Consider the following 114,810-nt stretch of genomic DNA (forward strand, 5'->3'; position numbering starts at 1 on the left):
CTGGTGGAGCAGAGCCCGGCGCTGATGTCCCGGATGCGGGAGTTGCACCAGCGCCGGGAGGCGCTGCTCGCCGAGACGCTCGCGGACGAGAGCGATGCCGACCCCGACGACCTCACGCCGTGGGTGGTGGCCGTCCAGATCTGCTCGGTCACCCGGATCCTGGCCGAGCACTTCGCCCGCCGCGGCTTCGCCGGGGAGGATCCGACGCAGATCACCGCCGACCTGCGCGTGCGTGCCGGGCATGCCTTCGACCTGCTGGAGCACGGCGCGGGCGGCTACTGCGCGCGACCCGACGAGGGCGCGGCCGCCGAGCCGGCGCGGTAGTGGCCCCGTAGAGGCCCGGTAGAGGCCCGGTAGAGGCCCGGTAGAGGCCCGGTAGAGGCCCGGTAGAGGCCCGGTAGAGGCCCGGTAGAGGCACTGTTAGAGACCCGGTCACACCGGCCGAGCTCCTCCCGCACATGGCGTCGATCACCGGTTTCGGTGCCGCACGCGGTATACAGGTCCGCGTGAAGTTGGACGGATTGGATCGCGCCATCATCGGCGTCCTCATGGAGGACGCTCGGGCGACATACGCCGCAATAGGCGCTCAGGTCGGCCTGTCCGCCCCGGCGGTCAAGCGGCGGGTCGACCGACTTCTCGCCAGCGGCGCGATCACCGGGTTCAGCGCGCGGGTCGAGCCCTCGGCCCTGGGCTGGACCACGGAGGCGTACGTCGAGCTGTTCTGCCGGGGCAAGACCTCCCCCGCCGAGATCGGCGTGGCGATCGCACGGCACCCCGAGGTGGTCTCGGCCTGCACGGTGACCGGCGAGGCGGACGCGCTCCTGCACATCCGCGCCACCGACGTGCGGGACGTGGAGCGGGTGATCGAGCGCATCGCGGCCGAACCGTTCGTGGTCCGCACCAAGAGCGCGATCGTGCTGTCCCGGCTGATCGAGGAGAAGTTCTGACGCGCGGCCGGACGTTCGCGCGTGCGCCCGGACGATCTGATTAACGGATCGCCACAAAAGGGGCCAACAACGCAACCGATCCACGCAATAGCGCAATGGCGCGGCATTGGCCGGTCATGTCGCGGTTTCTAGGCTGAGGTGCAGTCAACCACCTTCTCCCTGGAGTTCCGCATGGCTCTTGCGACCCTGCCCACCGTCACGGGCGGCGATCGAACAGGTACGGCACGGCACTACCTGATGTGCCGTCCCGATTTCTTCGCCGTGACCTACGCGATCAACCCGTGGATGGACCCGGACCAGGGCGCGGACACGGCTCTGGCCGTGCGGCAATGGGAGGCGCTGCGCAAGGCGTACGAGGACCTGGGGCACAAGGTGAGCCTCATCGACCCCGTCGAGGGCCTTCCTGACATGGTCTTCGCCGCGAACGGCGCCCTCGTGGTCGACAGCCGGGTCTACGGCGCCCGGTTCACGCACGCGGAGCGCGCCGCCGAGGGGCCGGCCTACCTGCGCTGGTTCGCCGACCGCGGCTTCGAGACGATGGAGCCGACGCACACGAACGAGGGCGAGGGCGACTTCCTCACCCTCGACGACGTGGTACTCGCGGGCACCGGATTCCGCACCGACGTGGCGGCGCACGTGGAGGCCCAGGAGTTCATCGGCCGCCCGGTCGTCACCCTCCGGCTCATCGACCCGCGGTTCTACCACCTGGACACCGCGCTGTTCCCCCTGAACGGGCACAACATCGCCTACTACCCCGGGGCGTTCTCCGAGGGCAGCCGCAACGTGCTGCGGCGCATGTTCCCCGACGCCGTCATCGCCACGGAGGAGGACGCCGCGGTCCTCGGGCTCAACGCCGTCAGCGACGGCGCCAACGTCGTGATCAACGCCGAGGCGACGGGCCTCTCGCTGGAGCTGGAGCGCCTCGGCTACACGGTCGTCCCCGTGGACCTGTCCGAGCTGCGCAAGGCGGGCGGCGGTCCCAAGTGCTGCACGCTGGAGATCCGGGAGGTCACGGGAGCATGACGAAGGCCACGGACCTCATCGAGCTGAGCGAGCGCCGCAGCGCGCACAACTACCACCCCCTGCCGGTCGTCCTCCACTCCGCCGAAGGAGCCTGGGTGACCGACGTCGAGGGCCGTCGGTACCTCGACTGCCTGGCGGGCTACTCCTCGCTCAACTTCGGCCACGGAAACCCCGAGATCATCGCGGCGGCCCGCGAGCAGCTCGACCGGCTGACGCTGACCAGCCGGGCGTTCTTCCACGACCAGTTCGCGGAGTTCGCCGCCGGCCTCGCCGACCTGTGCGGCAAGGACATGATCCTGCCGATGAACACCGGCGCCGAGGCCGTCGAGACGGCCATCAAGGTGGCGCGTAAGTGGGGATACGAGGTCAAGGGCGTCCCCGCGGAGCAGGCGAACATCATCGTGATGGAGGACAACTTCCACGGTCGCACCACCACGATCGTGAGCTTCTCCACCGACCCGGACGCCCATGACGGCTTCGGGCCGTACACGCCGGGGTTCAAGCTCGTGAAGTACGGCTCCGCGGAGGCGATCTCCGAGGCAATCGACGACAACACGGTCGCCGTGCTGCTCGAACCGATCCAGGGTGAGGCGGGCGTGCTGGTTCCGCCGGACGGCTATCTCCGCGCGGTCCGCGACCTGTGCTCCGAGAGGGGCGTCCTGTTCATCGCCGACGAGATCCAGTCCGGGCTGGGCCGTACCGGCGACACCTTCGCCTGCGACCACGAGGGCGTCGTCCCCGACATCTACGTCCTCGGCAAGGCCCTGGGCGGCGGTGTCGTCCCGGTTTCGGCCGTGGCGGCGAACGCGGACGTCCTCGGCGTCATCCGGCCCGGCCAGCACGGCTCGACCTTCGGCGGCAACCCCCTCGCGTGCGCCGTCGGTAGCGCGGTCATCAGGCTGCTGCGCACCGGGGAGTACCAGGCCAGGGCGCGGGAGCTGGGCGGCCACCTCCACGGGCGGCTGCGCGGGCTGATCGGCGCGGGCGTGGTCGCGGTGCGCGGCCGCGGCCTGTGGGCGGGCGTCGACATCGACCCCTCCCTCGGGACCGGCCGCGAGGTGAGCGAGGCCCTGATGCGCCGCGGCGTGCTGGCCAAGGACACCCACGGCTCCACGATCCGCCTCGCCCCGCCGATCGTCGTCTCCCGGGAGGACCTCGACTGGGCGGTCGACCAGCTCGCCGCCGCGCTGGAGGAGCTCAGGGCAGCCTGACCGAGCCGAGCTCGGCGTCGTGGGTCCGCCAGGTCACGGTGGCGGTGTCCGGGGTCAGATCGACGGTGGCCAGCGCGTTCTGGAACCACGGTCCGGCCGCGAGCCGCCACCGGATCGGCGGCCCCGGCAGGCGGGCGGCCAGGGCCAGCAGGCGTCCCAGCGGCCCCGCCACGGCGAAGGACGCGACCACGTTGGCCAGCCGGAGCGTACGGCTGAGCGGGTTCCGGATCGGCGAGCAGACGATCTGATGGATCCGGCCCCGCGTGCCGCTCCGCTCACCGTTCTGCTCGTCCTCCCGCAGGCCGTTCCTCTTCCTACCTCGCCTCGGCCGTACCGAGGCGAGGTAGGAATAGTGGACATCGCCGGATAACAGCAGGACCGTGGCCGGCGGGCGTCCCCTGCCGCCCGAGGCGATGTCGGCGAGCAGCCGGGCCAGGTGCTCGAAGGACCCGCGGAAGGCCGCCCAGTGCTCCAGGTCGAGGAACCGGCGCAGGCGCTCGCCCCACCGGGCGGCCTGGCGGCCCCAGGCGCCGTCGCAGACGGCCTCGTTCCAGCTCTCGACGTGGTGGATGCCCATGGGCAGGAGCACCGGCAACGAGGAGCCGACGAGGAGGTGGTCCACGTCACCGGCAACCGACTCCTCCAGCCACGCCCGCTGGGCGTCATCGATGATCCGCCGCGCGCCGGGGGTGAGAACCCGGTCGCACCTGCTGTCCAGCATGATCAACCGGCTGGATCCGATGTCCCTGCGGTAGCTCCAGCGGGTGGAGGCGGGTTCGGCGTCGGCCCGCACCGCGAACGCGTCCAGCGCCGCGCCGCCGTCACCCGCCTTCAACGCGGCGAGCACCGGGTCCGCCGCGCGCTCCCCCGCGGTCAGGTTGCCCAGGTGCTGGTAGACGTAATAGGCGCCCAGCCCGGACACGATCCGTCGCCGCCACCACGGGACCCCGGCCATGCGCTCGCGCCACGCGGCCGAGGTGTTCCAGTCGTCCCTGATGTCGTGGTCGTCGAACATCATCAGGGTCGGCACCGTGGCCATCAGCCACCGGACCGGCGGGTCGGACCAGGCCCGGCGGTAGAGCTCGGCGTACTCCTCGAAGTCCACGACCTCCTCGGGCCCGCCGCTCCGCCGCGCGGCGATGAACTCCCTCATGCCGGGCGACGGCTCATCCGCGTACACCTGGTCGCCGAGCATGATCATCAGGTCCGGCCGTTCACCCGACTCCATGAGCCGCAGGCCGTACGCGCGCAGGACGTCCACGCCGTGCGTCCGCACGTACGGATCGTCGTGCGGGACGCTGGTCCGGCAGGTGCCGAAGACCAGGCGCCGCAGGGCGGTGAGCGGCCGGATCGTGCTGGGCGGCATGCCGGGGAGCGGCCACACGATCTCGCCGTCCAGCTCCACGCGGTACGGCACACCGCGGCCGTCGGAGAACGGCGGATCCGGCACGGTGACGTCGACGAGCGCGTAGTGGTGCCCGTGGACGGTGAAGGTGCGCTCCTCCGACCGCGCCTCGCCCGCGCGCACCGTGACCGCGCACGGCTCGCTGGTCTCCACCCATATGGTCGCGCTCTCCTCGTCGACGTGACGGAGCAGCGGGCCGATCACCAGTTGTGCCACGCCTACAGATCTACGTCAGGTACGGCGCCGGGCGCGAGGGCGGGCGGACTCCGGACCGCACGGACTCTCGGGCGTGAACACCCAGCGAGACTCGTGGGCGCGAGAACTCACAGGCGCGAGAACTCACAGGCGCGAGGACTCACAGGGGACGAGGGCGACAGGTGGGGGCGGGGTCAGCCGTCGAGGGAGCGCACCAGGTGTTCGAGCTCGCGCATGAGCCGCTCGGTGCGGGCCGCGCCGTACACCGCGAGGATGGCCCGGCGGTGCTCGCCGATCCCCGCCTCCAGGCGGCTCAGCAGGTCGCGCCCGCGATCCGCCAGGAAGACCGCCACCTTGCGGCGGTCGACGGGATCGTGCCCGCGATAGACCAGGGCGCGTTCGACGAGCCGGTCGACGGCCTTCGTGAGTGTGGGGTGCGGCATCAGTGCGGCCTCGGCCAGGCCTCCCATGGAGTGGCCGCGCCCGTCCGCGAGGGCCTGGAGGATGCGCCACTGCTCGACGGTGACCCCCTCGGCGGCGAGCGCCGAGGAGAGTCCCCGATTGACCGCCCGCTCGGCCCGGCTCAGGAGGTACGCGAGCGAGGACTCCAGCCCCGACGACGCCACCGGCTCCCGCGTCCCTTCGGCCGGAACCCGGACCCGGCTTTCACCGCTGGATCCGCCCGGAATCCAGACCTGACTCCCACCGCTGGATCCGCCCGGAATCCGGGCCTGGCTCCCACCGCCGGATCCGGCCGCCATCACAGAACGCCCGGATCGTCGGCGAGGTGGCGCAGTACCGTCATGGCCACAAGCCACCTCTTTCCTCGGCCTTTCTGTGTATTCCACCGCTTTCCCCCACGCGTGTGGATGGACCATACTCTTTCCGCATGATCGATCCCGCCGCGATGGTCATCGATCCCCTGGAAGCGCACCTGCTCAGGGCCGACACGCTGCGCGTATGCCTGGTGGTGCCCGTCTCCGGCGTGCTCGGCCTCATCGGGCCGTGCGCGATCAACTGCGCGGTCCTGGCCGCCGCGGAGGTGAACGGCGCGGGCGGGCTGCTCGGCAGGCCGGTGGAGCTGGTCCTCGTGGACGGCGGCCGCAGCCCGGCCGAGGTCGGCGCCGAGGTCGCCGGGCTGGTCCGCGCGGGAGCCGTCCAGGCGGTCGTCGGAACCCACGCCAGCGACGTGCGTGTCGGGATCGAGCGCGCGCTCCGCGGCGCGGCCCCGTTCGTCTACACGCCTCCGTACGAGGGCGGCGCGCGTTCGCCGGGGGTCTACTTCCTCGGTGAGCCCGCGTCCTCGCAGGTCGCCCCGGGGATCGACTGGTTGATCGCCCACCGGCGGGCGAGGCGCTGGTTCCTGCTCGGCAACGACTACATCTGGCCGTACCTGGTCCACGCGTCCGCGCGCGTCCACCTGACGTCCCGCTCCGCGCGAATCGTCGGCGAGCGGTTCATCCCCGCCGGCACCCGCGACATGGGGCCGCTGATCGAGGAGTTGACGGCCACACGACCGGACGCCGTGCTGCTCAATCTCGTCGGCAACGACCTGATCGAGTTCAACCGGGCGTTCACGGCGAGCGGGCTGGACTGCGCGCGTCTCTGCGGGGCGCTGGAGGAGCACGGCCTGCTGGCCATCGGAGGCGACTCCAGCGGGGAGCTGTATACCGCGATGGGCTATTTCGGCGGCATCGCCACCGACGACAACCTCTGGCTCCACGAGCGCTACACGCGGCGGTTCGGCCCGGACGCGCCGCTGCTCAACGGGCACGGGCACGGGTGTTACGAAGGCGTGCTCATGCTCGCCGCCCTCGCCGCCCGCGCGGGCTCCCTCGCGGTGCGCGGTCGAGGCGGTCGCGGACGGCACCACGGTCATCACCGGACGCGGCCCCCTCACCCTCCGGGACCGGCACGTGTGGCAGCGCGTCTACGTCGGACGCGCCGACGGGCTGGACTTCGATCTCGTGACCTCCTCCCCCGCCTCGTGGCTCTCCTGACGGCCCCTGACCGCCCCGGTCACGGCGCCGACAAATAAATTTTCAAACGAAATCTTTTCCTTTTCAAGGAATAGTCCTATCGTACGCTCTGCCCCCCGCGTGCGAAGGAGTCTCGATGTCTTCCCCCTCCACCACGCCCTCCTCGTCGGCGGCGCCGCAAAGCGCGGCGACCGGCGTGGAGCGGTTCGGATATCAGCAGGAGTTGCAGCGCTCGCTGAGCTTCACCGACCTGCTCATCTACGGCCTGATCTTCATGGTGCCGATCGCGCCGTTCGGCATCTTCGGCGACGTTTTCCAAGGCTCGGGCGGCATGGTCGCGCTGGCCTACATCATCGGCATGGTGGCGATGGCCTTCACCGCCCTGTCGTACGCCCAGATGTCCAAGGCGTTCCCGATGGCCGGCTCGGTCTACACCTACGCGGGCCGCGGGATCGGCGCCCCGGTCGGCTTCCTCGCCGGCTGGGTGATCCTGCTCGACTACATCCTCGTGCCCACGCTGCTCTATCTCGTGGCGAGCGCGGCCATGGCGTCGTTCGTGCCCGCGATCCCCGTCTGGGCCTGGTTGATCATGTTCATCGTCTTCAACACGGCGGTGAACTACTTCGGCATCCAGATGACCGCGCGGATGAACAAGATCATGCTGGTCGCCCAGCTGATCGTGCTGGCGATCTTCCTGGTCGTCGGCGTCATCGCCCTCGCCCAAGGCAAGGGCCACGGCAACGTGTTCAGCCCGATCTTCGACTCCTCGACGTTCTCCGGGCCGCTCGTGTTCGGCGCCGTCTCGGTCGCGGTGCTGTCCTTCCTCGGCTTCGACGGCATCTCGATGCTCGCCGAGGAGAGCCGGGAGGACGCCCGCAAGCTCGGCCGCGCCATGGTCGGCGCGCTCGTGCTGGCCGGCCTGCTGTTCATCACGCAGACCTGGGTCGCCGCGCTGCTCGCACCGAACCGCGAGGAGCTGCTGGCAAACGGCGGGGACAACGCGTTCTACGACATCGCCAAGTACGCCGGCGGCCCCTGGCTGAGCGTGCTGACCGCCGTCGCCACCGCGATCGCCTGGGGCTTCGCCAACTCGCTGGTCGCCCAGGCCGCCACCTCGCGCCTGCTGTTCGCCATGGCCCGCGACCGACTGCTGCCCCGGTTCCTGGGCAAGATCCACCCGAAGCACAAGGTGCCGGTCAACGCCACGTTCCTCACCGCCGCCGTCTCGCTGGTCCTCGGACTCATCCTGGCCAACAACGAAAAGGGCATCGGGCAGATCGCCTCGCTCATCAACTTCGGCGCGATGACCGCCTTCCTCGCGCTCCACGTCTCCGTCGTCGTCCACTACGTCGTACGGAAGCGCAGCCGGGACTGGTGGCGGCACCTGATCGCCCCGGCGATCGGCTTCCTGATCCTGCTGTACGTCGTCATCAACGCCAAGGTGGCCGCCCAGGCGGTCGGCCTGACCTGGCTGGCGCTCGGCGTGCTGATCCTGATCACCTTTATCCTCATAGGCCGTCGCCCCACCCTTCCCGACGAGACGGAGGTCTCCGAGTGAACGTCGTCTCCTTCCGGCCCAAGGCCGAGGACCTGGCCTACACCTTCGGCGGGCGGCCCGCCGTGGCCCGGATCGCCCCCGGCACGGTCCTCGAACTCTTCACGGAGGACTGCTTCGGCGGGCTGGTGCGCGGCCCCGAGGACCTGCCGTCGAAGGTGTGCGAGTTCCCCTTCCTCAACCCGGTCACCGGCCCGTTCCACGTGGAGGGGGCCGAGCCGGGCGACACCCTCGCCCTGCACTTCGTCTCCATCGAGCCCGCCCGTGACTGGGCCGTCTCCACGACGTTCCCGCACTTCGGGGCGCTCACCGGCACCCACACCACCGCGATGCTCCAGCCTCCCCTCGACGAGGTCGTCTGGATGTACGACGTGGACGTGGAGAAGCGGACCGTCCGCTACCAGGCCCGGAACAGCGACTTCAGCGTGGAGATGCCGCTCGACCCGATGCACGGCACCGTGGGCGTCGCTCCGGCCGCCTCCGAGGCGCGGATGACGATCACCCCGGACGCCCACGGCGGCAACATGGACACCCCCGAGCTGCGGGCCGGCGTCACCGTCTACCTCGGCGTGAACGTGGCGGGCGCCCTGTTCTCGATCGGGGACGGGCACTGCCGCCAGGGCCACGGCGAGGTCTGCGGCACCGCCGTTGAGGCCGCGATGAACACGGTCGTCGCGGTCGAGCTGGTCAAGGGCGTCGGCACCCCGTGGCCGCGCCTGGAGGACGACGACCACCTGATGTCCACCGGCTCGGCCCGTCCGCTGGAGGACGCCTACCGCATCAGCCAGCACGACCTGGTCACCTGGTCGGCCGCGCTCACCGGGCTGGACGAGCTCGACGCGTACCAGCTCGTCAGCCAGGGCGGCGAGGCGCCGGTGGGCAACGTGTGCGACACGAACTACACGATGGTCGCCAAGCTGCCCAAGGCCTACCTCGGCCGCCCCGAGGTGTACGAGTCGGCCCACGCGCGCCTGCGCGCACTCGGCGCGGAGTACCTCTCCTCCCGCTGACCTTCCGTGACCTGATCCCGTCCCCTTCGGGGGGCGGGATCAACTCGTCTGCGCCACCAGATCCGCGTCGGCCAGCGCGGCGGAGACGATGTCCTCGCACATCGCGTGGGTGACGAGCGCGTCGTCGGCGCGGAGCACACGGCCCGCGCGGACCGCGTCCAGGAACGCGTGGCAGATCTGCTCGATGCCACGCTGCCGCGCGACCGGCGTCCACGGCGGCCTCCGGGACAGGATCTCGCCGCCATCGTGGTCCACCACGTCGCCGAGATCGAGCACCCGCCGCTTGCGCCCGGCGCCCATGACCTCGCAGGTCTCCTCGGTCGCGCCGCCGACCCGGTTCATGACGCCGATGGCGGTGAAGCCGTCGCCGCCCAGCTCCAGCACGATGTGTTCGAGCAGCCCGGACCGCACGCGGGTGCGCACCCGGACGTCCGTGACCTCACCTGGAGCGAGGAACCGCAGCGTGTCGGCCACGTGGATGAAGTCGTCGAAGACCACCGCGCGCGGGACGGCGGCGGCTCCCACCCGGTTCTTCTCCAGGATCACCAGGTCTCTCGGCAGGTCTCGCAGCGCCGTGTAGCCGGGGGCGTACCTGCGGTTGAACCCCACCATCAGCGACCTGTCCCGCGTCCGGGCCAGCCGTACCAGCCTCTCGGAGTCGGGCAGGTTGTCGGCGAGGGGCTTGTCGACGTAGACGTGCACGTCCGCCTCCAGCAGCGCCTCGACGATCGGCACGTGCGCGCTCGTCGCGGCGTGGACGAACGCCGCCTCGACGCCCACTTCGAGCAGCTCCGCCACGCCGGTGAAGAGCCGGTCGATCCGGTACGCCGCCCCGAGCGCGGCCAGCGTGGCCTCGTCGCGCGTGCACAGGTGGGGCACGATCCCCGGCGTGGCCGCGAGCACCGGCAGATAGGCCTTGCTGGCGATATCCCCGAGCCCAATGATCCCGATTTTCATGTGCGGAACCCTACGAGACCGGCAGCAAGCGGATCCAACCGTCGTAGGGCCGCCTGCCCGGACTCTCCGCTCCCGCACCGGCGTGATCAGCGGGCTCGCCACGAGGCGATGGTCTCCTTCAGCGCCTCGTCCATCGGGGTGGCGGTGACTCCGAAGGTCGCGGTGAAGGCCGACGAGTCCAGGATGAAGGGCCGGTCGAACTGGTAACGCGTCTCCCGCATCTCGCGGAGGAGCGGCGAGACGACGCCCGCGGCCGTGAGCGCCCAGCCCGGCAGGCGGCCGAGCCTGGGAGCGGGCGCCCCGGCCAGATCGCACAGCCGCTCCGCCAGGGCCCGGATGCTCCGCGCCGGGCTCGTGGGGATGTGCCAGGCACGGCCCCAGGCGCGTTCGTCGGTCGCCACCGTGGCCAGAGCCGCCGCCACATCGGGAAGGTAGGTCCAGCTGTGCGGGATGTCCGGATCGCTCAGGACCATCGCGCGCCGTCCCGCGAGCAGCGGTCCGACGAACCGTCCCCCGAGGAACGACTGGTCCGACGCGCCCGGGCCGAAATAGTCGGAGCCGCGCACCTCCGTGATCCGCACCCGCCCGTCCTGATGCGCGGCGAGCGCCTGCTTCCACATCTCGGCGCGCACCCGCCCCTTGGTTCCCGTGGCCGCCAGCGGCGTGCCCTCGGTCATCGGCCCGTCCACGGGGCCGTAGCCGTACAGGTTGCCCAGCGCGACCAGGACCGCTCCCGTCGCCTCCGCCGTGCGCAGCAGCGAGTCCGCGATCGGCGGCCAGTCCTGGGCCCACTGGTGGTACTTCGGGTTCGCGCAGTTGTAGAGCGCGTCGGCCCCCTCCGCCACCCGGCGCATCTCGGCCGCGTCCTGGGCCGGGGCGGCGACCCGCGTGATCCCGGCTCGGTCCGGGCCCGAGCCCGAACGGGTGACCACGACCACCTCGTGGCCCGCCTCCGCGAGCATCTCGGCGACCCTGCCTCCGACCTGACCGGCTCCGACGACGACGTGCTTACCCATGATCGCTCTCCTGTTGCTGTCTGTTCGTTCCTACGGGCGGGTGGTGATCCTCAGACCTGGTGCCAGACCAGGCGCAGGATGCCGTTGACGATGTAGAGAGCGGCGAAGACCACACCGCTCGTGACCAGCCCGGAGGCGACGAGGGCGGCCGCGCCGCCGCCGAACCAGGCGATCTCGAACGCCGCCCTGGCCAGGCCCCGCAGAGGGAACCTCGCACCGTTGGCCGCCGCGAAAAGCCCCCAGAGGGTGGCGAACAACGCCGGGCCGCCGAGTCCGGCGAGGATCCTGACCACGAGAGGAGCGGCGAGGGTGAACCCCCAGTACCCCACCGAGATCAGCACGCCGAGCTCGAGGAAGAACATCAGGGCGAGATTGGTCCCCTTGGCCACGGTCAGCATCGTCACTCCTTGAGTCATCGCTCTAGTGCGAGAGCGATGCTCTCTTATGTGAGCAGCATTCGTCAAGAGCAGTGCTCTCGAATCCTGTCGGCGCTCTGGTAGCCTCCGGAACATGAGCGCGAGCCGTACCGCACGGGAACGAGTCAGAGCCGAGCTGATCAGGGAGATCACCGAGATCGCCCGCCGTCACCTCACCGTGGACGGAGCCGCCGGGCTGTCCCTGCGTGCCGTGGCACGCGAGATGGGCATGGTCTCCTCGGCGATCTACCGCTACTTCCCGAGCCGGGACGACCTGCTCACCACGCTGATCGTCGACGGATACAACGCTCTCGGGGAGGCCGTCGAGAAGGCCGACGCCGCCTGCGCGCGGGACGACTACATGGGACGCTGGCTGGCGGTCTGCCACGTCGTACGCGGATGGGCGCTCGCGCACCCGCACGAGTACGCCCTGCTCTACGGCTCGCCGGTGCCGGGCTACCGCGCCCCCGAGGACACCATCGCCCCGGCGACGCGGGGCGTCGCGGTTTACGGCCGGATCCTCGCCGACGCCATCGCGGCCGAGCGTCTCGCCCCGCCCGCCATCCTGCCTGAGCCGCCGGCGACCATCACCCCCGACGCGGACACGGTCCGTACGCTCATCCCGGGGGCGTCGGACGATGTGATCACGCGGGCGGTCACCGCCTGGACCGGCCTGTTCGGCATGGTGAGCTTCGAGGTGTTCGGCCAGTTCACCAACACGATCAACCACCGAGCCGAGTTCTTCGAGCACACCATGACCTGCCTCGCCCGCCTCCTCGGCCTCCCCTCCTAACCCGCCCCTGGCACGAACCTTTCACATATGAAAGTGTCGTGCCATGACACGAAGTCACGCAATCGCCACCCTCGGTGCCATAGCCGAGGCACAATGGGGTCTCGTCACAGCAAGACAGGCAGCGCGCAACGGTGTCTCCGCAGTGGAGCTGACGCGCCTGACGAATGATGGGGTTCTTGATCGTGTCGCCTTCGGTGTCTACCGCCTGCCCGGATCGCCCCTTGATCCGCTCACCGAGCTTCGTGCGGCGTGGCTCCAACTCGACTCCGGCACCGAAGCGGAGTCCCGCGGCATCGACTCGGGCGTGGTCTCCCACGGCAGCGCCGCGCTCGTCCACCAAGTGGGCGACTTCACCGGCCACATCCACGAGTTCACAAGTCCCAAGCGCAAGCGGTCTCGACGTAGTGACGTCAGGATCCACACCTCATCTCTCGGATCCGACGACGTCGTATCGCTCGACCAACTCCTGGTCACCTCGCCGACACGACTGGTCGGCGACCTCCTCGCGACCCGCCATGACGGCCAGCACATCTCCTACGTCGTGACGGACATCCTCGACCGGCGACTCGCCACCAGGAAGGCCCTGGCCGACGTGGTCGCTCCACACGCCGCCGCGTACGGCGTGACCCCCGCCCGAGAGTTTCTCGAGCACCTCATATCTCTCACTCGACCTCCCACCCCCCGAAAGATTCATGGAAACCCACAGCGACCTGCCGTACGCCTCCCCCCGTGCGCTTGACGCCGCGCTCACAGCCCGGTTCAAGAAGCTGTCCGCCGTCCGTCCGCACTCCATCTCCCAACTACGCCGGCAGTTCGCCTATGACCGAGCACTGGCACGATGCTTCGTCGGCCCTTGGGGTGATCGATGGGTGCTCAAAGGCGGGATCTCCCTGCTCGCGCTGCTCAGGGATGCGCGCCACTCCGCCGACCTGGATCTCGCGGCCGACGCCACGGACACCTCACATGCGATGCGGCTACTGGAAGAGTCGCTCCATCAAGATCTCGGCGATCACTTCTCGTTCCAGCTGGGACACGGCCTCAGGCTGATCGAGGGAATCGAGGGAGTACGCGTCCCCGTGACGGCGTTCCTCGGTCCTCGCCCGTACGAACGCTTCCACCTGGACGTGGTGATCGGGGCGACCGTCACCGGCGTTCCGGAAGAAGCCGAACCGCTGGTGCCCATCGACATCCCCGGACTGCGCCAGCCGAAGTACCAGCTCTATCCCTTGTGCGACACCCTCGCCGACAAGGTATGCGCCATCATGGAGTGGCACGGCGATCGTCCGAGCACGCGGTTCCGCGACCTCGCCGACATCGTCCTGATCGCGAGAAGCCGCGTCATCGAAGCAGCCCACCTGAGTGCCGCCCTGGGTTCGGAGCGCCTCCGTCGAAAGAGCAGCCAGCACAAGGCGCTCAGCGTCCCAGATCAGATCATGTGGCGCGCAGGTTACGCCAAAGTCTCAGAGAACGTGCCTGGGCTCAACGCCTACCGAGACATGGACTCCGCGCTCACTCTGGCGGGCGCCCTCGTCGACCCAATACTCGACGGGACGATCCGTACCGGCCGATGGAACCCCGGCACACTTCGCTGGGAGCCATAACGTTCCCTCGCCGCCCACGGTGAGCGCATAGAGCTAGCCATTCGCGACTTCTCGGCCAAAAGGCGAGAGCATGTCCGCTCTGTGTGTTCATAGTGACGAGGGGCGGCGGCCGTGGGTTTCACGGACGCCGCCCCTCGTGGCGGGATCGTCGAAAGCCTTGTGGGCGGGACGGACCCGGACGTTTTCCAGAGTGATCGGAAGGGATCGGGCAGGTCGTGCCCGCTCTTCCCGATGAGCAGTACGAAGGCGTCAGCGGTCGGCGCGGTTGACGGCGGAGATGATCGCCTTCAGGGACGCGGTGGTGGTGTTGGCGTCGATGCCGACTCCCCACAGGGTCCGGGAGCCGTTCTCGCCGCCGACCTCGCACTCGACGTAGGACGCGGCCTTGGCGTCGGTCCCCGCGCTCATCGCGTGCTCGGTGTAGTCGAGGACCCGCACGTCGACGCCGATGCCGCGCAGGGCGTCACAGAAGGCCGAGATCGGGCCGTTGCCGACCCCCTCGATCTCGCGGATCTGCCCGTCCACACGGATGTCGGCGGTGATCACGTCCTTGTCGTCGACCGCCGAGGAGCCCCGGTGCGCCAGCAGGCCGAGGCGACCCCACGGCTTGGCCGGGTTCGGCAGGTATTCGTCGGTGAACGCCTCCCACATGGCGGCCGGCGTGACCTCGCCGCCCTCCGCGTCAGTCTGCGCCTGGACCGCCCGCGAGAACTCGATCTGCAGGCGGCGCGGCAGGTCGAGCTGGTGGTCGGCCTTCATGATGTAGGCGACGCCGCCCTTGCCCGACTGGCTGTTGACCCGGATGACCGCCTCGTAGCTGCGGCCGATGTCCTTCGGGTCGATCGGCAGGTACGGCACGGCCCACGTGAAGTCGTCCACCGGTACGCCGGCGGCGGCCGCGTCACGCTCCAGGTGCTCCAGGCCCTTCTTGATGGCGTCCTGGTGTGAGCCGGAGAAGGCGGTGTAGACCAGCTCGCCGCCCCACGGGTGCCGGGGGTGGACGGGCAGCTGGTTGCAGTACTCGACGACGCGCCGGATCTCGTCCATGTCCGAGATGTCGACCTGCGGGTCGATGCCCTGGGCGAACAGGTTCATGGCCAGCGTCACCAGGCACACGTTGCCGGTGCGCTCGCCGTTGCCGAACAGGCACCCCTCGATGCGGTCGGCCCCGGCCATGTATCCCAGCTCGGCGGCGGCCACGGCGGTGCCGCGGTCGTTGTGAGGGTGCAGCGACAGCACGATCGAGTCGCGGTAGGCCAGGTGCCGGTTCATCCACTCGATCTGGTCGGCGTAAATGTTCGGCGTGGCCATCTCGACCGTGGCGGGCAGGTTGATGATCACCTTGCGGTCGGGGGTGGGCTGCCAGACGTCGTTGACGGCGTTGCAGACCTCGACGGCGTACTCCAGCTCGGTGCCGGTGAAGGACTCCGGCGAGTACTGGAAGAAGATCTCGGTGCCGTCCATCTCGGCGGCCATCTTCTTGCACAGCTTGGCGGCCTCGACGGCGATGGCCGTGATGCCGTCCTTGTCCTGGCCGAAGACGACCCGCCGCTGCAGCGTGGAGGTCGAGTTGTACAGGTGGACGATGGCCTGCTTCGCGCCGCGCAGCGACTCGAAGGTCCGCTCGATCAGCTCGGGACGGGCCTGGGTCAGGACCTGGATGACGACGTCCTCGGGGATGCGGTCTTCCTCGATGATCTGGCGGACGAAGTCGTAGTCCGTCTGGGACGCGGCGGGGAAGCCGACCTCGATCTCCTTGTAACCCATGCGTACCAGCAGCTCGAACATCTTGAGCTTGCGGTGGCCGTCCATGGGGTCGATCAGGGCCTGGTTGCCGTCGCGCAGGTCGACAGCGCACCATTGGGGCGCCCGTTCGATGACCTTGTCCGGCCAGGTGCGGTCCGCCAGCCGGATGGGCTCGAACGGCGTGTACCGGTGGTACGGCATGGGGCTGGGCTGCTGTTGCGGGTACATCGTGCTCCTCGTGGACACGCCGGCGCGAGCATGGGAAGACAGGCATCATGAATCATGAAGAGAGGCTCGCCACCGGTAAAAGACCTGGGGCGGCCGACGCGCACGGCTGTCTCCGCGGCGAGGGAGCCGGCCTCTTACAGGCCCTCGCCGCGGCGGATAAGGAGAAGCCCGCGCAGCATGTCAAGCACATTAGCAGACGGTCCCGAATGCATCGGACGCCGCGGGTGCCGGAAACATAACCCGAAACCCGGGGGAAGGGGGTGAGCATGAGGGACGACGAGATCCTCGGCCGCATCGACGAGCTCATCGAGGAAGAGCACATCCTACGCAGGAGGCTCGCGGCGGGAGAGGTCACCACCGACGAGGAGCACGAGCGGATCAGGACCCTGGAGGAGGGGCTCGACCGGTGCTGGGATCTGCTCAGGCAGCGCCGCGCGAGCAGGGACGCCGGCGAGGACCCCGACTTCGCCGTCCCCCGGCCGGCCAGCGAGATCGAGGACTACGAGCAGTGACGACACGCGGCGTCCGGGGACGGGAGCGTGAAGCGGATAATCCGTTCGCACACCGGCGGGGTGATGCTGTTGTCTGGTGACCATGCACATCGAGCGCCTCGACCTCGCCGACCCCGGTGACCGCGTCGCTGGGCTGTACGCGGTCCACGAGGCCCTGGGGGATCCCGGAGCGCCGATGTCGCCGCGCCATTTCGCGTCCAAGCTGCGCGGCGGCTGGTCGGGCGAGCGCGCGGAGACCTGGGTAGTCGGGGTGGGCGGCGAGATCGCCGGCGGATGCACCTTGTACTACCCCGACGCCGACAACACCCATATGGCCAACCTGCCCCTTTTCGCCGTCCATCCCGACCGGCGGCGCCAGGGACTGGGAGGGGCGCTGCTCGACCTCGCGATCGACCGCGCCCGCGGCGAGGGCCGCCGTCTCCTCCTCGGCGAGGCCCCGACGGGCGGGCCGGGCGCGGGCTTCGCCGAGGCACGCGGTTTCACCCGGGCCACGGATGAGGCGCGCCGGGTCCTCGACCTGCGCACGGTCGACTGGGCGTCCTACGAGCTCATGCGGGCCGACGCCGCCCGTCATGCGCGGGGATACTCCCTCGAACGGTGGATCGGACCGGCCGGGGAGGAGTTGCTCGACGACATGGCCCTCCTGATGACGTCCATGAACGACGAGCCTCTGGGCGACCTCGACATGGAGGACCACCGCTGGACCGCGGAACGGTTCCGCGTTCTCGACCATGAGCACGCGCGCTCGGGTCTCACGAGCTACACCGTGATCGCCCGGCATGCCGAGAGCGGCGAGCCGGCGGGGTTCACCCGGCTCCTGGTGGACGCGGACGACGCGCGCGGATGGGCGCGGCAGGTCGAGACCGGCGTGATCCACGCGCACCGGGGCCACCGGCTCGGGACGGTGCTCAAACTGGCCAACGCCATCTGGTTCCACACCTGCGAGCCGGCCGTCGAACGCATCATCACCTGGAACGCCGATGACAACGCGTACATGCTGGCGATCAACGAGTCGATGGGGTTCCGGATCCTCGACACCTGGAACGGATGGCAGCTCCGCATCTAGTGCCCCGCCCGTCAATCTTTGCCCGGAAGGAGCGGTGTCCAGGGTGGTGCATCGCAAGGCGGAGGAGGAGGTCGTAGCGGAGCCTCCGGCCGACATTCCCGGGCCCCACGGAAGGTCCGAGCCTGCGAGGAGTTTTCGTGGGTGGGGCGACCAGGCGGCGAGGTGCCGCCCTGGGCGACGCGACGGGGCAAAGATTGACGGGCGGGGCACTAGAGCGATCCGACTGGGTGACGAACTGAGTAACAACGGCCATGGACGAGGCCGGACGACGCTGTGCGGCGTCCATCACGCCATCGCTCTGCAAGCGGTCGCCCGCGGCCTTGCCCAGGCCGCTGACGCCCCCGGTGATCAGGGCGGTGCGAGATGTCGTCATGGCGTTGACTCCACAGTTGGATTGGACGGTTCAGTGGGATTCGCGCGGCACGCGGTCGCCGCTCGAGCCGATGAGGAAATCCAAGTCGGCGCCAGTGTCGGCCTGCTGTACGGTCTCGACGTACAGCCGCTGCCAGCCGCGGTCGGGCCGGGCGAAGGCGCGCACCGCGGCCGGTGCCGGCTCGCGCGTGGCCAACTCCGACGCCGGGACGTCGACATCGAGCCGACGGGCTGCCACGTCGAGGGTGATCGTGTCGCCGGCCCGCACCCGCGCCAGCGGGCCTCCCGCCGCGGCCTCGGGCGCGACGTGGAGCACGACCGTGCCGTAGGCGGTGCCGCTCATCCGGCCGTCGCAGACGCGGACCATGTCCCGCACACCCTCGGCCAGCAGCTTCGAGGGCAGCGGGAGGTTGGCCACTTCGGGCATGCCGGGGTAGCCCTTGGGCCCGCACCCGCGCAAGACCAGCACCGAGTCCGCGGTGACGTCCAGGTCCGGATCGTCGATCCGGGCATGCAGGTCTTCGATGGAGTCGAAGACGACCGCGGGGCCGCGGTGGCGCAGCAGGTGCGGCGAGGCCGCGGCGGGCTTGATGACGGCGCCGTCGGGGGCGAGGTTGCCACGGAGGACGGCGATTCCCGCCTCTTCCCGCAGGGGTTTGCCGAAGGTGCGGATGACTTCGGGGTCGTGAATACGAGCTTCGCCGATGTGGTCAGCCAGCGGCCGTCCGGTGACTGTCAGCGCGGCGGGGTCGAGCAGGTGGCGGATCTCGTGCAGCACTGCGTGCAGGCCGCCGGCGCGGTACAGGTCGTCCATCAGGAAGCGGCCCGCCGGTTGCAGGTCGACCAGCAGCGGCACCCCTGACCCGGTGCGGTCGAAGTCGTCCAGGGTGAGGTGCACGCCGAGGCGACCGGCGATGGCCAGCAGGTGCACCACGGCGTTGGTGGAGCCGCCGAGCGCGGCCAGGGCCACGATGGCGTTGAGGAACGAGGCGCGGCTCATGACGTCGGTGGGTCGGCGGTCGGCCGCGACCAGCTCGACGGCGAGGGCACCGGTGGTGTGTGCGGCCTCCAACAGGCGACTGTCGGACGCCGGAGTGCCGGCAACGCCTGGCACCGTCATGCCCAGGACTTCGGCGAGCAGGCCCATGGTGGAGGCGGTGCCCATCGTGTTGCAGTGGCCCTTGCTGCGAATCATCGAGGACTCCGACTGGAGGAACTCCGCCTGACTGAGAGTGCCGGCCCGGACTTCCTCGCCCAGCCTCCACACATCGGTACCGCAGCCGAGGGGCGCCCCTCGGAACGTCCCGGTGAGCATCGGACCGCCGGGGACCACCACCGCCGGCAGATTCACCGAAGCGGCGGCCATCAGCAGGGAGGGAATCGTCTTGTCGCAGCCGCCGAGCAGCACCACGCCGTCGATCGGGTTGGCGCGCAACATCTCCTCGATGGCCATCGCGGCGAGGTTCCGCCACAGCATGGCCGTCGGCCGCACCTGCGTCTCGCCGAGGGAGACCACGGGCAGGTTGAGCGGAATCCCGCCCGCCTCGTACACGCCGTTCGCCACGCTCCGGCCCACCTCGTCGAGGTGAGCGTTGCACGGGGTCAGATCGGAGGCGGTGTTGGCGATCGCGATGTGCGGACGTCCGTCGAAGGCATGCGGAGGCAGTCCGCGCCGCATCCACGCCCGGTGGATGTAGGCATTCCGATCCGCGCCCCCGTACCACTGCGCACTACGGCCAGTAACCAAATGACACCATCTTCCAATAATCGGAATATATATCCGTTATTCGAAACCTGATCGCAGACTAGTCCCGCGACATCGGCAAGGGAAGCAGTGGAGCACCTCTTCTTCCAATTTTCGGAACGATGGTCTAACCTTCGGAACGTGAGCGAGGTAATGCCCGATGACGAGCCCAGACTCGTCGGATCCGACCGCGTCCTCGCAGTCCTGGCCGAGCTGGCCCGTCACCCCGATGGCATCGGCCTGGACGAGATGGCGCGCAGGGTCGCGAGCCCGAAGCCGACGGTGCACCGCGCGCTGGCCTCGCTACGCCGCGCCGGCTTCGCCGCGAAGCACACCCACGGTCGCTACGTTCTGGGAGACGAGTTCCTCCGGATGGCGTTCGCACACCATGAGGCACGGCCTGACCACGTGCGAGCCCTGCCCATCCTCACGGCGCTGTGCCAGCGGTACGGCGAGACGGTGCACTACGCGACCCTGGATGGCCCGGCGGTCGTCTACCGGGCCAAGCTGGACCCGCCGGTCGGCGCGGTGCGCCTGACGTCCGTGGTCGGCGGCCGCAATCCCGCCCACTGCACCGCCGTCGGCAAGGTCCTGCTCGCCGACGCCCTGCGCACCGAGCAGGACGTACGGGAATGGGCGGGCGATCATCCGCTCGCACGGCCGACCGAACGCTCGATCGGCACCGTCGAGGAGCTGCACGCCGCGCTGGTCCGCGTTCGCGAGCGCGGCTACGGCCTCGACGACCAGGAGAACGAGCCGGGCGTCAATTGCCTCGCCGTCCCGGTCTACCTGAACTCTCCCACTGCGCCCAGCGGCGCCATCAGCATCAGCGGCCTGGCCTACCGCACCCCACTGCACAAGCTCATCGACGATTTGCCCGCCATCCGGGCCATCGTCGCGGGACAGGAGCCCCCCGCCACTGTCCCGTCCCGATCCTGATCTTTCGGAGCATCCGTGTACCTCATGCGTGTCGGCGCCTTCGGCGCTGAAAAGCCTGTCGTCCGCGTCGACGACACCAGCTACGTCGATGTGTCCGACCTCGTCACCGACTTCGACGAGGCGTTCTTCGGCGCCGGCGGCTCGTCTCGCTTGGCCGTTCCGGTCGCCGAACGGATCGCCGCCGGCGCCGTCCACCCGTTCGGCGACCAGCGCATCGGCGCGCCGATCGCCCGACCGCACCAGATCCTGTGCATCGGGCTGAACTTCAGCGACCACGCCGCCGAGACCGGGCAATCCGTGCCGGACGAACCCATCCTGTTCACCAAGAGCCCCAACACGCTGGTCGGCCCGAACGACGACGTGCGCATCCCGCGCGGCGCCGGCAAGACAGACTGGGAGGTCGAGCTCGGCATCGTGATCGGCAAGCGTACGTCCTACCTCGATGACGTCAGCGCCGCCGCCGACGTCATCGCCGGTTACGTGCTCGTCAACGACATCAGCGAACGAGCGTTCCAGATGGAACGCGGCGGCCAGTGGTGCAAGGGAAAGTCCGCCGAGACGTTCAACCCGGCCGGGCCTTGGCTCGCCACGCCCGACGAGATCCCAGACGTACGCAACCTCGGCATGTGGCTGGACGTCAACGGTGTGCGGCGGCAGACCGGCTCCACCAAGACAATGATCTTCGATCCGTATGTGATTGTGCACTACCTGAGCCAATTCATGGTCCTGGAACCCGGTGATCTCATCAACACCGGCACCCCGCCCGGCGTCGGAATGGGCCACAACCCGCAGATCTGGCTGGAGCCGGGCGACGTCATGGAGCTGAGCATCGACGGGCTCGGCGTCGCGCGACAGCGCGTCGTCGGCCCCCGATAGGGCGCCGCCGTGCGCGCACTGGTGTTGACCGGGCCGCGCAAGGCTGAGGTGCGGGAGGTCGCCGCGCCGGTCGCCGCCGCCGGACAGGTGGTCGTCGACGTGGAACGGGTCGGCATCTGCGGCACCGACGTCGAGCTGTTCACCGGCGAGATGAGCTACCTCCACACCGGCGCCTCCTCATACCCGCTGCGACCGGGCCACGAATGGTCGGGGGTTGTCACGGCGGTCGGCGCCGGCGTCGACTCCGCCTGGCTCGGCCGGCGGGTAACCGGTGACACGATGATCGGCTGCGGGCACTGCCAACGCTGCCGGAATGGTCGACATCACGTGTGCCCGGACCGGCATGAGCTCGGCATCCGCGACGGCCTACCAGGGGCGCTCGCCGAGCGCCTCGCCGTGCCGGCCACCTCCCTGCACGCCCTGCCCGACACCGTGGACGCGACTCTCGGCGCCCTCGTCGAGCCGGGCGGCAACGCGCTCCGCAGCGTCCACGGCGCCGACCTTGCTCCCGGCGAACGGCTCCTGGTCCTCGGCACGGGCACCATCGGCCTGCTCGTCGCGTTGTTCGCCCGCGCCCACGGCGCCGACGTGCACCTCATGGGCCGCGACGATACCCAACTGCGTCTGGCCCGCTCGCTGGGCTTCGTGGGCACATGGACCCGGGACACACTGCCCCGTCTGCCGTGGGATGCGGTCGTGGACGCCTCGAACGCCGCGGCGCTGCCCGGGCTCGCCCTCGACCTCGTCGAACCGGCCCGGCGGATCGTCTGCATCGGACTGGCTGGAATGCCCAGCACCGTCGACACCCGGGACATCGTTCTCAAAGAGGTCACCGTGGTGGGTATCCTCGGGGCATCCGCGGGTCTGCCGGGCACCATCGACGCCTACGCGGACGGCTCCGTCGACCCCCGCCCGCTGGTCGCTTACACGGTTGGCCTCGACGATGTGGCCGACGCGCTGGACGGCATCCGTCCCGACGGCGTCGGCCCGGGCCCGAAAATCCATGTCGATCCCCGGCGTTAGGGGCATGAATGAAGCGCAAGCACGACGCCGCAGCACACTCGCATCGCCTTCCTCCTACCGACCCGACCACCCTTACCGCCCTCGACGCGGTCGCGCCCGGTTCGGTCAGAGCCAGGGCCAGCGACCGGCTGGGACTGGCGCACGACGCGTCGCACTATCTGCTCACCCCGCAGGCGGTGCTCGTGCCGCAGAACGCCGACCAGGTCGCGGCGCTCATGCGCGCCGCCGCCCAACTCGGCCTGGGTGTGACGTTCCGTTCGGGAGGAACGAGCCTGAGCGGGCAGGCCGGCACTGAGCAGCTGCTGCTCGACGTCCGCCGCCACTTCCGCGCCGTCGAGGTGCTCGACGGTGGCGCCCGGGTGCGGGTCCAACCCGGCGCCGTGCTGCGCCACGTCAATGCCCGGCTTGCCCCCTACGGCCGCAAGCTCGGCCCCGACCCGGCCAGCGAGTCGGCGTGCACCATCGGCGGTGTCGTCGCGAACAACTCCAGCGGCATGACCTGCGGCACCCACGCGAACACCTACCAGACGCTCGAGTCGATGACTCTCGTGCTGCCCAGCGGCACCGTGATCAACACCGCGGACGCCGACGCGGACGACCGGCTGCGCGCCCTGGAGCCCGCCCTGACCACGGCGCTGGAACGCCTGCGGGACCGCATCCGCGGCAATCCGGAGTCGGTCCGGCGGATCACCGCCCAGTTCGCCATGAAGAACACCATGGGATACGGGCTCAACAGCTTCCTCGACCACACCGCGCCCGCGCAGATCCTCGCCCACCTGGCCATCGGCAGCGAAGGCACTCTCGGGTTCGTCGCCGAGGCCGTGTTCCGGACCGTCCCGGTTCACTCCGCCGCGACGACCGGACTGGTCGTCTTTCCCACGCTGCGCCAGGCGATGGCGGTCATGCCGGATCTTGTCGCGGCCTCCCCTGCCGCCGTGGAACTGCTCGACGCGCAGGCCCTACGGGTGGCGCAGACCGACCCGCAGGCTGACCAGATGTTGCGTTCCCTGCCTGTGGACCGGCATGCGGCGCTGCTCGTGGAATGGCAGGAGCCCGACCCCGACCAGCTCGCCGTACGAGAGAAGGACGCGCAGCGGATCTTCGACGGTTGGGAGCTCGCCGTCCCGGCCCGTCTCAGCCGCGCCCCTCGCGACCGGGCCGGGCTGTGGCACATCCGCAAGGGCCTCTATACCGCCGTCGCCGGTGCCCGTCCCAGCGGCACTGTCGCGCTGTTGGAGGACGTGGCCGTGCCGGTGCCCGCGCTCGCCGACCTCTGCGACGACCTTTCCGAGCTGTTCGACCGGCACCGCTACGAACGCAGCGTCATCTTCGGTCACGCCAAGGACGGCAACCTGCACTTCATGCTCAACGAACAGTTCGGTGCGGGCGACGAGGTGCGCCGCTACGCCGACTTCACCGAAGAGATGGTCGACGCCGTCCTCGCCCGCGGCGGGACTCTCAAGGCCGAGCACGGCACGGGGCGGGTGATGGCACCGTTCGTGCGCCGGCAATACGGCGACGAACTGTTCGACGTGATGCGGGACATCAAGCGGCACTGCGATCCTGCCAGCGTCCTCAACCCCGGTGTGCTGCTCACCGACGACCCGCACGCGCATCTGCGCCACCTCAAGCCCGTGGTCAGCGTCGAGCCCGAGGTCGATCGGTGTGTCGAGTGCGGCTACTGCGAGCCGGTGTGCCCCAGCCGTGACCTGACCACCACTCCACGGCAACGCATCGTCCTGCGCCGGGAACTCGCCATCGCCCAGGCATCCGGCGACACGGCGCTTGTCCGGCAACTCGAACGCGAGTACCGCTACGACGCCGTGGACACCTGCGCCGTAGACGGCATGTGCGCCACCGCCTGCCCGGTGCTCATCAACACCGGCGACTTGACCAAGCGCCTGCGGGCCGAGCACAACGGCCGTGCCGTGCAAGGAGTGTGGAGCACCGCCGCACGCCACTGGGACGCCACCACCCGGGCCATGAATCAGGCCCTGGACATAGCCGCCGTGACGCCCACGTTGGCGGAGGCCGCGAGCAGGGCGGCCCGCGCGATCGGCGACCCCGACGTCGTGCCCGCCTGGAGCCGCGACCTGCCCCGCGGCGGCAGCCCGCGCCGCGCCGCGCCCGACCCAGCCGCTGACGCGGTCTACCTGCCGTCGTGCCTCAACACCATGTTCGCCCCGGCCGACGGCGGCCCCGGCGTCATGGCGGCGGTGCGCAGGCTCGCCGACCGCGCCGGAATCCGGCTGCACATCCCCGAAGGCGTGGGTGACCTGTGCTGCGGCACGCCCTGGTCGTCCAAGGGCCTGTCCGCCGGATACGAGATCATGCGGCGACGAGTCCGCGAGACCCTCGCCGTCGCCACCGACGACGGCCGGCTCCCGGTCATCGCCGACGCCGCCTCCTGCACCGAGGGCTTCCATCGCCTCTTCGCGGGCGGTGCACCCCACATCGAGGTCATCGACGCCGTGACCTTCGTGGCCGACCGCATCCTGCCCCACCTGCCGCCCGGCCGACGGCTGCCGTCGCTGGCCCTGCACCCGACCTGCTCCTCCGTCAGACTCGGACTCGACACCGCGATCGCCCGCATCGCCGACGCCATCGCCGAACGCGTCGTCGTCCCCGACGGCTGGCAGTGCTGCGGCTTCGCCGGCGACCGCGGTTTGCTGCACCCGGAACTCACCGCGTCGGCGACCCGTGGCGAGGCGCAGACGGTAGCCGACACCGAATACGCCGCCCACGCCTCTGTCAACCGCACCTGTGAGATCGGGATGACCCGAGCCACTGGCCGGACCTACCACCATCTGCTGGAACTACTCGACCAGATCACCGCCTAACTAGTCCTAACTCGGTTGCTGGCGATCGGCCGCCGATACATCGAGGCCGTACCGGTTGCCAGTTCTCGCCCCACCTGATCCACCTGGCGGCATCGTGGACTAAAAGCGCAGGTCATCCGCCATATAGCGGCGGAGGAGTCGGGAGGACGGGCGTCGCACTCTCAGCCGTGGACCGGCGAGGAGTGCGACGAGGATCTGGGCGGCTCCGGCGGCGACGAGAGTCGCCTCGGCGCCGACGATACCGATGATGGCGCCCCCGGCGAGCAGGCCGATGGACACCGCCCCGTCGTGCACGAGGCTCTCGGCTGCGAAGGCGGCCCGCCGGTCCGCGCCATCGGTGCGCGTGCTGATGAGCCGGTTGAGCGCACCGATGCCGAGCGGCATGGAGAAGCCGCCGAGCGCGGCCACGCACCCCAGGAGAACAAGGGACGACGCCACGGCGGGTATGGCCATGAACGCCACGCCGAGAACGACCCATCCGGTCGCCATCGTCGCGAGCGCCGGCAGTCTCGGGACGAGCACCGGCGCCAACAGCGCACCGGCGAGCGAGCCCATGCCGTACCCGGTCATGCCCGCCGAAATGAGCAGTCCGGGCGGCTCTTCGACCGGGACACGACGGGTGCTCGGCCGACGCCGGCCGGTCGTGCGCTGAGCGCCGAGGCGGCCCACGTTCTCGATCATCTGGGGCGGATCTTCGACCGCGCACGAGCCGCGGCGCAGGCCAGGACGTTCAACGTCGGCACCTTCAGCAGCCTCGCACCGTTGCTCTTCCCGGCGCTGGACGAGCTGTTCACGCTCCTGGCACCGGGCGACCGTGCCGCCAACGCCTTCACCCCGAGCACGCTGGCCCGGCTCCGAGCCATCAAGCGCGCCTGCGACCCACGAGGCACCTTCCGCAGCAACTTTCCCGTTCTCGGCTGACCGAAAAGTGTGTCCCCAGGCAACACCGGTCACGATCAGCTCAACCTCCGAGCGCGGTGAAGTCGTCCGGTGTCAGGCGGATGCGCCCGGCTTCCATGTTCTCCTCCAGGTGGCCGAGAGAACCCGTGCCGGGGATGGCCAGCATCACGGGCGAGCTCGCCAGCAGCCACGCGAGCGCGACCTGGGCGGTCGTCGCCCCATGCCGGGCCGTGACCGCCGCCATCGCAGTGGCGTCGATCGGACGGTGTCCGCCACCGAGCGGGAAGAAGGGCACGAAGGCGATCCCGTCCTTCTCACACTGCGCCGGCAGCTCGGCGTCACCCCGGTCCTGCACGTGGAAGCTGTTCTGCACGGCCGCCACCGGAGCGATCGCCCGCGCCTCGGCCAGCTGCGCGGCGTCGACGTTGCTGACGCCCAGGTGCCGGATCAGCCCCTCCTCGCGCAGTTCGGCGAGTGCCGCGAACCGGTCGGAGATCGACTCGCCGCCCGGGCCGCCCATGCCGCCGACCCGCAGGTACACGAGGTCGAGCCGGTCGACGCCGAGGCTGCGCAGGTTGTCCTCCACCAGGCCGCGCAACTGGGCCGGGCCCGCCTCGCCACTCGGAACACCGCTGGAGTCGAGCAACGGCCCGACCTTCGTCGCGATCACGAGGTCGTCTCCATAGGGGGCGAGTGCCATGCGGATCAGCTCGTTCGCCACCACCCCCGGCCTTCGGTAGAACCACGCCGTGTCGATGTGGTTCACCCCGAGCTCGACCGCGCGGCGCAGTACGGCGATGCCCGTCTCGGGGTCGCGAGCGGGTCCCTGGAAGGTGCCGGTCGGAAGCCGCATGGCGCCGAAACCGAGCCGGTGGACCGGAAGGTCTCCCCCGAGAAGGAATTCACCGGTGAGCGCGGCCGGGGTTACCGGGTCTGGGTGCGTGTTCGTCGTCATGTCGGTCAGCCTCGCGCAGATGAGAGGGCGGGCCAACGCGATGGCAGCAAGCTGCCATCGCCCATAGGTGGCCATAATGGGCGGGTGACAGCCGATCAGGTCATCACCGTCCACGGTGACGCGGAGCTCATCGCCCGGGCCGGTCACCTGTTCGCCGGTACTCAGCGCGAGTTCGTGTGCGCGGCCCGCGATCTCGACACGTGGTCCCAGCCTGACGCGCGGCAGGCGATCAGCCGACGGATGCGCGGGGCAGACACGTCCGGCATCACGGTCGACAAGCTCGTCAGCCCGGCCGCTCTGGCCGACGAGGCCGCGCGGTCGCACCTCCGCGAGGTCGCGACCAGGGGCGCACGGGTGCGGATCAGCTCCGCACCGCTGCCGCACGAGACGATCATCATCGACCGCCGGGTGATGATCCTCGCCGGACGCGGAGCGCCGGGCATGCGCGAGTTCACCGTGACCACCTCGCCCGTCCTGGTCGACGGGGTGTACTCCCTGTTCCGTGCGGCCTGGGAGACCGCCACCGATCTGGCCGCCTATCTCCGCGGTGACGTGCCGCACCTCGACGCCGGCAGCCGGGCCGTCCTCCGCGCTCTCGGCGCGGGATACACCGACGAGAGCGCGGCGAGACAGCTCGGCCTCTCGTTGCGCACCTACCGGAGACGCGTCGCCGAGCTCATGGCCACGCTGGAGGCTGATTCCCGGTTCCAGGCCGGGCTGCGCGCGGGCGAGCTCGGCCTCACCGGGTAACGGCCGGCCGCCCCACGCCCGGGCCGGGCGACAAGTGGTCCAGGAACTGGAGCCTTGAGGGGGCGCCGGGACTATCAGCCCGGGAATTTCCGCGATTCTGTCGTTCCCGGCTGCTATGAATTTCGCCATCACCCCCGACGATCAAGGGACGTCCGATGGCGTTGGTCACTTTCCGTGATGAGACCGCGACGGGCAGGGCGCTGGACGAGTTCACGCTGCCCGGCCTGCCCGGGCAGATCTCCGCCCGCGAGCTGGTTCGGCTGCGCGTGCGGGAGGAGGTCGCCCGGCACAACGCGGCCCCGTCGCACCGTTTCCGCGGCCTGGTCAGGCCGAGCGACGCCGAGGCCGAGCTGAACGGCTACCGGATGAGCACCGCCCGCAGGCTCGACTGGGAGCGGCAGGCCGACGCCGCGGAGGCGGCGTTCGCCCGCAACGGGTTCATCCTGCTGGTCGGCGAGCGGCAGATCGACGACCTCGACGAGGAGATCGACCTGACCCGCGACCCGGTGGTGTCCTTCATCAAGCTCGTCCCCCTGGTCGGAGGCTGACGTGGGTGTGATCGACGACGAACCGCGCCCAGCACCGTTCCTCCTCGCCGAGGACACCGCCATCACCGACCCGTCCATCACCCGCCAGATCAAGGAATGACCCGCGTGCGTCTCTCTCCCACCGCATTGCAGCTGCACACGCTCTTGACCGACCCGGCCGCTGACGATCCGTACCCCCGGCCGGATCCGTCCCAGCTCACCGCCTTCGACCTGGGCACGCTCCTGCCGTTCGCCTATCGGGCGCCGGTAGACAGGCACACGGCCATATCGATGAGGTTCGTGGTCGAGGACGCGGCCAGGGAGCGTCAGCCGTCGTTCACGCCGGAGGCGTGCGCCGACCTGTTCCTGGCGCTGGTGGACGGGCTGAAGACGCGCGAATGGTCCGACCTGCCCCTGGCGGCGGCGGCCCTGGCGCGCTGCCCCGGCGGCCCGCCGCTCGCCGATCTCGTCGAGCCCGCGCGGACTCTGGTGCGCTTCCACCTCCACTCCGGCCGTACCGAACATCCCTACGCGCTGCTGGCGGTGGCCGGGATCGCCGGGCTGGACGACGAGGCGGCCGCGGTGCTCACGGACGGCATGGGGCCGATCGCGGCAGGCGAGATCGGCCTGCTCCTCGGCTGGGAGACGGAGCGCCGGGCCCTGCTGGCGGACGTTCTCCAGGAGGAGAGGTCCTACAACTGCCCTCCCCCGCTGCCGGATGCCTGGGAGCGGCTGGCCGCGATCCCGGAGTACACCGCCTTCGCCCGCACGTCGCTGGAGGCAGCCGAAGCCAGGGTCGCCGCGATCCATGCGGGCGAGATTCCGTACCGCGCCGACCGTGCCTTCGACAACGCGGAGAAGGCAGCGCTCGGCCGGGCCGCACGGCTGGCGCTGTGGCGGGACGAGCCGTGGCTGCCCGGCCTGCTCGACCGGCTGCTGCGCGGAGTGGCGGTCGCGCCCACCGCGGCCAAGACCCTGCCCTCCCAGGGCCTGCTGTACGAGATCGCCCGCGCGGCCGAGGAGTTCCCGACCCCCGAGGCGGTCACCGCGCTGCGCGCCGCGCGGGAGGCGACGCGGCACGCGGGGGTGCTCAAACAGCTGGACCGCATGCTCAAGCGGATCGAGCGCGCGCTGGCCGACCGGGTCGAGGTGGCCTTCCGGATGCCGGACCTCGGGTTCGAGCCCGGCGGACGGATTCGGGTGCCCGTCGGCGAGCACACGGCCGTGATCTCCATCGGCGACGACGTCGAGCTGACCTGGTGGCAGGGCGAGAAGCGGCTCAAGGGGGCTCCCGCGGCGGTGCGGCGGGACCACCCGGACGAGGTCAAACGCCTGCGCGAACTGGCCGCGCAGGTCCGGCGGCAGCTGACCACGCTGGTCCGCGCGCTGGAGGCGGGATATCCGGGCGAGGCGGTCCATCCGTACGCGACCTGGCGCGAGCGGCTGGCGGAGCATCCGATCGCCGGAACCGTCGCACGGCGCCTGATCTGGGAGATCGAACTCTCCCCCGGACGCCGGCAGAGCATGCTGGGCGACACCGGGATCGGCGGGATCGAAGGGATCGCCGGAACCGAGCCGCCGCCCGACGCTCCGGTGCGGCTGTGGCATCCGGCCCACGCCTCCCTCGACGACGTGCGTGCCTGGCGCGAGCGGATCACCGAGGAGCGGATCAGGCAGCCGTTCAAGCAGGCGTTCCGCGAGGTCTACCTGCTCACTCCCGCCGAGGAGCGGGCCGGCGTCTATTCCAATCGGTTCGCGGCCCACGTCGTGGACTATCGAAAGCTGTACGCGCAGTTCAAGCAGCGCGGCTGGGCTGCCGACATGCTGGGCCCGTGGGACGGCGGCGACAACGGCGAGGCCCGGCGTGTGCTCACCGGGGGACGCTGGCGGGCGTCGTTCTTCCACGACAACACCGACGGCTCGGGAGAGCACGCCACCACCGATCAGGTCCGGTTCCACCGCAACGCCGACGGCGAATGGCGGCAGGCGGCGCTCGCCGAGGTTCCGCGGCTGGTGTTCAGCGAGGCGATGCGCGACGTGGACCTGTTCGTCGCGGTCACGTCGATCGCCGCCGACCCGGGCTGGGCTGACCGGGGCGCCGACCGCCACCATGAATACTGGCGTTCGGCCGCCTTCGGACCGCTGCCGCCCTCGGCCGAGGTCCGCCGCGACGCGCTGGCCCGCCTGCTGCCCCGTACGGCCATCGCGGACCGCTGCACTCTGACTGACCGCTACCTGGTGGTCCGCGGCGACCTGCGGGCGTACAAGATCCACCTGGGTAGCGCCAACATCCTCATGGATCCCGGTGACGTCTACCTGTGCGTGGTCAGCGCGCCGGGCCAGGCGGCGGACCGGGTGTTCCTTCCGTTCGAGGAGGACGGCCGGCTCGCGCTGATCCTCAGCAAGGCGTTCCTCCTGGCCCGCGACGGCGAGATCGACGATGAGACCATCCTCAGACAGATCAAGGGGTCAACCGCCGGGCGGGCGATCGAGTGATATTTCCCAATAACACCAGAATAAGCAAATTCCCCATTCCCGAAATATCGCAATAACCGGCGGCGGATGACTCCCATTCTGATACGGCGGCGAAATGCGCGGGAAACGCGGCGGAAATGGCGGCTGCCTATCGTCCCGTCATGCGGCTCACTCCACACGAACAGGAACGCCTGCTCATCCACGTCGCCGCGGGGGTCGCCCGCGACCGCAGGGAGAGGGGGCTCCGCCTCAACCACCCCGAGGCCACCGCGATCATCGCGTCCTTCCTGTTGGAGGGCGCGCGGGACGGCCGTAGCGTGGCGGATCTGATGGACGCGGGCCGCAAGGTGCTCCAGCGCCAGGACGTCATGGAGGGCGTCCCCGAGATGCTGGAGTCCGTGCAGATCGAGGCGACCTTCCCTGACGGCACCAAGCTCGTCACCGTCCACCGGCCGATCGCGTGATCCCCGGCGAGATCGTGTACGGCGAGGCGCCCGTTCCGCTCAACCCGGGCAGGGAGCGGATCACGCTGCGGGTCGTCAACACGGCCGACCGGCCGATCCAGGTCGGCTCGCACTACCACTTCGCGGCGGCCAATCCCGGCCTGGAGTTCGACCGGCGGGCCGCCTGGGGCACCCGCCTGGATGTGCCGGCCGGGACCGCGGTCAGGTTCGAGCCCGGCATCGAGCGCGACGTGACGCTCGTCCCCCTGGCGGGCCACCGCGTCGTCCCCGGGTTGCGTCCGGAATGGGCGGGCCCGCTCGACCGTGAGGAGTCCCGATGACCACCGTCGAGCGGGCGCGCTACGCCGCGCTGTACGGTCCCACCACCGGTGACCGGGTGCGCCTGGCCGACACCGACCTGTTCGTCGAGGTGACCGAGGACCTCTCGATGGGTCCCGCCGGCGCGGGCGACGAGGCCGTCTTCGGCGGTGGCAAGGTGATCCGCGAGTCCATGGGACAGGCCCGCGCCACCCGGGCCGAGGGCGCACCCGACCTGGTCATCACCGGCGCGGTGATCCTCGACCACTGGGGCGTCGTGAAGGCCGACATCGGGGTCCGCGACGGGCGGATCTCGGCGATCGGCAAGGCGGGCAACCCCGACGCGATGGACGGCGTCCATCCGGATCTCGTCATCGGTCCGTCAACCGAGATCCTCGCGGGCAACGGCAAGATCGTCACGGCGGGTGCGGTGGACTCCCACGTGCACCTGATCTGCCCGCGACTCCTGGACGAGGCGCTGGCGTCCGGTGTCACGACGGTCATCGGCGGCGGCACGGGGCCCGCGGAGGGCACCAAGGCCACCACGGTCACCGGCACCTGGTACCTCGCCCGGATGCTGGAGTCGCTCGACTCCCATCCGGTCAACGTGGCGCTGCTGGGCAAGGGCAACACGGTCAGCGCCGAGGCCCTGTATGAGCAGCTCCGCGCCGGAGCCTCCGGGTTCAAGCTGCACGAGGACTGGGGTACGACACCCGCCGCGATCGACGCCTGCCTCGGCGTGTGCGAGGCCACGGGGGTGCAGGCGGCGATCCACACCGACACGCTCAACGAGGCCGGGTTCGTCGAGTCGACGCTCGCGGCCGTCGGCGACCGGGTGATCCACGCCTACCACACTGAGGGCGCCGGAGGCGGTCACGCTCCCGACATCATCAAGGTGGCGGGCTGTCGTAACATCCTGCCGTCGTCCACCAACCCGACCCGGCCGCACACCGTCAACACCCACCACGAGCATCTGGACATGCTCATGGTGTGCCACCACCTCAACCCGTCGATTCCCGAGGACCTGGCGTTCGCCGAGTCGCGGATCCGCCCGGCGACGATGGCGGCCGAGGACGTCCTGCACGACATCGGGGCCATCTCGATGATCGGTTCCGACTCCCAGGCCATGGGCCGGGTCGGCGAGACGATCATCCGTGCCTGGCAGACCGCGCACGTCATGAAGAGGCGGCGCGGCGCGCTTCCCGGCGAGTCCGGTACGGCTTCCGCCGGCGGGACCGCGCACCCTGCTGACAACCTCCGCGCCCGCCGATATATCGCGAAATACACGATAAATCCGGCGATAGCGCATGGGCTGGAGGCCGAAGTCGGCTCGGTGGAGACCGGCAAGCTGGCCGACCTGGTGCTCTGGGCCCCCGCGTTCTTCGGCGTGAAGCCGGACCTCGTGCTCAAGGGCGGCGTGATCGCGTACGCCCAGATGGGCGACGCGAACGCCTCGATCCCCACCCCGCAGCCCGTGCTCCCCCGCCCCATGTTCGGCGCCGCCCCCGTGACGGCCGCGGCGACGTCGCTGCACTTCGTGTCCCCGCTCGCCATCGAGGACGGCCTCGCCGACCGGCTCAGGGTCGCCCGCAGACTCGCCCCCGTCTCCGGCGTACGGCGGCGCGGCAAGGAGTCGATGGTGCTCAACGACGCGCTGCCCTCGATCGACGTGAACCCCGACACCTTCGCGGTACGCGTCGACGGGGAGCTCATCGAACCCGCCCCGGCCGAGGTGCTCCCCATGGCCCAGCGTTACTTCCTCTTCTAGCCGGGATCCGCCGCCAGATGTCCGCCGACCAGACGCCCACCCCGGACGCCCGGTGAACGCCGCGCTCCTGCTGCTCGCCGACTCGCGGCTGCCCGCCGGAGGTCACGCCCACTCGGGCGGGGTCGAGGAGGCCGTACGCGCGGGTGCCGTGACCGGCCTCGACGACCTGGCGCGCTTTCTTCGCGGGCGGCTCGCCACGGCCGGCCTGGTCGCCGCCGCGCTCGCCGCCGCCGCCTGCGAACTCGCCTCGACGGCCGCCGACGCGGCCCCCGCGATCCTTCGCTGGCGACGGCTCGACGCCGAGGCGGATGCCCGTACCTCGTCGCCCGCGCAGCGGGAGGCCGCTCGCACCCAGGGGCGGCTCCTGGTCAGGACGGCCCGCCGGATCTGGCCGTCGCCCGCCCTTTCGTCGCTGGCGCGAGCCGTACCCGACGGGGCGCACCATCCGGTCGCGCTCGGCGCGACGGCAGCGGCGGCGGGCTGCGACCCCGGCCAGGCGGCGCTGGCGGCGGCCTACGCGTCGGTGACGGGACCGGCGACGGCGGCCGTCCGGCTCCTCGGCCTGGACCCGGTGACCGTGCACCGGCTGCTCGCCGACCTGGCTCCGTCCCTCAACGAGACCGCATGCGCCGCCTGTACGGCCCCGCACCCCGAGCACGGAGCCGTCGATCCGGACGACGCGTGGACGGCGGACCCGGACTCGCCGTGGGCGGCGTTACCCGCGACGGCCGCGCCCGCGCTCGACCTCCTGGCCGAGAACCAGCTGAGGGCCGCGACCCGGCTCTTCGTCTCCTGACCGGTTCCCGGCCGTTTTCGCTCGTGAAGGCTACGCACAAGGACGGTGACCCGGGTATGGGCGCACACCACGACGACCACCACCACGACCAGCACAGTGACCACGACGGCGACCGGCACGACGCACCGGACGGCCACGGCCGGGCGCTCCGCCTCGGCATCGGGGGCCCGGTCGGCAGCGGCAAGACCGCTCTGGTGGCCGCCCTGTGCCGCAGTCTCGGCCCGTCGATGCGGCTCGGCGTCGTGACGAACGACATCTACACGACCGAGGACGCCGACTTCCTGCGCCGCGCGGGAGTCCTCGACCCCGAACGCATCCTCGCGGTGCAGACCGGCTGCTGCCCGCACACCGCGATCCGTGACGACATCGCGGCCAATCTCGACGCGGTCGAGACCCTGGAGGAGCGGTTCGGACCGCTCGATCTGGTGATCGTGGAGAGCGGAGGCGACAACCTGACCGCCACCTTCAGCCGGGGCCTGGCGGACAGCCAGATCTTCGTGCTCGACGTCTCCGGCGGCGACAAGGTGCCACGCAAGGGCGGCCCCGGCGTCACCACGGCCGACCTGCTCGTGGTCAACAAGACCGACCTCGCTCCCCTCGTGGGCGCGGATCTGGCCGTCATGGCCCGCGACGCGGGAGCCGTACGCGACGGCAGGTCCGTGCTGTTCACCTCGATCAGGGAGGACGGCGGCGCCCACCGCGTCGCCGAATGGGTGTCCGACCTCGTCCACGCCTGGCACCACCGGAACGGCCACGCCCACACCCATGACCACGCATATGACCATGCCCATGACCATGCGGAAGGACAGGGCCCGGACCGTCGACCGCGCATGACATCCTCTTCGAGGCCGCGACCCGGAGGCTCCACACCGAAGGAGCTCCGATGACGGCGCCCTCCCCCGACGCCCGGTCGTCGGTCCGGGCGCGTGCGGCGATCAGGACGGAGTCCGGCCCCGGAGGCGGCACCCGGCTGGACACGCTGCGGTCGGACCCGCCGCTGACCCTCCGGCAGACCGGACCCGACGTGGTCCACCTCGTCTCCACGGCGGCCGGGCCTCTGGGAGGTGACCACCTGGCGCTGGACATCGACGTCGCGCCCGGCACCACACTGGACGTCCGTTCGATCGCGAGCACGCTGGTCCTGCCCGGCCCCTTCGCGGGCGACTCCGTCATGGTCGTCAACGCCCGGGTCGGCGCGGGCGCCTCGCTGCGCTTCGCCCCTGAGCCGACCGTGCTGGCGGCGGGCTCCTCGCACCGCGTCGCCGTACGGCTCTCGCTCTCCCGCGACGCCGCCGTGTTCTGGCGGGAGGAGATCGTCTTCGGCCGATACGGCGAGCAGCCCGGCCGATGCCGGTCCCGGTTCGACGCCGTCGTGGACGGATCGCCGCTGCTCCGCCAGGAACTCGTCGTCGGCGACCCGGCGACCGACGGCAGCCCGGCCGTGTACGGCACCGCCCGCTGCGTGGGAAGCACCCTCATCACCGGGTACGGAGCCACGGGATCCGGCGGGGACGCCGCCGCGCGGCGCGAACCCTCGGAACACGCGGCGCGGCGGGCCATGCTGGGGGACGGTTGTGCGGTGCTCCCATTGGCCGGGCCGGGCGTCCTGGTGTCGGCCCTGGCCGATGACGCCGTCCAGCTACGCGTACGCCTCGAATGGGGCGAAGCGCTCGCCGTGCCGTTCTGCCGCGAATCCCCCACGGCACCGTCTTAGGTCGTGTCTGACCACCCGCTCACACGCGACGGGCCCTATGACGGCGGGCTCCATGACGACGGAAGCTCCCCGCCGCGGCTCGCGAGCCGTAGCCTGGTGATCGTGGCTGACCTCACCCCGTCCCCGCAGGGATTTCCGGCCAGGAGCGGCGGGGGGACACTGCTCTCCCTGGCCGTGATCGTCATCGGCCTGGCGCTCGCCGTCACCGCGATACTGCCCTGGGCCGGGGTGACGGCGGAGTTCGGCCTCGTGGGCACCGAGCTGACCCACTCGATCCGGGGCATCGACAAGGGGCCGGGCTGGTTCGTCCTGGGCGCGGGCATCGCGGCCACCCTGCTTGGCGTCCTGGGAGTGACGCGAAGCCGGCTGTTCACGGGGTTCGCGATCCTGCCCGCGGCCGTGGCGGCGCTCGCGCTCGCCGTGTTCCTGAGCGACCCGCAGAACTGGGACGACCGGCTGACTTTCCGGATCCCCGGGCTGGTGGACGTCCACCCGACCATCCAGTACGGCTGGTTCGCGGCCCTGCTGGCCTCCATCGTGGTCGCCGCCCTGTCCGCCGCCGCCCTCATCCGCCGAGGCTGACAGGCACGGAGACTGCACGGCGACCGAGGAGTCGTCACCGTGGTGCCATTGACCACGAACACCACGCGGATCCTGCCGTTCCAAGTGCTGCTGAGAGCCGCCGAATGCGGCCTCCCCGTCGACTCGAAGGCGCAGGCCGAGCAGGTGAGGTCCGTGACGACCGGCCGGATCCGCGAGCGGATCTGCCGCCTTTCTCCCGATTCCCTCGGACGACTCGACAATGCGCTCCGCCTCCACCTCTCCCTCTGAGCCGGACCGGGAAGGCGCCTTCACCGCTTCTGCGATCCTGCCCGGAGGGATCTCGGGACGCGTTCGGGCGACCTGCGTCAGGAGCCGCCGCGATGCCCGGGAACCCGGGGCTCAGTCGTAGAAGCCGAGGCGGCGGAGCTGCTTGGGATCGCGCTGCCACTCCTTGGCCACCTTGATCCGCAGGTCGAGATAGACGCGGGTGCCGAGCATGGCCTCGATCTGCTTGCGCGCCCGGGTGCCGACGTCCTTGAGCCTGGCGCCTCCGGGACCGATCACGATCGCCTTCTGCGAGGGCCGCTCGACGTACATGAAGGCGTAGATGTCGAGGAGGTCGTCCCGGCCCTCACGCGGGGTCATCTCCTCCACCACGACCGCGATCGAGTGCGGCAGCTCGTCACGAACGCCTTCCAGCGCCGCCTCGCGGATCAGCTCCGCGACGAGGACCTGCTCGGGCTCGTCGGTCAGCTCTCCTCCGGCGTACAGGGGCGGGGACTCGGGCAGCCGCGCGGTCAGCAGGTCGGCGAGCACGTCGAGCTGCTCCCCACTCTCGGCGGAAACCGGGATGATCTCCTCGAAGGCCGCCAGGGACGAGACCGCGAGGAGCTGCTCGGCGATCTGCTGGCGGGTGGCCAGGTCGCACTTGGTCACCACGGCGATGAGCGGCGTCTTCTTGAGCGCACCGAGCTTCTCGGCGATGAACCTGTCGCCCTTGCCGATCGGCTCGTTGGCCGGCACGCAGAAGCCGATCACGTCGACCTCGGTCAGCGTGGACAGCACGAGGCTGTCGAGCCGCTCGCCGAGCAGCGTGCGCGGCCGGTGCAGGCCGGGGGTGTCCACGATGACGAGCTGGGAGTCGGGCCGGTGCACGATCCCGCGAATGGCCCGGCGCGTGGTCTGCGGCTTGGACGAGGTGATGGCGACCTTCGTGCCGACCAGCGCGTTCATCAGCGTGGACTTGCCCACATTCGGCCGCCCGACGAAGCAGGCGAAACCGGCGCGGAATTCAGAAGTGCTCACGTCAGATGTACCGGCCCTTCACGACACCGTCAGGCCCGGCCAGGAAGATGATCGCGTTGCCGAGGTCCTCGACGACGGCGATATCCTTCTCGCCCGGCTCATCCGCCTCGCTGACCAGGGCCACCGACTCCAGAGACGCCGCCCCGCTGGAGACCGCCATCGCCACCGCGACCTGCGTCGCGGACAGTTCGAGCGAGGGCAGCGCGACGTTCGTCGCCACGTAGGTGCGCCCCGTCTCGTCCCGCACGGCGGCGCCCTCGGCGGAGCCGTTACGGGCGCGGGCCGACCTGGCCAAGGTAATGATCTTGAGGTCTTCAGGGTCCAGTGTCTCTGTCACAGGTCAAGGGTACTGACCCTTCCGGCCAGCACCCTGGCCAGTTCCTTGGTGCCCTTCGGGTCCAGCGGCCTGACGCCCCCATGAAGGAGAGTGATCAGCGCGTTGCCCTTCCTCGCCACCACGAGGTGCATCTCGTACGGATAACCGCCGACCCGGCCCCTGAACCGCCGCGCCTCGGCCGCGTCGCCCACGTCCGGGATCGAGAGGTTCGACGCGCGCAGGCGGTTCCCCTTTCCCGCGCCTCCGGCGGCGGCGACGCGGCAGCCCCGCATGGTCCGCTCCATCCGGTCGAGTTCCCCGTCGGCGGCGTCCTCCCCGTACACCGCGAGCCCGACGGCCGCCGCCTCACCCAGGTGATCGCCTTCGTAGGTGGTCGCGGCCCCGGCCAGGAGGCCGTTCCCGGGCGGCCTGCCCGCCACCGCGTCGAACAGCACGCGGCAGTCGCCATCCTTGGCACGGAACGGCGGACGCCACCGCTCACGCTGCCGGTCGGAGAAGCCCTGAGGCATGTCCTCGATGCCGCTCAGCAGCACCTTCAACCGCCCGGAGTCGAGCGCGGCCCGCTGTTCATTGTTCGCGTCGGCGCCGCATCCCGCCAGCGCGGCCAGCAGGCAGGAGGCCGCGCAGATAGCACCGCCGATGATCCGCATTCCGGTGTCCCCCGTTCCCCGGCGGGTCCGGAAGATCCCCGCCGACGGCTTTCTTCCCCGTCACCAAAAGCCGCAATCACCCTCAGTAATCAACATGGGCCTCTCACCCGATCAAGTCGGGTGAGAGGCCCACAGATTCCCCCGTAACGAAGGTGGGCCGGTGCGCCGCGAACCCCTCCCGGCGCGCCGGTTGTTCCCCTCTGAACGCCCTGAACCCCCCTGGCGTCTGAAGCGATCGTCGCCCACCCCACTTGAAGACGACTTGCGAACCGCTTGCGGGTGGCCGGTTCGACGGCGACGTCCCAGTGCCCGGCGACGAGCTCGGCCTCGGGGATACAGATGGGGCAGTCCCGTACGGCAGAAGCCGGAGTCCCGGCCTGCCGGGAGATCAGTCCAGTTCCGCCCGGGCCGTGACGGTCCCCTCCTCGGCCTGCTCAACCCGGCGCACCACCACGGTGCTGATCCGGTTACGGCGGCCGGATAGGCTCTCCGCGGTCAGCCGCAGCCCGTCGACGATGGCCTCGGAGCCGGCGATCGGCACCCGGCCCAGCGCGTGCGCGAGCAGCCCGCCGACGGTGTCGACGTCCTCAACCTCGATCTCGACGTCGAACAGCTCGCCCAGTTCGTCGACCGGCAACCGCGCCGTGACCCGGACGGAACCGTCGTCCAGCCACTCGACCGGGGGGATCTCCTGGTCGTACTCGTCGGTGATCTCCCCGACGATCTCCTCGATCACGTCCTCGATCGTGACCAGGCCGGCGGTGCCGCCGTACTCGTCGATCACGATGGCGAGGTGGATCTGCCGCGCCTGCATCTCGCGCAGCAGGTCGTCGATCGGCTTGCTGTCCGGCACGAACGTCGCGGGACGCATCAGCTCCTGCACCCGGGCGGCGCCGTCGCCGGTCTCCTGCATCCTCCGGACGATGTCCTTCAGGTAGGCGATGCCCACGACGTCGTCCTCGTTCTCACCGGTCACGGGGATGCGGGAGAAGCCGCTGCGCAGCGCCAGCGAGAGCGCCTGGCTGAGGGTCTTGTGCCGCTCGATGATGACCATGTCCGTGCGCGGGACCATGACCTCGCGGACCAGCGTGTCGCCCAGCTCGAAGACGGAGTGGATCATCTCGCGCTCGTCCGGCTCGATGACCCGGCGCTCCTCCGCGAGATCGACCAGGTCGCGCAGCTCGGCCTCGGAGGTGAACGGTCCCTCGCGGAACCCCTTGCCGGGCGTCAGCGCGTTGCCCAGCAGGATCAGCAGCTTGGGCAGCGGGCCGAAGATCCGGGTCAGGCCGTACACGACGGGCGCGCTCGCGAGCGCGATCCGGTCGGCGTGCTGGCGGCCGAGCGTACGCGGCGAGACCCCGACGATGACGTAGCTGACCAGGACCATCACGACCGCCGCCGCGGCGTAGGCCTGACCCCTGTCACCGAGCCAGTCGATGAACAGGAGCGTCGCGATCACGGTCGCGCCCAGCTCGCAGATCAGCCGCAGCAGGAGGAGCAGGTTGAGGTAGCGCGGCGGGTCGGCGACGATCGCCTGCAGGCGCCCGGCACCGCGCCGACCATCCTTGACGAACTCCTCGGCGCGCACCCGCGAGATGCGCGCCAGCGCCGTCTCCGCGCTCGCGAGCAGGCCGCCGACCACGATCAGGACGACGACGGAGAACAACCAGCCGTTCATCGGTCGCTCACCGCTTCCCGCGTGCCTCCCGCCACGACTCGAGCAGCTCGCCCTGGAGCCCGAACATCTCGGCGTGCTCCTCCGGTTCGGCGTGGTCGTAGCCGAGCAGGTGCAGGATCCCGTGGGTGCAGAGCAACTCCAGCTCGTCCTGCGTGCCGTGCCCCGCCTCGGCCGCCTGCCTGGCGGCCACCTGCGGGCAGAGCACCACGTCACCGAGGAGCGCCGGATCCGGTGAGGCGTCCTCGTCGCGGCCCCCGCCGTGGCCCGGGCGCAGCTCGTCCATCGGGAAGGCGAGCACGTCTGTGGGGCCGGGCTCACCCATCCACTGCTCGTGCAGCTCGGCCATCGCCGGCTCGTCGACGATCAGGATGGACAGCTCAGCGAGGGGGTTGATCCCCATCCGGCCCAGGACGTGACCGGCCAGCTCCGCGAACACCGCCTCGTCGACCTCGACACCCGACTCGTTGGCGACCTCGACACTCACCGGTTCTCCTCGCTCCGCGGCCCGCACAGGATGCGCGGGCCGCGCCGTTCCGTTCTCTTGTTCATCGTCTCCCCCGGTGACGCTTGTCGATCGTCCGCGACTCCGACGCCATGGCCGCGTCGTACTTGCCGTACGCGTCGACGATGTCGCTCACCAGCCGGTGCCGGACCACGTCAGCGCTGGTCAGTGTGCTGAAGTGGATGTCGTCGATGCCGTGGAGGATGTTCTGGACGACCTTGAGGCCGCTGTCCTGCCCTCCGGGAAGGTCGATCTGGGTCACGTCGCCGGTGACGACGATCTTCGAGTTGAACCCCAGCCGGGTCAGGAACATCTTCATCTGCTCGGGCGAGGTGTTCTGCGCCTCGTCGAGGATGATGAACGCGTCGTTCAGCGTGCGACCCCGCATGTACGCCAAGGGGGCGACCTCGATCGTGCCCGCCGACATCAGCCGAGGGATCGACTCGGGGTCGAGCATGTCGTGCAGCGCGTCGTAGAGCGGCCGCAGATAGGGATCGATCTTCTCGAAGAGAGTGCCGGGCAGGAAGCCCAGCCGCTCCCCCGCCTCGACCGCGGGCCGCGTCAGGATGATGCGGTTGACGTGCTTGTTCTGCAGGGCCTTCACGGCCTTGGCCATCGCGAGGTATGTCTTGCCGGTGCCGGCGGGGCCGATGCCGAACACGATCGTGTGCTTGTCGATCGCGTCGACGTATCGCTTCTGGCCGACCGTCTTGGGGCGGATCGTCCGCCCGCGCGCGGAGAGGATGTCCAGGGACAGCACCTCGGCGGGCCGGTCGGTGGCCATTCGCAGCATCGCGATGCTGCGCTCGACGGAGTCGGGGGTCAGCTCGGTGCCGGAGCCGACGAGCTCCACCAGCTCCTCGAAGAGCCGCACGACGACGCCGCTCTCCTCCGGGGAACCGGTGATGGTGATCTCGTTGCCGCGCACGTGAATGTCGGCGCGGAAGGCCTTCTCGATGACCCGCAGCAACTCGTCTCGCGAGCCGAGCAGGCTGATCATCGCCTGTCCCTCGGGGATGAGGACCTTGGCCTGGGTTTTGTTGGTGGTCTGTGACTCGGACATGGGCGGCCGTTACGGCCTGCTCGCCTCCCTAGTTACCTACGGTCATGCTATCCGCTAGGGAGCCTCTGGTGGATGCCGCCCGTCGCGGGCGCGGATCCAGACGGATGCGCTGCGAGGAGGAGAAGATAGGAGAGGTCGAAGCTGAGTCTCCGGCCGGCATTCCCGGACCCGCGGAACCCCCGAGCCTGCGAGGAGTTTCCGCGGGTGGGTCGACAACGCGGCGAGGCGACGCTGCCGCCTGCCCGCGAATGATCCGATTTTCGGACTAGCCGGGAGGCCATGTCAGGCCGCGGCCGCCCAGCACGTGCGCGTGGACGTGGAGCACGGTCTGGCCCGCTCCCTCGCCCGTGTTGAACACGACGCGATATCCGGAGCCGGAGACGCCCTCCTGAAGGGCCACATCGTGGCATGCTTTGAGCACGTCGTCGGCGAGGCCGTCGTCCGCCTGGGCGAGCGCCGCGGCATTCTCGTGATGTGACTTGGGGACGACCAGGACGTGCGTGGGCGCTTGCGGATTGATGTCGCGGAACGCCAGCGCTCGCTCGGTCTCCAGGACGATGTCGGCGGGGATCTCCCTGGCCACGATCTTGCAGAACAGGCAGTCGGTCACGATCGAGAAGCGTAGCCGTTGCCAATCAGTGATGCCGTTGAAAGATCCCCCGGATAGTGTGAATGTGCGACACTGCACCGACAAAAACACCCCTAGTGTCGGGCGAGGACACAACTGGGTCATGCCCCCTAATGATTCGGAAGAGCGTAAACCCCCCGGGGAGGACGAGCGTCCTACTGACGTGACCACCGAGACCCTCGTGGCCGACAGGTCGCTGGGGGCGGTGCCCGTCGGATGGGACGCCGACATGGCCGTGACCGCGCTGTACAGCGCGCACTATCGGTCGCTTGTGCGTCTCGCCGTGCTGCTGGTCAGAGACGTGGCCAGCGCGGAGGAAGTCGTGCAGGACGCGTTCGTCGCCATCCATGGGGCCTGGCGACGCCTGCGGGACACCGACAAGGCACTCGCCTACCTGCGCCAATCGGTCGTCAACCGATCGCGCTCTGTGTTACGTCATCGCGCCGTCGTGGAGAAGTACGCCCCGAAGGGGCTTCCCGACGCGCCGAGCGCCGAGAGCGGCGCGATCGGCGAGCTCGAGCGATCGGCGGTCATCGAGGCGCTGCGCCACCTGCCGACACGACAGCGCGAGGCACTGGTCCTGCGTTACTACGGTGACCTCTCCGAGGCCGAGATCGCACACGCGATGGGCATCAGCAAGGGCGCGGTGAAGAGTCACACGGCCCGCGGCATGGCCGCCCTACGGATGGCACTGGAGCAGTTCTCATGACCTTCCCCACCGACGACGAGCACGGCGAGTTCCTGCGCCGCGCCATGCGGGCGGAGGCGGACTCGGTCGTACCCTCGCCCGAAGGGCTCGACATCATCCGGCGCCGCATCGACGAGCGCGGCGCCCGCGGGCTGCGCGGCCTCTTCTGGTGGCGCGTGGGCGCCTCGGTGGCCGGTGCCGCGCTGGTGGCGAGCACGGTCGTGATGCTCATTCCCGACCTGCGCACCCAGGTGATGCACAGCACGGTGTCCAACACGGGCGACGACTCGCGGCTCACGGACACCTCCTCCGTCCAGCGCCCTCAGAACCACATCCCGGCGCCGGCCGTCACCAACCCGCCGCCCCGGGGCCAGGTCTCGTCCGTGGAGACACCGAGGGCCAGCAACCCTCCGGCGAAGCCGTCGCCGTCCCCGAGCGACCCCTGCGCCACCCCGGCGATGCCGGACAAGGTGATCGAGCCGGACGCGGCGGGCTCCCCGATGTGCCCCACGGCGGAGACGCCGACGCCGTCGGCCAGCCCGTCCGTCGGTCCCACCCCGACCCGTACGCCGAGCGGCTGTTCCGGCAGGCAGTGCGAGACGCCCACGCCGAAGCCGTCGCCCACGCCGACGCCCACCCCGTCAGCGAGCGACGTGGTCACTCCGGAAGCCGTAACCGAGTCGCCCGCGCCGTAGCGCGGGCCCGGAGCAATCAGCGCGGATCAATCGGCCCGGATCAATCGGCGCGGATCACCAGCGGCCGCAACGTGACAGCAGCACGGCCGCGGCGGCCACCCCCGCCGTCGAGGTGCGCAGCACCGTCGGCCCCAGCAGGGCGGGTACGGCTCCCGCCGCCCGGAAGGCGGCGATCTCCTCGTCCGTGATGCCGCCCTCGGGGCCGACGACCACGACGACGTCCCCGTCGTCCGGGAGCGCCAGTCCGCTCAGGGCCTGGGCGGCCTCCTCGTGCAGCACGACCGCCAGCGCGGCCCCGGCGAGCAGCTCGGCCACCTGGGCGGTGGTCGCCTGCTCCGCCACCTCGGGGAGATGGAAACGGCGGGCCTGCTTCCCCGCCTCCCGCGCGGTGCTCCGCCAGCGGGCGAGGGCCTTGGCCGCGCGGTCGCCCTTCCACTGGGTGACGCAGCGGGCCGCGGCCCACGGCACGAGCATGTCGACGCCGGCCTCGGTCATCATCTCGACCGCGAGCTCTCCCCTGTCGCCCTTCGGCAGTCCCTGGACCACGACGAGGCGCGGCCGGGCCGCCTCCACGTCGTACCGCCGGAGAACCTCGGCGGTGAGGGAGTCCTTGGCCACCTCGCGGACCACGCACTCGGCGACCCGGCCGGCGCCGTCCGTCAGGTCGATCCGCTCTCCCGGGCGCAGCCTCCGGACGGCGGCCGCGTGCCGCCCCTCGGGGCCGTCCAGCAGGACGCGGCCGCCATGGGCACCGGGCAGGACGCCGGACAGGTCGGCGAGGAACACGGGAACGGTCATGACGTCCTCAACGCGTGATCACGGCGTCAGCGGCCGTTGAACGCGTCCCTCAGCCGCGAGAAGAAGCCCTGCTGTCCCGGGGAGAACTTCCCGGGCGGCCGCTCCTCACCGCGCAGCTTGGCCAGCTCCTTGAGCAGCTCCTCCTGCTGCGCGTCGAGCTTCAGGGGCGTCTCGACGTTCACGTGGATGAGCAGGTCGCCCCTGCCGGTCTCGTTGAGGCGCTGGATGCCCTTGCCGTAGAGGGGGATGACCTGGCCGGCCTGGGTGCCGGGCCGTACGTCGATCTCCTCGGTGCCGTCCAGGGTCTCGACCGAGAGGGAGGTGCCCAGCGCGGCGGCGGTCATCGGGATCTGGACCGTGCAGTGCAGGTCGTCGCCGCGCCGCTCGAAGATCTGGTGCGGGCGCTCGGCGATCTCCAGGAAGAGGTCGCCGGGCGGGCCGCCGCCGGGACCGACCTCGCCCTCGCCGGCGAGCTGGATGTGCGTGCCGTCCTCGACGCCCGCGGGGATGCGGACCTTGATCGTACGGCGGGTGCGGACCCGGCCCTCGCCGGAACACTCCAGGCAGGGGTTGCGGATGACGCTGCCGTAGCCGCCACACTGGGGGCACGGCCGCGAGGTCATCACCTGGCCGAGGAACGACCGGGTGACCTGCGACACCTCGCCTCGGCCGTGGCACATGTCGCAGGTGTCGGGATGGGTGCCCGCGGCGGCGCCGGAGCCGTGGCACACCTCGCACAGCACGGCCGTGTCGACCACGATCTCTCGGGTGGTGCCGAACGCGGTCTCCGCCATGTCGAGCTCGACCCGAATGGTCGCGTTGCGTCCGCGCCTGGCCCGGGAACGCGGGCCGCGCGAGCCTCCGGCGGTGCCGAAGAAGGCGTCCATGATGTCGCTGAACGGGAACCCCGCGCCGAACCCACCGGCCCCGGCGCCCGCGCCGGAGCTGAACGGATCGGCTCCGAGGTCGTACATCTGGCGCTTGTTGGTGTCGGACAGGACCTCGTAGGCCTGCGTGATGTCCTTGAACCGCTCCTGGGTCTCAGGATCCGGATTGACGTCCGGGTGCAGCTCCCGGGCAAGTCGGCGATATGCCTTCTTGATCTCTTCCTGGCTGGCGTCCCGCCGCACCCCGAGGGTGGCGTAATAGTCCTTGGCCACTTATGACCCCGCCAGGATCTGGCCGACGTAACGCGCGACAGCGCGCACCGCACCCATCGTCACCGGATAGTCCATTCGCGTCGGGCCCAGCACTCCCAGCCGGGCCAGTTCCTTGTCGCCCGCACCGTATCCCGCGGCCACGATAGAGGTGCCGCGAAGTCCGGTGTACGGGTTCTCGGAGCCGATCCTGACGGTCAGCCCCGGCAGGTTGTCGGTCTCGCCGAGCAGCCGCATCAGCACGACCTGCTCCTCCAGCGCCTCCAGCACCTCACGGAGGCCCACGCTGAAGTCGGCGGCCGCCAGGTTCGCGGCACCGGCAAAAACGATCTTCTCTTCGTGCCGCTCGACCAGGGTCTCCAGCAGCACCGACAGGATGGTGGCGGCCACCGGCCTGTCCTCGACGGGCAGCCGATCGGGAAGCTCCGCGACCGTCTCCGGCACGCTGGACAGGCCGCAGCCGTCCAGGCACGCGTTCAGCACGGCCCGCAGATGAGCGATGCGGTCGTCCGCGACGGTCTCGGGCAGCTCGATCACACGCTGCTCGACCCGGCCGGTGTTGGTGATCAGCACCAGCATGACGCGCCGCTCCGCCAGCGGCACGATCTCCACGTGACGGACCGCCGACCGGGTCAGCGAGGGGTACTGCACGACGGCGACCTGCCGGGTGAGCTGCGCCAGCAGCCGGACCGTCCGCATGACGATCTCGTCCAGGTCCACGGCGCCGGCGAGGAAGGTCTCGATCGCCCGGCGTTCCGCCGCGGACAACGGCTTGACGTGGGAAAGGCGGTCGACGAACAGGCGGTAGCCCTTGTCCGTCGGCACCCGTCCCGCGCTGGTGTGCGGCTGCTGGATGTACCCCTGCTCCTCGAGCGCCGCCATGTCGTTTCTGACAGTGGCCGGCGAGACGCCGAGGTTGTGCCGCTCGGCCAGGGCCTTGGACCCGACCGGCTCGTTGGTGGACACGTAGTCCTCGACGATGGCACGAAGCACGGCCAGCTTGCGTTCGTCGAGCAAAGTGTCACCTCCCTGTGCATCGGGAAACACAGACTCTGGCACTCCATGTTCCCGAGTGCCAAGTGTACGGCTACCGCCCACAGGGTGCGATAACACCGATCGGGCCGAAGCGACAAGCCGGGCGCAATCTGCTCACAAGTGGCAACCCCTATGGTCCGACCATGACCGACAATCAGAACCCCTTCCCCGATGACGCCCGGGGCCCTTCCCGGCCGTATGCCCAGGCCACGCCGTACGCGCAGGAACCTTCGCGCACGCAGGGCACACCGTACCCGCAGGGCGCGTACGGCACGCCGCCACCTCCGGGACCCGTGCGGCCCAGGATTCTGTGGATCGTGCTGGCGTGGGTGCTCTTCCTCGTCCTCCTCGTCGTGGGCGTGGCCGGCTTCGCGGGCGGGCTGACCTCGACCATCAAGGACGCCGCTTCGATCACGACGTTCGAGTCCGGCAAGAGCGTGAGCGTCGAGCTCGACCCGAAGGACAAGCCGGCGATCTACGCCTCGTCCGATCAGCGGGCCGACATCAGCTGCGAGGTGGCGGGCGCTCCCGGCCTGGACGTCAAGCTCACCCGGCCGAGCACCTCCCAGACCTTCACGTACGGCGACACCACATGGGAGATGGTCTTCCAGATCGGCACCCCCGCCGCGGGCACGTACCAGGTCTCCTGCGAGGGCGAGGGCGTCACGTTCGGCGTCGGCAAGGAGATCATCGGGAGCGTCGGCAAGCTGGTCGGCGGCGCGATCGCGATGGTGGCCCTTCCGATCCTCGGCTTCCTGGTCGCCGTCATCGTCACCATCGTCGTGCTGGTCCGGCGCGGCGGCGCCCGTAAAAGGGCGATGCGCTGACCCGCCGCGACGCTTGTCCACAGCCTGCGCCGGAGGCCACCGCGCGGATGGCCGATTTTGCTAGCGTTCCCGGCATGTATGGGCAGGACGTGCTTTCCGGAGACTGGCGGCGGCCCGGGCGGGGCAAGATCCCGGAGGTGCCCGCGGAGCCGGATCTCGTGGTCGAGGACGCCGAGGGGCGCTTCTGCGGCGCGGTCGTCGCCTGCGACAAGGAGGCCGTCACCCTGGAGGACCGGTTCGGGCGGCGGCGCGTCTTCCCGCTCGCGCCCGCCGGGTTCCTCCTGGAGGGCAAGCCGGTGACACTCGTCCGTCCGTCCGAGGCGCCGCGCGGGCACCGGCGCAGCGCCTCCGGCTCGATCGCCGTCGAGGGGCTGCGCGCGCGGGTCGCCAGGGAGAGCCGGATCTACGTGGAGGGCGTCCACGACGCCTCCCTCGTGGAGAAGATCTGGGGGCACGACCTGCGGGTCGAGGGGGTCGTCGTCGAGTTCCTCGAAGGTGTCGACGACCTGCCCGCGATCGTCGAGGAGTTCGCCCCGGGGCCGGACCGGCGGCTCGGCGTGCTGGTCGACCATCTCGTCCCCGGATCCAAGGAGAGCCGCATCGCCTCCCAGGTGTCCGGCGCGGACGTGCTGATCGTCGGCCATCCGTACGTGGACATCTGGCAGGCGGTCAAGCCATCCGTCCTCGGCATACCGTCCTGGCCGACCGTGCCGCGGGAGATCCCGTGGAAGGAGGGCGTGATCGCCGCGCTCGGCTGGCGGATGGACCCCTCGGACGCCTGGCGGCACATCCTGGGCCGCGTGACGGCGTACACCGACCTGGAGCCGGAGCTTCTCGGCCGGGTCGAAGAACTGATCGACTTCGTCACGGATCCCGGCCTGGACGGCTGACGGCCGGTCACAGCGAACCAACCGGTCGCGTGCAGGTCGACGCGAGCCGTCGAGAGCAGGTCGAAAGCATCGGAAAGCGGCAAGCCACCGCTTGGGCCGAGGCTAGGGAGTGTTTCGTGGATCTTTGCCGTAGCGAGGATCGGCCAGATGGATGCCGCGCAAGGCGGAGGAGGAGGTCGGAGCGGAGCCTCCGGCCGACACTCCCGGGCCCCGCGGAAAGTCCGAGCTTGCGAGGAGTTTTCGTGGGTGGGGCGACAACGCCGCGAGGCGCCATCTGGGCGACCGCAGTAGGCCAAAAAGATCCACGAAACACGACCTAATAGGGTCGAATGAAAGACAACGCATAGGGAGGTCGCATGGCTGGCGATCCACGCGGGCCGTACGGAGGCGAGGACACTCCGGAGCACGGAACTCCCGATCAGGGCACTCCGGAGCACGGAACTCCCGATCAGGGCACTCCGGGATACGGCGGGCCCGGTTACGGAGGGCCGGGTCATGGCGTCCCCGGCTCTGGAACCCCGGATTACGGAGCACAGGGTTACGGGACGCCCGGCTATGGCACGCCGGGGTACGGGGGGACGCCCGGCTACGGAGCCCCGGGTTACGGCAGTCCCGGTTACAACAGTCCCGGTTACGGCGGTCCCGGTTACGGCGGTCCCGGTTACGGCCCGGCCGGGCCATACGTGCCCGGGCAGTACGGCCCGCGCCCCGGCACCGACGACACCAACATGGCGATGCTGGCCCACCTGGCCGGCCTGGGGAACCTCATCGCCTGGCCGCTGGGCTCGGTCGGCTCGCTGGTGATCTACCTGACGCGCAAGGACCAGTCACCGTACGTCCGGGACCAGGCAGCGGAGGCGCTGAACTTCTGGATCACCGCCACGATCGCCTTCTTCACGGTGACCGTGGTGTCGTTCATCCTGTCCTTCGTTCTGATCGGGTTCATCGGGTTCCTGCTGATCCCGGTCATCTGGATCTACACGCTCGTGATGGGGATCATGGGCTCGATGGCGGCCAACCGAGGTGAGAACTACCGCTACCCGATGACGATCCGCCTCATCAGCTGATCAGGACAGGTCGCGGATCAGGGCGTCCGCGAGGAGTCGGCCCCGCAGCGTCAGCACGGCGCGGCCTCGCTTGAACGGTTCCACGTCGAGCAGGCCGTCGGCCAGCGCTCTGGCGCAGGCCGCGCGGGCCGACGGCCGAAGATCGGCGAGCGGGAACCCGGTCGCGAGGCGGAGTTCCAGCATCAGCCGTTCGACAACCCGGTCGCCCGCCGTCAGCTCCTCGCGCGCGTACCCGGGGGACTCGCCCGCCGCAAGCCGGGCCGCGTACGACGCCGGATGCTTGACGTTCCACCACCGGGTGCCGCCCACATGGCTGTGCGCGCCCGGCCCGACGCCCCACCAGTCGCCGCCGGTCCAGTAGAGCAGGTTGTGGCGGCAGCGCGCCTCGTCGGAGACCGCCCAGTTGGAGACCTCGTACCAGCGGAACCCGGCGGAGGTGAGCATCTCCTCGGCGATGAGGTAGCGGTCGGCGGCCACGTCGTCGTCCGGCATCGGCAGCTCGCCGCGCCGGATCCTGGCAGCCAGCCGGGTGCCCTCCTCGACGATCAGGGAGTACGCCGAGACGTGATCGGGACCGGCGGCCAGCGCGGCATCGAGCGAGGCCCGCCAGTCGTCGTCGGTCTCGCCCGGGGTGGAGTAGATCAGGTCCAGGTTGACGTGTTCGAACCCCGCCTTCCGGGCCTCCTGTACGGCTCCCGCGGCCCGACCCGGGGTGTGACGGCGGTCGAGCACGGCGAGGACGTGCTCGCGGGCGCTCTGCATGCCGAAGCTCATCCGGGTGAAGCCGCCGTTCCGCAGGACCTCCAGGGACTCCTGGGTGACGGATTCGGGGTTGGCCTCTGTGGTGACCTCGGCTCCTGCGGCCAGGCCGAACTCCTCGTCGATGACGTGGAGGACGCGGACCAGGTCCTCCGGCGGGAGCAGGGTCGGCGTGCCTCCGCCGACGAACACGGTCTCCACGGGCAGCGCGGTGTCGCCGAGGACGCGCCGTGCGAGCCGTACCTCCTCGATGGCGGTCGAGGCGTAGTCCCGCTGGGACGCGCCCGGCCCGAGCTCGGCCGCGGTGTACGTGTTGAAGTCGCAGTAGCCGCACCGCGTCACACAGAACGGCACGTGCACGTAGAAACCGAACGGGCGGGACCCGAGACCGTCGAGAGCGCTCGCGGGCAACGCGCCGGATGCGGGGACCGGGTCGCCGTCGGGAAGAACGGAAGGCACACCACCAGTCTGCCGGTATCCGACCGATGCCCTTGACCGCACCCGCACCCGCGCCGACCCGGGGCCGGCGCACGAGACGACCGGCCGGCCAGGCCCGGGACCGGGACTCACGTCCGGGAACCGTCACCCGCCCCCCGGCTGGGGCGGGATGACGGGGCCCGCGAGCGAGGCCAGCTCCAGGAGCGGGACGAGGACGGCCTGGCGCGGATCCTCCACCGCGCCGCCTGGCGGCTGGAAGCAGGTGACGGCCGCGTCGAGCACCGCGGCGATCACCGTCGAGTCCGGGAAGGGGATCTCGACCCCGACGGTGCCATCGGCGTCGGGTGGGGAGTCGCCGGTATGGAGCCGAAGGATCCGCTGCGTCTCCACGGCCATCGCCACGCCGAGCATCGCGGCGCGCATGAACCGCTCGGCGGCGTGAGCATCTGCGATCATTTCCGACCTCCGAATCGCACAGGCGTTCGACTCAGAAGGTACGTGAGGCGACCGACAATTCCCGGCGCGTCAGGGGTTCCGGCCACCCTGGGCGCTCGTGTCCGTCGGCGAGGTCGGCGAGTTCGTCAACGGCCGGCGGTCCAAGCGCACAGCAACCGCACCGCAGTTGCGGCATAGCTGCGGCGCGGCCGCGCCGCAGCCATGCCGGGAGCGCCGTAACCGCCCCGACTACTTGCCCGGCTACTTCTTCGGCTTGTCCGCCGACGACGTCTCGGTCGAAAGGGCGGCCACGAACGCCTCCTGGGGAACCTCGACGCGGCCGACCATCTTCATCCGCTTCTTGCCTTCCTTCTGCTTCTCCAGCAGCTTGCGCTTACGGCTGATGTCGCCGCCGTAGCACTTGGCGAGAACGTCCTTGCGGATGGCGCGGATGTTCTCGCGGGCGATGACGCGGGCGCCGATGGCGGCCTGGATGGGAACCTCGAACTGCTGCCTCGGGATGAGGTCCCTGAGCTTCTTGGCCATCTCGACGCCGTAGGCGTAGGCCTTCTCGCGGTGAACGATGGCGCTGAAGGCGTCCACAGCCTCGCCCTGCAGGAGGATGTCGACCTTGACCAGGTCGGCGGACTGCTCGCCGGAGGGCTCGTAATCGAGGGAGGCGTAGCCGCGGGTCTTCGACTTGAGCTGGTCGAAGAAGTCGAAGATGATCTCGCCGAGCGGCAACGTGTAGCGGATCTCGACCCGGTCCTCGGACAGGTAGTCCATGCCCAGGAGGGCGCCGCGCCGTCCCTGGCAGAGCTCCATGATCGCCCCGATGAACTCGGCGGGGGCGAGCAGCGTGGCCTTGACCACCGGCTCGTGGATCTCGGCGATCTTGCCTTCGGGGAACTCGGACGGGTTGGTGACGACCAGCTCGCGGCCGTCCTCCATCATCACGCGATAGATCACGTTGGGCGCGGTGGAGATGAGCGAGAGGTTGAACTCGCGCTCCAGCCGCTCGCGGACGATCTCCATGTGGAGCAGGCCGAGGAAGCCGCACCGGAAGCCGAAGCCGAGCGCGGCCGAGGTCTCGGGCTCGTAGACGAGGGCGGCGTCGTTGAGCCGCAACTTGTCAAGGGCCTCGCGCAGCTCGGGGTAGTCGTCGCCGTCGATCGGATAGAGCCCGGAGTAGACCATGGGCTTGGGGTGCTCGTAGCCGCCGAGCGCCTCCGCAGCGGCCCTGGACGCGCTGGTGACGGTGTCACCGACCCGGGACTGGCGGACGTCCTTCACGCCGGTGATGAGGTAGCCCACCTCGCCGACGCCAAGGCCGGCGGACGGCATGGGCTCGGGCGAGATGACGCCGATCTCCAGGAGCTCGTGCTGGGCGCCGGTGGACATCATGAGCAGCCGCTCGCGCTTGGAGAGCTGGCCGTCCACGACGCGTACGTACGTGACGACGCCGCGGTAGGTGTCGTAGACCGAGTCGAAGATCAGCGCGCGGGCGGGCGCGTCGGCGACGCCGACAGGCGCGGGGATGGTCGCCACGACGTGGTCGAGCAGCTCCTCGACGCCGACGCCGGTCTTGCCGGACACACGCAGCACGTCGGACGGGTCGCAGCCGATGAGGCCGGCCAGCTCCTCGGCGTACTTGTCCGGCTGGGCGGCGGGCAGGTCGATCTTGTTGAGGACCGGGATGATGTGCAGGTCGGCGTTCATGGCCATGTAGAGGTTGGCCAGCGTCTGGGCCTCGATGCCCTGGGCCGCGTCGACGAGCAGGATCGCGCCCTCGCACGCCTCGAGCGAGCGGGACACCTCGTAGGAGAAGTCGACGTGGCCGGGCGTGTCGATCATGTTGAGCACATGACCCTTCCACGGGAGCCGCACGGCCTGCGACTTGATCGTGATGCCACGCTCACGCTCGATGTCCATGCGGTCGAGGTACTGCGCGCGCATGGAGCGGTCGTCGACCACACCGGTGAGCTGCAGCATCCGGTCGGCGAGGGTTGACTTGCCATGGTCGATGTGCGCGATGATGCAGAAGTTGCGGATCAACGCGGGGTCGGTCTGGCCAGGCTGAGTGCGCACCGAGGTCCGTTTCAACAGGGTTTGTGACTACGATCGACGGATCGGGCCGCGCCGTCGCCGGCTCAGCCTTCTCTCCCGTCATCGGCTGGCGAACCAGCCACCCTCCATGGTGGCATGTCCGGATGCTTGCCTTGACCATCACCAAGCGGGTGATCAGGTGGACCGCGATCGTCCTGGCCGTACTGATCGCCGCCGCACTGGTCGCCGCGGCGGCGTTACGCCTCCAGTTCACCGGCTCTTCGGCCGCGTGGGCGCGGAGCACGGGAAACGACGCCATCTGGATGGGACACGCGTGGGTGGACGGCCGCCGCACCGCCGCCGACGTCGACGCGTTCGCCGCCCGGCTGGGCTCCGTCAAAGACGTGTACGTACACAGCGGCCCGTTCGCCTACGACGGCACCCTGGATCCCGACAAATACCCCAATGCTGGCAATTTCTTGAAATGGTGGAAAAAGCGACACCCGGGGGTAAGGGTGTCCGCCTGGCTGGGGCAGCGCCTCGACCCCGGATTCCTTGATCTGAGCGACCCGGCGACCCGGACCCGCGTCGTCGCCGGCGCCAAGGCCCTCGTCGATCTGGGCTACGACGGCATCCACTACGACTTCGAGCCGGTCCCCGACGGCGATCAGGACTTCCTCGACGTGCTGCGCGAGACCCGCAAGGTCATCGGCTCGCGTCCGCTGTCGGTCGCCACCCAGCAGATCGAGCCGCTGCCGGGCGCCGCACTCCCGGCCCGGCTGGCCATCGGGCACGAGAAGTACTGGAGCCGGGACTACTTCCGCCGGGTGACCGACCTCACCGACCAGGTCGCGATCATGACGTACGACTCCTGGACCTTCCTCCCCTCCCTCTACGGCGGCCACGTCGTACGGCAGGCGAAGATCGCGCTCGGCATCGTGCCCGAGGACAAGACGCTCCTCATCGGCGCCCCCGCATACCACGACCATGTCGGCGACCACGCCGAGAGCGTCGCGACGGCGGCGGAGGGCACCCGCCTGGCCCTGACGGAACACGGCCGCCGCACGAAGGTGGGGCTGGCGATGTACGTCGACTTCGCGGCCACGGAGGAGGACTGGCGAGAATACGACGCGTCCTGGGTCAGGCCGCACGCCTGACGGCGCCGGTCCGGGTTAGGATGGCGGTGCAGGTGACCACGCGATCGCTCGATTTGAGCGACATCGCGAGCTGTTGGTACCCTGTTCAACTGCGTGTGGCGCGCCCTCTCTCGAGCCCGCGCGCCCCATCCGACCAAGACTCACACCGAGGCTTTCTTCGTGGCGAACATCAAGTCCCAGATCAAGCGCAACCGGCAGAACGAGAAGGCCCGGCTGCGCAACAAGGCTGTCAAGTCGTCCCTGAAGACGGCGGTCCGCAAGTTCCGCGAGGCCGCTGACGAGGGCGACGTCGAGGCGACCCTGGCCGCCCTGCACACCGCGAGCCGTCAGCTCGACAAGGCCGTCAGCAAGGGCGTCATCCACAGGAACCAGGCCGCCAACCGCAAGTCGGCGATCGCCAAGCGCGCCGCCGCCCTGCAGGCCGCCAAGTAGCCCACTCCGTTGCCCGCTTCGTCGCGGGCACGCGGATGTGTCGCGCCGCATCCCCTCCCCGGGGGTGCGGCGTTTCGGCGCTTTCATCCCCTTTCTCGCATTCCTCTGGCTCCTCACGCGTTTCCGCGTACTGTCGCGTCTCCCGCCCGATAAGACCGGAAAGCCGGACTACTCCCCGGTTTCCGGCATTCTCCCGCGTTATCGCGGTTTTCGGGCGCGCGCGCTTATAGCAGAGAATTGTGCACCTTCTAGTCGTGAAATGTCACGATTTCAATATCACACGGGGGTTGCCGCCGCGCATCGACTCCGTCACCGATCTTTCTGGCGTTTCGCCGATCGCCCTATGGTGAGGCGATCGGGAGTCCGACGAGCCAGAGGACGATACATGCGGGGGCGGACACCGCTGGTATTCCGGCGCGCACTGAGCGAACCGCTCCTGTTGGCGGCAGCGTTCGGCTCGATCCTGCTCGCCACGACCACGCTGGTCGCCCTCATGACATACGCCGCCTCGGTGACCGACCGGGGCGTGCGGCAGGCGGTCGAGACGGCGCCGCTCACTCTCACCTCCACCACCGTCACGTCCTCGGTGAAGGCCGACGACTACGCCCGCATCGACCGGATGGTCCGCGACGGCATCACGCGCGGGTACGCCGGGGTCCCGCACCGCGTGGTGAGCGGCGCCCGGTCCGACTCGTACGCGATGCCGGGCCAGGAGGGGCGCGAGCGGCCTGATCTGACCCGGTTCGCCACCTACGAGGACCTGCGGGAGCGGGCGGATCTGGTCGCGGGCGCGTGGCCGGCCGAGAGCCCTGCCGGGACGGTGGAGGCCGCGCTCTCCCAGCCAGCCGCCGAGGCGATGCGGGTGGCCCCGGGCGGCGAGTTCGCGGTCGTCGGCCGATTGGACGGCCGCACGGTCAAGGTCAAGGTCGCCGGGGTCTTCCGGCTGCGAGCCTCCGACGGTGACCGGTGGGCCGGCGACGAACTGCTCCGCAACGGCACCCAGGTCGGCGGCTACACCACGTACGGGCCGCTCGTGGTCCCCGCGACGACATTCGTCAGTCAGTTCGCCACGAGCGTCTCGGCGACCTGGATGGCCGTGCCCGACCTGAGCGGCCTGATCCGTGAGGACCTGCGTCCCCTCGCCGCGTCGGTCACCGGCATCGAGGCCACGCTCCCGGGCGGATGCACAGGATGCACGGTCTCCACCGGCCTCCCCGCGATGCTCACCCAGCTCGACCGGGCCGCGCTCGTCGCCCGCTCAACGATGTTGATCCCGGTGCTGCAGCTTCTGGTGCTCGCCGCGTACGCGCTGACGTTGACGGCGCGGCTGCTGTCCGACCACCGCCGGATGGAGGTCGCGCTGCTGCGGTCGCGCGGCGCGGGCTCGGTCCGGCTCGCCACGCTGGCGGGCGGCGAGGCGCTGCTGGTCGCGCTGCCGTGCGCGGTGGCCGCACCGTACCTGGCGCCGCCCCTGCTCGCGCTGGTCGGCGGCACCGGGACGCCGCTGTGGCAGAACCCGGGCGCGACGACCTTCGCCGTCTCGGCCGCCGTGGCGCTGGCCTGCGCGGTGCTGCTCGCGCTCCCCGCGGTGCGCGGGGCGCGCCGGACGTACGTCGAGGAGCAGGGGGCGCGCGGGCGCGGCGACGGGCAGGGCATCCTCCAGCGGGCCGGGGCCGACCTGGCGCTGCTGGTGGTGGCGGTGCTGGCGATCTGGCAGCTCCAGCGCTACGGCGCGCCGGTGACCGAGACTACCGGCGGCGATCTGGGCATCGACCCGCTCATCGTGACCGGTCCGGCGCTCGCACTGCTCTGCGGCGGCCTGCTGGGCCTGCGGCTGGTGCCCCTCGTCTCCCGGATCCTTGAGCGGGCGACGACGCGGCGGCCGGGCTTCGCGGCCGCGGTCGGGGTGCGTCAGGTGAGCAGGCGGCCCGCCCGCTACTCGGGGCCCGCGCTGCTGCTGACGATGGCCGTCGCGATCGGGGCGCTGTCCCTGGCCACCTCGGCCACCTGGCGGCAGTCGCAGGACGACCAGGCCCGGCATCTGGCCGGCGCCGACCTGCGGGTGGCCACCGGGCAGGGGGACACGGGGGACGGCTTGTCCACGCTGCCCGGCGTCACCGCGCTCACGCCGGTCCACCGCGTACGGGCCTCCATGGGAGGCGGGGACGTCGATCTCCTCGCGGCGGACGCGGCCCGGCTGCCGGAGGTCATGCTGCTGCGTCCGGACCTGTCCGTCGTGCCGCTCGCCACGCTGGCCTCCCGCCTCGCCGGGGGCGGTACGGCGCTGCCGGTCGTGGTCACCGATGACCTGGCCAAGGAGCGCACGCTCACGATCGGCACGTCGCCCGTCCCGGTCGACGTGGTGGGGACCGTGCGGGCCATGCCGGGCACGCCCGCGGGCGTCTCGGCCGTCCTCGCCGACCTGACCGCGCTGCGCGCCGTCACCAAGGCCCCGGCCAAGGCGACGGAGTGGTGGCTGGCCGCTTCCGGCGACGACACCTCGGCCGCCGCGGCGGCGCTGGCGAAGCAGGGGGCGAGCGTGACCGAGGTGGCCGCCCTCAGCCGGCAGCTCAGGGACGATCCGCTGGCGGGTGGCCTGCGGGGCGCGCTGGCCCTCGGCTTCGTCGCCGCGCTCGCGTTCGCCGTGCTGGGCTTCCTGGTGAACGCGGCCGTGTCCGCGCGCGAGCGCAGGTCGGAGTTCGCCCTGCTCGGGGCGCTCGGCGTCGGCTTCCGGCAGATGCTCGGCCTGCTCGCCGTCGAACAGTCGTTCGTCATCGGGCTGTCGCTGGTCGGAGGCGTGCTGCTGGCCGCCGCGGTCGCGCTGGCGGTGGTGCCGTCCATCGTCCTGACCGGGCAGGCAACGGCGGTGACGCCACCGGTGGTGCTGGACATCCCGTGGCCGGGCATCGCCGCGCTCGGCCTCGGGGTGGGGGCGGTGCTGCTGGCAGTCATATTCGGGCTGGCCCGCTCGCTGCACCGGCGCGGGCCCGGCGGCGTGCTGCGTTCCGGGGAGGACCGATGATCCGGCTGCTCGGAGTTCACCGGGGTACGGCGGCGCTGCTCGCTCTGCTCACGCTGACCGCGTCGCTGCTGGTCGCCGGGCTCCCCCGGGCTTTGGAGGCGTCGCTCGACGAGAGCGCGGCGACGCTGCTGCGGACGTCGCCCGCGCAGACCACGGCGCTGACCTTCAGCCTGGATGGTTCGTACGCTCCGGACCGGCTCCCGAGCGTCGCGCGGATCGCGGAGTGGGACGACAGGTGGCGTGCGCGGCTTCCCCTGGCTGTGCGCCACGTCGTCGACGACACGGCCAGGTACAGCTTCATGACGCCCCCGATGGCGATCAACGGCATGCGGAACCGCTATATGGCGCTCGCCTGGGCGGAGGGCGCGGAATCACGGATCAGGTATGTCGAAGGAGTGGCGCCAGGCCCTACCGGTTCTCCCGTCCGATTCAATGTCGGCCTCGCCGCGACGGCAGCGGCTGAGTTCGGCATCAAGGTCGGGGACACGATCGGTTTGGGCGGGTATGAAGCCATGGTCACCGGCCTCTGGGAGCCGCTGGCCCCCGACGACTCGTTCTGGACCGCCTATTACGCGGGACTCGACAAGATCGCGAAGAAGCGGGAGCTCCGCGCCGAGGAAGACGAACTGCACCTCACCGGCCTCGCCAACGGCGACGCCCTGGCCGGCGGGCAGATCCCGGTCGGCTACGGCTGGACCATCCAGGTGAACCCGTCGAAGGTCACCGCGCGCAACGCCGTTGACGTGCGCGACGGGGTGGCCGAGGCCGGCCGTCTCACGGACCAGGGGAAGGGCACCTCACTCTTCACCGGGCTCGACCAGCTCATCACGGAATACCTCGACCGGCTGTCCACCACCCGCGCCCTGATGGCGGTGCTCCTCGGTGGGTTCGCCGTGGCCTGCCTCGGCACGATCGCACTCGCCGTACGGCTCCTCGGCTCGCGGATGCACGGCAGTCTCTCCCTGATGCGGGCACGCGGCGCGTCGCTGCCAAGGGTCACGGCCGTGGGCGGCGGGGTCGTCGCGCTCGCCATCGCACCCGCGGCCCTGGTCGGCGCAGCGTTTTCCCTGCTGGTGCCCGGGCCATCCCTGCCGATTCTGCTGCTCGGGCCCGTCGCCTTGGCCGTCATCGCCATCGCGTACGCGTGCGGGGCGACGGCGCACGCCCACCGGCAGCCCCTCAACGAGCGCAGGGACGACGTGGTGACGCGTCGGCCGTCCCCCCGGCGGATCGCCCTCGAGGTCCTGGTCGTCCTGCTCGGAGTCGGAGGCGTCCAGCTCCTGCGCAGCCGCGGCCTCGGCGACGACCCGTTCATGATGGTGGTGCCCGCGCTGCTCACGGTGGCCGCCGCGCTGGTCGCGCTGCGCGTCTACCCGTTCCCGCTCCGGCTGCTGCTGCGCCTCACCGCCCGCCGCCGCGACGCCGCACCGTACCTGGGACTGGCCATGGCGGCGCGGGCCGCGACCGGCGCGACCCTGCCGGTGCTGACGCTGCTGCCCGCGCTCGCGATCTGCGCGTACGGCGCGGTGACCGCCGACGGCCTCGCCACGGCGCAACGCCTGGCCGCCTGGCAGCAGGTCGGGGCCGAGATCCGGGTGCAGCGGTCGGAGGGCATCCCCGCCGACCTGATCGAGCGGATCCGCCGGACTCCCGGGGTCAAGGAAGTCGTCCCGGCGGCGGTCGGCAAGACCCACGCCGAGGTGGGGTTCACCGGCCGGGACACCGCCGTTGTGGCGGTCGACCTGAACGCCTACCGGAAGCTGGTGGCGGGCAGCCCGCTGGAGATCCCCACGGCGCCGGCGAGCGGAGCCCTCGTGTCCTCCGACATGGCCGCGATGGCGAGCTTCGACATCACCTGGCCCGAGCAGCTGACCGTACAACCCAAGGGGAAGATCGCGACGCTGCCGGGGGTGGACACCACCAACCTGGGGCTCATCGTCCTCCCCGCCCTGACACAGCACACGAACACCCTGCTGATCAGCGGCGACGCCGAGGCCGTCAAGGCCGCCATGCCGGCCGGCACGGTGATCCGCACCGTGGACGGCACACTCACGGAGATCACCTCGGTACCGCTCACGTCCAGCCTGATGACCGGACTGCGCGTCGTCACGCTGGCCCTCGCCGCGTACGCGCTGGCGGCCGTGGCGATCATGCTGGTGTCGGGGGCGGCGGAGCGGTCCCGCGCGCTGATCCTGCTGCACGCGATCGGCCTGACCCGCCGCCAGGCGAAGGGCATGACGGTGCTCGAAATCGGCCCGGTGCTCATCCTCGCCGTTCTCGCCGGGCTCGCGCTCGGGCTCGGCCTGCCCACGCTGCTCGGCAACGGCATCGACCTGTCCGCGTACGCCGGGCTGCGGTTCGGCGACTATCCGATCGACCCGGTCACGCCCGCCCTGCTGGCCGGCGGCGTGGCGGTCGTCGCCCTCGCGGGCGTCTACCTTGGAGGCAGCCGTGCAAAGTCTCGCTGACCTGGAGGCACAGGCCGGAGCGGCGAAAGCCGCGTTCGGCGCGGCCGCCCACATCCTGTGTGACAACCTGGTGCGCATCTACAAGACCGAGGGCGTCGAGGTCATCGCCCTGCAGGGGCTCGACCTGCTGATCGACAAGGGCGAGCTGATCGCCATCGTCGGCGCGTCCGGGTCCGGTAAGTCGACGCTGCTCAACGTGCTGTCCGGGCTGGACGTCCCGACCGCCGGGCTGGCCCGCGTCGCCGGCGTGGACCTGCTGTCGATGACCGCCAAGGACCGGCTGCGGTTCCGCCGCTCCGTGGTCGGGTTCGTCTGGCAGCAGACCGCGCGCAACCTGCTCCCCTATCTCACCGCGCAGGAGAACGTGGTGCTGCCCATGCGGCTGGCCACCGGGAAGGCGGACCGGGCGCGCGCGGGCGAGCTGCTCGACCTGCTCGGCGTGGCCGACTGTGCCGGACGGCGTCCCGGCGAGATGTCGGGCGGCCAGCAGCAGCGCGTCGCGATCGCCGTGGCACTGGCCAACTCGCCTGAGGTGATCCTGGCCGACGAGCCGACCGGCGAGCTCGACAGCCACACCTCCGAGGAGGTCTTCGGCGCGCTGCGCCGGGCCAACCGCGAGCTCGGCGTCACCAGCGTCATCGTCACGCACGACCCCCTGGTCTCCGACGAGGTGGACCGTACGATCGGCATCCGGGACGGGCGGACCTCCAGCGAGACGCTCCGCCGTACCTCCGAGGACGGCGGCCTGATCGCCGAGGAGTACGCCGTGCTCGACCGGACCGGCCGGCTGCAGCTCCCGCGTGACTTCATGACCGCGCTGGACATGGAGCGCCGGGTACGGCTGGAGCTCGAACGCGACCACATCGGGGTGTGGCCCGCCAACCAGGGAGACGAGCAGTCATGACCGATCAACCGCTGGTCGTCGTCGACGGCGTGCGCAAGGTCTACCCCAAGGGGGTCGAGGCGCTGCGCGGAGTGTCGTTCGAGGCGTACCCGGGTGAGCTGGTCGCCATCCGCGGCCGGTCCGGCTCGGGGAAGACGACGCTGCTCAACGTGGTCGGCGGCCTGGACCGGCCGGACGAGGGCCGGGTCGAGGTCGCCGGGCAGACCGTGACCGAGCTGCCCGAGTCCGCCCTGCTGAAGCTGCGCCGGGACGTGATGGGGTTCGTGTTCCAGTCGTTCGGGCTGATCCCCGTGCTGTCGGCGGCCGAGAACGTCGGGGTGCCGCTCCGCCTGGGCCGCTCACCGGTCGCCGAGCGCGAGGAGCGGGTTCGGATCCTGCTCAGCCTGGTCGGTCTGGGCGATCACATGAACCAGCGGCCGTACGAGCTGTCCGGCGGGCAGCAGCAGCGGGTGGCCATCGCCCGCTCGCTGGCGAACCGGCCCCGCCTGCTCATCGCGGACGAACCGACCGGGCAGCTCGACTCGCACACCGCACTGCAGATCATGCAGCTGCTCCAGGCGCTCGTCCGCAGCGAAGGGGTGACGGCGCTGGTCGCCACCCACGATCCGAAGCTGATCACGCTCGCCGACCGCGTACTCGAACTGCGCGACGGCGCCATCCTGCAAGAAACCGCCGCCTGACCGCCGCTGACCGACGGTCGGCGCCGTATCCGGTTGAGGACCCGAAGTCAGTCAGGGCTGGGTCAGACCCCGCCGGGAGGCGCTCACCTACATCATCACTGTCAGCGGCCGGTGCGGCTGGCGACGATGATCTGAACGGCTCGCTCCAGAGCGTACGCCGGGTCGGTGCCGCCGCCCTTGACCTGTTCATCGGCCGTGGCGACGGCCTGCATGGCGCGGGAGATGCCGTCCTGGCCCCATCCGGTGAGCTGGCGCTTGACCCGGTCGATCTTCCATGGAGGCATGCCGACGTGGCTCGCGAGCTGGCCGCCTCGGAGGTTTCGGGGTGCGCCCCCGACCTTGGCCAGCGACCGCAGGCCGCCCGCCAGGGCGCTGACGATCAGGACGGGTGCCACCCCTGTCGCCAAGGCCCAGCGAAGCTGTTCGAGCGCCTCGCCCAGTCGGCCTTCGACCGCCAGGTCGGCGATGGTGAATCCGCTGACCTCGGCTCTGCCTCGGTGGTACTGGGCAACCGCGGCCTCGTCGATCTTGCCCGCGGTGTCGAAGGCGAGCTGGCTGCAGGCGGCGGCGAGCTCACGTAGATCGCTCCCGACCGCGTCGAGAAGCGCCTGCGCGGCGGTGGGCGAGATCGACCGGCCGGCGCGTTTGATCTCCCCCTTGATGAAGTCCAGCCGCTCGGCGGGCTTGGTCAGTTTGGAGACGGTGACGACGTCCGCTCCGGCCTTCTTCACGCCCTCGACGAGCGCCTTGCCCTTCACGCCGCCCGGATGCGCCAGCACGAGCACCGCGTCCTCCGCCGGATGGGCCGCGTACTTGACGACCTCGGCGATGACGTCCTTGGAGAGGTCCTGAGCGGACCGGATCACGACCACGGACCTGTCACCGAACAGGGACGGTGAGGCCAGTCCGGTGAGCTCGCCGGGCTCGACCTTCCCGCCGACCAGGTCATAGACCTCGGCGCCCGGATCCTCGGCGCGTACGGCCGCCACGACGGCTCCGACCGCGCGATCGGCCAGGAGTTCCTCGTCACCGACAACCAGGGTCACGGGTGCTGGATTCGCCATGCTTGGCAGCATGCCACGCCCGGCCCCCGCGCCGGGAACCGAGGAGGGTGTATCGGCCCACGCGGTCATTTGCCGCGCGGGACGACGGCGAGACGGGCGGTCATTTGCCGCGCGGGACGACGGCGAGACGGCCCGCACGCTCGATGACCGCGACGTCGCCGGAGAGGTCCGTGCGGTAGGTCCGCATTCCGAGCAGGTGCAGACGAGCCATCGTCAACGGGGAGGGATGCCCGTAGTCGTTGCCGGCGCCGACGCTGATCAGCGCGGCGCGCGCCCGGGTCGCGGAGAGGAAGGCCGGGTCCTGCCGAGAAGAGCCATGATGTGGCACTTTCAGCACATCGACCTCTGGGACGCCCCGGCGCCACAGCCCGGCCTGTGCCGCGGTCTCCAGATCACCCGCGAGCAGCGCCGACCCGATGAGGGTGCCTCTCTCATCGGACCAGCGTACGAGCAGCACGACGCTGGCGTTGTTGGCGATGGCTCCTTCCGCCGACCCCATCTTGGGCGTGTCGGGCTCGGGAGAGACCACCGTGATCTCAGTCCCGCCGAACCGCCATCGGCCGCCGGGCGGCACCACCCACTCGGGGATCCGCCGCGCGCGGAGCTCCACCGAGACGCGGGCGCTCTCGCTCTGCGGAACCCGTCCCGGGCTCACGACCGCCGCTCCCACGGTCCGTCCGCGCAACACACCGGCCAGCCCGCCGACGTGGTCGAGATGGGGGTGGCTGAGGACAAGGAGCGGCACCCTGCTGATCCCGAGATCGTGCAGGCACCGGTTCGCATCCCCGGGCTTCGGCCCGGTGTCGATCACCACGGCGCTGCCCGGGCCGGTGGACAGGACCATGCCGTCTCCCTGACCGACGTCACAGGCGACGAGCAGCCACCCGGGAGGCGGCCACGGTGAGGTCACCGGGCCGATGACGAGGGCGGCGACGAGGGCTCCGGCGAGCAGCACCGCCACGACGTACCGGCGAATCCTCCGGCGCAGGACCACCCAGACCAGGACGACCGCCACCGCCAGGAGCGCGAGTCCGGGCACACCGCCGGGCCAGCCGATCGTCGCCGCCGGAAGCGCCGCCGCGCGCTCCGCGACGACGATGATCCAGCCGGCCGCCAGCCCGGCGGGGCGGACCAGCACCTGGGCCACGGTCATGCTCAGCGGGGCGACGATCGCGGCGCCGAATCCCAGCAGGGTCGCCGGCGCCACCGCGGGCCCCGCCAGCAGGTTCGCGGGGATCGCCACCAGGCCGAGCTGCCCCGACATGAGCACCAGCAGCGGGGTGACCGCCACCTGCGCCGCGGCCGGGACCGCTATCGCCTCCGCGGCCCAGCGGGGCATCCGCGACGCCATCCGGTCGCGCCACCTGGGAGCGAGGACGAGGATGCCACCGGTGGCGAAGACCGACAGCGCGAAGCCGTACTGCCTGGCGAGCCCGGGATTGAAGAGAATCAGGCCGAGCACCGTGGCGGAGAGCGCCGTGACGCCGTCCCGGGAACGTCCCGTGCCCATCGCGAGCGCGGCCACGACTCCCATGGCGAGCGCGCGCACCACGCTGGGAGACGGCCGGGCGACCACGGCGAATCCCCCCATGGCGACGACCGCCAGGATCGCCCGCGCGGGAAGCGGGAGACCCACCAGCCTCGCGAACACCAGGGCGGCCCCGGCGATGAACGCCAGGTTGGCCCCCGAGACCGCCGTCAGATGGCTGAGTCCCGCGGCGGTGAAGTTCTCCTTGATCTCCTCGTCCAGACGGGAGACGTCCCCGACGACCAGTCCGGGCAGCAGGCCACGCGCGCCCTGTGGGAGCACGTCGCTCGCCTCCCGCAGTCCCGAGCGCAGCGCTCCGGCGGCCCGCTGCACCGCGGAGGGCCCGGACAGCACCTCCGGCGGGCCTCGGACCAGCAGCACGGCGGCGGTCAGGTCTCCCCGCTCGGCCGTTCCCAACCGCCCGTGCACCCGGATCCGCTGGCTGGGCGACAGCATGCTCCAGCCTTCCCCCGAAGCGAGGAGGACCACGGGCACGTCGACGAGAATCCGCCCGCTCGCGTCCGTCGATTCGCCGCGCTCGATCGCTTCCCGGGGCTCAACCGAATCCGGCGGTCCGAGGGGCCGCGTTTCTGAGGGCCGGGAGCGGGCGCCCGGCGTTCCGCCGGATGGGCCGTCTCCGGTCTCGATGGAGACCATCCGAGCTTCCACCACGACGCTCTCCCGGCGGGTGAGACCGCCCCGTTGCGGTCTCACCCGTGGGTCGTCGCCGATCTCGACCTCGGCGGTGACCGTCGCGCGCCGTGCGGCGAGCTCCACCACCGGTCCGGTGCTGACCCCGTGCACCTTGAACGCCACGACCGCCGCGGTCGCCGCGCCGCAGGCGAGTGCCGCGAGAGCCGTTCCGGCCACGGGGCCGCGCGATCGGCCGCCCACGCGATCTCCCGAACCGACCGCGCGACGCCAGGAGACGAGGCGCGGCGGGCCGTTCCTGGTCGTCGCCCAGATCAGCAACGCGACGGATGCCGAACCGGCGGCCACGACGGCACCGGTCGTGGCGGAACACCCGAGGAGCACAAGCGCGGCCAACCATGAAACGGTCGCCGGGCACACCAGACGCAGGGAATGCCCCGCGGCCCATGCGGTGCCGCCCCCGGCGGTCTGGTGCGAGCCGCCGGATGGCGGCCCGAGCGCCGCCGGGGCGGAGACGGAGCCGAACCGCTGCCCGGGGCCGCTCACGGCGTGACCCGGCCTTTCAGGTCGGCGAACCTCTGCGGTCCGATGCCGGAGACGTCCTGGAGCTGCTCGATGCTCTGGAAGCCGCCATGGGCGTTCCGGTACTCGATGATCCGCTGCGCCAGCACCTGACCCACGCCGGGAAGGTCCTGCAACTGGTCGAAAGTAGCCGAGTTGAGGCTGAGCGTCCTGACCCCCTCGGCACCGGTCCCTGGTGGGGCGCCCGGCGCGGCGGGGACCCCTACCACGATCTGCTCGCCGTCCACGAGAGGCCTGGCGAGGTTGATGCCGTCAAGGGACGCTCCGGCGCGCGCTCCCCCGGCCGCTTGGACGGCGTCGACGACCCTGGATCCCATGGCGAGTGTGCGCACGCCCGGCTTGCGCACCTTGCCTGCGACGTGCACCGTCACACCCGATGCCGGCGAGGATGACGCGAGCCCGGGAACACCAGCGGCGGCGGAATCGCCGAGGGTCCCGGCGACAGCGGCTCCCCTGACGGGATCGGCACCGGCGCGATCGGCACTGGCGGGATCGGCGCTGATGGCCCCCGCACCCGACGGAACCGGAGGCGCGAGGGGCTCGGCCACCGGCTGTGATCGCCAGGCGTAGATCCCCGCCACGGTGGCCGCGAGCAACCCGAGCAACACCAGAACGCGGAGGCCGGGGCGTCCGGGGTCGAGCAGCGGCGCGGTCTCCTTCAGCATCGCGCTTCCGTTGAGCAGCGCTCGCCCCTTCGACAGGGCGCTCTCTCTGAAGGTGGAGCCCACACGCTCAGGCGGCGGTGGCCCGGGCGTGTGATCCGCCCACGGCTCCTCGTCCTTCGCCGCCCGGTGGAGCGGTTCCTCGGCTGGCGGCTCCGGATCGCCCCAGGTGGACGGTCTCTCGCCGACACGATGCGACTCGTCCTCGGCTCGGCCACGCGAATCCGAGGGCCGGCACGCCGGACGGCCCGACCGCGTCCTCAACAGGAGACGGAGGCGTGCCTCGGCGGCGAGGCGGTGGTCCGGCTGCTCCGTGGTTCGCACGCGGGTGACGTTAGGCGTGGTCACGCCTCCGCGACCGGCCCGCGGCGTGCCCTGTGGAAATCAGCTCGCCTGTGGACCGCCCGGCGCGATCGTCACGGCGAGCAGGCCGGGGCCGACATGCGCTCCGATCACGGCCCCCACTTCGAGCACGGTCACCTGTACCACCGCCGAGACCCGGGCCGCGAGGGCGTCCGCCAGTGCCCGCGCCCGCGCGCCCGCCCCGAGATGCTGCACGGCGACGCGTACGGCGCCGTCACCGGCGGCCTGGACGGCGAGGTCCTCCAGCCGGGCAATGGCACGGTTCGCGGTCCGGACCTTCTCCAGCACCGTGATGGTGCCGTCGGCGAGGTGGAGCAGCGGCTTGATCGCGAGTGCGGATCCCAGGAGGTTGGCGGCGGCGCCGATCCGGCCGCCACGCCGTAGGTAGTCGAGCGTGTCGACGTAGAAGAAGCTACGCGTGGCCGCGGCGGACTCCTTCGCCGTGGAGGCCACGTCGGCCAGGCCGGCTCCCCTCCTGGCCGCCTCCGCCGCGGTGAGGACCGGGAACCCGAGGCCCATGCCGACGGATCCGCTGTCGACGACTTCGACCGGGACGGGAGCGTCCTTGGCGGCCAGTCTGGCGGCCTCGGCCGTACCGGACAGGGAGCCGGAGAGATGGACGGAGACCACGCCGTCGGCTCCCCTGGCGGCCGCGGCGGCGTAGGCGGCGGCGAACTGCTGGGGCGCCGGCTGGGAGGTGGTGACGGGCGCGTGGTCGCGTAACGCCTCCGCCACCCCGGCGAGCGCCGGCTCCGCGGTGTCGTCGAACTCCCGCCCGCCGATGACCACGTGCAGCGGAACGACGATGATCCCCCGCATCGCGGTCTCCGCCTCGTCCAGATAGGCGGTGGAGTCCGTGACGACGGCGACCGGCATGGCAAGAGATTACCCGCTGATCACTTCCGGGTCCCGTGTCACTGGACGGGGGTGCCGCCGCGCCAGACCCGGCGCGGCCTGAGGCCGAACGACCAGGCGAAGGCGCCCTCGTGGTCGGCGTCCCACTGGACGATGTCGGCGAGCCGTCCCGGCGTGAGGATCCCGCGGTCCGGCGCGCCCAGGACCTGCGCGCCGCCGAGGGTCGCGGCGCGCAGCGCGTCGCCCACGCTCATCCCGAACGCGGCCACCGCCAGGCTGATCACGAGCGACATCGAGGTGATGCCGCAGTGGCCGGGGTTGTGGTCGCTGCCGAGCGCGATCGGGACGCCCTGGGCGAGCATCCGGCGGACTGCCGGGAGCTGGCCGTGCTGGAGGGCGGTGCCGGGGCACACGACGGCGGGCACGCCGTACCGCGCCATCAGCGCGATGTCCTCGTCGGAGGTGTGGTGCAGGATGTCGGCCGAGGCGCAGCCCATCTCGGCCGCGAGCTGGACCGCCCCGCGCCTGCTGAACGCGCCGGCGTGGATGCGGGGCAGGAGGCCGACGTTGCGTCCGGAGGCGAGGACCCAGCGGGCCTCGTCGGTGCCGAAGTGTCCCTCGTCGCAGTAGACGTCGACGCTGTCGGCTCCGGCGGCGGCCGCGTCCGCGCACCACGCGGCGGCCGCCTCGACGTAGTCCCGCTGGCGGCCGAAGTATTCCGGCGGGACGACGTGGGCGGCCAGGAAAGTGACGTGCACCCGCGGCATCATGGGCTCTTTCTCGAGCTCGCGGAGCAGCCGCACGTCGGCCAGCTCGCCGTCGCGGGTGAGGTGGTAGCCGGTCTTGGCCTCGACGGTCGTGGTGCCGCCGAGCAGCCACTCGCGCAGCCGCTCGCGGACGCCGTTGCAGAGCGTCCACGGGTCGGTGCCGCGCGTCACGGTGATCGTGGAGAGGATGCCGCCGCCCGCCGCCGTGATGGCGGAGGACGTCGAGCCGCCGGATCGCATCGCCATCTCGGCGTACCGGTTCCCGGCGTAGACGGGGTGCGTGTGCGCGTCGATCAGCCCGGGGGTGACGAGCGCGCCGCCGAGGTTCTCGACGTGGTCGACGTCGACGATGTCGTCGACGACGCCGGGAACGCTCTGCGGCAGGTCCGCGGCGCGGCCCACCCAGGCGATGCGGTCGCCGTGCACCAGGATGGCCGCGTTGCTGCACACGTCGTGGCCGGTCCACAGCCGGCCGATGTTGGTCAGGAGGCGAACGGTCATCCGACCACCTGCTTTGAGGCCGGGGACAACGAGAAGATGCCGCTCGCGGGCGATGCGCCCGCCGGGTCCACTCGGTGTCCGGAGGTCATCGGGGGTCTCCTGCCTCATCGCGCACTTCGTGCGATGACCCTGTCGCCAGGATCGAGGACCCAGGCGATTTCAGTCCAGTTACGTTATTTCACAGGTCGGCTTGCTGTACAGGGTTATTGGGAAGAACGCGGCTTCCCTCTGTGGCCTCGGGGCGGCCTGGCCGCATTTCCTGTCGCATCCGGCCCTGTCTCCGCTGCTCAGAGACGGCGATCACGCTGGTCTCCCACGCGTAACAGCACTCGATGGTGTGACCATGTTACCCGCACAGAATGTCGCATAAGACTTGCCAAACCATAGCAAGGCCAACGGGAATAAGCCACCATTTCGGTTTTTAGCCGCCTAAGTCCTGCTTTCGCGCCAAATGTCCAAAAAGTCCCGAAATGTCGCGAATGTGACGGGAGTGTACGAAACGGGGACCGCTAAAGAACGTGAGACGACTCGCAGGAGAAAGCGGCGAAACCCTCTGTCGGAGAGCGTGAGGCGCCCCGGGAAGAACACCGCTCCCCGCACTCATCCGGAGAATCGTGCGGGGAGCGGCGTCGCGGCGAAGGATCGGGTCCCGGGGGTCAGACCGTCTCGACCGGCTTGGCCACCCGGTCGAGCTCGGCGTACAGGTCGCCGAGAACCCGGGCGTGCAGGATAGTGCCGTCGCCCGTGTGCTCCACGGAGAGCACCTCGCCCTCCTGGTGCGCCCGCGCGATCAGGTCCCCCCGGTCGTACGGCACCAGCATGTGGACCTCGCGGTCCAGCCGCGGCAGCTCGCGCTCGATCAGCGCCATGAGCTCGCGGATGCCGAAGCCCGTTCGGGCGGAGACGACGACGCTGTGCCGTTCCTTCATGGTCAGCCGGGCGAGCACGACGGGATCCGCCGTGTCGGCCTTGTTGACGACCACGACCTCGGGCACGTCCAGGGCACCGTCGATCTCGGCCAGGACCTCACGCACCGCGGCGAGCTGGGACTCGGGGTCGGGGTGCGAGCCGTCCACCACGTGCAGGATCAGATCGGCGTCGGCGACCTCCTCCAGCGTCGAGCGGAACGCCTCGACGAGCTGGTGCGGCAGATGCCGGACGAACCCGACCGTGTCCGCCAGCGTGAACAGGCGGCCCTCGGGCGTGTGCGCCTTGCGCACCGTCGGGTCGAGGGTCGCGAACAGCGCGTCCTCGACCAGGACGCCCGCGCCGGTGAGCCGGTTGAGCAGCGACGACTTGCCGGCGTTGGTGTAACCGGCGATCGCCACGGCGGGAACCTGGCGGCTGGTGCGGCGGGAGCGCTTGGTCTCCCGTGCGGTGGACATCTCCTTGATCTGCCGGCGCAGCTTGGCCATCCGCTCGCGGATGCGCCGTCGGTCCAGCTCGATCTTGGTCTCACCGGGGCCGCGGCCGCCGATGCCGACGCCGCCGGCGGCGCGACCGCCGACCTGCCGGGACAGGTTGCCGCCCCAGCCGCGCAGGCGGGGCATGAGGTACTGGAGCTGCGCCAGCTCGACCTGGGCCTTGCCCTCGCGGCTCTTGGCGTGCTGGGCGAAGATGTCGAGGATAAGGGCGGTCCGGTCGATGACCTTGACCTTGACGACCTCCTCAAGCTGCCGCAGCTGGCCGGGGGTGAGCTCGCCGTCGCAGATCACGGTGTCGGCGCCGGACGCGGCCACGATGTCGCGCAGCTCGACCGCCTTGCCCGACCCGATGTAGGTCGCGGGGTCCGGCCGGTCACGCCGCTGGATCAGGCCCTCGAGGACCTCGGAGCCGGCGGTCTCGGCGAGGAGCTTCAGCTCCTGGAGCGAGTTCTCCGCATCGACGACGGTGCCGCCGGTCCACACGCCTACCAGGACGACCCGCTCGAGCCGCAGCTGGCGGTATTCGACTTCGGTGATGTCTTCGAGCTCTGTCGACAGACCCGCCACGCGCCGGAGCGCCTGGCGCTCTTCTAGTTCGTAATCGCCGATGGCGAGGTCTTCGGGCTCGTTCCGCATAAATGTCATCTCTACTAGACCAACACGTCGACACCCCTGGTGTCTTCCCCACGATGGTGACACGCGGCCCCGCGATCACGCATCCCCTTATCCGCCCAGGTCAGTGAGGAGCCTCCGGCTCTCGTCCGACCAGTGCCGCAAACCCAGCCGCTCGTGCGCCTCCAGCGCGCTGCGGGCGTGGCGCAGGGCCGGCTCGCGGTCGCCCATCGCCGCCGCCAGCTTGGCCAGGGCCTGGTGGATCGACCCCCACCCCGCGGTCCCGCTGCCGTTCACGGCCAGCCGGTCCGCGTACGGCAGCAGCAGGCCGTACAGCCGCGCCGGATCCGGGACACCCAGCTCGGCCGTCACGTACGACCAGACGACGGCGGCGAACTCGCCCGACCAGTCTTCGGGCACGGGGGTGCCCCACCGTGCGATCAGGTTCCGGGCCAGGTCGCGATCTCCCACGTCGAGGGCCGCGAGCACGGCCATGGGGCGCAGTGGCTCCATGGTCGGCTCCGCCGCCCCCGCGACCATGTCGTCGATGATCTCGGCGACACGGCCCTGCCCCCTGCGGCAGGTGTAGAGCACGGACAGCCGCACGTAGTTCAGCCCCCATATCGTGCCGGCGCCGAAGATCTCGCGCAGCTCGTCTGTCAGGCGTTCGGCCTCCTCCCACCGGGCCTCCATGGTCAGCCGCGCCGCCTCGGCGACCCGTACCATCGCGGTCAGCTCGGAGCTCCTGACCTCGCGCAGCAGGCGTTCGGCCCGCGCCAGGTCGCGGTCCCATTCGGCCAGCTCGCCCATCCTGAACATGCAGTGCAGTCGTTGGATCCGGGCGACGAGCTCGGCGCTCGCGGGGAGCCGGGGCACCGCGAGCATCTCCTCGACGGCGCGGACTCGTTCGTGCTCGCGCTCGGGCACCCAGGCGGCGATCAGGTAGTTGTTGAGGACCTGGAGGAGCAGCGCGGGGTTCCCGACCCGCCGGGCGATCTCCACGGCCTCCGCCGCCATCGCCTCGCCCTCGGCCCGCCGGGGCCCGTAGTTCAGCTCGATGCCGAGCGTGCCGAGCAGCGCGGCCCGGTGGGCGTCGTCCAGCGGACCCGCCAGCAGGTCCTCGAGCCGGGCGACCGCCCGTTCGTCGACCACGCCGTACGGTCGCCAGTTCCAGACGCTGAGCGTGCCGAACACGGTCGCGGCCTCCACCAGCGCGCCCCGGTCCCCCTGGCTCGCCGCCACCTCGATGGCCTCGTCTATGGCGACGCGGGCGCGTACGGTGTCGCCGATGGTCCGCCGGGCGCGGCCCACCTCGACGAGCAGTCGGCATCTCCTGGCCGGGTCACGTTGCCCGAGCGCGAGCAGCGCCTTCTCCCAGAGCTCGACCGCCTCGTCGTAGGCCCGCTGGGCGGTGGCCTGCCGGGCGGCCGCGGCGGCGTACTCGACGGCCTTGCCCGCCCCGCCGATCCGCGCGGCCATGGCGAAGTGGTGGGCGAGGAGCGGCAAGCGCGCCGCGCCGCCCCCGACCGGCAGGGACTCCAGCGCCTCACCGGCCCGCAGGTGGAGGCGGGCCTTCTCCAGGCGGCCCAGTGCCGCGTAGAGGGCGTCCCTGACCAGCGCGTGGGAGAAGCGGTAGTCGACGCCGTCCGGGGTCTCGACCAGCAGCCCGGTGGCCACGGCCGGCTCGAGCCGGGCCATCACCTCCTCGGCGGGGACTCCGGTGAACGCCTCCAGCACGTCGAGGGCGACGTCGCGGCCGAGGACGGCGGCGGAGGCGAGCAGCTCCCGGGTCGGGTCCGGCAGCCGGGCGACCCTCCGGGCAATCACCTCGCGGACGCCCTCCGGCACCCCGAGCGACGCCGTGTCGAGCCGGTGCTCGCTGCCCAGTAGCCGAAGTAACTCCCCCAGATAGAACGGGTTGCCGCCGGTACGCCGGTAGAGGACGCGCGCGAACGCGGGATCGGCCAGGTCCCGGCTCTCCAGGAACGCCTGGACGTCCTCCTGGGTGAACGGGGGAAGCATCATGCGCTCGGTTCCGGGCTCGCGGGCCAGCGCGGCGAGGGTCTCGCTGAGCTGCTCCGGATCCGTGCCCGGCTCGGGCCGCAGGGTGGCCAGGACCAGCACGGATCCGCGGCGCAGCCCGCCCGCCATGTAACCGAGGAGCCGCAGCGACGAGGCGTCCGCCGCGTGCAGGTCGTCAAGGACGACGAGGGTGGGACCGCCCGTGGCGGTGAGCGCCGAGAGCACCTGCTCGTACAGCTCGAAGAGGGCCGCGCCCGGGTCGGCGGACGCGTCCGCTCCCTCTCCGGCGAGGATCCCGGCGGCTCGCTCGCCCCGCTCGCCCAGGGCGCGCAGCGCCTGCAGCCACGGCCAGAACGGCAGCGCCCCGTGGTCCTCGACGCAGCGCCCCCAGACGACGGAGATCCCCCGTGCCTCGGCCTCCTCGGCGGCGGACTGGGCGAGGCGAGTCTTGCCGATGCCCGCCTCGCCGGTCACCAGTACGACCCCGCCCCGGCCGCGCCGTACGTCACCGAGCCGGTCGGCGATGCGGCCGAGATGGCTCGCGCGCGCGATGAGCGGCTCGGAGTGGAGCCGGGGCGCCTTCGGCTCAGCGGTCGAGAGCGTGGCGTGCTGGAGAGGCGGGTCGAGCGACACGGACAGGTCGACTGCTGAAAACTGGTCGAGCAACGAGGACTGGCCGAGTGATGGGGACTGGTCGAGTGACGGGGACTGGTCGAACACCGCCTGTTCGACGCGCCGCAGCTCGGGGCCGGGCTCGATCCCCAGCTCGTCGGCGAGCAGGGCGCGGACCCGGCGGAGCGCCCCCAGGGCGTCGGCCTGCCGTCCCGCCCGGTAGAGGGCGAGCACGAGAAGCCCCCAGGACCGCTCGCGGTACGGGTGGGCCTCCACCAGGCGTTCGAGGTCGGCGACGCACGATCCGCTGTCGCCCAGGGCGAGCCTGACCTCGAACGTGTCCTCCGTGGCCAGGACCCGCGTCTCGGTGAGGCGGGCTATCACCGGCTGGGAGAACTCCTGTTCCGCGAACTCCGCCAGCGGCTCACCCCGCCACAGGCCGAGCGCCCGGTCCAGCGTCTCCAGTGCCGCGCCGTACCGGCGCTCGGCGGTGGCCCGGCGGCCCTCCTCCGCCCACGAGGTGAAGCACGAGAGGTCGACCTGCCGGGGCGCGACGGCGAGCAGGTAGCCCGGCTCGCGGGTCAGCAGGACCGTGGGCGGCGTGCGCGGCGGGCGATCGGGTTCGAGGACCCGCCGCAGATGCGAGATGTACGCCTGGAGCGTTCCCGTGGCACTCGATGGCGCCTCGTCGGCCCATATCTCGTCGATCAGACGGTCGAGTGAGACGATCCGCCCGGGTTCGAGCGCGAGCAGGGCAAGGACCGCGCGCTGTTTCCGCGACCCCAGGTCCAACCGCCCGCCGTCTCCGGAAACCACCTCGAAGTGCCCGAAAAGCCGAAAGAACAACGAGTTCATGGCGTTCCCATCTAATCGGCCACGCAAGCTTAAAGCTTCCTGGGAACGGGCCGGAATCCCCCGCTTGGATCTGGCTTGCGGAGTTGCCAGCCAATCCGCAACCAGACTTCATGAATGCCGCAAAGGCCCAGGTCCACTCTCGATCACGGCACCGCCACTTCACGAGAGAGGGACACGAACGACATGGACGACAGCATGAGCGGCACGACGGGTCTGGACGACCTGACGTCCCTGGGGCACGACCTCCGCCGCTCGGTACGCGGACGGGTACTGGTCCGGGGCGACGAGGGCTTCGACGTCGCACGCGCTCCCTGGGACCCCGCGGTGGAGCAGAACGTGCTCGCGGTGGTGGACGCGGAGGACGCCGCGGACGCGGCCGCCGTCGCGGCCGTCGCGAGGCTCGCCGGCGTCGGCGTGGCCACGCAGCCGTACGGCCACGCACCCTCAAGGTTTGAGGGCGCGATCCTGCTCAGGACCGGCAGGATGCGCGGCGTGCGGGTGGACGCCGAGCTGCGGTCCGCCCGCGTCGAGGCGGGCGCCACCTGGGGAGACGTCCTGTCGGCGGCGGGCGAGCACGGACTCACCGGCCTGGCGGGCAGCACCGCGGTTGTGAGCGCGACCGGCTTCACCCTGGGCGGCGGGCTGAGCTGGTTCAGCCGCGCGTATGGCTTCGCCGCCGACAGCGTCCGCGCCTTCGAGGTGGTGGACTCCCACGGCGACCGCGGCCGGGTGACGGCGGCCTCCGATCCGGACCTGTTCTGGGCGCTGCGCGGCGGGGGCGGCGACTTCGCGCTGGTGACCGCCATGGAGATCGATCTGCACCCGGCGCCGTCCCTGTACGGCGGGCGCCTCCTGTGGCCGGCGGCGCGCGCCCAGGAGGTGCTTACGGCATTCCGCTCCGTCACCGCGAAGGCTCCCGACGAGCTGAGCGTGTGGTTCCAGCTGCTGCAGTTCCCGCCGCTCCCGGACGTACCCGAGCCGTTGCGCGGCCTGTCGGCGGTGACCGCCGACGTGACCTTTCTCGGCCAGCCGGAGGAGGGACGGGCGCTGCTGCGCGAGTTCGACGCCATCCCTGGCGCGATCCTCGACACGAGGGACCGGATCGAGGTGGCGCATCTCGGCGGCGTCTGCGCCGAACCGACGGAGCCCACGCCCTCCCTGTTCCGGGGCGAACTGCTGACCGCGCTCGACGACGCCGCGGCCGCGGCGCTGCTGGCGTCGTCGGGTCCGGGCACGGTCGCTCCGCTGGCTTGCGTGCAGGTACGCCACCTCGGGGGAGCGCTGGCGCGGCCGACGGAGAACGGCGGAGCCTGCGGCCACATCGAGGAGCCGTACCTGCTCGGGATGTTGGGCGTGCTCGCCACTCCGGAGGCGGCGGGGCCCATCAGGGACCGCCAGGCGTCGATCGCGCGGGCGTTGACCCCGTACACGAGCGGGCGCAAGCCGTTCACGTTCCTGGCACACGGGGAGAGCGCGGCGGCCGCGTTCCCCGGCGACGTGCTGGCGCGGCTGCGGGACGTCAAGCGCGACCGCGACCCGCGGGGCGTGTTCCGCAGCAACCACCCGGTCCTGGGTTGACGCCCCTCCCGCCCGGGTCCGGCCGCGTCCGTGGCCGGACCTGCCGGAACCCCCGTTCGCGGCCTTGTCCTGTCCGCGTCCTGTCCGCGACGGCGGGAGGGTCAGAGCTTGAGCACCTTGATGTCGCCTACGCCGGTCTTGACGCTGATCGACCGCGACGCGGAGGAATCGCGGGACACGTCGATCCGCCGACTCCCGACGGCGGTCTCCGCGGTCACGTTGTAACTGCCCTGGGGGACCCAGAGCGTGGCGCTGCCCGCGCCCGTCTCCGTACTGACCTCGTCCGGGGCGGACGCGAACTTCAACTTCACGTCGCCCGAGCCGGTGTCCACCGACACCCGCTTGCCGGCGAGCCCGTTCGCGTCGACGTCACCCGCACCGGTGGAGAGCCGCACCGGGCCGGTCAGCGAGCGGAGCGTGATGTCGCCCGCACCGGAATCGATCTTCACCTCCACGCCGCGCGGCACGTCGATGCGATAGTCGATCCCGCAGTTGCGGCAGTCGTACTCAAGGATCAGCGTGTCACCGTCCACCCGGTGCCCGTTCTGAGGCTTGGCACCCGACCAGTCCCGCGTCTCGGCGACCTGGATGCCCGTCCTGTCGGACTCGTTCACTGTGACATCGCCGGCACCGGTCCGCACGACGAGTGCCGCGACCTTGTCGGTCACGTCATAGGAAAGAGAGTCGCGCTCTCTGTTGATGCGGAGCTTGACGTCGCACGCGGAAACAGTGAGGCCGATCCCGAGCGCGACTCCGAGGACGGCGATGGTCTTCCTTCTCATGCCCCCGATTTTGCTGTGGCGCCGGACTTGGTGCCCATCGGGGAATCCCCCTGCCCTCCCCTGAGAGGACCCCCGACATTGACCGGGCTCGCACCCGCAGAGTACCGTCAATTCCACAATTCAGAACTTATTTTCCGGATCGTGGAAAGGAACCCCGATGGAAGGCGTTGAGATCAGGGGTCCGCTGCTGGACCGGTTCGACGAGATCCTCACCTCCGAGGCCCTCGACTTCGTGGCTACCCTCCAGCGGGAGTTCAACGCGCGCAGGCTGGAGCTGCTCGACGCGCGCCAGGCGCGCCAGGCGGAGCTCTCGGCCGGCGCCACGCTCGGCTTCCTCCCCGAGACCAGGGACGTCCGCGAGTCGGAGTGGCGGGTCGCGCCCCCGGCGCCCGGCCTGGAGGACCGCCGGGTGGAGATCACCGGCCCCGTCGACCAGAAGATGACGATCAACGCGCTGAACTCGGGGGCCAAGGTGTGGCTCGCCGACTTCGAGGACGCCAACGCGCCGACCTGGGAGAACACCGTCAACGGGCAGCTCAACCTGCGCGCCGCCCTCGACCGCACCATCGACTTCAGCACCGGCGGCAAGACGTACGCGCTGCGACCGGACGAGGAGCTCGCCACGATCGTGGTCCGGCCGCGCGGCTGGCACCTGCCCGAGAAGCACGTCCTGGTGGACGGCGAGGAGATGTCGGCCTCGCTGCTGGACTTCGGCCTCTACTTCTTCCACTGCGCCGAGCGGCAGATCGCCAAGGGGCGCGGGCCGTACTTCTACCTGCCCAAGATGGAGTCCCACCTGGAGGCCCGCCTCTGGAACGACGTGTTCGTCCGGGCCCAGGAGCTGCGGGGCATCCCGCGCGGGACGATCCGGGCGACCGTGCTGATCGAGACCTACCCGGCGGCGTTCGAGATGGAGGAGATCCTCTACGAGCTGCGCGAGCACTCCGCCGGCCTGAACGCGGGCCGGTGGGACTACCTGTTCAGCGTCATCAAGAAGTTCCGCACCCGGGGCCGGGAGTTCCTGCTGCCCGAGCGCAACGCGGTCACGATGACCGCGCCGTTCATGCGCGCCTACACCGAACTGCTCGTCCGCACCTGCCACAAGCGCGGCGCGCACGCCATCGGCGGCATGGCCGCGTTCATCCCGTCGCGCCGCGACCCCGAGGTCAACAAGGTGGCGCTGGAGAAGGTGCGCGCCGACAAGACCCGCGAGTCCGGTGACGGCTTCGACGGGTCCTGGGTCGCCCACCCCGACCTGGTGCCGATCTGCCGCGAGGTCTTCGACGGTGTGCTCGGCGAGCGTCCCAACCAGCTCGACCGGCTGCGCGAGGACGTGCGCGTCACCGTCGAGGACCTGCTGTCGGTCTCCAAGACGCCCGGGGAGATCACCGAGGCGGGGCTGCGCAACAACGTGGACGTCGCCCTGCGGTACCTCGCGGCCTGGATGGGCGGGCTCGGCGCGGTCGCGATCCACAACCTGATGGAGGACGCGGCGACCGCCGAGATCTCCCGCTCCCAGATCTGGCAGTGGATCCACAACGACATCGAGCTCGCCGACACGGGCACCGTCGTGACGCGCGAGCTGGTCGAGCGGATCATCGGCGAGGAACTGGACAAGATCGCGGCCGAGCCCGGATACGACGAGAAGCTCTACGCCGAGGCCACCGCCCTGTTCAAGGAGGTCGCCCTCGACGACGACTTCGCCGAGTTCCTCACCCTCCCCGCGTACGCGCGCCTGCCCTGACAGTCACTCCGCCCCGGATGCTCCGACCTGGGTGGACCGAGATCCGGAGCCGGTCCCCGCGCCGTGGGGCCGGCTCCCGATCGCGCGCCAAGGATCGGGCCCTTCGACGCTGGCGATGTCCGCTTACGCGGTGATGGGATGGAGTCATGAGTGATGCGGTTCTTGCCCGATTGGCCGGTCTGTTCGGGGAACTGCTGCCCGCCGACGCGGTGATCACGGATCCCGTGCGGCTGCGGACGTACGACTGCGACGGGCTCACCTATCACCGGGCGACGCCGGGGATCGTCGTCATTCCGGACACCGCCCAGCAGATCGCGGCAGTGGTCCGGCTGTGCGACGAGTACGGCGTGCCGTTCGTGGCACGGGGCTCGGGGACCGGGCTGTCCGGCGGCGCGCTCCCCAGGACCGACGGCGTGCTGATCGTCACGTCCCGGATGCGGCGGATCTTGGAGATCGACCTGCCGAACCGGCGCGCGGTGGTCGAGCCGGGGGTGACCAACCTGGCGATCACCGAGGCGGTCCGCGACCAGGGGTACTACTACGCGCCCGATCCCTCCAGCCAGCAGGTCTGCTCGATCGGCGGCAACGTGGCGGAGAACTCGGGCGGCGCGCACTGCCTGAAATACGGTTTCACCGTCAACCACATCCTCGGCCTGGAGATCGTCACCCCCGACGGGGAGATCGTGGAGCTGTCGGCCGATGATCCCGGCTATGACCTGCTCGGCGCGTTCGTCGGGTCCGAGGGCACGCTCGGCATCACCACCAAGATCACCGTACGGCTCTCGCGGACGCCGGAGGCGGTCACCACCCTGCTCGCGGCGTTCACGAGCATCGAAGGGGGCGGCCAGGCGGTGTCCGCGATCATCGCGGCGGGCATCGTCCCCGCGGCCATCGAGATGATGGACGCGCTGGCCATCGAGGCGGCCGAGGCCGCGGTGAGCTGCGCGTACCCTCAGGGCGCGGGAGCCGTGCTGATCGTGGAGCTGGACGGGCCGCGCGCCGAGGTGGCGCACCAGTTCGCCGAGGTGAACCGGATCTGCCGGGAGACCGGCGCGTTCGAGATCAGGGTCGCGGCGTCCGCCGAGGAGCGGGCCGCCATCTGGAAGGGACGCAAGTCCGCGTTCGCGGCCGTGGGCCGGATCAGCCCGGCGTACATCGTGCAGGACGGGGTGGTCCCCCGCACGGCGCTGCCGGAGGTGCTGGCCGGGATCGACCGGCTCCAGGAGGAGTACGGCATCCGCGTGGCCAACGTCTTCCACGCGGGTGACGGGAACCTGCACCCGCTGGTCCTGTTCGACGACGCGGTCCCCGGCCAGGGGGAGCTCGCGGAGACCGTCAGCGGCCGGATCCTCGACCTGTGCATCGAGTACGGCGGCTCGATCACCGGCGAGCACGGCGTCGGCGTCGATAAATCCCGCTATATGCCGAAAATGTTCACGGAAGAGGATCTGGACACGATGCAGCTCGTCCGCTGCGCCTTCGATCCCCGCGGCCTGTCCAACCCGGGCAAGATCTTCCCGACGCCGAGATTGTGCGGAGAGGTGCCGGGCGTCCGCAAGGGAGTCCATCCCTTGGTCGAGTCCGGCCGGGCGGAGCAGTTCTGATGAACGACGACGCCGTCTCGGCAGAGTCGCTCGCCGCAGCGCTCACCGCGGCGCTCGTCGGCACGGGCGTGACGATCCGGCCCGCGGGCGCGGCCGACTCGGTCGCGGGGATCCGGCCGCGATGGGTCGCCCTGCCGGAGACCGCCGAGGAGATCGCCGCCGTCATGCGGGTGACGGCCGCCCACGACCTCGCCGTCGTCGCGGTCGGCGGCGGGACCAAGCTGCACTGGGGCCACCCTCCGGAGCGGTGCGACGTCGTGATCGACACCCGCCGCCTGAACGAGATCCTGGAGCACGAGGCCGGTGACCTGGTCGTCTGCGTCCAGGCCGGGGTGCCGGTGGAGGCGCTGGCGCGAGCGCTCGCCGGGAAGGGACAGGAGCTGGCCCTCGACGTGCCGCCGGCGGGCGGCACGCTGGGAGGCACCGTGGGAGGCACCGTGGGAGGCACCGTGGGAGGCACCGTGGGCGGCCTGCTCGCCACCGGGATCGCCGGTCCCCGCCGGTTCCGGTACGGCACCGCGCGCGACCTGCTCATCGGGATCACCGTCGTCCTCGCGGACGGAACGATCGCCAAGGCGGGCGGCAAGGTCGTCAAGAACGTCGCCGGCTACGACCTCGGCAAGCTGTTCACCGGCTCGTACGGCACGCTCGGCGTGATCGCGGACGCGACGTTCCGGCTCCACCCCCTCCCGGCCGCGCGGGCGTGGGTGACCGCCACCTTCGACCGGCCGATGACGGAGACTCCGGAGACCTGGCGGAACGAGGAGGGCATCACCGCCGAGATCGGCTCCGTCGACGTGGCGGACGAGATCCGCGCGATCGTTCCCGCCGTCGCCGAGTCCCAGGTGGAGCCGAGCGCGATCGAGCTCGACTGGCCGGACGTGAACGGCCCCTGCACGATCGCGGTCCTGGTCGAGGGGTCGGCCGCCGCCGAGCGCGCACGGGCCGTACGGGACATGATGGGAGAGAAGGCGCAGGTGGCGGACGAGCCGCCGGAGTGGTGGGGACGGCTTCCCGGTCACGCCGGCCGCGCCGGTAACGAGGGCGTCCTGCTGGAGTTCAGGAACGTGGCCTCGCGGCTGCCCGAAACGTTCGTCGGCCCGTTCGTCACCGCCGGGATGACCGGCGCGCGCCCGGCCGTACGCGGTTCGCTGGCCTCGGGGGTCCTCCATGTCGCGCTTCCCGCGGAGACCGAACCGGCCACGGCGGTCGCGTTCGTCGGCGCGCTGCGCGCCGAGTGCGAGGACGCCGGCCGGCTCGTCGTGCTCTGCGCGCCCGAGGACGTCGCACGGCGCGTGGACCGGTGGGGGCACGTCGGCGGGCTCACGCTCATGCGCCGGATCAAGGACCGTTTCGACCCCGATCGCCGAATGTCTCCCGGCCGCTTCGTGGGAGGGATCTGACATGGACCCCGAGCTGATCAAGGATTGCGTGCACTGCGGGTTCTGCCTGCCCACCTGTCCGACGTACCTCCTGTGGGGAGAGGAGATGGACTCGCCGCGCGGCCGCATCCATCTCATGGCGCAGCACGTCGAGGGGACACCGGTCACCGACGCGATGGCGGGCCACTTCGACGCCTGCCTCGGCTGCATGGCGTGCGTGACGGCCTGCCCGTCGGGCGTCCAGTACAACCGGCTCATCGAGGGGACCCGCGCCGTGGTGGAGCGGGAGCACGTCCGCGATCCCCAGGACCGCGCGATCAGGGAGCTGGTCTTCGCGCTGTTCCCCTACCCGCGGCGGCTGCGGGCGATGCGCCTGCCGATGCGCCTGGCCACCCGGATGCGTCCGTTCCTCGACCGGCTGCACCCCTCCCTCGGCGCCATGGCGGAGCTCGCTCCCCCGCCGACCCGGCCGGTACGGCTGCCGCCGCGCGTCCACGCCCTGGGACGGCGCAGGGCCACCGTGGGGATGCTCACCGGATGCGTGCAGAGCCAGTTCTTCCCTCGGGTCAACGCGGCGACGGCGCGCGTGCTCGCGATGGAGGGCTGCGACGTGGTGATCCCGCCACGCCAGGGGTGCTGCGGGGCACTGTCGCTGCATTCCGGCCGGGACGCCCGCCGATTCGCCAAGCGCACGATCGCGATGTTCGAGCGGGCCGGGGTCGACACGGTCGTCGTGAACGTGGCCGGCTGCGGGTCGAGCATGAAGGAGTACGCCGAGGTGCTCAGGGACGAGCCCGGCGGCTGGGCCGAACGAGCCGAGGCGCTGCGGGTCCGCGACCTCGCCGAGTACCTGGTCGAGCTGGGGCCGGTCGCCACGCGGCATCCACTGCCGGTCTCCGTGGCGTACCACGACGCCTGCCACCTGGCCCACGCCCAGGGGGTGCGGTCCCAGCCGCGGGACCTGCTGCGCGGCATCCCCGGCCTGGAGCTCCGGGAGATCGCGGAGTCGGCCATCTGCTGCGGGTCGGCGGGGACCTATAACCTTTTCCAGCCGGGGCCCGCCCGGGAGCTGGGCGACCGCAAGGCCGGGCACGTCATGGCTACCGGAGCCGACGTGCTGGTCTCCGCGAACCCCGGCTGTTCCATGCAGATCGCGGCCGCCATGCGGCGGTCGGGGAAGGGCGAGATGAGGGTGGCGCACACCGCCGAAGTGCTCGATGCCAGCCTGCGCGGGCTCGGCGCCGGCGCGCTGGGACGCGGATGAGCGAGCGGAGCGAGCGAATCAATAAGCACGGCGCGATTCGCGCGGTGTCTCATTGCGCGTCTTCGACCCGACCCGACCCCGAGCCGCCAGGCGAGGGGGCGGCATGAGCGTACAGAGCGTCGATCGGGCGCTCGACGTGCTGGAGGCCCTGGCCGACCATGGCGGCGAGGCCGGTCTGTCGGAGATCGCGGCCAGGACGGGCCTGCCGTACGGCACGATCCACCGGCTGCTCCAGACACTGCTGGCGCGCGGCTACGTCCGGCAGGAGACCGACCGCAAGTACGCCCTGGGCGGCGCGCTGGTGCGGATCGGCGGAGCGGCCGAGCGGATGGTCGGCGCGTGGGCGGAGCCGTACCTCGCGAAGATGGTCGAGCTGTCCGGCGAGACCGCGAACATGGCGGTGCTGGAGGGCGACTTCGTGGTGTACGTCGCCCAGGTGCCGTCGCCGCGCAGGCTGCGGATGTTCGCCGAGGTCGGCCGGCGGGTGCTTCCGCACAGCACGGCCGTGGGCAAGGTGCTGCTCGCCGACCGTCCGGACGCGGCGGCCATATTGGAGCGCACCGGCCTGCCGCGCCGTACCGACCGGACGATCACCACGACGAACGAGCTGTTGGCCGAGATCGGCCGGGTCCGCGAGCGGGGCTACGCCCTGGACCTGGGCGAGGAGGAGAACGGCGTGCACTGCCTGGCGGTGCCGGTGCGCGGTGGCGGCCGGGTGCTGGCGGCGATGTCGGTGTCCGGCCCGGCCGAGCGGATCGACGCGCACGACCGCGAGGAGCTCGCCGCCTCACTGCGCGCGGTGGCGGACGACTTCGGGTCGTCCGTCTTCGGCGCCTGACTGGAGATCGCGTGCCGGTCGCGAGCGGCGGCCTTCCGCCGTTCCCGGGCGCGCGCCGGAGGTGGAAACGGGGAGGATGGGCGCATGTGCCGAAGCATCAAGACCCTGCGCCCGCCGTTCACGGATGATGTGACCGACGACGACATCCGGGCGGCAGCGCTGCAGTACGTCAGGAAGATCTCGGGTTTCCGCGCGCCGGCCGCGCACAACGCCGCCGCGTTCGAGGAGGCGGTCGAGGCGATCACGCGGGCCAGCGCCGACCTGCTCGCCTCGATCGAGGTTCGCGGCGCCCGGTCGTGACCCGGTCCCGGCGGCGGTTCGCGGCTGTCCGGTTCTCCGGGGTCGTCGGGTTTCGGGGTCGGGGCCTGCCGTTTCGAGGCTGTCGTTTCGAGGCTGCCGGGTTGGGATTGCCGGGTTGAGGGCTGTCGAGCTTCCGGTGGGCTGTCCCGATCGTCGCCCGCGTGCAGATCAGGTGGGGCACAAGCCGCTCCCAAGTGGTCCCGTCGACACTGGGCGGCATGGGACTCTTCTCTGATTTCTTCCTGGCCCGGCGGCTTCGCAAGGGCCCGACCCTGCTGCTGTCCTATGTCCCCGACGCCGCGGCGGTGCTGAACACCGTACGGCTGCACGCCCCGGAGGTCGGGCCGTACGGCGACGACCTGAAGGTGAGCGACAACGTGTGGCTGCGCGGCCCGATCACGCTCACGCCGGAGCTGGCCGCCAGGGCGGGCATCCCGGCCGGGTGGCAGATCGCCTATGTCGCGGCGAACATCGACAACGAAGAGGGCGGGGAGTACGACCGGCCCATGGCCGTGGCGGCCGGTCTGGCCGAGCGGCTGAACGGCCGGGTGCATCCCCGCGAGCCGGAGCCGCCGGCCGATCTGGCCGACGTCGCCGGCGGGCGGCTCGTTCCGGTCGCCGAGTTGGTCGAGCTGCTGGCCGGGGAGCTGCCCGGCCTGACCGCCACGACGACAGTCGCGGGCATCACCAGGCTGGCCGGCGGAAGAAGCCCGATCGAGATCCTGGTCGAGGAGGACGACGGCGAGGTGACCTACGAGATCTACGTGGAGGACGGTGTACAGGGCTTCGACCTCGCGGAGACCGCCCGCCGGGCGGCCCTGGCGATCGCCGAGCGGAGCGGCGGGATCGCCAGAGACCACAACGGCTTCCTGATCCGAGCGGAGCGGTGACGGCCGGGACGGCTGGAGACGGCGGAAGCTGAGGAACCTTCGAGAGAAGAGGCGAGAACATGGAACTCGCCTGGGGCGTGCGGCGGAGAAGGGGGTGAAGGGCGGGTAAGCGCCCGCCCATCCCTGGAAGGATCGATTCTCCCCATGCCCACAGAACCCCGGGGGTCTGCCCCCGCCCGCTCCTTGGATCCCCGCGAAAACGGACGCACGAGGTGGTGAGTTCGACGGTTCCGCATCCCTGGGGCCTGGCCACCGCCTCCAGCGCGGAGCCAGGCGGCCTCAGCGACGCCGGGCTGATCCGCGCTTCGCTGGACCGGCCGGAGGACTTCGCCGGAGTGTTCGACCGGCACGCGGACGAGATCCACGCCTATGTCGCGCGCCGGCTCGGCCCCGAGCTCGGCCAGGCCGACGACGTGACGGCTGAGACGTTCCTCGTCGCGTTTCGCAAGCGGCACAAGTACGACCTGACCCGGCCGGACGCGCGACCGTGGCTGTACGGCATCGCGGGCAAGCTGATCTCCGGGCACCGCAGGTCGGAGGTGCGCAGGCTCAGGTCGCTGGCCAGGGCCGCGAGCGGCGCGGCCGCGTCCGGTGCGGAACTCCACGAGGAGGAGCGCAGCGCCGAGCGCGCGAGCGCCGCCGCCATGCGCCCGGGGCTCGCCGCCGCCCTGGCACGGCTGTCCGCGGCCGAGCGCGACCTGCTCCTGCTCGTCGCTTGGGCAGACCTCACGTACGAGGAGACGGCCGAAGCCCTCAAGATCCCCATCGGCACGGTCCGCTCCCGGTTGCACCGGATCAGGGCGAAGCTCCGCCGTCACCTCAACCTTTCCGAGGAGCCCACCGCGTGAACGACGAACTCGAAATGATCAAGAAGGCCCGCCCGGAGACGGCTCCGTACTCCGAGGAGGCCAAGATGACGGCCAGGCGCGCCCTGACCGCTCCCTCCCCGCGCCGGCGCAGGCCGTACGGCATCGCACTCGTGGGGGCCCTCGCGGTCGCGGCGGCGAGCGTCGTCGCGGTCAACACGCTGTTCCCCGGCGCGGGCACCCAGGACGCGAGAACCGGCGTCACGGGAACGGCGAGCGCCCACACCGGCGTCGGCGAGCGAGCCGCGGTCACGTTGCCGAGGATCGCGAAGATGTCGGCGGAGGAGGTGCTGGACCGCGCCGCCCGCGCGGTGACCGACCTGAAGCCGCGTGACGACCAGTTCATCAAGGTCACGTCGCAGACCATGTACGGCGCGATGCGGTTGGGCACTGATGTCAAGACCGGCGAATCGATCGAGGAGAGCCGGTACCTCTACCGCACCAAGCGGACGATCTGGCTCTCGGCCGACGGCACGAGGGACGGCGCGCTGAAGATCCAGTACCTGGAACCTCACGCGTACCCGGGCTGGCCGATCCCGAAGGAGGCCTACGACCAGCAGGGAACCGAATGGAACAATCTGCCGACCTGCGGGAACGTGTCGGACACCGCGTACACCAACCTGAAGAAGCTGCCGGGCGACGCCGAGGGGATGCGCGCCTACCTGTACTCCAAGGACCACGGGGACAATCCGGCGGACGCCGGGGCGTGGACGACCGTCGGTGACCTGCTCAGGGAGAACTACCTGCCCGCCGCGCAGCGCGCCGCGCTGTTCAAGGCGGCGGCGACGATCCCCGGCGTCACCGTGACCGAGGACGCCGAGGACGCGGCCGGACGCAAGGGCATCGGTGTGGGGCGCGAGTCGTTCGGCATCCGTGAGGACATCATCTTCAACCCGGAGACCTACGAACTCCTGGGCGAGCGCGGCATCGTGGTGGACGAGAAGGAGGCCAAGTCGCCGGTCGGCAGCCTGGTCGCCTCCACGGCCCAGCTGACGATCTCGGTCGACGACAAGGCGCCCGCGGTCGACGACCCGCACGCCGGCTGCGGCTGATCTTCCGCTTTCCGTCGCACCCTCACCGAGGACCCGCCCTCACAGGCCATAGGGGCGGGTTCTCGCCTGTTCCGGAGTTCGTCCTCGGTCTTCAGGCCGCACCCGAGGTGGTTCCCACCGGCCGTTTCCCGCTGTTCGCAGGCGGGGTCAGGCGCACTGCTCCAGCATGGTCGCCTTGTCCTCGGCGGTCACCGGGAGCTCGTACTTCAGCGCGACCTGGGCGAACCGGACGGCGTACGAGCAACGGATCTCGGTGACCGGCGGAAGCCAGTCGGCAGGGCCCGAGTCGCCCTTGGACGCGTTCATCGAGCCGTCCACCGGGAGCAGGTTGAGCGGATCGTTGGCGATCTGTCTCCGCTTGGTGTCGCTCCACCCGGACGCGCCCATCTGCCAGTCGTAGGAGAGCGGCATGACGTGGTCGATCTGGACCTCGGCGGCCTTCTCCTTGCGCCATTCGATCGTCTTGCCGGTGTACGGGTCGTCCAGCGCTATGGAGACGAGGATGCAGGTCGATCCGTCGCGGTATTGCAGCCTCTGGCCGTCCCGCCGGAGCAGGTCGTTGCGGGTGTCGCAGCCGTTGCGGCCGAACGGGACGTCGTCCACGTTGTCGGCCCACGCGTAGCCGAACTGCTTCCGGTCATAGCCGGTCTTGGTGCCGCGTTTCTTGGTGGCGACCTTCTCGATGAGCTCGCGGGCCTTCGCCTTCTCCTTGGCCGCCGTGATGGGCGCGAGCCCCGGCCGGGTGCCGTCGGGGTTGTCCAGGGGGCTGGCCCCTCGCCTGCTCCCGCCGGACTTCGGCGTCGGCGCGGCGCTCTTGGCGAGGTGATCGACTCCGATGTCCTGCGTGTCCAGCGGCCCACACCCCGCCAGTACGGCTACCGCCACCGAGAAACCGAGGATCACCTTGGATCCACGTGCACGCATTGCCACCCCTAGGTCAAGAAATTACCTACCTAGGTATAGCAAACTGCCAAGAAATAGTAATTATCGGCAAATGTCAGGTTTTGTAGTCAAGTCCGGGCGACTCGGACATACGACGGCACGAACGGTCGCGGCTCGGAATGCTCATCAGGAGTGCGGCTGATACTCATGCCGCTCTCAGCGGTCGGCCACCGTCACGGTCCTGCCGGCGGGCCGGCCGTTCTCCGAGGCATCCGGCCCCTCCCCCGAACCGGCCGCATCCGGAGACGAGGGAGCCGGGGCGGCGGCCTTCGCGCCGCCGCGCAACCTGCCGGACAGGGCGCGGAAGGCCAGTCCGGCCGCGAGCCCCCAGAACGCGGCCCCGATCCCGAACGGAGCGATCCCCGACGCGGTCACCACGAACGTCACCACCGCCGCGTCGCGCTGCCCCTCGTCGGCCACGGCGGCCTGGATCGCCGAGCCGAGCGTCGCGAGTAGCGCGAGTCCCGCGACCGTCTCGATGAGCAGCGGCGGCGACGAGGCGATCAGCGACACGGTCAGGCCGATGGACAGGCCGAGCACGATGTAGACGACGCCGCCGGTGACCGACGCGATCCAGCGCCGATCCCGGTCGGGGTGGGCGTCGGGGCCCGCCGCCAGCGCCGTGGTGATCGCCGCGAGGTTGACGGCGTGCCCTCCGAAGGGGGCCACGGCCATCGTGGCCAGACCCGTCGTCGTCAGGATCGGCCGGAGACTCGGGTGGTATCCGTAGGTCGCGAGCATGCTCATCCCGGCCACGTTCTGCGAGGCCATCGTGACGATGAACAGCGGGATGGCGATGCCGACCAGAGCGCCCACCGAGAAGGTGGGCGTCTCGACGGTCATCACCGGCCACAGGCCCGCGCCGTGCTCCGCCCGCGGCTGGGTGAGCAGGATGACCGCGACGGTGACGAGCAGCGCGCCCGGCACGGCCCATCTCCTGGCGAACCGGAAGAGCACCGCCCACGCGACGACGATCGGTATCGCGGGCCCGGGGAACCGTACGACCGCCTGGACGGGCGCCAGGCACAGCGGCAGCAGCACCCCGGCGAGCATCGCGCCGGCCAGCGGGGCGGGGATGGCGTGCAGCAGGCGGCTGAACCGGTCGGACAGCCCGGCGAGGACGAACAGCAGGCCGGTGACGGCGAAGGCGCCCAGGGCCGCGCGGTAGTCGGCCCCGTGATCGGCGCTGTGGTCGGCGCCGTCCGCCCCGACCGAGACCAGCAGCGCGGCGCCCGGCGTGGACCAGGCGACGCTCATCGGCATCCGGTAACGCAGCCCCAGCCCGATGCCGAGCGCCCCCATCGCGAGACACAGCACCAGCAGCCCGGACGCCGCCTGCGCCTGGTCGGCTCCGACGGCCCGCAGCCCGGCCAGCACCACGGCGAAGGAGCTGGCGAATCCCACGATCGCGAGGACCACCCCGGCCAGGATCGGCTGCAGCACGCGCCCCATGACAGAACTCCGTTCGTTCCGTATATGGAACAGAGTGTACGGCCTGGCGTTCCGCAAACGGAACGGACCGGCACGATACTGGTCACATGAGGGAAGACTCCGCCGCCTTCGCAGCCGAGGTCGGACAGCGGATCCGGCGGCTGCGCGCGGACCGCGGGTTGTCACTGTCGGAGCTGGCGTCACGGGCCGGGGTCGGCAAGGCCACGCTGTCCGGGCTGGAGGCCGGCACCCGCAACCCGACCGTCGAGACCCTCTACGCGATCATCGCCCAGCTCGACGTGCCGCTCGCTGCCGTGCTCACCGACCGGAACGTGCCGTCCGGTCCCGGCGTGAGAACCGACCCTCTGGAGGTCATCCACGGCTCCGCCGTCTCCGGAGCTCTCCTGGAGACCTTCGTGGACGGTCCCGTCACGACCGAGCTCTACCGGCTGCGGATCAGGCCGGGCCGGGTGCAGGTCTCCCCCGCCCACCCGCTGGGCGCCGTGGAGTTCCTGACCGTCTTCACCGGCACCGCCCGGGTCGGACCGCTCGACCGCCCCATCGTGATCCCGGCCGGCGGCCACGCGAGCTGGGTGTCCGACGTGCCGCACATGTACGCCGCGGAAACCGACGAGGAGGTGCAGGCCTCCCTCGTCATCCGCCACACCGCGCCCCCCGGCCATTAGAGAGCGTCTGGCAAATGCGGAGACTTCGAGCCTGCGAGGAGTCTGCGCGGGTGGGGCGACGAGGAACCGGGGACGTCAGGACCGCGGACGTCAGGACCGCGGACGTCAGGACCGCGGACGTCAAGGCTCGCATCTCCGAAGCGCGGACGTCATAAACGCGGCGAGGCCGCGCCCGCACGGGCGCGGCCTCCACCACCTGGCCGTCAGAGGCCGTACTCCTTGGAGATGCGCTCGTGCCGCTCGACCTCGACCCCGACCTCGCGGGCCAGATCCAGCCAGGCCAGCGGGTGCACCCACTGCTCGGTCGCGTCGTCGAGCACGGCGTCCAGCTCGGCGGCGCTCACCATCGGCGGGACCGCGATCCAGCCGAAAACGCCGGGCAGCTGCTCGGCGGTCCCGGGGTGCGTCACCCTGTAGTTCTCGTCGCTGTAGACCCACATCGGCCAGCCGCGCTCGGCGAGCAGCTCGTTGAACTCGGTCCACTCGTCCTCGGAGGGGGCCGCGCCGTCGAAGAACCAGCTCGTGTATCCACCGGGACGCAGTATCGACACGCCCGCGAACGGGATGACGAAGCTCTCGCGCTCCTGCGGGTCCTCCGGCACCGGCTCCAGCGGACGGGGGTCGATCACGACCACGTCGCCCGCGTTGTACTCCATGCCGCGCGGCTGCGGGATCGCCAGGCGCGCCGTCGCCGGACCGGTCCGTACGGCGAGCACCTCCCGCTGGCTGCCGTCGGGCGCGGGGAGGATGGCGCGGATCAGATGCCACTCCTCCTCGATCGGCCCTTCCTGGGACTGGATCGGCATGCCGAGCTTGGCGGCGGCGGCGCGGACGGTGGGCCATTCCTCGGCCGCGGTGGCCAGGACGATGATCCGCCAGATGTCCTCCTCCTCCGCGTCACCGGAGTCGAGGAGCGGCCGCATGATCTCAGCGCCCTTGGCGTTGTCGCCGAGCTGCTGCACGGCGCCCGACCAGAGCCGGCGGCCCTCCAGCGCAGCCCCCGCGGCGACGGCCTTCTCGGCCTCGGCCGCGGTCTCCTCCCAGCGCTCGCGGGCGCGGTGCAGCCGGGCGAGGGCGAGGTGGGAGTGCTGCTCGGGCAGGCGGGCGGCGAGCTGCTCGACGCGCTCGTCCTGGTTCGCCTCGATCAGCAGGCCGGTGAGGTAGGCGATGTCCTCGTCCCCGGCGGTGGCGGGGTCGCCGTCCTCGACGATCAGCTTCCAGTAGATGTCGGCGCCCGTCCCGGCGTATCCGAGGAAGCCCAGCGTGGTGGCGTGGCGGCGAGTGGCCTCCAGGTCCGTGCCGGACACCGGCCACAGCCAGCCCACCCACCGCTCCGGGTCGGCCGTACTGCCGTCGGCGGCGTCGAAGTAGGCGACCAGCTCGTCCTGCGGGCCGGGCGGCGGGAGGACGGGGGCGGCGTCGACGGCGGCGCGCAGCGCGGCGATCCGCTCCGGAAGGCCGTCCGTGTTCCTGAGGTCGGCGAGCGCCGCCTCGGCGAGGTCGGCGAGCAGCCGGGCCTGCCACAGAGCCTGGCGACCGACGGCCAGGTCACCGGCGGCCAGCGCGAGCTCCACGCGGGCCCGGTGCCCGCCCATCGTCTCGAAGTACGCGAGCCACTGGCGCAGCACCCGTCCGAGCTGCCAGCTGTTGGAGATCGAGCCGCCGCCGGCCAGCTTCTCGACCACGCGTGCCCACTCCACCCACTCGCGGGGGTGCTCGCCGACGACGTCGAGGTCGGGAAGCGCCTCGACGGCCTCGTCCATGCGCCCGAGCTCGGCGAGCACGACGGAGCGCAGCAGCGCCTCGCGGCGCGCCTTGGCGACCGGGTCGTCCGGCTTGAAACCGGACGCCGCGTCCAGCGCCGTCAGAGCGGCCTCGGCGCGCCCGTCGGCGAGCAGCGCCCGGGCGGAGACCGCGCCAAGCTCCCAGCTCGCCTCCCGGTCCACCCCGTGCAGCCGGTCGACCGCGGCCTCGGCGTACGCGACCGCCTCGCCGGCCTTGCCCTTGTCGAGCAGGGCGGCGACGTACTGGGTGGTGAGACCGGGGAAGGCGAGCGAGTCCGGCTCGATGGCACCGAGCGCGGTGCCGAGTGCGGCCAGCCGCTCGTCGGCGTATCCGGGGCCGTCGGTGTTCGCCTGGGCGATCGCCAGGGCCTCGACCGCGACGGAGGCCGCCGGGCAGTCCCGGACGTCGTCCCGCTGGGCGAACTCGACGAGCTGCCGTGCGTCGTCGAGCGCGACCGCGCCGTTCGCCCGGTCGCCCACCCGGCCGATCATGTGCCAGTAGCGGGCGAACAACTCCAGCCACGGCCGCCCGAGCGCCTCCGCCTGCTGGGCGATGGCCGGGGCGACGACGTCGAGCTGCCCGTACCGCCCTTCGAGGGCCTGCGCGGGGACGTCACCCAGCGCCACGGCCAGACCGGCGTTGCCGGCTTCGTGCAGTTCCCGCTGGGTGCTGCCGACCCAGGCCCAGATGTCCACGTCCATGAGGTGTCAGTCTGCCAGCTCACCGAGCATGCCCCAAACGGCGCGAGCCATGTATTGACCGTCGTCGGGCGACCCGCCCGGTCAGGCGTGCAGCACGGCGGGCCAGTCCCCCGACGCGACCAGGACGGCCGGACCGGAGAGATAGCTGGTCTTCTCGTCGAGAGTCACCGTCACGGTGCCGCCGAGCACGTGGACGGCCCAGGTTCCGGTGGTACGGCCGGAGGCGTGCGCGGCGGCCACGGCGGTCGCGACCGCACCGGTGCCGCAGGAGCGGGTCTCCCCCGACCCGCGCTCGTGGACCCGCATGGAGAGGGCGTCGTCGGCCACCTGGTTGATCAGCTCGATGTTGACGCCGTCGGGATAGACCTCGCGGTCGAATCGGGGCTGCTCGGTGAGGTCGAGCTCCGCCACCGGATCGTCGATCAGGCAGGCCAGGTGCGGGTTCCCCATGTTCACGTTCAGGCCGTGGTATTCGCGGCCGTTCACGGTCGTACGGCTCTCGCCGAGCACGCGGGGCCTGCCCATGTCCACCGTGACGTCTCCCTCGGACGCCAGCCGTACCCGCTTGACGCCGCCCCGGGTGGCGACGCCGAACTCGCCCGGCGCGGCCAGCCCGGACGCGACGAGATAACGGGCGAAGACCCGGACGCCGTTGCCGCACATCTCGGCCACGCTGCCGTCGGCGTTGCGGTAGTCCATGAACCACTCGGCCCGGCCGGCCTGGTCGGCCACCTCGGGGCACAGCTTGGTGCGGACGACGCGCAGCACGCCGTCGCCGCCGATCCCCGCGCGCCGATCGCACAGCGCGGCGACGGCCGCCGGCGCGAGATCGAGCGCCGCGTCCGGATCCGGGAGGATGACGAAGTCGTTCTCTGTGCCGTGTCCCTTGACGAACCGCATAACAGCGGATTTTAGTCTGCGCGGCCTCCCCGGCCCGCCGCCGCTACCTGGTAATCAGCGCGAGCGCGCGATCGGTCAGGTCGGGGGCGTCGAAGGGCAGCCACACGACCCGAGGATCACGGCGGAACCACGACTCCTGGCGGCGGGCGAACCGGCGCGTGGCCCGGATCGTCTCGTCCCTGGCTTGCTCCTCGGTCCACTCCCCGCCGATGAAACGCAGCACCTGGGCGTAACCGAGCGCCCGGCTCGCCGTACGGCCCTCGGCCAGGCCGAGCTCCGCGAGCCGCCGCACCTCGTCGACGAGACCGGCGTTCCACATGCGGTCGACCCGCAGGGCGATCCGCTCGTCGAGGATCGGCCTCGGGACCTCCACGCCGATCTGCACACTGTCATAGATCGAGTCGTACGACGGCATGGTGGCCGAGAAGGGCCGCCCGGACAGCTCGATCACCTCGAGCGCCCGGACGATCCGGCGGCCGTTGCTCGCCAGGATCTGGGCCGCCGCCACCGGATCCTCCCTGCTGAGCCGCTCGTAGAGGGGGGCCGGTCCCGTCTCGGCCAGTTCCTTCTCCAGCCGGTCGCGGATGGCCGGATCGGTCCCGGGGAACTCCAGGTCGTCCAGGGCGGCGCGGACGTAGAGCCCCGACCCCCCGGCGAGGACGGGCGCCCGGCCCGCGGACCTGAGCCGGTCGATCAACGGCCGGACCAACTGCTGGTATTCCGCGACGCTCGCGGTGCGGGTCACCGGCCAGATGTCGAGCAGATGGTGGGGCACGCCCTTCCGTTCGGAAACGGTCAGCTTCGCCGTTCCGATGTCCATGCCTCGGTAAAGCTGCATCGAGTCGGTGTTGATCACTTCGCCGCCCAGCCGCAGCGCCAGATCCACGGCCAGGTCGGATTTTCCGGCCGCCGTGGCGCCCACGACGGCGATGACAGGTAGTCGCCCCACAACGATAAGTCTCTCAACTCCTGGGTAAGAGGAAGCCGTACGATGCCTGGTCGCATCGAATCGGGGTGAGATCACGATGTCGATCATCGACAAGGTCAAAGAAATGATCAGCACCACAGCCGAGAAGCTGCAGAACATCCCGAAGCAGCGTCACGCGAAGACCCAGCAGGCCCAGGAGACCATGTCCGACGTGACAGGCCAAGTGCGCGACACGTTCGAGGGCGCCGAGGGCAGGATGGGCGAGGAGAGAGGCCCGGAGAAGCCCGGACCCGGCGGGCCCGGCGGGCCCGAATCCCGCTGACCACCGCCACCGCCGGCGCCGACGCCCGCGTGAAGGGTGCCGCTCCGAATGCCACGGAGCGGCACCCGCTCAGAGGTCCCAGTCCAGCGTGGGCGGCAGGTAGCCCTCAAGGGTCAGCAGCCAGCGTTTGGACTCCACGCCCTCGCCGCCGCTGAACCCGCCGAGGCCGTTGCCCGCGACGACCCGGTGACAGGGCACGATGACCGGTATCGGGTTGCTGCCCATGATCGATCCGATGCCCCTGGCGGGCACACCGGTCCCGCTCCTGGCAGCCAGTTCGCCATATGTCACGACCTGTCCGTACGGCACCCTGGCGAAGAGCATGCCCAGCACCTGCCGCTGCAACGTGGACATCAGCCGCCAGTCGACGGCGACGCCGAACTCCCGCAGCTCCCCGGCGAAGTAGGCGGCGAGTTCCGCCCGGGCGGGAGCCGTACGGGCCGGGTCGTCGGCGACGGCCATCCGCAGCCGCTCACGGATCCGGTCACGCGTGACGGGGCTGTCCTGGAACGCCGTCGCGGCGACGCCGTCCTCCGTCACGGCCGCGAGCACGTCGCCGAGTTTCGTCGGAACGCTGGCGAAGGCGACTGTATGCATGGCCCCATCATGTCGGGCGGAAAGACCGTCGGGTTCACCCGGGCGGGGACCGGCGCCCCGTTGTGGACCGCCCCCGCACCACGCCCTCACACCGGGCCCCCGCACCGCGCTCTCACACCGGGGCGGCGTCCCACCCGGCCGCGATAGGTTGAGACGTGCACCGCGAACTCGTCGTCCTCGGAACCGCCAGCGCCGTCCCGACGCGGCGGCGCAACCACAACGGCTACCTGCTGCGGTGGGACGGCGAGGGCTTCCTGTTCGATCCCGGCGAGGGGACCCAGCGGCAGATGCTCCACGCCGGCGTGAGCGCGCACGACATCACCTGGATCTGCGTCACGCACTTCCACGGCGACCACTGCCTCGGCGTTCCCGGTGTCGTCCAGCGGATCGCCCGGGACCGCGTCTCCCACACCGTCCAGGCCGCCTACCCCGCGAGCGGGGAGACGTACTGGGCGCGGCTGCGGCACGCCTCGGCCTTCGCGGACACCTCGGTCGTCAGGGCGCGACCGGTATCCGGCGAGATCACGCACCTGCCGGCGGGACCGGTCGCGCTCACCGCCCGGCCGCTCTCCCACCCCGTGCCGGCGTACGGCTACCGCGTCGACGAGCCGGCCGGGCGGCGGATGCTGCCCGGTGAACTCTCCAGGCGCGGGGTGAGCGGCCCCCTGATCGGCGAGTTGCAGCGGCATGGCACGGTGACCGCGCCGGACGGCTCCGCCGTCCATCTCGCCGACTGCAGCGTGCCGCGGCCGGGGCAGAGCGCGGCGTTCGTCATGGACACCCGGCTCTGCGACAGCGTGTTCGCGCTGGCCGAGGGGGTCGACCTGCTCGTCATCGAGTCCACGTTCCTGTCCGCGGAGTCGTCCCTTGCCGTCGAGTATGGCCATCTCACGGCGGCCCAGGCGGGAAAGGTGGCGGCCGAGTGCGGCGTGCGACGCCTCGTCCTGGCCCACTTCTCGGAGCGCTACTCGGCGGACGACGAGCCGCGCTTCCTCGACGAGGCGGGCGAGGCCTTCAGCGGCGAGATCACCGTCGCCCGTGACCTCATGCGGATCCCGGTGCCCAAGCGAGAGAACTGATCCCGACCGGCGCCGCAGGGCGACCTCTCCGGGACCTGGGCGCCGAGCTCGCCCGGTCAGGTCACAGCGGCCCGGTGTCCTCTCAAGCCGGGCGGGACTCTCCAACCGAGCGGGACTCTCCAGCCGGGCGGGTCTCTCCGGCGCACCACCGGGCCACGAAGTAGCCGACGCCGTAAGGCGCGTCCTGGTAGAGCAGCTCGCCGCGCAGTCCGCCCTCTTCACGCTCTGCCGCGGCGGCGAGGACCTGGAAGACGGCCCGTCCGGCCGCCCACAGCTCTTCGGCCTCCACCCGGTCGAGTGCGGCGAGCCGGCTCGTCCGCGCGTTCCCGAGCGCGTCCGCCAGCATCGCGTCGTACCGCGCCGCCGCCGGATGCAGGTATCCCGGGGACTTCTCGGTCAGCCGGGCCGAGCCGTCTCCCATGGCCAGGACCGCCACCCTGCCACCCGCGTGGGAGATCCGCCGGCCGAGTGCCTCGCACTCTTCGGACGACGCGTCGAAGGCGATCGCCTCGAACCGGACGGTCGTGACGAGCTCGGGAAGCGCCCCTCGGTCGAGCAACCAGCGGCCGATGGTGAGCGACAGAGGAAGGACGGGCTCGCCCGGGCCGACGTGGACGTCCAACCCCCACGGCCGGAGCGTGCCGGCGGCGTCACCCGGGAAGGAGGCGCTCTCCGCGGCTCCACCGAGCACGACGATCTGGTCGGGCTCGGATCGGACGAGCGACCGGACGGCACTCGCGCAGGCCGTACGGAGCGGATCGAGCTCGGACGCGGCCGATCCGGCGAACTCGGGGACGATCAATGGCGGATGCGGGCATACCGCGGCGGCGACGAGCACCGATCCAGGCTATCCGTCACGACCTCGGACTCGACCTTGACGGCGGTTCGTCTCCCGTGACCGCGTCACCGGCAGAGCCTCAACGAGCTCGGCCGACCTCGGCTGCGTGCTGATCTGCTCGGAGAACCTCACGTGATTGGGTTAGTCCCAGATATCCCTGGCGGAACGCCCGTTCCGGGCTGAAAATCGGGGTGGTTGCCCGCCGACGTCGTAGTTGCTTGGTCCGGTTGAGGCCGTTTGTTAGTAACCGCCGACCGGATCTCCGGGCTCGACGACCCCGGCGCCTCCGGTGCGGTCCACCGCGTCCGGGTCGCTCGCGCCGCCGGTGGGCGGCCTGGTCGGCGACTTGCCGGTGCCCGACGACTTCGTCTCGCTCGTGGTGGGCGTCCTGCCACTCGTGCCGCCGTCACCGGCGGACGGGACGCCTCCTCCGCCGTCTCCACCGGCCTCCGTGCCCGCACCGGGAGCACCGGACGCGGCGTCGTCCTGGCCACCGTCACTCGGCGCGGCGTCATCGCCCGCCGCGCCCTTGTCGTTCGACGCGGCGTCGTCGCCGGATGTGGGCCGCCTGTCGGCGGACTCACCGCTCGGAGCGGATCCACCGGCTCCGCCCGAGTCGCCGGCCACCGCGTAGACGATGCCTCCGCCGGCCAGGACAGCGACGAGTGCGGCGCCGGCGATGACGCGCTTGTCGAGGCCGGTCCTGCGACGGCCTCTCCGCTTGTTCGCGCGGGCGGGGCTCAACGGGCTCGTGGGGGCGGGTCGGGCCGGGTCCTCGTCGTGGTACGCCGACGATCGGTCGTGCCTGTCCAAGGTGACAACTCCCTGCGGCTGGTCGGGGCGGCTGATCGGGGAAACCTCCAGGCTTCCGAAGGGTCCGGCCAGCCTAGCCACCCAAAGCCACCTTTTGCACATCAACCACTCAAATAGCACCAATAACCCTTAAATGATCTCAAACCACCCGGAGAAGATCGCGTGGCGGACCGAGGATCGCGGAATCCCCGCCGCCCGCCCCGGCGGTGGCCCACACTGGTCCCGCCTCACGCAACAGAACCGGCGCGGATCGATCACGAAAGAGTCACCCTTTGTCAGGCTTGCCAGATTTTTCGGACTTCGCACCGTCCCGTGCGCACCGGTGGGGTGCGGGACTCGCCGTGGCCGGAGCCACCGGCGTCGTGGCCGTGGCCGGGCTCGGCATCTTCCTCGGCACGGCTCGCGATCCCGGTGTCGACCACGACCGTCCCCCACACAGAGCACACGGAGGGCCACCTCTCGGGGCGCTCGGCCCGGCGCACGCACCGGATTCCTTTGACCACCTCGATCCCGTCCGCCCCGGGAGCCCGGGTACGGCGGGCGGCATGGGCATGTCGGGCGACACCAGCGGAAACGGCGGCACAGGAGGCTCGGGCGGCGCGGGCGGCGGCAGGGCCGGTGGTGTGACGAACGGCTCGGCCGCGAACGCCCCCGAACCCGGCCGCCCCGGAACCGGTGACTCCGGAGCCGGTGGTTCCGGAACTGTCGGCTCTGGAGCTGTCGGCTCTGGAACTGTCGGCTCTGGAACTGTCGGCTCTGGAACTGTCGGCTCTGGAACTGGAGCACCCGCGAAAGGCAGCTCCGGCGGGGACGGATCGGGATGGGGAGCGCAGCCCGCACGTCCCACGCCCGGACCGGCGGCGCGCCCCTCTCCGGAGCCGATACGGACACCGGGAACGTCTCTCGAGCGTGTGGTGACACCACCGGCGGCTTCGGCCCCCGTGACGCGGCTCAGGCTCCCCCCGTTATTGCGCCCCGCGACACGCCTGTCGCCGGTGCCCATCCCTCCTCCGGTGCCCATCCCTCCTCCGGTGCCGAGCCGGGATCCGGGCGGCGACACGGGTCAGCAGCCATCGTCCCCCGGAAAGCCGGCGACGCCCACGAAGCCGACGGCCCCCGCGAAGCCGACACCTGAAAAAGACCCCATCACCGGAAACGCGACGATCACCGGAAAGACGGGAATCACTCGGCGGGCACCCGCCAAACCGGAACACCGGAACGGGCTGCCGCGGTCACGCCCCATCCCCGACCCATGTGCGACGTTCCACGACATACGCCGGGACTACTGCTACCAGCTCCTCAACAGCTTCACCGCGTCCCGCGGCTGAGGCCGGGACCGGCCCACGGACGTGGCTCGACCAGTGCCACCCCAGCACGACATGTCGTCGCTCCGGCGCTGAGGGCGGCGGCAAGCGGAGCATCCGCGCGGCCACCTGATCCGCTGCCGGGAACGGCGCGGGACGGCCGCCCCCACGACGGCCGTCCCAGGCTTACGGGCGGACGGAGCAGGCCGAGGAGGTCTCTGGAGCCGCCGGAGGGCGGCCGATGGTCGGCATGCCGAGATCGACCCCACGCCCCTTGTCGGGCGCCGCCTGCCTGGCCTCCCACGCGTCCCCGGCACGCGTACGCCGTACGGAGACGACCTTGTCCGCCACGAGGTGGTGCGGGGCCGCATAGGTGACCTCGGCGGTCACCATGTCGCCGGGCCGGGCTTCCACGGACGCGAGGTGCACGAGGCGGTTGTCGGCGGCGCGGCCGGACAGGCGGTGGGTGGCGTCGTCCTTGCGGCCCTCGCCCTCGGCGATCAGCACCTCGAGCGTGCGGCCGACCTGCTTCTTGTTCTCCTCCCAGGAGATCTCCTCCTGGAGGGCCACCAGACGCTCGTAACGCTCCTGGACGACCGCCTTGGGCACCTGGTCCTCCATGGTGGCCGCCGGAGTGCCCGGGCGGATGGAGTATTGGAAGGTGAAAGCGTTGGCGAAGCGGGACGCCCGGACGACGTCGAGGGTCTGCTGGAAGTCCTCCTCGGTCTCGCCGGGGAAGCCCACGATGATGTCGGTCGAGATGGCGGCGTCCGGCATGGCGGCCCGGACCCGGTCGATGATGCCGAGGTAGCGTTCCGCGCGGTACGACCGGCGCATGGCCTTGAGCACACGGTCGGACCCCGACTGCAGCGGCATGTGCAGCTGGTGCACGACGTTGGGCGTCTCGGCCATGGCGTGGATGACGTCGTCGGTGAACGCGGCCGGGTGGGGCGAGGTGAAGCGGACCCGCTCCAGCCCCTCGATGTCGCCGCAGGCGCGCAGCAGCTTGCCGAACGCGAGCCGGTCCCCGAACTCGACGCCGTACGTGTTGACGTTCTGGCCGAGGAGGGTGATCTCCAGGACGCCCTGGTCGACCAGCGTGCGGACCTCGTTCAGGACGTCGCCGGGCCTGCGGTCCTTCTCCTTGCCGCGCAGCGACGGCACGATGCAGAAGGTGCAGGTGTTGTTGCAGCCGACGGAGATGGCCACCCAGGCGGCGTAGGCCGACTCTCGCCTGGTCGGCAGCGTCGAGGGGAAGGTCTCCAGCGAGTCCTTGATCTCGACCTGGGCCTCCTGCGCGATGCGGGCGCGCTCCAGCAGCACCGGCAGCGAGCCGATGTTGTGCGTGCCGAAGACCACGTCCACCCACGGAGCCCTGCGGACGATCTCGCCCTGGTCCTTCTGCGCCAGACAGCCGCCGACGGCGATCTGCATGCCGTCTCGGGCCATCTTGATCGGGCGCAGGTGCCCGAGGTTGCCGTAGAGCCGGTTGTCCGCGTTCTCCCGGACGGCGCAGGTGTTGAACACGATGACATCCGCCGTCTCCCCCTCGGGGGCGCGGACGTATCCGGCGTCCTCCAGCAGCCCGGACAGGCGCTCGGAGTCGTGCACGTTCATCTGGCACCCATAGGTCCGTACCTCGTACGTGCGGGCGCCTGCTTCGGTGACAGTCATCTCAACCAACAAGGGTAGGCGCTTCGGCGACCCCGGAACGCCTCCACCGGCCGCATCCCCGGTCAGGACAATGTCCCACCTATCCAGACAAAACGATCAATACTCCGAAACGGCCTTCAAAAGATGACGCACGGCGCTCACTCATACGTAACCGGCGAACCGCTGTTCTTCCAGGGCTCCACCCGCCATACATGACCACATACGGATGATCGGCCCCCTTGCGACCCGTCGTGCGCTACGAGAAGATCTCCAAACGCCTTTGGCCAGAGACGTCATTCCCCTCCGGAATGGCACATTTCGGTCACCCGTATCTCGCGCATCGAGAAATGACGATATGAGGAGCCTGCGGTGCAGACCCAGGAGAATGTCGAGCGGTTCGGATACCGGCAGGAATTACGCCGCGGCATCGGACTGACCGACCTGGTGTTCTACGGCCTGATCTTCATGGTGCCGATCGCACCGTTCGCGATTTTCGGTCAGGTTTACCAGGAATCGCACGGCATGCCGGCCCTGGCGTACCTCATCGGAATGGTCGCCCTGCTGTTCACCGCGGCGTCCTACGCGCAGATGGTCAAGGCGTTCCCGCTGTCCGGCTCCGTCTACAACTACGCCGGCCGCGGCATCGCCGCCCCCGTCGGCTTCATGACCGGGTGGGCCGTCCTGCTCGACTACGTTCTCGTGCCCGGCCTGCTGTACCTGGTCGCGTCGATCGCCATGAACGCCACCGTGCCGCAGATACCGGTGTGGCTGTGGCTGATCATCTTCGTGGCGATCAACACGGTGATCAACCTGCGCGGCATCCGGATGACCATCTCGCTCACCAAAACACTGATCATCGCCGAGATGATCGTGCTGGCTCTGTTCCTCGGGGTCGGCGTCTGGGCCCTGCTCCGGGGTGAGGGCCGAGGGTTCAGTTTCACGCCGCTGTTCAACCCGGACACCTTCTCCTGGCCCGTGGTGTTCGGCGCGGTCTCGATCGCGGTCCTGTCCTTCCTCGGGTTCGACGGGATCAGCATGCTCGTCGAGGAGGCCAAGGGCGGCTCCGCCCAGGTCGGGAAGGCCATGCGTCTGGCCCTGATCCTGGCCGGCGTGCTGTTCATCGTCCAGGTGTGGGTGGCCGCGCTGTTGGTTCCCGACCCGGCCGACCTGCTGGCCCACGGCAACGAGCGCGGCACCGCGTTCTACGACACGGCCGCGGCCGCCGGCGGCAGTTGGCTGGCGCACGTCATGTCGACCGCGACCGCGATCTCCTGGGGACTGGCCGACACCCTGGTCGCGCAGGTGGCCGTGTCCCGGCTGCTCTACGCGATGGCGCGTGACCGGCAGCTCCCGTCCTTCCTGGCCAGGGTGTCGGTCAAGCACTCCGTGCCCGCGAACGCCACCCTGCTCGTCGCCACGTTGTCCGTCGTCCTCGGGGTGTGGATGTCCACCCGAAAGGACGGCGTCACCCTGCTCTCCAGCCTGATCAACATGGGTGCGCTGATCGCCTTCGTCATGCTGCACGTCTCCGTCATCGTGCACTACGTGATCCGCCGGCGGTCGACCGACCTCCTGACACATCTGGTCGTGCCTCTCGTGGGGATGGCGATCCTCATCTTCGTCGTGATCAACGCCAACATCCTGGCCCAGACGCTGGGCCTGATCTGGCTCGGCGTCGGCGTCCTGGTCCTGTGCGGCCTGTACATCGCCGGTCGCCGGCCCACCTCACCCGGCTTCGCCGTGCTGGAGGAGACGCGGTGAGCGACGTCACGCGTGGCCCGAAGCCCTGCCCGCCCGTAGGCCCGCGTCCCGATCGGGTCCCGCCGGGATAGGCCGCCGCCATCCGCCTCCGGGACGCCCACAGCAAAGGACCCCCGACCGCCATGAACCGGCTGCCGCTCTACCAAGACCTGTATCTGATCGCCCACGACCCAACCGGCAAGCCACTGATCCACCAGGCCTCGCTGGGCATCGGCCTGGCCGGCGCGGTGCTGCTCGACCTGGCCCTGAGCGGTCGCCTCGACATCACCCAGGGCCGGCTCTCCGTCTATGACCGCAATCCCATCGGCGACAGCGTCGCCGACAGCCTGATCCCCGTGATCCTGCAGGACCGCGACAACCGTGACACCAGGTTCTGGATCAGGAAGGTGGCCGAGGACATCTACGACCGCGCCTGCGGCGGCCTGGTCGCCGCGGGCGTGCTCACCCGGGTCACCAAGCGCCGCATGGGCATGATGACGCAGACCCGCTACCAGCCCGTCGACGCCGCGCCGGTCGTCCGGGCGCGTTCCGGGGTGCGCCAGGCCGTCGAGGCCTGGGAGCATCCGGACGCGCGGTCCGCGGCGCTGTGCGGCCTGGTGGGTGTGCTGCGGTTGGAGGCGGCCCTCCACCTCTCCCAGCCGTCCGGCCAGATCGTGGGCCGCCTGCGCTCCATCGCGCGCGAGCACCCCCGGCCGGTCAACGACGTCATCGGCGTCGTCGAGGCGCTCATCAGCGAGAACGCCGTCGCCACGTACCGGTGACCGGCCGAACCGTCACACCGGTGACACCAGAGGGAAATGTCACGACATGTGAACGTAGAGAGCCTGTGATCTGATCGGTACCGGGGCTTAGTGACTTGGCGACGTTGACACGCCTACGTTGTTGACCATGACGGAGCCCGATGACCCCAGCCCTCTTGTGAGCCTTGAAGGCGTCAACAAGAGCTTCGGCACGCTGCACGTGCTGAAGGACATCAACCTCAGCGTCGCGCGCGGCGAGGTCGTCGTGGTCATCGGGCCGTCCGGCGGCGGCAAGTCCACGCTGTGTCGCCTGGTCAACCGCCTGGAGACCATCGACTCCGGGACGATCACGTTCGACGGCCAGGAGCTCCCCGCGGAGGGAAAGGCGCTGGCCAGGTTCCGCTCCGACGTCGGAATGGTCTTCCAGTCGTTCAACCTGTTCTCACACAAGACGATCCTGGAGAACGTCACCCTCGGGCCGATCAAGGTACGCAAGATCGCCAAGGCCGAGGCCGAGAAGCGCGGCATGGAGCTGCTCGAACGAGTCGGCATCGCCTCGCAGGCGGCGAAGTACCCCGCCCAGCTCTCCGGCGGCCAGCAGCAGCGCACCGCCATCGCCCGCGCGCTGGCCATGGATCCCAAGATGATCCTTTTCGACGAGCCGACCTCGGCGCTGGACCCCGAGATGGTCCAGGAGGTGCTCGACGTCATGACGGGCCTGGCCCGGGACGGCATGACCATGATGGTCGTCACCCACGAGATGGGGTTCGCCCGGCGGGCCGCCGACCGGGTCGTGTTCATGGCCGGCGGCGAGATCGTCGAAGAGGGCCGGCCCGACGAGTTCTTCACCGATCCCCGGACGGACCGCGCCAGGGATTTCCTTTCCAAGATCCTCACACACTGATCACGCAATCCTCCCCGAGCCGCGATCCGGCTCGGCGTACGGAAGTAGAGGTGGCAGTAAGTGGCAGTAATGCGAGCACGTCGAGTCTGGGCGGTTCTCGCCGTCGCCGCCACGGCCGCGAGCCTGACGGCCTGCGGCGGGGGCGACGAGAGCTACTCCAGCGTCGCCGAGAAGCTGGAGAAATCCCAGAAAGTGGTCGTCGGCACCAAGTGGGACCAGCCGGGCCTGGGCCTGAAGAAGGGCGCCGAGCCCGAGGGCTTCGACGCCGACGTCGCGAGGTACGTCGTCAAGCAACTCGCCGGCGGCAAGGACGTGGACATCACCTGGAAGGAGTCCGCCTCCTCGAACCGTGAGGCGTTCCTCGCCAACGGCACCGTGGACATCATCTTCGCCTCCTACTCCATCACCGAGAGCCGCAAGGAGAAGGTGACGTTCGGCGGGCCGTACATCGTGGCCCACCAGGACGTCATGGTCCGCAGCGACGACAACGCGATCATCAAGCCGACCGATCTGGCGGGCAAGCGGATCTGCCAGGCGGCGGGCTCCAACTCCTACAAGCGGATCACCGACCCGCCGCCGGACGGCGAGCTCAACCTCGACGCCCAGCTCGTCGGCGCGGCGACCTACTCCGAGTGCGTGAGCAAGCTCGGCGGCAACAACCTCGACGCCGTCACGACCGACGACCTGATTCTGGCCGGGTTCGCCGGTCAGGCTCCGGGCAAGTTCAAGATCCTCGGCCAGCCGTTCACCGACGAGAAGTACGGCGTGGGCCTGAAGAAGAACGACACCAAGACCTGCGAGGCCGTCAACACCGCCATCACCAAGATGTACGAGGACGGCACCGCCCAGCAGCTGTTCACCAAGTGGTTCGGCCAGGCACAGGGGCTCAATGCCCCCACCGGGGTTCCGACGTTCGAGCCCTGCGCCTGACCGTGTCCTGAGGACACCTGACATGGCCGCCGCCGAGCCGTTCACCCGGCCGGCGGCGGCCTCCTTCACCGGTGGAGCACGATGGACGATCTGATCAAATACGCGCCGGACCTCCTGGCCGGTTTCCTGGACAACGTCAAGCTCTCGCTGATCTGCGGGGTCTTCGCGCTGATCCTCGGCACGATCCTGGTCTCGATGCGGGTCGCGCCGACACCGGTGCTCCGCGGGGCCGGCACGCTCTACGTCAACATCGTGCGCAACACGCCGCTGACCCTGGTGCTGGCCTTCTCCTCGCTCGGCCTCAGCGACACCATCGGGTTGACCTTCTCCGAGACCCCGAGCACCAACAGCTTCTGGCTGGTCGTGCTCGGGCTGTCCGCGTACACCGCGACGTTCGTCTGCGAGGCGCTTCGCGCGGGCATCAACACGGTCCCGATCGGGCAGGCCGAGGCGGCGCGGGCCATCGGGCTCACCTTCCTGCAGTCCCTGCGGATGATCATCCTGCCGCAGGCGTTCCGCACGGTCGTCGCGCCGCTGGGCAGCGTGATGATCGCAATGATCAAGAACACCACCGTGGCGATCGCCGGAGGCTACCTGATGGAATCGGCCTTCGTCATGAGGGACACCTTCGACGACACAGGGGTGTCGATCCCCATCTTCATCGGACTGGTCATCGCCTTCATGCTCGTGACGCTGCCGGTCGGGTTCGTCACCAGCCGCCTGGCGTCGAGGCTGGCGGTGGCCCGATGAGCGCGAGCGTCCTCTTCGACGCGCCGGGCCCGCGCGCACGGCTCCGCAACAACATCCTGACCCTGCTGTCCGTGGTCGTCCTGGCCTCCGCCGCGTACTACGTCTACGCGAGGTTCGACACCAAGGGGCAGTGGGAGGGCGAGATCTGGAAGCCCTTCCTCGACGCGTCCACCTGGACCGAGTACATCATCCCTGGGCTGCTCGGCACCCTGAAGGCGGCCGGTCTCAGCGCGGTGTGCGCGCTGATCTTCGGCGCGATCTTCGGCCTCGCCCGGCTCTCCGACCATCGCTGGGTCCGGACGATCGCGGGCGCGGTCGTCGAGACGTTCCGCGCGATCCCACTACTGCTGCTGATCTTCTTCCTGTTCTTTCTCGCGCCGAGCGTGTTCGGCGGCGGCGACTACACGCTGATCGCGCTCGTGGCCGGGCTCACGCTCTACAACGGGTCCGTACTGGCCGAGATCGTACGAGCCGGCGTGTGGGCCGTGCCGTCCGGCCAGGCCGAGGCGGCGCAGGCGATCGGGCTGCGCAAGTCACAGATGATGTTGCTGGTCCTGCTGCCCCAGGCGGTGACCGCCATGATGCCGGCCATCGTGAGCCAGCTCGTCGTGCTGCTCAAGGACACCGCGCTCGGCTACATCATCGCGTACGCGGATCTGCTCAACATGGGGTTCAAGGTCCTGCCCGCGGTGTACTTCGGGTCGCTGATCCCGGCCGCGATCGTGATCGGCGTCATCTATATCGGGCTCAACATGTCGCTCAGCGCGCTCGCCACCCGGCTGGAGAGGCGCACCAGGCGCAGCCACCGGACGGCGGCCGGGCCGATCGTCCCGCCCGGAGCCGTCGGCGAGCCCGAAGCAGTCGGCACGCTGACCTGACCAGCGGACGGCACGGCCGAGAACTTTGCCGTTCCCTGTCGTGTCGCTGCTTGGCCGCCGGCCCGCCCCGCCTCGATCCTTGGGCTCGTGCGGCGCGTCGCGGCCCTGCTGCTGGGCCTTTCGATGGTGGGCGCCTCCCTGACGTCGTGCGGAAGGGGAGGCTCCCTCATCGTCGGCGTGCGCGTCGGATATCCGGGGCTGGTCACCCGGCTCCCCGACGAGGGTTACACCGGCTTCGACATCGCGGTCGCCCAGTACGTCACCCGCGAGCTCGGCTACCGCGACGGCCAGATCACCTACACCGGTGACCTCGCCGAGGCCGACATCGTCATCGGCACGACCGACGCCCGCGACGCCGCCGGGCCGTACCTCGTGACGAGCTCGGACCTCCTCGTCCGAGCGGGCGATCTGACGATCAGCAAGCCGAAGGACCTGCGGCGCAGGCGCGTGTGCGGGACCGTCGCGGACGCGGCCCCGCTGGTCCGCAGGTTCGGCGCCGCGTGGAAGGCCGCGTTCCTCGCGGAGGGGAACGTCCCCGCCGCGTGCGCCCCGCTGCTCGCCAAGGGGAAGATCGACGCCATCGTGGCCGACGCGCCGGTCCTCGTGGGACTCGACGCGCAGTACCCCGGACGCTTCCGGCTCTGCGGCGACTCGATCAGCACGAGCTGGTACGGCATCCACGCGCGATCCGGCGGGACCCGCGAGGAGATCGACGCGGCCTTGCGGCGGATGTTCGACGACGGCGCCTGGAACCGGGCCGTGATCAGCTATCTCGGCGTCCTCGCCGCGCGTTACACCACGCCTCCCAAACTGGGCATGACCTAGTGCCCCTCCCGTCAATCTTTGCCCCGTCGCGTGCCCAGGGCGGCACCTCGCCGCGTTGTCGCCCCACCCACGGAATGTCGGCCGTAGCATCTCCACCGCGCGCGGGGACAGTCCCGGAGCGGAGGGGTCTTCTGACGCGGGGACGAGCGGCGGCGCCGCTCTCCTTCCGGCAGGATGGGAGGCATGCCCCCCGAGCCCACGCCCGTGCCGTACGCCGCCTGGCCCTCGCCGATCTCGACGACCGACGTCGCCCGGTCGGGGTTGTCCCTCGGCTTTCCGACGGTGCTGGGCGAGGATCTCTGGTGGGAGGAGGACCGGCCGGCGGAGGGCGGACGGCGCACCGTCGTCCATCGCGACGCCGACGGGATCCTCCATGAGCTGCTTCCCGCGCCCTGGGACGCGCGCACCCGCGTCCACGAGTACGGCGGACGTTCCTACGCCGTCGTCCCCGGGCGAGGGGTCCTCTTCGCCCACCACCGTGACCAGCGGCTCTATCTCGCGGCCCCCGGGACCGAGCCGTGGCCGCTCACGCCGGAGCCCGGCCGTCCCTGCGGGCTCCGCTATGCCGACCTGCTCGTGCACGACGGCCCGGACGGGCCCGAGGTGTGGTGCGTCCGGGAGCGCCACCACGACGACGGCGCGGTCAGCCGCTCCATCGTCTCCATCCCCCTCACGGAACGGCCGGGTTCGCCCGTTCCGGACGGGATCGTGGCACGCGTGAGTGGAAACGACTTCTACGCCTCCCCCACGCTCTCCCCGGACGGGCGACACCTCGCCTACATCTGCTGGGATCACCCGCGCATGCCGTGGTCCGGCACCGAGCTGCGGGTCACCCGCCTCTCGGACGGCCGCACCTGGACCGTCGCGGGCGGCGCCGAGGAGTCGGTGCTCGCCCCGTGCTGGCGCGACGACCGCACCCTGTACTTCGTCTCCGACCGCTCCGGCTGGTGGAACCTCTACCAGGCCGGCGTCCTCGACGGCTCCTGCCGCGCGCTCCACCCCGCGGAGGAGGAGTTCGCCGGACCGCTGTGGCAGCTCGGCGGGCGGCCGTACCAGCCGCTGGACGACGGCCGGATCGCCGTGCTGCACGGGCGCGGCGACCTGCGGCTGAGCGTCCTCGACCCGGCGACGGGGACGCTCTCCGACGTCGAGGCGCCCTACTCCGGCTGGGCCCCCGCGCTGGCCTGCGACGGGCGGACCGTCGCCGGGATCGCGTACGGCCCGCGCCTGCCCCGGGCGGTCGTCCGGCTCGACGGCCGCAGTGGCCGGGTCGAGTGGCTGTGCGGAGACACCGCCGAGCTGCCCGACGCCGCCTATCTCCCCACGCCGAGGGCCGTCGAGATCGAGAGCGGCGCGGGCCGCGCCGGCCGCGTTGTCCATGCCTACCTGTACCCGCCGTCCGGCCCCGGTGCCCTGGACGCCGCTGACGCCGCGGCCACGCCGTACGTCGTGTTCGTGCACGGCGGACCCACCGGGCACGCGACGACCGAGCTGAGCCTGGAGAAGGCGTTCTTCACCAGTCGGGGCATCGGCGTGCTCGATCTCAACTACGGCGGCTCCACGGGGTACGGCCGGGCCTACCGCGAGCGCCTGCGCGGGCAGTGGGGCGTCATCGACGTCGAGGACGCCGTCGCGGCGGCGCGGTGGCTCGCGGCGGAGAACCTGGCCGACCCGGCGCGCATCGCCATCAGGGGCGGCAGCGCGGGCGGCTGGACCGTCATGGCGGCCTGCTGCGCCTCCGACGTCTTCGCCGGAGGCGTGTCGATCGCCGGGGTCAGCGCCCTCGCCCCGCTCGTCGCCGCCACGCACGACTTCGAGTCGCGCTACATCGACTGGCTGGTCGGCCCCGAGACGCTGTACGGCTCCCGCGAACCGCTGGCCCGGGCCGGCGAGATCGACTGCCCCATGCTGCTGATGCAGGGGCTGGCGGATCCGGTGGTGCCCCCGGCCCAGTCGGAGGCGTTCGCCGACGAGCTGTCCGCGCGCGGCGTGCCGTGCACGTACCTCGCGTTCGAGGGCGAGTCGCACGGCTTCCGCCGCCACGAGACCAGGGCCACCGCGCTGGCCGCGGAGCTCTCCTTCTACCGGCAGATCTTCCACACCGCGGCGGCCTGACCACGGTGAAGATCACGCTCCCCTGGGGGACGGCGGGCCGCCGTGCCCGCCCGAACCGTGCGGCGCTCATCCTGGGCGCGATCACCGTCGCCGCGGCGGCGCTCTATTCCGCGGCCGGCCTGATCCGCCTGCACGCGTTCCGCCTGGGCACCTACGACCTGGTCATCTTCGACCAGGCGATCCGGTCCTACTCGCGCTTCACGCTGCCCGTGTCGATCGCGAAAGGCGTGCACAACGACTTCGGCGCGGGCTTCTCCGTCCTGGGAGACCACTGGTCGCCGATCTTGGTCACGCTGGCGCCGTTCTACTGGCTGCACGACGGGCCCGAAACCCTGCTCATCCTCCAGGGAGTGCTGCTGGCCGCGGCGATCCCGCCGCTGTGGCTGTTCGTCCGGCGGCGGCTCGGCACCGCGGCCGCCCATCTGATCGCGGGCGCGTACGCGCTGTCCTGGCCGATCGCCGAGGCGGTCGTCTTCGACTTCCACGAGGTGGCCTTCGCACCCGCGTTGACCGCGTGGATGATCGAACGCCACGACGCCGGCCGGACGAGACAGGCGGTCCTGGCCGGCGCGCTGCTCCTGTGCGTCAAGGAGGACATGGGCCTGATCATCACCGGATACGGCCTGTTCCTGGTCGCCGTCCGGCGATGGCGGCCCGGACTGCTGCTGGCGGGCGCCGGCCTCGCGGCGGTAATGGTCACCACCCGGATGCTCATTCCGGCCTTCGGCGGGCGGGCCGACTACTACTGGGCCTACGGCGCGCTCGGCCCCGACCTGCGCACCGCCGCGGTGCGGGCGCTGACCCATCCGGTGGAGGCGCTGGCGCTGCTGGGCACTCCGCCCGAGAAGGCGGCCACGGTGGCTCTGCTCGGCGCGATGGTGCTCTTCCTGTGCCTGCTCTCGCCGATGACGCTGATCGCGGTGCCGCCGCTCGCGGCCCGCATGCTGGCGAGTTCGTTCCCCAACTGGTGGGGGACGGAGTACCACTACAACGCCTTCGTCGTCGTGGTGCTCTTCTGCGCGGCGGCGGACGGGATCGCCCGGACCCGGCTGGCCTCCCGGAAGGTGTCGCTGGCCGCGGCGCTCCTGCTGGTCGCCGTCGCTCTCGTGCCATTCTTCGCCTATGGACGGCTGCTCACGCCCGGGAACCGCGCCCGCGCCGCCGCCGACGCCGCGGCGGCGGTGCCGGACGGGGTGCTGGTGGAGGCGGCCAACTACGTCGGCCCCGCGCTCACCTCGCGTACGCGCGTGCTGCTGTGGGATCGGCGCCCGCGCTGGGCGCCCTGGGTGGTCGCCGACACGGGAAGGAAGACCTTTCCGTTCACCGGGCTCGACGAGCAGCGGGCCCGGGTGGACCTGCTGCGGCGAAGCGGGTACCAGGTCGTCTTCGAGCGTGACGGCTACGTGGTGCTGCGGGCGGCCCGGAATGATCGGCTGCCGGATCTCGGCTGACGCGGCTGTACTGCCGGCTGTTCAGCGGGCGAACTCCGTGGCGCGGGACTCGCGGACGACCGTGATGCGGATCTGGCCGGGGTAGGTCAGCTCCTCCTCGACCCGCTTGGCGACGTCCCGCGCGATCACCTGGGCCTGGATGTCGTCCACGGAGTCGGGGCGGACCATGACCCGGATCTCCCGCCCGGCCTGCATGGCGAAGACCTTGTCCACGCCGTCGTACGACTGGGCGATCTCCTCCAGCCGCTCCAGCCGCTTCACGTACGCCTCGAGCGACTCACGCCGGGCTCCCGGGCGGCTGCCGCTGATCGCGTCGGCCGCCTGGGTGAGGACCGCCTCGACCGTGCGGACCTCCACCTCGTTGTGGTGCGCCTCGATCGCGTGGACGACGTCCTCGTGCTCGCCGTACCGGCGGGCGATCTCCGCGCCGATCAGGGCGTGGCTGCCTTCGACCTCGTGCGTCAGCGCCTTGCCGATGTCGTGCAGCAGCGCGCAGCGCTTCACCAGATCGCGGTCGAGCCGCAGCTCGGAGGCCATGATCCCGGCGATGTGCGCGGACTCGATCAGGTGCTTGAGCACGTTCTGCCCGTAGGAGGTGCGGTAGCGGAGTTGACCGAGCAGCGTGACCAGCTCCGGGTGCATCTCGGTGATGCCGATCTCCACCAGCGCGTCCTCGCCCGCGCGAACGCACAGGTCGCGGATCTCGGTCTTGCTGCGCTCGTACGCCTCCTCGATGCGCTGCGGGTGGATGCGCCCGTCGAGAACGAGCCGTTCCAGCGTCAGCCGGGCGGTCTCCCGCCGGACCGGGTCGAAGCACGACAGCAGCACCGCCTCGGGCGTGTCGTCGATGATCAGGTTGACCCCGGTCGTGGACTCGAAGGCCCGGATGTTGCGCCCCTCACGGCCGATGATGCGGCCTTTCATATCGTCGCCGGGCAGGTGCAGCACACTGACCACGGACTCCGCGGTCTGCTCGGTGGCGACGCGCTGGACCGCCAGTGTCACGATCTTGCAGGCGCGCTTCTCGCCCTCTTTGCGCGCCTCGCCCTCGATCTCGCGGACGATCAGGGCGGCCTCGCGCTTGGCCTGGTTCTCGATCTCCTTGACCAGTTCGCTCTTCGCCTGGTCGGCGGTGAGCCCCGCCACCCGCTCCAGGATCTTCCTGCGGTTGTCGGCAACGTGGTCGAGTTCGACCCGCCGGTCCGCCAGCTCCGTCTCGGTCTCGGCCAGCTTCCGTGCCCGCTCGGCCTGCCTGCGGGCCTCCTCGTCGAGCCGCTGCTCCCGCTCGACCAGGCGGCTTTCCCGGCGCTCAAGGTCGGAGCGCAGCTCCTTGATCTCGCCTTTGCGGACGCGTGCCTCCTCCTCGACCTCCTTGCGCATCTGGGCGGCGCTCTCGGCGAGGGACTCGGACTTCCTGACGATCTCGGCTGCTTCGCTCTCGGCGTTGCCGCGGATCTCCTCGGCCTGGCGCCTGGCCTGTTCCAGCTCCTCGTTCACCTCGGTCTCGACCGCGGCGAGCTGCTCCGGGGAGGGGTCTTCGGGCCGGGAGACGCCCTTGGTGTGGCGCACGACCATGACGAGCGCGGCAATCGCTACGAGCGTCAGCAGCACCACCGCCAACGCCAGCACGATCACGATCGTATTCATGCGCGCCCACCCTCCTCGCGTCGCAGCTTCGAGCCAGCGAGGGGGTTACGCGCACAGCACGGCAGAACCCGGCGACGTCAGCGAGACATCGTGAAATCCGGCAGCCCGGAAGGGTCGCCGTCATGGCCGGCAAGCCGGTCGATATTCCTCGTTCTGTCATCCACCGATATGGCAATCCGCACTGCGGAGTAACTCCTCACTGCGGTCGAGATTAAGCGTCAACGAGGTAACGGGCAAGCAAAGGAGCGGCGTCAAATCGCTTTTCCTGGTCACATCCGACGGCGCGAAAAGGACACGCCCCTCCAGGCGGGACGTGTCGGCGCGCGGAGCAAGACCCCGCGCGCGGCACCCGGAACATCACCGCGTGTCGCCGTCGAGAAGATCGTCGATCTCGGCGCCCTCACTTTCCAGCGCCTCCCGGACGACCCGGAAGGCGAGCCCCGGGCCGTATCCCTTGCGGGCGAGCATCCCGACCAGGCGGCGCGTACGGGCCTGGGGGTCCACGCCACGCGTGCCCCGCAGCTTGCGGGCGACCAGCCTCCGGGCGGTCTCCACCTCCTGCTCGGGGTCGAGCCGCTCGACGGCCTCATTGACGGTGTCCTCGTCCACACCGCGATGGCGCAGCTCCTGCGCGAGCGCCCGCCGCGCGAGGCCGCGCCCGGCGTGCCGGGAACTGACCCACGCCGCGGCGAACGCCTCGTCGTCGATGAGCCCGACCTCGGAGAAGCGCTCCAGTACGGCGTGCGCGGCCTCCTCCGGCACTTCCCGCTTGCGCAGCGCTTCGGCGAGCTGGGCCCGGGTCTTCGGAGCCATGGTGAGCAGCCGGAGGCAGATGGCCCTGGCCACGGCCTCAGGGTCGGCGGCCGGCCCCTGAGCGGCCGAGGATTCCTCATCAGGACCGTCGGACCGCCCGTGCGGTCGCCCGGACCGGCGCTCGCGCGCCCTGATCTCCTCCCGGAGCGCCTCCAGCGTGGGAACATCCGCCGTCGGAAGCTCCGGGCCCTCGTCCCCCGGCCCCGGCTCGCCGGGAGAGCCGGGGAACTCATCACGCCTCATGACTGGGCTCAGACGTCACCGGGCTTGGGCGTGGCGGCCTTGGAGCCGCGCCCGCCGGAAGGAGCGGCCGCAGCCGGCGCGGGAGCGGGCGCCTCGGCGGCGGCGTCCAGGCGCGGCCCGACGCCGAGCTTCTCCTTGATCTTCTTCTCGATCTCGTTGGCGATGTCGGGGTTGTTCTTCAGGAAGTTGCGGGCGTTCTCCTTGCCCTGGCCGAGCTGATCGCCCTCGTACGTGTACCACGCGCCGGCCTTGCGCACGAAGCCGTGCTCGACGCCCATGTCGATGAGGCCGCCCTCACGGGAGATGCCGACGCCGTACAGGATGTCGAAGTCGGCCTGGCGGAAGGGGGGCGCCATCTTGTTCTTGACGACCTTCACCCGGGTGCGGTTGCCGACCGGCTCGGTGCCGTCCTTGAGCGTCTCGATCCGTCGGACGTCCAACCGGACCGACGCGTAGAACTTCAGCGCCTTACCACCCGTGGTGGTCTCCGGCGACCCGAACATGACGCCGATCTTCTCGCGAAGCTGGTTGATGAAGATGGCGGTGGTGCGGGTCTGGTTGAGCGCGCCGGCGACCTTTCGCAGGGCCTGGGACATCAGCCGCGCCTGGAGACCGACGTGGCTGTCGCCCATCTCGCCCTCGATCTCGGCCTTGGGCACCAGGGCGGCGACG

Annotated in this window: 103 protein-coding genes (2 of these 103 cut by a window edge); 61 read left to right on the plus strand and 42 right to left on the minus strand. The window is 70.8% G+C overall.

Annotated elements, in window-relative coordinates; translation table 11 throughout:
• The 4 genes from QSK17_RS09685 to rocD all read left to right on the plus strand — a co-directional run.
• Positions 1 to 324, plus strand: partial view of a TetR/AcrR family transcriptional regulator gene (locus QSK17_RS09685; RefSeq protein WP_285704226.1) — the final stretch only. The gene continues 339 nt to the left of window position 1, outside the view; the window shows 324 of its 663 coding nt (coding positions 340–663); its start codon lies off the left edge, out of view; it ends in the stop codon at positions 322 to 324.
• A gap of 182 nt (positions 325 to 506) precedes the next feature.
• On the plus strand, positions 507 to 947 hold the full coding sequence (locus QSK17_RS09690) for an Lrp/AsnC family transcriptional regulator (RefSeq protein WP_285704227.1): 441 nt from the start codon (positions 507 to 509) through the stop codon (positions 945 to 947).
• A gap of 171 nt (positions 948 to 1,118) precedes the next feature.
• Positions 1,119 to 1,970 carry a dimethylargininase gene (gene ddaH, locus QSK17_RS09695; RefSeq protein WP_285704228.1) on the plus strand — a complete coding sequence of 284 codons (852 nt, stop codon included), beginning with the start codon at positions 1,119 to 1,121 and terminating at the stop codon, positions 1,968 to 1,970.
• Positions 1,967 to 3,181, plus strand: a complete 1,215-nt coding sequence (gene rocD, locus QSK17_RS09700; RefSeq protein ID WP_285704229.1) for an ornithine--oxo-acid transaminase — start codon at positions 1,967 to 1,969, stop codon at positions 3,179 to 3,181. The genes ddaH and rocD overlap by 4 nt, the downstream gene beginning before the upstream one ends.
• Here rocD and QSK17_RS09705 read toward each other — a convergent pair.
• Together QSK17_RS09705 and QSK17_RS09710 are read right to left on the minus strand one after the other, a co-directional pair.
• A complete protein-coding gene (locus QSK17_RS09705) occupies positions 3,168 to 4,802 on the minus strand; it encodes an alkaline phosphatase D family protein (RefSeq protein WP_285704230.1) in 1,635 nt (544 codons plus the stop codon). The genes rocD and QSK17_RS09705 overlap by 14 nt on opposite strands.
• Positions 4,803 to 4,975: 173 nt before the next feature.
• Positions 4,976 to 5,407 carry a MarR family winged helix-turn-helix transcriptional regulator gene (locus tag QSK17_RS09710; RefSeq protein WP_285704231.1) on the minus strand — a complete coding sequence of 144 codons (432 nt, stop codon included), beginning with the start codon at positions 5,405 to 5,407 and terminating at the stop codon, positions 4,976 to 4,978.
• A 263-nt stretch (positions 5,408 to 5,670) separates the two neighbouring features.
• Between QSK17_RS09710 and QSK17_RS09715 the strand changes: the two genes are divergently transcribed.
• The 3 genes from QSK17_RS09715 (at position 5,671) to QSK17_RS09725 (ending at position 9,325) form a co-directional block, all read left to right on the plus strand.
• Positions 5,671 to 6,819, plus strand: coding sequence for a substrate-binding domain-containing protein (locus QSK17_RS09715; protein WP_285704232.1), 1,149 nt, complete (start codon positions 5,671 to 5,673; stop codon positions 6,817 to 6,819).
• Between the two features lie 77 nt (positions 6,820 to 6,896).
• Positions 6,897 to 8,318 carry an APC family permease gene (locus QSK17_RS09720; RefSeq protein WP_285704233.1) on the plus strand — a complete coding sequence of 474 codons (1,422 nt, stop codon included), beginning with the start codon at positions 6,897 to 6,899 and terminating at the stop codon, positions 8,316 to 8,318.
• On the plus strand, positions 8,315 to 9,325 hold the full coding sequence (locus QSK17_RS09725; RefSeq protein WP_285704234.1) for an acetamidase/formamidase family protein: 1,011 nt from the start codon (positions 8,315 to 8,317) through the stop codon (positions 9,323 to 9,325). Before QSK17_RS09720 ends, QSK17_RS09725 begins: the two co-directional genes overlap by 4 nt.
• Positions 9,326 to 9,364: 39 nt before the next feature.
• Here the strand turns inward: QSK17_RS09725 and QSK17_RS09730 are convergent, their stop codons facing one another.
• The 3 genes from QSK17_RS09730 to QSK17_RS09740 all read right to left on the minus strand — a co-directional run bounded on the left by QSK17_RS09730 (position 9,365) and on the right by QSK17_RS09740 (position 11,696).
• Positions 9,365 to 10,282, minus strand: a complete 918-nt coding sequence (locus QSK17_RS09730; RefSeq protein ID WP_285704235.1) for a Gfo/Idh/MocA family protein — start codon at positions 10,280 to 10,282, stop codon at positions 9,365 to 9,367.
• Between the two features lie 86 nt (positions 10,283 to 10,368).
• Positions 10,369 to 11,298 carry an NAD-dependent epimerase/dehydratase family protein gene (locus QSK17_RS09735; protein WP_285704236.1) on the minus strand — a complete coding sequence of 310 codons (930 nt, stop codon included), beginning with the start codon at positions 11,296 to 11,298 and terminating at the stop codon, positions 10,369 to 10,371.
• 50 nt (positions 11,299 to 11,348) lie between these two features.
• A complete protein-coding gene (locus tag QSK17_RS09740; protein ID WP_285704237.1) occupies positions 11,349 to 11,696 on the minus strand; it encodes a YrdB family protein in 348 nt (115 codons plus the stop codon).
• A gap of 112 nt (positions 11,697 to 11,808) precedes the next feature.
• On the opposite strand from QSK17_RS09740, the gene QSK17_RS09745 reads away from it, so the two are divergent.
• Genes QSK17_RS09745 through QSK17_RS09755 form a run of 3 tightly spaced genes read left to right on the plus strand, consistent with a single transcriptional unit; the run spans position 11,809 to position 14,108 of the window.
• On the plus strand, positions 11,809 to 12,507 hold the full coding sequence (locus tag QSK17_RS09745) for a TetR/AcrR family transcriptional regulator (RefSeq protein ID WP_285704238.1): 699 nt from the start codon (positions 11,809 to 11,811) through the stop codon (positions 12,505 to 12,507).
• Positions 12,508 to 12,550: 43 nt separating this feature from the next.
• Positions 12,551 to 13,246, plus strand: a complete 696-nt coding sequence (locus QSK17_RS09750; RefSeq protein ID WP_285704239.1) for a type IV toxin-antitoxin system AbiEi family antitoxin domain-containing protein — start codon at positions 12,551 to 12,553, stop codon at positions 13,244 to 13,246.
• On the plus strand, positions 13,200 to 14,108 hold the full coding sequence (locus QSK17_RS09755) for a nucleotidyl transferase AbiEii/AbiGii toxin family protein (protein ID WP_285704240.1): 909 nt from the start codon (positions 13,200 to 13,202) through the stop codon (positions 14,106 to 14,108). The genes QSK17_RS09750 and QSK17_RS09755 overlap by 47 nt, the downstream gene beginning before the upstream one ends.
• Before the next feature lie 249 nt (positions 14,109 to 14,357).
• On the opposite strand, the gene leuA is transcribed toward QSK17_RS09755, so the two are convergent.
• Positions 14,358 to 16,082 (minus strand): 2-isopropylmalate synthase, encoded by a 1,725-nt coding sequence (leuA, locus tag QSK17_RS09760; protein WP_285704241.1) that lies wholly within the window; start codon positions 16,080 to 16,082, stop codon positions 14,358 to 14,360.
• Between the two features lie 266 nt (positions 16,083 to 16,348).
• Between leuA and QSK17_RS09765 the strand changes: the two genes are divergently transcribed.
• Positions 16,349 to 16,594 carry a DUF2630 family protein gene (locus QSK17_RS09765; protein WP_285704242.1) on the plus strand — a complete coding sequence of 82 codons (246 nt, stop codon included), beginning with the start codon at positions 16,349 to 16,351 and terminating at the stop codon, positions 16,592 to 16,594.
• 82 nt (positions 16,595 to 16,676) lie between these two features.
• Positions 16,677 to 17,660, plus strand: coding sequence for a GNAT family N-acetyltransferase (locus QSK17_RS09770; protein ID WP_285704517.1), 984 nt, complete (start codon positions 16,677 to 16,679; stop codon positions 17,658 to 17,660).
• Positions 17,661 to 18,063: 403 nt separating this feature from the next.
• Here QSK17_RS09770 and QSK17_RS09775 read toward each other — a convergent pair whose 3' ends face one another.
• The gene (locus QSK17_RS09775) at positions 18,064 to 19,779 is read right to left on the minus strand and encodes an IlvD/Edd family dehydratase (protein WP_285704243.1); all 1,716 of its coding nucleotides are present in this window, start codon (positions 19,777 to 19,779) and stop codon (positions 18,064 to 18,066) included.
• Between the two features lie 138 nt (positions 19,780 to 19,917).
• Here QSK17_RS09775 and QSK17_RS09780 point away from each other — a divergent pair, with 138 nt between their 5' ends.
• From QSK17_RS09780 to QSK17_RS09795, 4 genes are read left to right on the plus strand one after another with little or no spacing between them, the layout of a single operon-like run.
• On the plus strand, positions 19,918 to 20,715 hold the full coding sequence (locus QSK17_RS09780) for an IclR family transcriptional regulator (RefSeq protein WP_285704244.1): 798 nt from the start codon (positions 19,918 to 19,920) through the stop codon (positions 20,713 to 20,715).
• Positions 20,716 to 20,739: 24 nt separating this feature from the next.
• Positions 20,740 to 21,591: a fumarylacetoacetate hydrolase family protein gene (locus QSK17_RS09785; RefSeq protein WP_352231784.1), complete on the plus strand. Its 852-nt coding sequence runs from the start codon at positions 20,740 to 20,742 to the stop codon at positions 21,589 to 21,591.
• A gap of 9 nt (positions 21,592 to 21,600) precedes the next feature.
• Positions 21,601 to 22,614: a zinc-dependent alcohol dehydrogenase gene (locus tag QSK17_RS09790; RefSeq protein ID WP_285704246.1), complete on the plus strand. Its 1,014-nt coding sequence runs from the start codon at positions 21,601 to 21,603 to the stop codon at positions 22,612 to 22,614.
• An 8-nt stretch (positions 22,615 to 22,622) separates the two neighbouring features.
• Positions 22,623 to 25,454 carry an FAD-binding and (Fe-S)-binding domain-containing protein gene (locus tag QSK17_RS09795; RefSeq protein ID WP_285704247.1) on the plus strand — a complete coding sequence of 944 codons (2,832 nt, stop codon included), beginning with the start codon at positions 22,623 to 22,625 and terminating at the stop codon, positions 25,452 to 25,454.
• A 99-nt stretch (positions 25,455 to 25,553) separates the two neighbouring features.
• Here the strand turns inward: QSK17_RS09795 and QSK17_RS09800 are convergent, their stop codons facing one another.
• A complete protein-coding gene (locus QSK17_RS09800) occupies positions 25,554 to 26,135 on the minus strand; it encodes an MFS transporter (RefSeq protein WP_285704248.1) in 582 nt (193 codons plus the stop codon).
• Between the two features lie 81 nt (positions 26,136 to 26,216).
• Between QSK17_RS09800 and QSK17_RS09805 the strand changes: the two genes are divergently transcribed.
• Positions 26,217 to 26,375 (plus strand): BBE domain-containing protein, encoded by a 159-nt coding sequence (locus QSK17_RS09805; RefSeq protein ID WP_285704249.1) that lies wholly within the window; start codon positions 26,217 to 26,219, stop codon positions 26,373 to 26,375.
• A 40-nt stretch (positions 26,376 to 26,415) separates the two neighbouring features.
• Here the strand turns inward: QSK17_RS09805 and QSK17_RS09810 are convergent, their stop codons facing one another.
• On the minus strand, positions 26,416 to 27,309 hold the full coding sequence (locus QSK17_RS09810) for an oxidoreductase (RefSeq protein ID WP_285704250.1): 894 nt from the start codon (positions 27,307 to 27,309) through the stop codon (positions 26,416 to 26,418).
• A gap of 84 nt (positions 27,310 to 27,393) precedes the next feature.
• Here QSK17_RS09810 and QSK17_RS09815 point away from each other — a divergent pair, with 84 nt between their 5' ends.
• The 11 genes from QSK17_RS09815 (at position 27,394) to QSK17_RS09865 (ending at position 36,931) form a co-directional block, all read left to right on the plus strand.
• Entirely contained in the window at positions 27,394 to 28,059 is a 666-nt protein-coding gene (locus QSK17_RS09815; protein WP_285704251.1) for a helix-turn-helix domain-containing protein, read from the plus strand.
• A gap of 155 nt (positions 28,060 to 28,214) precedes the next feature.
• Positions 28,215 to 28,607, plus strand: a complete 393-nt coding sequence (locus QSK17_RS09820; protein WP_285704253.1) for a hypothetical protein — start codon at positions 28,215 to 28,217, stop codon at positions 28,605 to 28,607.
• A 105-nt stretch (positions 28,608 to 28,712) separates the two neighbouring features.
• Complete coding sequence (locus tag QSK17_RS09825) at positions 28,713 to 31,082, plus strand: DUF4132 domain-containing protein (protein ID WP_285704255.1); 2,370 nt, start codon at positions 28,713 to 28,715, stop codon at positions 31,080 to 31,082.
• Positions 31,083 to 31,222: 140 nt separating this feature from the next.
• A complete protein-coding gene (locus QSK17_RS09830; RefSeq protein WP_285704257.1) occupies positions 31,223 to 31,525 on the plus strand; it encodes an urease subunit gamma in 303 nt (100 codons plus the stop codon).
• Positions 31,522 to 31,845, plus strand: coding sequence for an urease subunit beta (locus tag QSK17_RS09835; protein WP_285704258.1), 324 nt, complete (start codon positions 31,522 to 31,524; stop codon positions 31,843 to 31,845). The genes QSK17_RS09830 and QSK17_RS09835 overlap by 4 nt, the downstream gene beginning before the upstream one ends.
• A complete protein-coding gene (locus QSK17_RS09840) occupies positions 31,842 to 33,590 on the plus strand; it encodes an urease subunit alpha (protein WP_285704259.1) in 1,749 nt (582 codons plus the stop codon). The genes QSK17_RS09835 and QSK17_RS09840 overlap by 4 nt, the downstream gene beginning before the upstream one ends.
• Positions 33,591 to 33,642: 52 nt before the next feature.
• On the plus strand, positions 33,643 to 34,386 hold the full coding sequence (locus tag QSK17_RS09845) for an urease accessory protein UreF (protein WP_285704260.1): 744 nt from the start codon (positions 33,643 to 33,645) through the stop codon (positions 34,384 to 34,386).
• A 56-nt stretch (positions 34,387 to 34,442) separates the two neighbouring features.
• Positions 34,443 to 35,273 carry an urease accessory protein UreG gene (gene ureG / locus QSK17_RS09850; RefSeq protein ID WP_285704261.1) on the plus strand — a complete coding sequence of 277 codons (831 nt, stop codon included), beginning with the start codon at positions 34,443 to 34,445 and terminating at the stop codon, positions 35,271 to 35,273.
• Positions 35,270 to 36,100, plus strand: a complete 831-nt coding sequence (locus QSK17_RS09855; protein ID WP_285704262.1) for an urease accessory protein UreD — start codon at positions 35,270 to 35,272, stop codon at positions 36,098 to 36,100. The genes ureG and QSK17_RS09855 overlap by 4 nt, the downstream gene beginning before the upstream one ends.
• 102 nt (positions 36,101 to 36,202) lie before the next feature.
• Complete coding sequence (locus QSK17_RS09860) at positions 36,203 to 36,682, plus strand: hypothetical protein (RefSeq protein ID WP_285704263.1); 480 nt, start codon at positions 36,203 to 36,205, stop codon at positions 36,680 to 36,682.
• A gap of 12 nt (positions 36,683 to 36,694) precedes the next feature.
• A complete protein-coding gene (locus tag QSK17_RS09865; protein WP_285704519.1) occupies positions 36,695 to 36,931 on the plus strand; it encodes a type II toxin-antitoxin system PemK/MazF family toxin in 237 nt (78 codons plus the stop codon).
• Between the two features lie 111 nt (positions 36,932 to 37,042).
• On the opposite strand, the gene era is transcribed toward QSK17_RS09865, so the two are convergent.
• From era to QSK17_RS09900, 7 genes are all read right to left on the minus strand, one after another.
• Positions 37,043 to 37,948, minus strand: coding sequence for a GTPase Era (era, locus tag QSK17_RS09870; RefSeq protein ID WP_285704264.1), 906 nt, complete (start codon positions 37,946 to 37,948; stop codon positions 37,043 to 37,045).
• A 1-nt stretch (position 37,949) separates the two neighbouring features.
• Positions 37,950 to 38,285, minus strand: coding sequence for a cytidine deaminase-like protein (locus QSK17_RS09875; RefSeq protein ID WP_285704265.1), 336 nt, complete (start codon positions 38,283 to 38,285; stop codon positions 37,950 to 37,952).
• A complete protein-coding gene (locus QSK17_RS09880) occupies positions 38,282 to 38,935 on the minus strand; it encodes a hypothetical protein (protein ID WP_285704266.1) in 654 nt (217 codons plus the stop codon). The genes QSK17_RS09875 and QSK17_RS09880 overlap by 4 nt, the downstream gene beginning before the upstream one ends.
• A 388-nt stretch (positions 38,936 to 39,323) precedes the next feature.
• Positions 39,324 to 40,613, minus strand: a complete 1,290-nt coding sequence (locus tag QSK17_RS09885) for a hemolysin family protein (RefSeq protein ID WP_285704267.1) — start codon at positions 40,611 to 40,613, stop codon at positions 39,324 to 39,326.
• Positions 40,614 to 40,620: 7 nt separating this feature from the next.
• Positions 40,621 to 41,097: an rRNA maturation RNase YbeY gene (ybeY, locus tag QSK17_RS09890; protein ID WP_285704268.1), complete on the minus strand. Its 477-nt coding sequence runs from the start codon at positions 41,095 to 41,097 to the stop codon at positions 40,621 to 40,623.
• A 61-nt stretch (positions 41,098 to 41,158) separates the two neighbouring features.
• Complete coding sequence (locus tag QSK17_RS09895) at positions 41,159 to 42,178, minus strand: PhoH family protein (protein WP_285704269.1); 1,020 nt, start codon at positions 42,176 to 42,178, stop codon at positions 41,159 to 41,161.
• Positions 42,179 to 42,443: 265 nt separating this feature from the next.
• Positions 42,444 to 42,788, minus strand: coding sequence for a histidine triad nucleotide-binding protein (locus tag QSK17_RS09900; protein WP_285704270.1), 345 nt, complete (start codon positions 42,786 to 42,788; stop codon positions 42,444 to 42,446).
• Positions 42,789 to 43,035: 247 nt separating this feature from the next.
• Here QSK17_RS09900 and QSK17_RS09905 point away from each other — a divergent pair, with 247 nt between their 5' ends.
• Positions 43,036 to 43,515 carry a SigE family RNA polymerase sigma factor gene (locus QSK17_RS09905; protein WP_285704521.1) on the plus strand — a complete coding sequence of 160 codons (480 nt, stop codon included), beginning with the start codon at positions 43,036 to 43,038 and terminating at the stop codon, positions 43,513 to 43,515.
• The gene (locus QSK17_RS09910) at positions 43,512 to 44,189 is read left to right on the plus strand and encodes a hypothetical protein (RefSeq protein WP_285704271.1); all 678 of its coding nucleotides are present in this window, start codon (positions 43,512 to 43,514) and stop codon (positions 44,187 to 44,189) included. Before QSK17_RS09905 ends, QSK17_RS09910 begins: the two co-directional genes overlap by 4 nt.
• A gap of 54 nt (positions 44,190 to 44,243) precedes the next feature.
• On the opposite strand, the gene QSK17_RS09915 is transcribed toward QSK17_RS09910, so the two are convergent.
• From QSK17_RS09915 to hrcA, 3 genes are read right to left on the minus strand one after another with little or no spacing between them, the layout of a single operon-like run.
• A complete protein-coding gene (locus QSK17_RS09915) occupies positions 44,244 to 44,987 on the minus strand; it encodes a 16S rRNA (uracil(1498)-N(3))-methyltransferase (protein ID WP_285704272.1) in 744 nt (247 codons plus the stop codon).
• Positions 44,988 to 45,013: 26 nt separating this feature from the next.
• The gene (gene dnaJ / locus QSK17_RS09920) at positions 45,014 to 46,147 is read right to left on the minus strand and encodes a molecular chaperone DnaJ (RefSeq protein ID WP_285704273.1); all 1,134 of its coding nucleotides are present in this window, start codon (positions 46,145 to 46,147) and stop codon (positions 45,014 to 45,016) included.
• Positions 46,148 to 47,161 (minus strand): heat-inducible transcriptional repressor HrcA, encoded by a 1,014-nt coding sequence (gene hrcA / locus QSK17_RS09925; RefSeq protein ID WP_285704274.1) that lies wholly within the window; start codon positions 47,159 to 47,161, stop codon positions 46,148 to 46,150.
• A gap of 161 nt (positions 47,162 to 47,322) precedes the next feature.
• On the opposite strand from hrcA, the gene QSK17_RS09930 reads away from it, so the two are divergent.
• From QSK17_RS09930 to QSK17_RS09940, 3 genes are all read left to right on the plus strand, one after another.
• Positions 47,323 to 48,006, plus strand: coding sequence for a hypothetical protein (locus QSK17_RS09930; RefSeq protein ID WP_285704275.1), 684 nt, complete (start codon positions 47,323 to 47,325; stop codon positions 48,004 to 48,006).
• A 74-nt stretch (positions 48,007 to 48,080) separates the two neighbouring features.
• Positions 48,081 to 48,896: a DUF3097 domain-containing protein gene (locus QSK17_RS09935; protein WP_285704276.1), complete on the plus strand. Its 816-nt coding sequence runs from the start codon at positions 48,081 to 48,083 to the stop codon at positions 48,894 to 48,896.
• Positions 48,897 to 49,252: 356 nt separating this feature from the next.
• Positions 49,253 to 49,963: a DUF4870 domain-containing protein gene (locus QSK17_RS09940; protein ID WP_285704277.1), complete on the plus strand. Its 711-nt coding sequence runs from the start codon at positions 49,253 to 49,255 to the stop codon at positions 49,961 to 49,963.
• Here the strand turns inward: QSK17_RS09940 and hemW are convergent, their stop codons facing one another.
• From hemW to lepA, 3 genes are all read right to left on the minus strand, one after another.
• A complete protein-coding gene (gene hemW / locus QSK17_RS09945) occupies positions 49,964 to 51,181 on the minus strand; it encodes a radical SAM family heme chaperone HemW (protein ID WP_285704278.1) in 1,218 nt (405 codons plus the stop codon).
• Between the two features lie 123 nt (positions 51,182 to 51,304).
• On the minus strand, positions 51,305 to 51,616 hold the full coding sequence (locus QSK17_RS09950; RefSeq protein ID WP_285704279.1) for a hypothetical protein: 312 nt from the start codon (positions 51,614 to 51,616) through the stop codon (positions 51,305 to 51,307).
• A gap of 240 nt (positions 51,617 to 51,856) precedes the next feature.
• The gene (gene lepA, locus QSK17_RS09955) at positions 51,857 to 53,683 is read right to left on the minus strand and encodes a translation elongation factor 4 (RefSeq protein ID WP_285704280.1); all 1,827 of its coding nucleotides are present in this window, start codon (positions 53,681 to 53,683) and stop codon (positions 51,857 to 51,859) included.
• A 122-nt stretch (positions 53,684 to 53,805) separates the two neighbouring features.
• Here lepA and QSK17_RS09960 point away from each other — a divergent pair, with 122 nt between their 5' ends.
• The 6 genes from QSK17_RS09960 (at position 53,806) to QSK17_RS09985 (ending at position 62,304) form a co-directional block, all read left to right on the plus strand.
• Positions 53,806 to 54,798 carry a glycoside hydrolase family 18 protein gene (locus tag QSK17_RS09960; RefSeq protein WP_285704281.1) on the plus strand — a complete coding sequence of 331 codons (993 nt, stop codon included), beginning with the start codon at positions 53,806 to 53,808 and terminating at the stop codon, positions 54,796 to 54,798.
• 159 nt (positions 54,799 to 54,957) lie between these two features.
• On the plus strand, positions 54,958 to 55,230 hold the full coding sequence (gene rpsT, locus QSK17_RS09965; protein WP_285704282.1) for a 30S ribosomal protein S20: 273 nt from the start codon (positions 54,958 to 54,960) through the stop codon (positions 55,228 to 55,230).
• A 439-nt stretch (positions 55,231 to 55,669) separates the two neighbouring features.
• Positions 55,670 to 58,252, plus strand: a complete 2,583-nt coding sequence (locus tag QSK17_RS09970) for an FtsX-like permease family protein (protein WP_285704283.1) — start codon at positions 55,670 to 55,672, stop codon at positions 58,250 to 58,252.
• A complete protein-coding gene (locus QSK17_RS09975; protein ID WP_285704284.1) occupies positions 58,249 to 60,720 on the plus strand; it encodes an FtsX-like permease family protein in 2,472 nt (823 codons plus the stop codon). Before QSK17_RS09970 ends, QSK17_RS09975 begins: the two co-directional genes overlap by 4 nt.
• Positions 60,704 to 61,624 (plus strand): ABC transporter ATP-binding protein, encoded by a 921-nt coding sequence (locus tag QSK17_RS09980; protein ID WP_285704285.1) that lies wholly within the window; start codon positions 60,704 to 60,706, stop codon positions 61,622 to 61,624. The genes QSK17_RS09975 and QSK17_RS09980 overlap by 17 nt, the downstream gene beginning before the upstream one ends.
• Positions 61,621 to 62,304, plus strand: a complete 684-nt coding sequence (locus tag QSK17_RS09985) for an ABC transporter ATP-binding protein (protein WP_285704286.1) — start codon at positions 61,621 to 61,623, stop codon at positions 62,302 to 62,304. Before QSK17_RS09980 ends, QSK17_RS09985 begins: the two co-directional genes overlap by 4 nt.
• Before the next feature lie 101 nt (positions 62,305 to 62,405).
• Here the strand turns inward: QSK17_RS09985 and holA are convergent, their stop codons facing one another.
• The 7 genes from holA to QSK17_RS10020 form a co-directional block, all read right to left on the minus strand.
• Positions 62,406 to 63,368: a DNA polymerase III subunit delta gene (holA, locus tag QSK17_RS09990; protein WP_285704287.1), complete on the minus strand. Its 963-nt coding sequence runs from the start codon at positions 63,366 to 63,368 to the stop codon at positions 62,406 to 62,408.
• 100 nt (positions 63,369 to 63,468) lie between these two features.
• Entirely contained in the window at positions 63,469 to 66,093 is a 2,625-nt protein-coding gene (locus QSK17_RS09995; protein ID WP_285704288.1) for a ComEC/Rec2 family competence protein, read from the minus strand.
• Entirely contained in the window at positions 66,090 to 66,857 is a 768-nt protein-coding gene (locus QSK17_RS10000) for a ComEA family DNA-binding protein (protein ID WP_285704289.1), read from the minus strand. The genes QSK17_RS09995 and QSK17_RS10000 overlap by 4 nt, the downstream gene beginning before the upstream one ends.
• A 318-nt stretch (positions 66,858 to 67,175) precedes the next feature.
• Complete coding sequence (locus QSK17_RS10005) at positions 67,176 to 68,030, minus strand: DegV family protein (RefSeq protein ID WP_285704290.1); 855 nt, start codon at positions 68,028 to 68,030, stop codon at positions 67,176 to 67,178.
• A gap of 38 nt (positions 68,031 to 68,068) precedes the next feature.
• Positions 68,069 to 69,277: an imidazolonepropionase gene (hutI, locus tag QSK17_RS10010; RefSeq protein WP_285704292.1), complete on the minus strand. Its 1,209-nt coding sequence runs from the start codon at positions 69,275 to 69,277 to the stop codon at positions 68,069 to 68,071.
• Between the two features lie 656 nt (positions 69,278 to 69,933).
• Complete coding sequence (gene hflX, locus QSK17_RS10015; protein ID WP_285704293.1) at positions 69,934 to 71,337, minus strand: GTPase HflX; 1,404 nt, start codon at positions 71,335 to 71,337, stop codon at positions 69,934 to 69,936.
• Positions 71,338 to 71,424: 87 nt separating this feature from the next.
• Complete coding sequence (locus tag QSK17_RS10020) at positions 71,425 to 74,802, minus strand: ATP-binding protein (protein WP_285704294.1); 3,378 nt, start codon at positions 74,800 to 74,802, stop codon at positions 71,425 to 71,427.
• Between the two features lie 195 nt (positions 74,803 to 74,997).
• On the opposite strand from QSK17_RS10020, the gene QSK17_RS10025 reads away from it, so the two are divergent.
• A complete protein-coding gene (locus tag QSK17_RS10025) occupies positions 74,998 to 76,380 on the plus strand; it encodes an FAD-binding oxidoreductase (protein WP_285704295.1) in 1,383 nt (460 codons plus the stop codon).
• 101 nt (positions 76,381 to 76,481) lie between these two features.
• Here QSK17_RS10025 and QSK17_RS10030 read toward each other — a convergent pair whose 3' ends face one another.
• A complete protein-coding gene (locus QSK17_RS10030) occupies positions 76,482 to 77,162 on the minus strand; it encodes a DUF4097 family beta strand repeat-containing protein (protein ID WP_285704296.1) in 681 nt (226 codons plus the stop codon).
• 157 nt (positions 77,163 to 77,319) lie between these two features.
• On the opposite strand from QSK17_RS10030, the gene aceB reads away from it, so the two are divergent.
• The 9 genes from aceB to QSK17_RS10075 all read left to right on the plus strand — a co-directional run bounded on the left by aceB (position 77,320) and on the right by QSK17_RS10075 (position 87,102).
• Positions 77,320 to 78,906: a malate synthase A gene (aceB, locus tag QSK17_RS10035; protein ID WP_285704297.1), complete on the plus strand. Its 1,587-nt coding sequence runs from the start codon at positions 77,320 to 77,322 to the stop codon at positions 78,904 to 78,906.
• Between the two features lie 146 nt (positions 78,907 to 79,052).
• A complete protein-coding gene (locus tag QSK17_RS10040) occupies positions 79,053 to 80,510 on the plus strand; it encodes an FAD-linked oxidase C-terminal domain-containing protein (protein ID WP_285704298.1) in 1,458 nt (485 codons plus the stop codon).
• On the plus strand, positions 80,510 to 81,913 hold the full coding sequence (locus QSK17_RS10045) for an FAD-binding oxidoreductase (RefSeq protein WP_285704299.1): 1,404 nt from the start codon (positions 80,510 to 80,512) through the stop codon (positions 81,911 to 81,913). Before QSK17_RS10040 ends, QSK17_RS10045 begins: the two co-directional genes overlap by 1 nt.
• A 1-nt stretch (position 81,914) precedes the next feature.
• Entirely contained in the window at positions 81,915 to 83,156 is a 1,242-nt protein-coding gene (locus QSK17_RS10050) for a (Fe-S)-binding protein (RefSeq protein WP_285704300.1), read from the plus strand.
• A gap of 103 nt (positions 83,157 to 83,259) precedes the next feature.
• Positions 83,260 to 83,994 carry an IclR family transcriptional regulator gene (locus tag QSK17_RS10055; RefSeq protein WP_285704301.1) on the plus strand — a complete coding sequence of 245 codons (735 nt, stop codon included), beginning with the start codon at positions 83,260 to 83,262 and terminating at the stop codon, positions 83,992 to 83,994.
• An 84-nt stretch (positions 83,995 to 84,078) separates the two neighbouring features.
• Positions 84,079 to 84,294 carry a DUF2277 family protein gene (locus QSK17_RS10060; protein WP_285704302.1) on the plus strand — a complete coding sequence of 72 codons (216 nt, stop codon included), beginning with the start codon at positions 84,079 to 84,081 and terminating at the stop codon, positions 84,292 to 84,294.
• Between the two features lie 218 nt (positions 84,295 to 84,512).
• A complete protein-coding gene (locus QSK17_RS10065) occupies positions 84,513 to 85,184 on the plus strand; it encodes a hypothetical protein (RefSeq protein ID WP_285704303.1) in 672 nt (223 codons plus the stop codon).
• A gap of 215 nt (positions 85,185 to 85,399) precedes the next feature.
• Entirely contained in the window at positions 85,400 to 86,032 is a 633-nt protein-coding gene (locus tag QSK17_RS10070) for an RNA polymerase sigma factor (RefSeq protein ID WP_285704304.1), read from the plus strand.
• Positions 86,029 to 87,102 carry a CU044_5270 family protein gene (locus QSK17_RS10075; protein WP_285704305.1) on the plus strand — a complete coding sequence of 358 codons (1,074 nt, stop codon included), beginning with the start codon at positions 86,029 to 86,031 and terminating at the stop codon, positions 87,100 to 87,102. The genes QSK17_RS10070 and QSK17_RS10075 overlap by 4 nt, the downstream gene beginning before the upstream one ends.
• A 147-nt stretch (positions 87,103 to 87,249) precedes the next feature.
• Here the strand turns inward: QSK17_RS10075 and QSK17_RS10080 are convergent, their stop codons facing one another.
• Positions 87,250 to 88,026: an HNH endonuclease family protein gene (locus QSK17_RS10080; protein WP_285704306.1), complete on the minus strand. Its 777-nt coding sequence runs from the start codon at positions 88,024 to 88,026 to the stop codon at positions 87,250 to 87,252.
• 174 nt (positions 88,027 to 88,200) lie between these two features.
• Positions 88,201 to 89,496: a benzoate/H(+) symporter BenE family transporter gene (locus QSK17_RS10085; protein WP_285704307.1), complete on the minus strand. Its 1,296-nt coding sequence runs from the start codon at positions 89,494 to 89,496 to the stop codon at positions 88,201 to 88,203.
• An 86-nt stretch (positions 89,497 to 89,582) separates the two neighbouring features.
• Here QSK17_RS10085 and QSK17_RS10090 point away from each other — a divergent pair, with 86 nt between their 5' ends.
• A complete protein-coding gene (locus QSK17_RS10090; RefSeq protein ID WP_285704308.1) occupies positions 89,583 to 90,161 on the plus strand; it encodes an XRE family transcriptional regulator in 579 nt (192 codons plus the stop codon).
• A 203-nt stretch (positions 90,162 to 90,364) separates the two neighbouring features.
• On the opposite strand, the gene QSK17_RS10095 is transcribed toward QSK17_RS10090, so the two are convergent.
• The 3 genes from QSK17_RS10095 to miaA form a co-directional block, all read right to left on the minus strand.
• Positions 90,365 to 92,647 carry a tetratricopeptide repeat protein gene (locus QSK17_RS10095; RefSeq protein ID WP_285704309.1) on the minus strand — a complete coding sequence of 761 codons (2,283 nt, stop codon included), beginning with the start codon at positions 92,645 to 92,647 and terminating at the stop codon, positions 90,365 to 90,367.
• An 81-nt stretch (positions 92,648 to 92,728) separates the two neighbouring features.
• Positions 92,729 to 93,547 (minus strand): diaminopimelate epimerase, encoded by an 819-nt coding sequence (gene dapF, locus QSK17_RS10100; RefSeq protein WP_285704310.1) that lies wholly within the window; start codon positions 93,545 to 93,547, stop codon positions 92,729 to 92,731.
• A 43-nt stretch (positions 93,548 to 93,590) separates the two neighbouring features.
• A complete protein-coding gene (miaA, locus tag QSK17_RS10105; protein ID WP_285704311.1) occupies positions 93,591 to 94,496 on the minus strand; it encodes a tRNA (adenosine(37)-N6)-dimethylallyltransferase MiaA in 906 nt (301 codons plus the stop codon).
• A 103-nt stretch (positions 94,497 to 94,599) separates the two neighbouring features.
• On the opposite strand from miaA, the gene QSK17_RS10110 reads away from it, so the two are divergent.
• Positions 94,600 to 94,797 carry a hypothetical protein gene (locus QSK17_RS10110; protein WP_285704313.1) on the plus strand — a complete coding sequence of 66 codons (198 nt, stop codon included), beginning with the start codon at positions 94,600 to 94,602 and terminating at the stop codon, positions 94,795 to 94,797.
• A gap of 69 nt (positions 94,798 to 94,866) precedes the next feature.
• Here the strand turns inward: QSK17_RS10110 and QSK17_RS10115 are convergent, their stop codons facing one another.
• Positions 94,867 to 95,394, minus strand: a complete 528-nt coding sequence (locus QSK17_RS10115) for a methylated-DNA--[protein]-cysteine S-methyltransferase (RefSeq protein WP_285704314.1) — start codon at positions 95,392 to 95,394, stop codon at positions 94,867 to 94,869.
• A 155-nt stretch (positions 95,395 to 95,549) separates the two neighbouring features.
• On the opposite strand from QSK17_RS10115, the gene QSK17_RS10120 reads away from it, so the two are divergent.
• Positions 95,550 to 96,473 (plus strand): ribonuclease Z, encoded by a 924-nt coding sequence (locus tag QSK17_RS10120; RefSeq protein WP_285704315.1) that lies wholly within the window; start codon positions 95,550 to 95,552, stop codon positions 96,471 to 96,473.
• Positions 96,474 to 96,555: 82 nt separating this feature from the next.
• Here QSK17_RS10120 and QSK17_RS10125 read toward each other — a convergent pair whose 3' ends face one another.
• From QSK17_RS10125 to miaB, 3 genes are all read right to left on the minus strand, one after another.
• A complete protein-coding gene (locus QSK17_RS10125; protein WP_285704316.1) occupies positions 96,556 to 97,311 on the minus strand; it encodes a class III extradiol dioxygenase subunit B-like domain-containing protein in 756 nt (251 codons plus the stop codon).
• Between the two features lie 240 nt (positions 97,312 to 97,551).
• Positions 97,552 to 98,124: a hypothetical protein gene (locus tag QSK17_RS10130; RefSeq protein ID WP_285704317.1), complete on the minus strand. Its 573-nt coding sequence runs from the start codon at positions 98,122 to 98,124 to the stop codon at positions 97,552 to 97,554.
• Positions 98,125 to 99,614: 1,490 nt separating this feature from the next.
• The gene (miaB, locus tag QSK17_RS10135; RefSeq protein WP_285704318.1) at positions 99,615 to 101,102 is read right to left on the minus strand and encodes a tRNA (N6-isopentenyl adenosine(37)-C2)-methylthiotransferase MiaB; all 1,488 of its coding nucleotides are present in this window, start codon (positions 101,100 to 101,102) and stop codon (positions 99,615 to 99,617) included.
• Between the two features lie 348 nt (positions 101,103 to 101,450).
• On the opposite strand from miaB, the gene QSK17_RS10140 reads away from it, so the two are divergent.
• From QSK17_RS10140 to QSK17_RS10180, 9 genes are all read left to right on the plus strand, one after another.
• Complete coding sequence (locus QSK17_RS10140) at positions 101,451 to 102,842, plus strand: APC family permease (RefSeq protein ID WP_285704319.1); 1,392 nt, start codon at positions 101,451 to 101,453, stop codon at positions 102,840 to 102,842.
• Between the two features lie 122 nt (positions 102,843 to 102,964).
• The gene (locus tag QSK17_RS10145) at positions 102,965 to 103,603 is read left to right on the plus strand and encodes a GOLPH3/VPS74 family protein (protein ID WP_285704320.1); all 639 of its coding nucleotides are present in this window, start codon (positions 102,965 to 102,967) and stop codon (positions 103,601 to 103,603) included.
• Between the two features lie 127 nt (positions 103,604 to 103,730).
• Entirely contained in the window at positions 103,731 to 104,486 is a 756-nt protein-coding gene (locus QSK17_RS10150; RefSeq protein ID WP_285704321.1) for an amino acid ABC transporter ATP-binding protein, read from the plus strand.
• Between the two features lie 69 nt (positions 104,487 to 104,555).
• Positions 104,556 to 105,416: a glutamate ABC transporter substrate-binding protein gene (locus tag QSK17_RS10155; protein ID WP_285704322.1), complete on the plus strand. Its 861-nt coding sequence runs from the start codon at positions 104,556 to 104,558 to the stop codon at positions 105,414 to 105,416.
• Between the two features lie 81 nt (positions 105,417 to 105,497).
• A complete protein-coding gene (locus QSK17_RS10160; protein ID WP_285704323.1) occupies positions 105,498 to 106,166 on the plus strand; it encodes an amino acid ABC transporter permease in 669 nt (222 codons plus the stop codon).
• Complete coding sequence (locus QSK17_RS10165; RefSeq protein ID WP_285704324.1) at positions 106,163 to 107,044, plus strand: amino acid ABC transporter permease; 882 nt, start codon at positions 106,163 to 106,165, stop codon at positions 107,042 to 107,044. Before QSK17_RS10160 ends, QSK17_RS10165 begins: the two co-directional genes overlap by 4 nt.
• Before the next feature lie 87 nt (positions 107,045 to 107,131).
• On the plus strand, positions 107,132 to 107,869 hold the full coding sequence (locus tag QSK17_RS10170) for a type 2 periplasmic-binding domain-containing protein (RefSeq protein WP_285704325.1): 738 nt from the start codon (positions 107,132 to 107,134) through the stop codon (positions 107,867 to 107,869).
• A 183-nt stretch (positions 107,870 to 108,052) separates the two neighbouring features.
• The gene (locus tag QSK17_RS10175; protein WP_285704327.1) at positions 108,053 to 109,984 is read left to right on the plus strand and encodes a S9 family peptidase; all 1,932 of its coding nucleotides are present in this window, start codon (positions 108,053 to 108,055) and stop codon (positions 109,982 to 109,984) included.
• Between the two features lie 5 nt (positions 109,985 to 109,989).
• On the plus strand, positions 109,990 to 111,435 hold the full coding sequence (locus QSK17_RS10180) for a DUF2079 domain-containing protein (protein ID WP_285704328.1): 1,446 nt from the start codon (positions 109,990 to 109,992) through the stop codon (positions 111,433 to 111,435).
• 21 nt (positions 111,436 to 111,456) lie between these two features.
• Here QSK17_RS10180 and rny read toward each other — a convergent pair whose 3' ends face one another.
• The 3 genes from rny to recA all read right to left on the minus strand — a co-directional run.
• The gene (gene rny, locus QSK17_RS10185; RefSeq protein ID WP_285704329.1) at positions 111,457 to 113,082 is read right to left on the minus strand and encodes a ribonuclease Y; all 1,626 of its coding nucleotides are present in this window, start codon (positions 113,080 to 113,082) and stop codon (positions 111,457 to 111,459) included.
• A 357-nt stretch (positions 113,083 to 113,439) separates the two neighbouring features.
• Positions 113,440 to 114,138, minus strand: a complete 699-nt coding sequence (gene recX, locus QSK17_RS10190) for a recombination regulator RecX (RefSeq protein WP_285704330.1) — start codon at positions 114,136 to 114,138, stop codon at positions 113,440 to 113,442.
• A gap of 8 nt (positions 114,139 to 114,146) precedes the next feature.
• Positions 114,147 to 114,810, minus strand: the 3' portion of a protein-coding gene (gene recA / locus QSK17_RS10195; protein WP_285704331.1) for a recombinase RecA. It continues 434 nt past the right edge of the window; 664 of the gene's 1,098 nt are visible here — the last part of the coding sequence; its start codon lies off the right edge, out of view; its stop codon occupies positions 114,147 to 114,149.

Source organism: Microtetraspora sp. NBRC 16547, from assembly GCF_030268965.1.
Classification (GTDB): domain Bacteria; phylum Actinomycetota; class Actinomycetes; order Streptosporangiales; family Streptosporangiaceae; genus Microtetraspora.

Excerpts from the sequence above, each read along its gene's own strand:
- QSK17_RS10005 (WP_285704290.1), bottom strand. The coding sequence starts at position 68,030 with ATGCCGGTCGCCGTCGTCACGGACTCCACCGCCTATCTGGACGAGGCG.
- QSK17_RS09740 (WP_285704237.1), bottom strand. The coding sequence starts at position 11,696 with ATGCTGACCGTGGCCAAGGGGACCAATCTCGCCCTGATGTTCTTCCTC.
- QSK17_RS10110 (WP_285704313.1), top strand. The coding sequence starts at position 94,600 with ATGATCAGCACCACAGCCGAGAAGCTGCAGAACATCCCGAAGCAGCGT.
- QSK17_RS09940 (WP_285704277.1), top strand. The coding sequence starts at position 49,253 with ATGGCTGGCGATCCACGCGGGCCGTACGGAGGCGAGGACACTCCGGAG.
- ureG (WP_285704261.1), top strand. The coding sequence starts at position 34,443 with ATGGGCGCACACCACGACGACCACCACCACGACCAGCACAGTGACCAC.
- hflX (WP_285704293.1), bottom strand. The coding sequence starts at position 71,337 with ATGCGGAACGAGCCCGAAGACCTCGCCATCGGCGATTACGAACTAGAA.
- QSK17_RS09910 (WP_285704271.1), top strand. The coding sequence starts at position 43,512 with ATGACCTTCCCCACCGACGACGAGCACGGCGAGTTCCTGCGCCGCGCC.
- QSK17_RS09770 (WP_285704517.1), top strand. The coding sequence starts at position 16,677 with ATGCACATCGAGCGCCTCGACCTCGCCGACCCCGGTGACCGCGTCGCT.
- QSK17_RS09960 (WP_285704281.1), top strand. The coding sequence starts at position 53,806 with ATGCTTGCCTTGACCATCACCAAGCGGGTGATCAGGTGGACCGCGATC.
- QSK17_RS10060 (WP_285704302.1), top strand. The coding sequence starts at position 84,079 with ATGTGCCGAAGCATCAAGACCCTGCGCCCGCCGTTCACGGATGATGTG.
- QSK17_RS09840 (WP_285704259.1), top strand. The coding sequence starts at position 31,842 with ATGACCACCGTCGAGCGGGCGCGCTACGCCGCGCTGTACGGTCCCACC.
- QSK17_RS10090 (WP_285704308.1), top strand. The coding sequence starts at position 89,583 with ATGAGGGAAGACTCCGCCGCCTTCGCAGCCGAGGTCGGACAGCGGATC.
- QSK17_RS10055 (WP_285704301.1), top strand. The coding sequence starts at position 83,260 with ATGAGCGTACAGAGCGTCGATCGGGCGCTCGACGTGCTGGAGGCCCTG.
- QSK17_RS10045 (WP_285704299.1), top strand. The coding sequence starts at position 80,510 with ATGAACGACGACGCCGTCTCGGCAGAGTCGCTCGCCGCAGCGCTCACC.
- miaB (WP_285704318.1), bottom strand. The coding sequence starts at position 101,102 with ATGACTGTCACCGAAGCAGGCGCCCGCACGTACGAGGTACGGACCTAT.
- rocD (WP_285704229.1), top strand. The coding sequence starts at position 1,967 with ATGACGAAGGCCACGGACCTCATCGAGCTGAGCGAGCGCCGCAGCGCG.
- QSK17_RS09750 (WP_285704239.1), top strand. The coding sequence starts at position 12,551 with ATGACACGAAGTCACGCAATCGCCACCCTCGGTGCCATAGCCGAGGCA.
- dapF (WP_285704310.1), bottom strand. The coding sequence starts at position 93,547 with ATGCGGTTCGTCAAGGGACACGGCACAGAGAACGACTTCGTCATCCTC.
- QSK17_RS10175 (WP_285704327.1), top strand. The coding sequence starts at position 108,053 with ATGCCCCCCGAGCCCACGCCCGTGCCGTACGCCGCCTGGCCCTCGCCG.
- leuA (WP_285704241.1), bottom strand. The coding sequence starts at position 16,082 with ATGTACCCGCAACAGCAGCCCAGCCCCATGCCGTACCACCGGTACACG.
- QSK17_RS10050 (WP_285704300.1), top strand. The coding sequence starts at position 81,915 with ATGGACCCCGAGCTGATCAAGGATTGCGTGCACTGCGGGTTCTGCCTG.
- QSK17_RS09895 (WP_285704269.1), bottom strand. The coding sequence starts at position 42,178 with ATGTCCGAGTCACAGACCACCAACAAAACCCAGGCCAAGGTCCTCATC.
- QSK17_RS10155 (WP_285704322.1), top strand. The coding sequence starts at position 104,556 with ATGCGAGCACGTCGAGTCTGGGCGGTTCTCGCCGTCGCCGCCACGGCC.
- recX (WP_285704330.1), bottom strand. The coding sequence starts at position 114,138 with ATGAGGCGTGATGAGTTCCCCGGCTCTCCCGGCGAGCCGGGGCCGGGG.
- QSK17_RS10020 (WP_285704294.1), bottom strand. The coding sequence starts at position 74,802 with ATGAACTCGTTGTTCTTTCGGCTTTTCGGGCACTTCGAGGTGGTTTCC.
- QSK17_RS09755 (WP_285704240.1), top strand. The coding sequence starts at position 13,200 with ATGGAAACCCACAGCGACCTGCCGTACGCCTCCCCCCGTGCGCTTGAC.
- rny (WP_285704329.1), bottom strand. The coding sequence starts at position 113,082 with ATGAATACGATCGTGATCGTGCTGGCGTTGGCGGTGGTGCTGCTGACG.
- QSK17_RS10030 (WP_285704296.1), bottom strand. The coding sequence starts at position 77,162 with ATGAGAAGGAAGACCATCGCCGTCCTCGGAGTCGCGCTCGGGATCGGC.
- QSK17_RS09795 (WP_285704247.1), top strand. The coding sequence starts at position 22,623 with ATGAAGCGCAAGCACGACGCCGCAGCACACTCGCATCGCCTTCCTCCT.
- QSK17_RS10025 (WP_285704295.1), top strand. The coding sequence starts at position 74,998 with ATGAGCGGCACGACGGGTCTGGACGACCTGACGTCCCTGGGGCACGAC.
- QSK17_RS09715 (WP_285704232.1), top strand. The coding sequence starts at position 5,671 with ATGATCGATCCCGCCGCGATGGTCATCGATCCCCTGGAAGCGCACCTG.
- QSK17_RS09765 (WP_285704242.1), top strand. The coding sequence starts at position 16,349 with ATGAGGGACGACGAGATCCTCGGCCGCATCGACGAGCTCATCGAGGAA.
- QSK17_RS09800 (WP_285704248.1), bottom strand. The coding sequence starts at position 26,135 with ATGATCGAGAACGTGGGCCGCCTCGGCGCTCAGCGCACGACCGGCCGG.
- QSK17_RS09950 (WP_285704279.1), bottom strand. The coding sequence starts at position 51,616 with ATGATCGCAGATGCTCACGCCGCCGAGCGGTTCATGCGCGCCGCGATG.
- QSK17_RS10085 (WP_285704307.1), bottom strand. The coding sequence starts at position 89,496 with ATGGGGCGCGTGCTGCAGCCGATCCTGGCCGGGGTGGTCCTCGCGATC.
- QSK17_RS09735 (WP_285704236.1), bottom strand. The coding sequence starts at position 11,298 with ATGGGTAAGCACGTCGTCGTCGGAGCCGGTCAGGTCGGAGGCAGGGTC.
- QSK17_RS09810 (WP_285704250.1), bottom strand. The coding sequence starts at position 27,309 with ATGACGACGAACACGCACCCAGACCCGGTAACCCCGGCCGCGCTCACC.
- holA (WP_285704287.1), bottom strand. The coding sequence starts at position 63,368 with ATGGCGAATCCAGCACCCGTGACCCTGGTTGTCGGTGACGAGGAACTC.
- QSK17_RS10095 (WP_285704309.1), bottom strand. The coding sequence starts at position 92,647 with ATGGACGTGGACATCTGGGCCTGGGTCGGCAGCACCCAGCGGGAACTG.
- QSK17_RS09905 (WP_285704521.1), top strand. The coding sequence starts at position 43,036 with ATGGCCGTGACCGCGCTGTACAGCGCGCACTATCGGTCGCTTGTGCGT.
- QSK17_RS09730 (WP_285704235.1), bottom strand. The coding sequence starts at position 10,282 with ATGAAAATCGGGATCATTGGGCTCGGGGATATCGCCAGCAAGGCCTAT.
- QSK17_RS09880 (WP_285704266.1), bottom strand. The coding sequence starts at position 38,935 with ATGCGGATCATCGGCGGTGCTATCTGCGCGGCCTCCTGCCTGCTGGCC.
- QSK17_RS09975 (WP_285704284.1), top strand. The coding sequence starts at position 58,249 with ATGATCCGGCTGCTCGGAGTTCACCGGGGTACGGCGGCGCTGCTCGCT.
- QSK17_RS10165 (WP_285704324.1), top strand. The coding sequence starts at position 106,163 with ATGAGCGCGAGCGTCCTCTTCGACGCGCCGGGCCCGCGCGCACGGCTC.
- QSK17_RS09930 (WP_285704275.1), top strand. The coding sequence starts at position 47,323 with ATGACCGACAATCAGAACCCCTTCCCCGATGACGCCCGGGGCCCTTCC.
- QSK17_RS09915 (WP_285704272.1), bottom strand. The coding sequence starts at position 44,987 with ATGACCGTTCCCGTGTTCCTCGCCGACCTGTCCGGCGTCCTGCCCGGT.
- QSK17_RS09830 (WP_285704257.1), top strand. The coding sequence starts at position 31,223 with ATGCGGCTCACTCCACACGAACAGGAACGCCTGCTCATCCACGTCGCC.
- ddaH (WP_285704228.1), top strand. The coding sequence starts at position 1,119 with ATGGCTCTTGCGACCCTGCCCACCGTCACGGGCGGCGATCGAACAGGT.
- QSK17_RS10160 (WP_285704323.1), top strand. The coding sequence starts at position 105,498 with ATGGACGATCTGATCAAATACGCGCCGGACCTCCTGGCCGGTTTCCTG.
- QSK17_RS09820 (WP_285704253.1), top strand. The coding sequence starts at position 28,215 with ATGGCGTTGGTCACTTTCCGTGATGAGACCGCGACGGGCAGGGCGCTG.
- aceB (WP_285704297.1), top strand. The coding sequence starts at position 77,320 with ATGGAAGGCGTTGAGATCAGGGGTCCGCTGCTGGACCGGTTCGACGAG.
- QSK17_RS10145 (WP_285704320.1), top strand. The coding sequence starts at position 102,965 with ATGAACCGGCTGCCGCTCTACCAAGACCTGTATCTGATCGCCCACGAC.
- QSK17_RS09855 (WP_285704262.1), top strand. The coding sequence starts at position 35,270 with ATGACGGCGCCCTCCCCCGACGCCCGGTCGTCGGTCCGGGCGCGTGCG.
- QSK17_RS09985 (WP_285704286.1), top strand. The coding sequence starts at position 61,621 with ATGACCGATCAACCGCTGGTCGTCGTCGACGGCGTGCGCAAGGTCTAC.
- QSK17_RS10150 (WP_285704321.1), top strand. The coding sequence starts at position 103,731 with ATGACGGAGCCCGATGACCCCAGCCCTCTTGTGAGCCTTGAAGGCGTC.
- QSK17_RS09935 (WP_285704276.1), top strand. The coding sequence starts at position 48,081 with ATGTATGGGCAGGACGTGCTTTCCGGAGACTGGCGGCGGCCCGGGCGG.
- QSK17_RS09785 (WP_352231784.1), top strand. The coding sequence starts at position 20,740 with ATGCGTGTCGGCGCCTTCGGCGCTGAAAAGCCTGTCGTCCGCGTCGAC.
- hutI (WP_285704292.1), bottom strand. The coding sequence starts at position 69,277 with ATGACCGTTCGCCTCCTGACCAACATCGGCCGGCTGTGGACCGGCCAC.
- QSK17_RS09885 (WP_285704267.1), bottom strand. The coding sequence starts at position 40,613 with ATGAACGGCTGGTTGTTCTCCGTCGTCGTCCTGATCGTGGTCGGCGGC.
- QSK17_RS10040 (WP_285704298.1), top strand. The coding sequence starts at position 79,053 with ATGAGTGATGCGGTTCTTGCCCGATTGGCCGGTCTGTTCGGGGAACTG.
- QSK17_RS10115 (WP_285704314.1), bottom strand. The coding sequence starts at position 95,394 with ATGCATACAGTCGCCTTCGCCAGCGTTCCGACGAAACTCGGCGACGTG.
- QSK17_RS10080 (WP_285704306.1), bottom strand. The coding sequence starts at position 88,026 with ATGCGTGCACGTGGATCCAAGGTGATCCTCGGTTTCTCGGTGGCGGTA.
- QSK17_RS10065 (WP_285704303.1), top strand. The coding sequence starts at position 84,513 with ATGGGACTCTTCTCTGATTTCTTCCTGGCCCGGCGGCTTCGCAAGGGC.
- QSK17_RS09745 (WP_285704238.1), top strand. The coding sequence starts at position 11,809 with ATGAGCGCGAGCCGTACCGCACGGGAACGAGTCAGAGCCGAGCTGATC.
- QSK17_RS09720 (WP_285704233.1), top strand. The coding sequence starts at position 6,897 with ATGTCTTCCCCCTCCACCACGCCCTCCTCGTCGGCGGCGCCGCAAAGC.